This is a genomic window from Spongiimicrobium salis (assembly GCF_043678055.1).
Classification (GTDB): domain Bacteria; phylum Bacteroidota; class Bacteroidia; order Flavobacteriales; family Flavobacteriaceae; genus Spongiimicrobium; species Spongiimicrobium salis.
Window position 1 is genome coordinate 336222 of record NZ_JBHEQA010000003.1, and the last position, 115343, is coordinate 451564.

Annotated in this window: 80 protein-coding genes and 12 tRNA genes (2 of these 92 cut by a window edge); 30 read left to right on the top strand and 62 right to left on the bottom strand. The window is 39.9% G+C overall.

Annotation, left to right across the window (positions count from 1 at the left end):
* The 6 genes from ACEXOE_RS16290 to ACEXOE_RS16315 form a co-directional block, all read right to left on the bottom strand.
* On the bottom strand, positions 1–1723 hold the 5' portion of the coding sequence (locus ACEXOE_RS16290) for an efflux RND transporter periplasmic adaptor subunit (RefSeq protein WP_394749902.1). Its footprint begins 41 nt before the window's first position; only the first 1723 of its 1764 coding nucleotides appear in the window; it begins with the start codon at positions 1721–1723; its stop codon lies off the left edge, out of view.
* A 17-nt stretch (positions 1724–1740) separates the two neighbouring features.
* Positions 1741–2472, bottom strand: coding sequence for a heavy-metal-associated domain-containing protein (locus ACEXOE_RS16295; RefSeq protein WP_394749903.1), 732 nt, complete (start codon positions 2470–2472; stop codon positions 1741–1743).
* Complete coding sequence (locus tag ACEXOE_RS16300) at positions 2469–3755, bottom strand: TolC family protein (protein ID WP_394749904.1); 1287 nt, start codon at positions 3753–3755, stop codon at positions 2469–2471. Before ACEXOE_RS16300 ends, ACEXOE_RS16295 begins: the two co-directional genes overlap by 4 nt.
* Positions 3756–3786: 31 nt before the next feature.
* Entirely contained in the window at positions 3787–7506 is a 3720-nt protein-coding gene (locus ACEXOE_RS16305) for an efflux RND transporter permease subunit (RefSeq protein ID WP_394749905.1), read from the bottom strand.
* Between the two features lie 108 nt (positions 7507–7614).
* The gene (locus ACEXOE_RS16310) at positions 7615–8025 is read right to left on the bottom strand and encodes an HYC_CC_PP family protein (protein WP_394749906.1); all 411 of its coding nucleotides are present in this window, start codon (positions 8023–8025) and stop codon (positions 7615–7617) included.
* 211 nt (positions 8026–8236) lie between these two features.
* On the bottom strand, positions 8237–9508 hold the full coding sequence (locus tag ACEXOE_RS16315; RefSeq protein WP_394749907.1) for a helix-turn-helix transcriptional regulator: 1272 nt from the start codon (positions 9506–9508) through the stop codon (positions 8237–8239).
* A gap of 329 nt (positions 9509–9837) precedes the next feature.
* Between ACEXOE_RS16315 and ACEXOE_RS16320 the strand changes: the two genes are divergently transcribed.
* The 10 genes from ACEXOE_RS16320 to ACEXOE_RS16365 all read left to right on the top strand — a co-directional run bounded on the left by ACEXOE_RS16320 (position 9838) and on the right by ACEXOE_RS16365 (position 24087).
* On the top strand, positions 9838–11022 hold the full coding sequence (locus ACEXOE_RS16320; RefSeq protein ID WP_394749908.1) for a metallophosphoesterase: 1185 nt from the start codon (positions 9838–9840) through the stop codon (positions 11020–11022).
* A gap of 154 nt (positions 11023–11176) precedes the next feature.
* The gene (locus ACEXOE_RS16325) at positions 11177–14245 is read left to right on the top strand and encodes a SusC/RagA family TonB-linked outer membrane protein (protein WP_394749909.1); all 3069 of its coding nucleotides are present in this window, start codon (positions 11177–11179) and stop codon (positions 14243–14245) included.
* A gap of 18 nt (positions 14246–14263) precedes the next feature.
* Positions 14264–15862: a SusD/RagB family nutrient-binding outer membrane lipoprotein gene (locus ACEXOE_RS16330; RefSeq protein ID WP_394749910.1), complete on the top strand. Its 1599-nt coding sequence runs from the start codon at positions 14264–14266 to the stop codon at positions 15860–15862.
* Between the two features lie 20 nt (positions 15863–15882).
* On the top strand, positions 15883–17046 hold the full coding sequence (locus ACEXOE_RS16335; protein WP_394749911.1) for a hypothetical protein: 1164 nt from the start codon (positions 15883–15885) through the stop codon (positions 17044–17046).
* Between the two features lie 44 nt (positions 17047–17090).
* Complete coding sequence (locus ACEXOE_RS16340; RefSeq protein ID WP_394749912.1) at positions 17091–18557, top strand: IPT/TIG domain-containing protein; 1467 nt, start codon at positions 17091–17093, stop codon at positions 18555–18557.
* A 92-nt stretch (positions 18558–18649) separates the two neighbouring features.
* Positions 18650–20101 carry a hypothetical protein gene (locus ACEXOE_RS16345; RefSeq protein WP_394749913.1) on the top strand — a complete coding sequence of 484 codons (1452 nt, stop codon included), beginning with the start codon at positions 18650–18652 and terminating at the stop codon, positions 20099–20101.
* Between the two features lie 300 nt (positions 20102–20401).
* Positions 20402–21823, top strand: a complete 1422-nt coding sequence (locus ACEXOE_RS16350) for an L-serine ammonia-lyase (RefSeq protein ID WP_394749914.1) — start codon at positions 20402–20404, stop codon at positions 21821–21823.
* A 251-nt stretch (positions 21824–22074) separates the two neighbouring features.
* Entirely contained in the window at positions 22075–23004 is a 930-nt protein-coding gene (locus ACEXOE_RS16355; protein WP_394749915.1) for a helix-turn-helix domain-containing protein, read from the top strand.
* A 180-nt stretch (positions 23005–23184) separates the two neighbouring features.
* Positions 23185–23538 (top strand): nuclear transport factor 2 family protein, encoded by a 354-nt coding sequence (locus ACEXOE_RS16360; protein WP_394749916.1) that lies wholly within the window; start codon positions 23185–23187, stop codon positions 23536–23538.
* 75 nt (positions 23539–23613) lie between these two features.
* Positions 23614–24087 carry a YHS domain-containing (seleno)protein gene (locus ACEXOE_RS16365; protein ID WP_394749917.1) on the top strand — a complete coding sequence of 158 codons (474 nt, stop codon included), beginning with the start codon at positions 23614–23616 and terminating at the stop codon, positions 24085–24087.
* 61 nt (positions 24088–24148) lie between these two features.
* Here ACEXOE_RS16365 and ACEXOE_RS16370 read toward each other — a convergent pair whose 3' ends face one another.
* Positions 24149–24454, bottom strand: a complete 306-nt coding sequence (locus ACEXOE_RS16370) for a hypothetical protein (RefSeq protein ID WP_394749918.1) — start codon at positions 24452–24454, stop codon at positions 24149–24151.
* 76 nt (positions 24455–24530) lie between these two features.
* Between ACEXOE_RS16370 and ACEXOE_RS16375 the strand changes: the two genes are divergently transcribed.
* The 4 genes from ACEXOE_RS16375 (at position 24531) to ACEXOE_RS16390 (ending at position 27208) form a co-directional block, all read left to right on the top strand.
* Positions 24531–25160: a TetR/AcrR family transcriptional regulator gene (locus tag ACEXOE_RS16375; protein WP_394749919.1), complete on the top strand. Its 630-nt coding sequence runs from the start codon at positions 24531–24533 to the stop codon at positions 25158–25160.
* A complete protein-coding gene (locus tag ACEXOE_RS16380; RefSeq protein ID WP_394749920.1) occupies positions 25160–25753 on the top strand; it encodes a Crp/Fnr family transcriptional regulator in 594 nt (197 codons plus the stop codon). Before ACEXOE_RS16375 ends, ACEXOE_RS16380 begins: the two co-directional genes overlap by 1 nt.
* 98 nt (positions 25754–25851) lie before the next feature.
* A complete protein-coding gene (locus ACEXOE_RS16385; protein WP_394749921.1) occupies positions 25852–26526 on the top strand; it encodes a peroxiredoxin-like family protein in 675 nt (224 codons plus the stop codon).
* A 190-nt stretch (positions 26527–26716) separates the two neighbouring features.
* Positions 26717–27208, top strand: coding sequence for a YdeI/OmpD-associated family protein (locus ACEXOE_RS16390; protein ID WP_394749922.1), 492 nt, complete (start codon positions 26717–26719; stop codon positions 27206–27208).
* Here the strand turns inward: ACEXOE_RS16390 and ACEXOE_RS16395 are convergent.
* The 36 genes from ACEXOE_RS16395 to ACEXOE_RS16570 all read right to left on the bottom strand — a co-directional run bounded on the left by ACEXOE_RS16395 (position 27187) and on the right by ACEXOE_RS16570 (position 85054).
* Positions 27187–28962 carry a hypothetical protein gene (locus ACEXOE_RS16395; RefSeq protein WP_394749923.1) on the bottom strand — a complete coding sequence of 592 codons (1776 nt, stop codon included), beginning with the start codon at positions 28960–28962 and terminating at the stop codon, positions 27187–27189. The two genes, ACEXOE_RS16390 and ACEXOE_RS16395, sit on opposite strands and share 22 nt — an antisense overlap.
* On the bottom strand, positions 28955–31192 hold the full coding sequence (locus ACEXOE_RS16400) for a tryptophan-rich sensory protein (protein ID WP_394749924.1): 2238 nt from the start codon (positions 31190–31192) through the stop codon (positions 28955–28957). The genes ACEXOE_RS16395 and ACEXOE_RS16400 overlap by 8 nt, the downstream gene beginning before the upstream one ends.
* Positions 31177–32472: a BatA domain-containing protein gene (locus ACEXOE_RS16405; RefSeq protein WP_394749925.1), complete on the bottom strand. Its 1296-nt coding sequence runs from the start codon at positions 32470–32472 to the stop codon at positions 31177–31179. The genes ACEXOE_RS16400 and ACEXOE_RS16405 overlap by 16 nt, the downstream gene beginning before the upstream one ends.
* Before the next feature lies 1 nt (position 32473).
* A complete protein-coding gene (locus tag ACEXOE_RS16410) occupies positions 32474–33370 on the bottom strand; it encodes a DUF58 domain-containing protein (protein WP_394749926.1) in 897 nt (298 codons plus the stop codon).
* Between the two features lie 9 nt (positions 33371–33379).
* Positions 33380–34369, bottom strand: a complete 990-nt coding sequence (locus ACEXOE_RS16415) for an AAA family ATPase (RefSeq protein ID WP_394749927.1) — start codon at positions 34367–34369, stop codon at positions 33380–33382.
* A 17-nt stretch (positions 34370–34386) separates the two neighbouring features.
* Positions 34387–35007, bottom strand: coding sequence for a DUF4159 domain-containing protein (locus ACEXOE_RS16420; protein ID WP_394749928.1), 621 nt, complete (start codon positions 35005–35007; stop codon positions 34387–34389).
* Between the two features lie 121 nt (positions 35008–35128).
* Positions 35129–36445 (bottom strand): TldD/PmbA family protein, encoded by a 1317-nt coding sequence (locus ACEXOE_RS16425; protein WP_394749929.1) that lies wholly within the window; start codon positions 36443–36445, stop codon positions 35129–35131.
* A 33-nt stretch (positions 36446–36478) separates the two neighbouring features.
* Entirely contained in the window at positions 36479–38119 is a 1641-nt protein-coding gene (locus ACEXOE_RS16430; RefSeq protein ID WP_394749930.1) for a TldD/PmbA family protein, read from the bottom strand.
* A gap of 353 nt (positions 38120–38472) precedes the next feature.
* Positions 38473–39381 carry a glycoside hydrolase family 17 protein gene (locus ACEXOE_RS16435; protein WP_394749931.1) on the bottom strand — a complete coding sequence of 303 codons (909 nt, stop codon included), beginning with the start codon at positions 39379–39381 and terminating at the stop codon, positions 38473–38475.
* A gap of 26 nt (positions 39382–39407) precedes the next feature.
* Positions 39408–40973: an MFS transporter gene (locus ACEXOE_RS16440; RefSeq protein ID WP_394749932.1), complete on the bottom strand. Its 1566-nt coding sequence runs from the start codon at positions 40971–40973 to the stop codon at positions 39408–39410.
* A gap of 50 nt (positions 40974–41023) precedes the next feature.
* Complete coding sequence (locus ACEXOE_RS16445; RefSeq protein ID WP_394749933.1) at positions 41024–42502, bottom strand: glycoside hydrolase family 30 protein; 1479 nt, start codon at positions 42500–42502, stop codon at positions 41024–41026.
* 44 nt (positions 42503–42546) lie between these two features.
* The gene (locus ACEXOE_RS16450) at positions 42547–43821 is read right to left on the bottom strand and encodes a glycoside hydrolase family 17 protein (RefSeq protein ID WP_394749934.1); all 1275 of its coding nucleotides are present in this window, start codon (positions 43819–43821) and stop codon (positions 42547–42549) included.
* A 26-nt stretch (positions 43822–43847) separates the two neighbouring features.
* On the bottom strand, positions 43848–47306 hold the full coding sequence (locus tag ACEXOE_RS16455; RefSeq protein ID WP_394750093.1) for a hypothetical protein: 3459 nt from the start codon (positions 47304–47306) through the stop codon (positions 43848–43850).
* A gap of 100 nt (positions 47307–47406) precedes the next feature.
* Complete coding sequence (locus ACEXOE_RS16460) at positions 47407–50610, bottom strand: PKD domain-containing protein (RefSeq protein WP_394749935.1); 3204 nt, start codon at positions 50608–50610, stop codon at positions 47407–47409.
* Positions 50611–50626: 16 nt separating this feature from the next.
* Positions 50627–51469 carry a glycoside hydrolase family 16 protein gene (locus ACEXOE_RS16465; RefSeq protein ID WP_394749936.1) on the bottom strand — a complete coding sequence of 281 codons (843 nt, stop codon included), beginning with the start codon at positions 51467–51469 and terminating at the stop codon, positions 50627–50629.
* A 29-nt stretch (positions 51470–51498) separates the two neighbouring features.
* The gene (locus ACEXOE_RS16470; protein ID WP_394749937.1) at positions 51499–52905 is read right to left on the bottom strand and encodes a glycosyl hydrolase family 16; all 1407 of its coding nucleotides are present in this window, start codon (positions 52903–52905) and stop codon (positions 51499–51501) included.
* Positions 52906–52917: 12 nt separating this feature from the next.
* A complete protein-coding gene (locus ACEXOE_RS16475) occupies positions 52918–56112 on the bottom strand; it encodes a glycoside hydrolase family 2 TIM barrel-domain containing protein (protein ID WP_394749938.1) in 3195 nt (1064 codons plus the stop codon).
* A gap of 271 nt (positions 56113–56383) precedes the next feature.
* On the bottom strand, positions 56384–59179 hold the full coding sequence (locus ACEXOE_RS16480; protein WP_394749939.1) for a helix-turn-helix and ligand-binding sensor domain-containing protein: 2796 nt from the start codon (positions 59177–59179) through the stop codon (positions 56384–56386).
* Positions 59180–59349: 170 nt separating this feature from the next.
* Positions 59350–59853, bottom strand: coding sequence for a hypothetical protein (locus ACEXOE_RS16485; protein WP_394749940.1), 504 nt, complete (start codon positions 59851–59853; stop codon positions 59350–59352).
* Positions 59854–60009: 156 nt separating this feature from the next.
* Positions 60010–60459: a Dabb family protein gene (locus ACEXOE_RS16490; protein ID WP_394749941.1), complete on the bottom strand. Its 450-nt coding sequence runs from the start codon at positions 60457–60459 to the stop codon at positions 60010–60012.
* A gap of 320 nt (positions 60460–60779) precedes the next feature.
* Positions 60780–61739, bottom strand: coding sequence for a sulfurtransferase (locus tag ACEXOE_RS16495; RefSeq protein WP_394749942.1), 960 nt, complete (start codon positions 61737–61739; stop codon positions 60780–60782).
* A gap of 397 nt (positions 61740–62136) precedes the next feature.
* Positions 62137–62805 (bottom strand): bifunctional 4-hydroxy-2-oxoglutarate aldolase/2-dehydro-3-deoxy-phosphogluconate aldolase, encoded by a 669-nt coding sequence (locus ACEXOE_RS16500; protein WP_394749943.1) that lies wholly within the window; start codon positions 62803–62805, stop codon positions 62137–62139.
* A gap of 8 nt (positions 62806–62813) precedes the next feature.
* Positions 62814–63854 (bottom strand): PfkB family carbohydrate kinase, encoded by a 1041-nt coding sequence (locus ACEXOE_RS16505; RefSeq protein WP_394749944.1) that lies wholly within the window; start codon positions 63852–63854, stop codon positions 62814–62816.
* Between the two features lie 186 nt (positions 63855–64040).
* Positions 64041–64805 (bottom strand): SDR family NAD(P)-dependent oxidoreductase, encoded by a 765-nt coding sequence (locus ACEXOE_RS16510; protein ID WP_394749945.1) that lies wholly within the window; start codon positions 64803–64805, stop codon positions 64041–64043.
* Positions 64806–64847: 42 nt separating this feature from the next.
* On the bottom strand, positions 64848–66113 hold the full coding sequence (locus ACEXOE_RS16515) for an MFS transporter (protein WP_394749946.1): 1266 nt from the start codon (positions 66111–66113) through the stop codon (positions 64848–64850).
* A 213-nt stretch (positions 66114–66326) separates the two neighbouring features.
* Positions 66327–67028 (bottom strand): FadR/GntR family transcriptional regulator, encoded by a 702-nt coding sequence (locus ACEXOE_RS16520; RefSeq protein ID WP_394749947.1) that lies wholly within the window; start codon positions 67026–67028, stop codon positions 66327–66329.
* A 182-nt stretch (positions 67029–67210) separates the two neighbouring features.
* Positions 67211–68176, bottom strand: coding sequence for a polysaccharide lyase family 7 protein (locus ACEXOE_RS16525; protein ID WP_394749948.1), 966 nt, complete (start codon positions 68174–68176; stop codon positions 67211–67213).
* Positions 68177–68187: 11 nt separating this feature from the next.
* Entirely contained in the window at positions 68188–69120 is a 933-nt protein-coding gene (locus ACEXOE_RS16530; RefSeq protein WP_394749949.1) for a polysaccharide lyase family 7 protein, read from the bottom strand.
* An 8-nt stretch (positions 69121–69128) separates the two neighbouring features.
* The gene (locus tag ACEXOE_RS16535; protein ID WP_394749950.1) at positions 69129–70136 is read right to left on the bottom strand and encodes a PKD domain-containing protein; all 1008 of its coding nucleotides are present in this window, start codon (positions 70134–70136) and stop codon (positions 69129–69131) included.
* A gap of 14 nt (positions 70137–70150) precedes the next feature.
* A complete protein-coding gene (locus ACEXOE_RS16540; RefSeq protein ID WP_394749951.1) occupies positions 70151–71584 on the bottom strand; it encodes a RagB/SusD family nutrient uptake outer membrane protein in 1434 nt (477 codons plus the stop codon).
* A 19-nt stretch (positions 71585–71603) separates the two neighbouring features.
* Positions 71604–74729: a SusC/RagA family TonB-linked outer membrane protein gene (locus ACEXOE_RS16545; protein WP_394749952.1), complete on the bottom strand. Its 3126-nt coding sequence runs from the start codon at positions 74727–74729 to the stop codon at positions 71604–71606.
* Between the two features lie 568 nt (positions 74730–75297).
* Positions 75298–75648, bottom strand: a complete 351-nt coding sequence (locus ACEXOE_RS16550) for a cupin domain-containing protein (protein ID WP_394749953.1) — start codon at positions 75646–75648, stop codon at positions 75298–75300.
* 7 nt (positions 75649–75655) lie between these two features.
* Positions 75656–77905, bottom strand: coding sequence for an alginate lyase family protein (locus tag ACEXOE_RS16555; RefSeq protein WP_394749954.1), 2250 nt, complete (start codon positions 77903–77905; stop codon positions 75656–75658).
* Positions 77906–78033: 128 nt separating this feature from the next.
* Positions 78034–80268 (bottom strand): heparinase II/III family protein, encoded by a 2235-nt coding sequence (locus tag ACEXOE_RS16560; RefSeq protein WP_394749955.1) that lies wholly within the window; start codon positions 80266–80268, stop codon positions 78034–78036.
* 12 nt (positions 80269–80280) lie between these two features.
* Positions 80281–82602, bottom strand: a complete 2322-nt coding sequence (locus tag ACEXOE_RS16565; protein WP_394749956.1) for a chondroitinase-B domain-containing protein — start codon at positions 82600–82602, stop codon at positions 80281–80283.
* Between the two features lie 235 nt (positions 82603–82837).
* On the bottom strand, positions 82838–85054 hold the full coding sequence (locus ACEXOE_RS16570; RefSeq protein ID WP_394749957.1) for a PKD domain-containing protein: 2217 nt from the start codon (positions 85052–85054) through the stop codon (positions 82838–82840).
* Between the two features lie 896 nt (positions 85055–85950).
* On the opposite strand from ACEXOE_RS16570, the gene ACEXOE_RS16575 reads away from it, so the two are divergent.
* The 3 genes from ACEXOE_RS16575 (at position 85951) to ACEXOE_RS16585 (ending at position 91787) form a co-directional block, all read left to right on the top strand.
* A complete protein-coding gene (locus tag ACEXOE_RS16575) occupies positions 85951–88998 on the top strand; it encodes a SusC/RagA family TonB-linked outer membrane protein (RefSeq protein WP_394749958.1) in 3048 nt (1015 codons plus the stop codon).
* Positions 88999–89044: 46 nt separating this feature from the next.
* Positions 89045–90574, top strand: coding sequence for a RagB/SusD family nutrient uptake outer membrane protein (locus ACEXOE_RS16580; RefSeq protein WP_394749959.1), 1530 nt, complete (start codon positions 89045–89047; stop codon positions 90572–90574).
* Between the two features lie 511 nt (positions 90575–91085).
* Complete coding sequence (locus tag ACEXOE_RS16585; RefSeq protein WP_394749960.1) at positions 91086–91787, top strand: FadR/GntR family transcriptional regulator; 702 nt, start codon at positions 91086–91088, stop codon at positions 91785–91787.
* A gap of 492 nt (positions 91788–92279) precedes the next feature.
* On the opposite strand, the gene ACEXOE_RS16590 is transcribed toward ACEXOE_RS16585, so the two are convergent.
* From ACEXOE_RS16590 to ACEXOE_RS16605, 4 genes are all read right to left on the bottom strand, one after another.
* A complete protein-coding gene (locus tag ACEXOE_RS16590) occupies positions 92280–93404 on the bottom strand; it encodes a hypothetical protein (RefSeq protein WP_394749961.1) in 1125 nt (374 codons plus the stop codon).
* A gap of 89 nt (positions 93405–93493) precedes the next feature.
* Positions 93494–94459: a YceI family protein gene (locus ACEXOE_RS16595; RefSeq protein ID WP_394749962.1), complete on the bottom strand. Its 966-nt coding sequence runs from the start codon at positions 94457–94459 to the stop codon at positions 93494–93496.
* A gap of 81 nt (positions 94460–94540) precedes the next feature.
* On the bottom strand, positions 94541–95704 hold the full coding sequence (locus tag ACEXOE_RS16600; protein ID WP_394749963.1) for a helix-turn-helix domain-containing protein: 1164 nt from the start codon (positions 95702–95704) through the stop codon (positions 94541–94543).
* Positions 95705–96006: 302 nt separating this feature from the next.
* A complete protein-coding gene (locus ACEXOE_RS16605) occupies positions 96007–96759 on the bottom strand; it encodes a LytR/AlgR family response regulator transcription factor (RefSeq protein ID WP_394749964.1) in 753 nt (250 codons plus the stop codon).
* 20 nt (positions 96760–96779) lie between these two features.
* On the opposite strand from ACEXOE_RS16605, the gene ACEXOE_RS16610 reads away from it, so the two are divergent.
* The 13 genes from ACEXOE_RS16610 (at position 96780) to ACEXOE_RS16670 (ending at position 101715) form a co-directional block, all read left to right on the top strand.
* A complete protein-coding gene (locus tag ACEXOE_RS16610; protein ID WP_394749965.1) occupies positions 96780–98684 on the top strand; it encodes a tetratricopeptide repeat-containing sensor histidine kinase in 1905 nt (634 codons plus the stop codon).
* Positions 98685–99332: 648 nt separating this feature from the next.
* Positions 99333–99530 carry a hypothetical protein gene (locus ACEXOE_RS16615; RefSeq protein ID WP_394749966.1) on the top strand — a complete coding sequence of 66 codons (198 nt, stop codon included), beginning with the start codon at positions 99333–99335 and terminating at the stop codon, positions 99528–99530.
* Between the two features lie 1095 nt (positions 99531–100625).
* Positions 100626–100698 (top strand) — tRNA-Cys (locus ACEXOE_RS16620).
* Between the two features lie 11 nt (positions 100699–100709).
* A tRNA-OTHER gene (locus ACEXOE_RS16625) sits at positions 100710–100846 on the top strand.
* A 4-nt stretch (positions 100847–100850) separates the two neighbouring features.
* Positions 100851–100921 (top strand) — tRNA-Trp (locus ACEXOE_RS16630).
* Positions 100922–100924: 3 nt separating this feature from the next.
* Positions 100925–100997 (top strand) — tRNA-Asp (locus ACEXOE_RS16635).
* An 83-nt stretch (positions 100998–101080) separates the two neighbouring features.
* A tRNA-Glu gene (locus ACEXOE_RS16640) sits at positions 101081–101152 on the top strand.
* Positions 101153–101157: 5 nt separating this feature from the next.
* Positions 101158–101230: transfer RNA gene (locus tag ACEXOE_RS16645), tRNA-Lys, on the top strand.
* A 6-nt stretch (positions 101231–101236) separates the two neighbouring features.
* Positions 101237–101309 (top strand) — tRNA-Leu (locus ACEXOE_RS16650).
* Positions 101310–101314: 5 nt separating this feature from the next.
* Positions 101315–101388: transfer RNA gene (locus tag ACEXOE_RS16655), tRNA-Leu, on the top strand.
* A 6-nt stretch (positions 101389–101394) separates the two neighbouring features.
* Positions 101395–101466 (top strand) — tRNA-Gln (locus ACEXOE_RS16660).
* 100 nt (positions 101467–101566) lie between these two features.
* Positions 101567–101639 (top strand) — tRNA-Phe (locus tag ACEXOE_RS16665).
* A gap of 3 nt (positions 101640–101642) precedes the next feature.
* A tRNA-Arg gene (locus tag ACEXOE_RS16670) sits at positions 101643–101715 on the top strand.
* Between the two features lie 1251 nt (positions 101716–102966).
* Here ACEXOE_RS16670 and ACEXOE_RS16675 read toward each other — a convergent pair.
* The 15 genes from ACEXOE_RS16675 to ACEXOE_RS16745 all read right to left on the bottom strand — a co-directional run.
* Positions 102967–103695, bottom strand: coding sequence for a metallophosphoesterase family protein (locus ACEXOE_RS16675; protein ID WP_394749967.1), 729 nt, complete (start codon positions 103693–103695; stop codon positions 102967–102969).
* Complete coding sequence (locus ACEXOE_RS16680) at positions 103692–104240, bottom strand: 2OG-Fe(II) oxygenase (RefSeq protein ID WP_394749968.1); 549 nt, start codon at positions 104238–104240, stop codon at positions 103692–103694. The genes ACEXOE_RS16675 and ACEXOE_RS16680 overlap by 4 nt, the downstream gene beginning before the upstream one ends.
* Positions 104241–104244: 4 nt before the next feature.
* Positions 104245–104793 carry an RNA 2'-phosphotransferase gene (locus tag ACEXOE_RS16685; protein ID WP_394749969.1) on the bottom strand — a complete coding sequence of 183 codons (549 nt, stop codon included), beginning with the start codon at positions 104791–104793 and terminating at the stop codon, positions 104245–104247.
* Between the two features lies 1 nt (position 104794).
* Entirely contained in the window at positions 104795–105430 is a 636-nt protein-coding gene (locus ACEXOE_RS16690; protein ID WP_394749970.1) for a DUF4291 domain-containing protein, read from the bottom strand.
* A 1-nt stretch (position 105431) separates the two neighbouring features.
* Positions 105432–105842 carry an ADP-ribosylation/crystallin J1 gene (locus ACEXOE_RS16695; protein WP_394749971.1) on the bottom strand — a complete coding sequence of 137 codons (411 nt, stop codon included), beginning with the start codon at positions 105840–105842 and terminating at the stop codon, positions 105432–105434.
* 1 nt (position 105843) lies between these two features.
* Positions 105844–106767, bottom strand: coding sequence for an NAD(+)/NADH kinase (locus tag ACEXOE_RS16700; protein ID WP_394749972.1), 924 nt, complete (start codon positions 106765–106767; stop codon positions 105844–105846).
* Position 106768: 1 nt separating this feature from the next.
* The gene (locus tag ACEXOE_RS16705) at positions 106769–107785 is read right to left on the bottom strand and encodes an SPFH domain-containing protein (RefSeq protein WP_394749973.1); all 1017 of its coding nucleotides are present in this window, start codon (positions 107783–107785) and stop codon (positions 106769–106771) included.
* 118 nt (positions 107786–107903) lie between these two features.
* On the bottom strand, positions 107904–108578 hold the full coding sequence (locus ACEXOE_RS16710; protein WP_394749974.1) for an NUDIX hydrolase: 675 nt from the start codon (positions 108576–108578) through the stop codon (positions 107904–107906).
* A complete protein-coding gene (locus tag ACEXOE_RS16715) occupies positions 108575–109534 on the bottom strand; it encodes an ADP-ribosylglycohydrolase family protein (protein WP_394749975.1) in 960 nt (319 codons plus the stop codon). Before ACEXOE_RS16715 ends, ACEXOE_RS16710 begins: the two co-directional genes overlap by 4 nt.
* Positions 109535–109548: 14 nt before the next feature.
* The gene (locus ACEXOE_RS16720; RefSeq protein WP_394749976.1) at positions 109549–110103 is read right to left on the bottom strand and encodes an NADAR family protein; all 555 of its coding nucleotides are present in this window, start codon (positions 110101–110103) and stop codon (positions 109549–109551) included.
* Positions 110093–110620, bottom strand: coding sequence for an O-acetyl-ADP-ribose deacetylase (locus ACEXOE_RS16725; RefSeq protein ID WP_394749977.1), 528 nt, complete (start codon positions 110618–110620; stop codon positions 110093–110095). The genes ACEXOE_RS16720 and ACEXOE_RS16725 overlap by 11 nt, the downstream gene beginning before the upstream one ends.
* A gap of 165 nt (positions 110621–110785) precedes the next feature.
* Positions 110786–110860 (bottom strand) — tRNA-Pro (locus ACEXOE_RS16730).
* Complete coding sequence (locus tag ACEXOE_RS16735) at positions 110851–111090, bottom strand: GIY-YIG nuclease family protein (protein ID WP_394749978.1); 240 nt, start codon at positions 111088–111090, stop codon at positions 110851–110853. The genes ACEXOE_RS16730 and ACEXOE_RS16735 overlap by 10 nt, the downstream gene beginning before the upstream one ends.
* A gap of 79 nt (positions 111091–111169) precedes the next feature.
* Positions 111170–111409, bottom strand: a complete 240-nt coding sequence (locus ACEXOE_RS16740) for a GIY-YIG nuclease family protein (RefSeq protein WP_394749979.1) — start codon at positions 111407–111409, stop codon at positions 111170–111172.
* A gap of 331 nt (positions 111410–111740) precedes the next feature.
* Positions 111741–115343, bottom strand: the final stretch of a protein-coding gene (locus ACEXOE_RS16745) for a T9SS type B sorting domain-containing protein (RefSeq protein ID WP_394749980.1). 4935 nt of this gene lie beyond the right edge of the window; 3603 of the gene's 8538 nt are visible here — the last part of the coding sequence; its start codon lies off the right edge, out of view; the stop codon is at positions 111741–111743.

Sequence of the window (115343 nt, forward strand, 5' to 3'; positions counted from 1 at the left end):
CTCCAAAATAAGGATTTCTAATTTCATTTTCTGCGCTCAGCCAAAATGCACCGCGATTGTTATCGGCCATAGGACAATATTGCACATAGATTTTGGAATCAACAGGTGGGGAGCTTTTCGCTAGGGCAATCATATGTTCACTTAAGGTCATAAAATGATGTCGTTGATCTTGCATGGCTATATTTTCTGCAATTGCCCGAAACCCTTTCAAAATCTGATCGAAATGCTTTTGGTGCTTTTGATCTATATGCTTCCCCAATACTATTTCTGCTTGTTCTAATGCGATTTTGGCAGAAGCAGAAGCTTTCGCTGTATTCGCTTTCACCAAGGCATCTTTTATTCCGAGGTATGGCTTCACTAATTTTTGAAAACCTATTGGGGAAACTTCGCCCATAGGCTTCTGCTGCATCCTAGAATGTCCTTCATGTTCCATTTCGCCTTCCATTGCCTTATGCCCCTCGTGTTCCATGCTCTTTTGGGGCTTACTGGTATTCATCATGGATTTCTTCCCTTGCAGCTGTGCTGCAGCATCTACGGTAAATGCACCTTTGGTAACAATTTCCTCTCCCTCTTCAAGACCTGATAGAATACGATACTCCTCTCCTATTTTTGCGCCAAGTAGTACCTCTCTCATTTCAAAGGCCGGGCTTTGCGTCTTTTTTTTCACATATACCAACGAACGCTTTCCTGTCCAAAGCACAGCCGAAGCTGGAATGTGCATTTTGGTATGGGATTCTTTCTTTATTTCTTTCAGTTCTCCCGATACAAACATACCGGGTTTAAGGCGTCCATCTGAATTATTAATAGTAGCCCGGACCATCACCGTTCTAGTTTGCGTATTGAGAACGGGATCAATAAATGAAATTTTAGCGTGACTAGGGGTATTGGGATATGCATTGGAAACAATCTCGATTTCAGTTCCAAGCGTTAATTGGGACAATTGGTTTTCATAGGCATCAAATGTTGCCCAGACCACATTGAGTTCATTCAATTCCAAAAGAGCTTGTCCTCGATTCACATGATCCCCTTCCGTGATCATTACAGTGCCTACGGTACCACTGACCGTAGCATAGATGGGCATATTTTCTTGAATTTCCCCAGAAGCCTCTATGGCATTGATCTGTTTTTCGGAAAGCTTCCATAATTTCAATTTATTACGTACCGCCTTGTACAAACTGGGTTGGGAAGTTTTGAGGGCTGCCGCCGTAATCAATTCTTGTTGAGCGGCCACGAGTTCAGGAGCATATAATTGTGCCAATAGCTGCCCTTTGCGGATATCTTGCCCTTCATAATTTACGTACAAACGTTCTATCCGTCCGTTAAAATAACTCACCTGTACCGCACTTTTCTCCTTATTCACCGCTATTTTTCCAGACAGCACCAAGGATTTCCCGTCTTTCATGGTGGTACCGACCATGGTCGTCTGAATATCGGCCAGGGCCATGGCATTCTCTGTTAATTGAACCGCATTTGGAGCCTGATCAACCTTATGCTTTGCCACAGGGATTAAATCCATAGCACAAATAGGACAACTCCCAGGTTCTGGTTGCAACACCTGTGGATGCATGGAACAGGTCCATTGTCCGTTTTCGTCTTCGTCGTGAAGATGTTCTTCTGCCAACATGGCATCTGGAGAAGTGCCTTGGCTTTCTCCAAAAATAAAATATCCCACAACCACGCCCATGATTAAGGCTATTCCGATATATATACTATTTCTTTTCATCTGTATTTTTTTGTATTCTATAATAACTTCAATAACAATACCCCCGCCATAACGATCATGATGGCATTTTCAATAAAGGTCGCCTCCGTCATGGGTAATTTCAAGGCAGTCCCTAAACAAGCGCATCGAATCTTTTTTTTGTCCAAAAGGCTTTTTGTTACCCCAACGGTTGTAATCCCAAGAATGATTATCGTAATCATCAGGGCGAACTCTACTTCAAATCGCAGCAAGAAAAACAAGCCCAATACCACTTCAATAAAGGGATAGATTTTTCCGTAAAGCGGGAAGCGCATCGCCAAAGGGTCATACATACTAAAAGATGAGGGAAACCCTCTTAAATCAAGAAGCTTGAAAAAGCTAAATACAATGTAAAACAAGCCCATAAAATCGAGCATTATACCTTCCATTGCTAAATTCTTCCTGTGGATCAGTATACTGGCCGTGGCAATGTAAAACAAGATCAATAGCAAAGGTTTTAACTGTTGTAGCTTTGAAGTAGTCTCATCTTCCCGCTTCTCGCTAAGTACCTTTTTCCTTGTTTCTTTTCCTTTTTCCAGAAGTTGATATTTTTTGGGCAGCACCCTTTTTAAATCCTCCATAACCACTGCCTTATCCATGGAAAGCGTGACTTCCTCCGTTTCCAAGTCCACTTTTACATCAGCAACTCCCGCAACACCTTCCAAGTGTCGTGTTACCGTCTCTGTACAACCTTTACAGGTCATTCCTTCTATAGTATAGGTTTGTTTCATTGTTGTGTTAAATAATCAATAATTGTCGTCTGTATATAATAGTCCGCTATCCTCTGAATTTTAAGCAATTGAAATTTTAGTTGTAACTCCTGTATCTCTATAATAGCATTAAAATCAATAGTTTCCGTTTCGTATTTTTTAAGCAAAATAGTTTCGGCATCCTTTGCTTGCTTTATATTTTTAACCGCGGTTTCATGACCAATTCTAGCGATCATACGATGGTGTATCGCCTGTTCCAATAAAGTTTCCAGAACATTTTTCCGTTCTTCTTTTTCTGCTTGAAGCGCTTTTCGTTTTAACGCATTCTGCCTCACTTTTGAGCTGTGTTTTGTATTAAAAATAGGAAAAGAAAGAGACACCGAAGGAATAAGAATATCTTTTCCATTATCATTGAAGGTTGTAATAGGTCCTTCTTGGACCAAGGCATAATCAAGACCAAAAGCAATATCGGGCTTTTGTTCTTTTTGATGTAACAATTCCGATTGTTCAATAGATTGGAACAACTTATCATACCGCAACAGTTCTGGATGCAACACAAGATTTTCTAGCATAACCTCCTGTTCTTTTTCTAGTATATCCAAGGCGTCTGTAATTTCAATCGTATGGGAGCTATCGTAATTCAGGAGGGCGTTGCATTTGCTTTCCTCTATTTTATATTGATGCTCAACGATTTTGTCCAATTGTTGCAATTCGTTTTGACGAATTTGCAGTTTGAGCACATCCACTGCAGATGCTTTTCCTATCGCTATAGCATTTAATGCCAAGGTTTCATAGGTTTGTAGCAATACCATTTGCTTCTTCAAAATTTCCTGTTTGGTCTTTAACTTTTGGAGTTCATAATACGATTTGGATACGGAAGCTATTAGTTTCCGCTTGGCAACAGCCACTTCCTCATATTGGGCTTCTGCTAAAGTAGCGGCATAATTTCTGCGTGCTGTAACTACGCCAAACCAAGGAATACGCTGTTTAGCAGCTATCTGCACCCGTTGAGGCCCCGTTCTTGTCTCAGGACTACTTATAGGTACCCCAAATTTAAAATCAGTATTGGGCAAAGCACGGGCTTCATTAATTTTTTCTAAGGCAACTCCATATTGCAATTCATATTTTTGAACTTCCGGATTTCGTTCTAAGGCTGTTTCAATAAGGGCTTCCAATTCCTGTGCATTCACAAAATTTACAGAGCAAAACAATAAAATAAGACTATGAATCTTTAAACAGGGAAAGCTAGTTTTTCCAAACAGATTGATCTGCCAAACGGTCCTGAACAAGGAGTGTTTTTTCATGATATCTTTATTTTCTTCGTTCATGGTTTTCTTACACCTTTACTTTTTTGATTTTCATTTCCTCAACCCAGGAATAGAGTACCGGTACTACAAACAAGGTCATAAGGGCAATTAACATCCCTCCGAAACTTGGAATGGCCATCGGTATCATAATATCACTTCCTCTCCCGGTGGAGGTCAGAATAGGCAATAGCGCTAAAATAGTAGTCGCTGTAGTCATCAAGCAGGGCCGAATACGCTTTTCTCCGGCCTGGATCACTGCTTTATGAATTCCCGCTATGGTTTTGGGTTGGTCTTTTCCAAAACGTTGTCGAAGGTATGTGGCCATTACCACACCATCATCCGTAGCGATACCAAAAAGCGCTATAAAACCAACCCATACGGCAACACTAAGGTTAATGGTTTTCATTTGAAAGAGATCCCGGAGATTTGTCCCCAAAAATCCAAAATTTAAGAACCAATCCTGTCCATATAGCCAAAGCAGTATAAAGCCCCCAGCAAAGGCTACCGCTATCCCGGCAAACACCATCAAAGTAGTGGCAATAGATCGAAACTGTATGTAGAGAATAAGAAAAATAATCCCCAAAACTAGGGGTACTATTACAGAAAGGGTTTTCTCGGCGCGCAATTGATTTTCATAAGTGCCTGTAAATTGATAATTCATCCCCTTGGGAACAATCAATTCTTCGTCGGCTATTTTTTGGGCGATCAACTCTTGCGCCCGTTCAACGACATCGACTTCGGCAAAACCTTCTATTTTATCAAACAATACAAAACCTGTTAAGAATGTATCCTCACTTCTAATCCTCTGTGGTCCCTGCTCATAACGCAGGGTTGCCAATTCACTTAGAGGAATGGGTTTTTGATTTTCAACAGGAATGTATATCTGGCTCAAATCCTCGGGATTGGCGCGCAACTCCCTGGGGTAGCGCACTCGAATTCCATAACGCTCCCTTCCTTCTACAGTATGGGTAAGCACGCTCCCGCCCACGGCCACTTTGAGGACATTTTGAACATCGTCTATTGCAATGCCATAACGTGCTATTTTTTCACGATCAATAGCAATAAGCAAATAAGGTTTCCCTACAATACGTTCTGCAAAAACGGTTTGTGCCTTAACTCCTTTTACCTCTTTTAATAGCTGTTCCAAGGCCAGACCAAAAGCTTCTATTTCCTTTAAATCCTGTCCTTTGATCTTAATTCCCATTGGTGCGCGCATTCCGGTTTGCAGCATAATCAACCTGGCTTCAATAGGTTGCAACTTAGGTGCCGAAGTTACTCCCGGCAATTGCGTTGCTGCGACAATCTCGTTCCAAATATCATTGGGCGATTTAATTTCCGGACGCCAACTCCTATAGTAAGCCCCCCTATCATCAGGAATAAGCTTTTCATGGGTCACCATTGGATTCCCATGGTTTACCGAAGTGCCATCTTTCATCTGGAAGGCATTTTCAGCATTTACCCTATACTTTTGCCTTTCGCCTTTGGTATTCAATAGATACTCAGGTTTGTATTGAATCAAGTTCTCATACATGGATAATGGTGCTGGGTCTAAAGAAGATTCTGTTCTTCCTGCCTTCCCGACCACTGTTTTGACCTCTGGTACGGAAGCCACGGCCATGTCCAACTGCTGGAGTACCCGCTTATTTTCAGCCACACCGGCATGTGGCAATGAAGTTGGCATTAATAGGAAGGAACCTTCGTTAAGTGCGGGCATAAATTCTTTTCCCGTATTCCGCATAATGTTTATCCCAAGCAACAACAGGAGTGCCGGAAGGGATAAGAACGCTAGTTTATGCCTTAGTGCCCATGCTAATATTCGCGTATAATTCTTTCTAAAAATCCAAAATATTGTCAGCAGTCCAAAACATAGAACGGCTACAAACACCAGATTTACAACTAAGCTCCCATCAAAACCTAAAGGCCTCCAATAGCCCGCCAATAGGAAAATTACGGTAATTACAGAAATTATGATAAGGGTATAATTGTAATCTAATACCATCGTAACTCCCCTAAAAGAAAAAACATGTTCTTCTTGATGGCGATAAACAAACCAAATTCCTGTAGCCCCAAACGCAATCAGGACAAGCCCCATCCACGTTCCATAACTAATGGCGGCAATCCCAAGAACCAGCAGGCTTCCGTTTAAAAGGTATTTGACGCTTTCTTTCAACGCTTGCTTGCGAAACAGGAAAGCGGCAAAAGGCGGAATTAAAAACAACGCAATAATTAAGGATGCCGCAAGGGCCATAGTTTTGGTAAATGCCAATGGACGGAATAACTTTCCTTCCGCACCTATCATGGTAAAAACGGGTATAAAACTAACGATCGTAGTCAATACCGCCGTAAGAATAGCGCCAGAGACTTCGGTAGTGGCTTCATATACTACCGTATTTATGGGCAATCCCTTTTTATTTTCATCGATATGCCGGATGATATTCTCCGAAAGGATAACCCCTACATCTACCATGGTTCCAATGGCAATGGCTATTCCAGATAAGGCCACAATATTGGCATCTACGTGAAAGAATTTCATGGCTATAAAGACCAAAAGTACCGCTACGGGCAGCAAGCCCGAAATTAAGATGGACGCCCTCAGGTTAAAAACCATAATGATGATAACCAAAATAGTAATCAATATTTCTAGGGTCAAGGCATCTTCAAGGGTACCTAAGGTTTCCTGAATGAGTTCTGTTCGATCATAAAAGGGAACCACAGTCAGTTGAGATACCCGGCCATCCTGTAATTCTTTGGTAGGTAGGCCAGCACTGAGTGCTGCAATTTTTTCTTTTACATTGTTAATCACTTCCAATGGATTGGCACCATATCGGGCAACAATTACCCCTCCCACGACCTCAGCTCCTTCTTTGTCCAAGATTCCCCGTCTTTCTTTAGGACCTAAAGAAACCTTGGCTATATCTTTAATCCGAATTGAGGTAAAATTTTCTGAGGTAACCACGGTATTCTCGATATCCTCAATGGATTTCACATACCCTAGACCTCGAACCACATATTCTGCTTGATTGATTTCCAAAGTTTGGGCTCCAATATCTTGATTGCTTTTTTTCACTGCTTTAACAACAGCATCCAGGCTAATCTCGTACTGACGCATCACTTCGGGGTCAACGTCTACTTGATATTCTTGTACATAGCCCCCTATAGAAGCAACTTCGGCAACTCCTGCTGCTGAGGCCAGACCATATTTTACATAGTAATCCTGAATACTCCTCAGCTCTTGCAGATCCCAACCTCCGGTCACCTTTCCTGCTTCATCCCGTCCTTCCAGCGTATACCAAAAAATTTGTCCCAAAGCGGTTGCATCGGGTCCCAAGCTTGGAGTCACGCCCTCCGGCAATGTATTGGCAGGTAGCGCATTGAGTTTTTCTAAAATACGAGTGCGACTCCAGTAGAATTCTACATCTTCCTCAAAAATGACGAAGATGCTGGAAAATCCAAACATGGAAGAACTGCGAATCGTTTTTACGCCTGGAATTCCCAAGAGGGCACTGGTTAATGGATAACTGATCTGATCCTCAATATCTTGTGGGGAACGCCCTTCCCAGGAGGTAAAGACAATTTGTTGGTTTTCACCAATATCGGGGATAGCATCCACCGCAACAGGATTTGCGGGCAGTACTCCCCGATCCCAATCAAAGGGCGCATGTACAACACCCCATCCTATAAAAATTGATGCTAGTAAAACAGCCACAAATTTATGGGCTATTAAAAACTTTATGCTTTTGTTCAGCATGATTTATTTGACAATTAAACAATTAGACTTGGCTATTGGAAATAGCGTATACAGGTATATGCCCTCATGAAAAGTGTTTCACAGGACCATACAATCTATAGTCTAAAATCAAATAAGGTAGGTTTCGTCTAATTGATAAATGCGCTTGACGATAAGCGGAGGAGGGTATTCCCTTAAAATAGTTTTCTTAGGCGTCTTCTCTTCAAAAAAGAAATAGGAGGTATAGGTAAAGGAGAAAACCCATAGTTGTTGCTCTAAAGAAAGCGTATCCACAACAGATAGTTGCAGTTCATCCTGTCCCTCTACATGTTCTTGCTCATTGGAACAGCAATCCATCATACTTTTGGATGACGAATCCTTTTCATGCATTTGCATTCCGCAGGTCTTGGCTTCCTTAAATAAGGTAGAATCTACCAAAGTATCTCCACAAAAATGGCTATTAATGGTAAATGATAGCGTTGAAAACAACACTAAAATCGCCATAACAGCAGCCGTTATTTGATGTAATACTTTCTTCATGAATACTACAAAATTACAAAAATCAGGGATATTCCTCTCAAAAACTTGTTAAATCCCTGTACTTTAGATAAACTGCAAATGAAGTTCAATATTGCCATAAATCTTCTTAATTCTAGCTAAATGACTTCAAATTAACCGATATAGCCTTTCAAACCCTGGAGTTTACAGCCATAAAAAGCATGCTATAGGTTGTACATCTTTTGGGTATATTTTAAACTTTTAGCAAATAATCCCTTAGATCGACATTTTCTGGAAGTTCCATTTTTTTCTTGATGCGATAGCGGGAAACCTGTACTGACCTAGGATCAATATTCAGAATTTTTGCAATTTCTTTGGTCTGCATGTGAAGTTTAATAAAGATACAATGGCGCAATTCAACTTCGGTCAAGTTAGGGTGCAAACTAATAAGCTGGTCAAAATACCCCGTATGAATCGCATTAAAGTGCTTTTTTAGATTTCCCCAATCATCTTCATGACTAATATTGTACTCTATTTGTTTAATAATCTGCCGCATATCTCTTTTAATAGCAGCGGAATCACTTTGGGTATAGGATTCAAATTCTTTTTTCAATCCTTTTAAAAACTGCTGATTATTGAGGGAACTTAAGGAAAGGCTCATCATTTCCCGATCCTTTGTGGTATTGGTTTCTTCTAATTTGGTTACTTTAACCCTGGATTTTTGCAATTTATCATAGAGGGTTTTGGCAAAAAACAAGACTCCTAAAATTCCAAGAAATAAGAGCACGCAGATAACAATAAATAGGTTTTCGATCCTACTCTTGGATTCCTGCAAGGTATCGTACTGGATCTTATTGTGTTCAAGCTCCTGACTGTGGTTAATTTCTTTTAACCGAAGATCCATCTTTAAATTTTTAATGGTATTTTCCTTTAACAAGCGCGGAATCATCTGCGCGTCATTATTGCCGATCAATTCAAGATTAAAAATACAATCGGATGAAGTGGGCCTTGCTTGATGTACGGATACACTTATGGTATTAAAACCGGGGATTAAATCCTCGGCATAAATTAATTTGGTCAATATCTCATCTTCTCCTGAAGCTAGGATAAGGCTTGATGCCTTGGTATCGTTATCAATTTTACCTTGAGGCATATTATTTCGCAAAAATTCCCTGCCATTGATATACACTACGATACCATCATCTCTCTGAATTTTTAATTCATAGATCAGATATTCGTAATTATCCTCGATTCTAAAGGTTTTTTTAAAATACTTGGTAATGTGTTTGTTCTTTTTATCGTCACCAAAACTGATTACGGACTCAATTTTGCTATCGCCATAACCCAATGGAGAACTTCCTTTTTTCCATCCCGGATTATTGGCACCAATAATCCAGTTCGCTGGAGGGGCTTCTGCCAAATCATAATATTCCCACTGATCTCCTGTTGCGATAATTTTTGTTTGGGCAAAAATGAGATTTGCGCCAAGTAGTAAGAATAGGATGCCTAGATATTCTTTTCTCAAAATCTGAACAATATTTAATTCTCCTTTAAAAATATGTTTTTGTGATGACCTACCACTATGGATTCAAAGAAATTTGGGCAAAATGCGGCATAGTTGCCTTTTTGTTTGAGGTAAATTACAATCTGTAGCATGCTTGTAGTATGTTCAAAAACGTAAAATAGGGCAATTCCATTTATTTTTGATGGAAGAGAATTAAGTCATCCTTACTTAAACTTCCAGAACCATGGAAGAGCAAGCTCACTTCGTTTTTAAGCATCTAAAATCTTAGATACTTATGCAAACCATCAGGACGATTTACTTTCTACTCGCTGAACCTATTATTAGAACCTATGAAAATTAAACCACAGGCTATTGTATTCTTTTTTCTTATTCTACTTTCCATATTATTTATATACAAAAACTCAAACGACACCAAAGAACATTCCACCACTACCTTGCATAGTTTGGATGGCCCTTATATTTACTCCAAAGAAAATCAGATTTCGATACTCAGGGTAGCACAGAAAAAAGATTCTTCTTTTTTTATAAAAAAACAAACCTTCCCTAGAGGTGAAAAAACAGCTTTTTCTACTTATGTCAACAATACCGATAAGGACAGTTTCACTTTCACTTTAGCACAACAGTATAATATTCCCCTAGCAGTTCATGAGCCCAAGGGAAAAATACTGGTTACTTCGGACATTGAAGGGAATTTCAATGCTTTCCACAGCATTCTTATAGGCAATAATGTTATCGATGACGATTATAACTGGACATTTGGGAGTGGCCATTTGGTTATTTGTGGAGATATGATGGATAGGGGAACGGAAGTTTTACCTTGTTTATGGCTGCTGTACAAACTAGATCAAGAAGCCAAAAAGCATAATGGGCAAGTGCATTTTATTTTAGGCAATCACGACGTTATGAATTTGCAACTGGATACGCGCTACATCAAATCAAAATACCTTGAACTGGCTAAAATAGTTTCGGGAATAACCGATGACAAAAAGAAAGCCTATGAATTTTTGATGTCCGATACCAACGAATTGGTAAAGTGGATAAAAAGTAAAAATACCATTGAAAAGATCGGAAATAATCTGTTCGTTCACGGAGGTATCAGTGATTTGTTAATTGATACTGGTTTAACACTAGAGGAAACCAACAGCTACATCCGAAAAAACATCCGGAAAAACCTCATACGAAACCCAGGTAAAGATGAGTATGCCAATCTGATATTTGGAAACAAAGGCCCACTTTGGTACAGAGGTTTGGTGAAAAATCATTCGGATTACGAAAAAATAAACGAAGCCACCTTAAACAGCATATTACAATTTTATGGGGTACAGCATATTATTGTGGGGCATACCATTGTAGACAATGAGGTAACAAGTGATTTCAATGGTAAAGTCATTCGTGTTGACATTAAGCAACCTAAGGAAAAATTTACAGGAAAAGGACAAGCCCTTCTTATAGAAAATGACGGTTACTATAGGGTAAACGATTTAGGGGAAAAATTTAAAATGGACATCAACTAAAAAACAAACAAGCCCTATTTATGGCCCTCGTAAAGTATTTGTTGTAGGTCTCAAACATGATGTAGGAGCTTTGTAATACCAAAAAAATAGCATCAAACCATCGCTTCCCATAGCTTTGGTTTAACCAAAAGATAATAATCAAAACTAACTCAATATGAATATGAAAATCAAGTATTATTGTTTTCTGTTGACATTGCTGATAAGTGCAACTTCCTTTGCACAAAAATTGGAAGTCAAGGGAAATGTGTCTGGAGCAGATGGCGTTCCTTTAATAGGAGCTTCGGTTGTTGAAAAAGGCACTTCAAATGGAACACAAACAGATTTTGACGGGAATTTTACCTTGTCGGTGAATCCAAATGCTGTTCTGATCGTATCCTATGTTGGATATACCGCTCAAGAAATCAGTGCAAATCCAAATATCGAGCTAAAAATAGTTCTGGAAGAAAATACCAATCAGCTTGATGAAGTTGTGGTTGTGGCCCAGGGTATTACAAAATCCAGAAAAGCCTTAGGATATGCCATTTCCAAAGTGGATACGGAAGAGACAGAAGGAAGGCCCGAAGCAGATATTTCCAGGGTACTGCAAGGAAAAATATCCGGGGTACAGATTACTGCTCCCAATGGAAGTAGTGGTTCTGCCACGAGTATTGTAGTCCGTGGTAATCTGTCCTTGAATCAGAGCAATCAGGCCTTGATTGTTGTGGACAATATTATCTTTGAAGGGAACCTGTTGGACATAGACCCCAACAATATTCAGGATATCACAGTTTTAAAAGGATTGAATGCTGCCGTGTTGTATGGGGACGAAGGGCGAAATGGTGTGATCTTGATCCAGACAAAAAGTGGCAATGCAAAACTCGGACAAAAAAGTTTTACGGCCACGGTTTCCCAAGTCTCCTATACCAATCAAGCGGCCAATTTACCTGAGTTCCAAAACACCTTTGGCGTTGGAAATAACCTGGTAACCGATGCGGCTAGTTTTGGAAATGTGGGAAGTAATGGTGCCCGCTTTTCCGATTTGGATGTTATTCCCCATCCTTTGTCCAATGATTCCAGATTTCCGGAATTTGCCAACGCCGTTGTTCCTTTTGTGCCTGCCCGCGACAATGTAAACGATTTTTTTAAGACGGGTTTTGGGACAACCACTTCGCTAAGCATTAGTGCAACGGGAGAAAAAACATCTTTGAATTTTGCTTTGGCCTATACCGGAGAAGACGGCATTATAGGGAGCAATGAATTTACACGTTTCAATATTAGTCTTGGAGGAACAAGTCAATTGACCGATAATTTAAAATTATCCTCTTCCATTAGGTTTAATACCAGAGACCGAACTTCTCAGGACGGTGGAGATCTTTTTGAAAATCTTTACATTATCCCCAGAAGTTTGGATTTACAGAATCTACCTTTTCAAGATCCCTTGACCGGAGAAAACGTATACTACAGGCAAGAACGGGAAAATCCCCTATGGACATTGGCCAATACGGGTAGGGAACGCAGAGTAGATCGTTTTAATGCCACCCTAGACCTTAACTACAAGATCAATGACCATCACAACATTATTTATCGAGGAGGTTTACAGACCGAACAAGCCAATGTGTTCGATTTTAGAAATAGAGGAGGTATATTAACTGATATTTTTGGTGCATTGACCATTGAGGCAGATACAGATTTTCGCGTGGACAACACCTTGATCTTTGGATCCAATTACGCTATTTCCGAAAAAATTGGATTCAATTCCCAACTCGGAATTACCTCCAGATTTGAACGAGGCACTGCCCAGGAATCGGATTATACCGATCAAATTGTCTTTGGCTTTTTTAGGCCTAGTAACTTTAGAACTACAGCTGTGGGTGATTTTGATACCTTTCGCGAAAACAGAGTCGGTTTCTTTGGGCAGGCAGATTTTAACTACGACACCTATTTATTTCTAGGATTATCCAGTAGATTGGACATTAGTTCCAATTTAGAAAGCGCCAATCAAACACAATTTTATCCCGGAGTTTCCTTATCCTTTATCCCGACATCTGCTTTCGAGAATTTTGGCGGAAATATTGTGAATTACTTAAAAATCAGAGGAGCATTTGCCACATCGGCAGGCTTTCCCGGGAGATTTCAAACCCGAAATGCTTTGGCTTCCGATCCTAGGGAATTTATAGATGAGGAAGGAAATCCGGTAGTGACCAATTCCCTATTTGGCCGTTTGGCCAATCCAAACTTGGGACCAGAGTTGCACCGGGAGTTTGAAGTAGGTATCGAAGGTAATTTCTTTGATAATGCCCTTACATTGGAGACTTCCTTATTTACACGTATCTCCAGAGATCAAATCTTTGAGACAGAATTGGCCAGAAGTACTGGTTTTGACAATACCTTGATCAATGCCGGGCGTGTAGACACGGAAGGTATAGAAATCGATTTAGGAGTAAAACTATTCAGAAAAGGTCCTTTTAATTGGGATATCAGAAATACGTTCACTTCATTTAATTCCGAGGTGGTGGAATTGGCCAATGGTATCCAACAAGTGGATAATGCCGGGGACAATAACGATTTAATTGTAGGGGAAGAATTAGGCTCTTTCTTCGGAGATTATATCCTTAGGGACACCGAAGGCAATATTTTGGTAGATCCCAATTCCGGAGAATTGATTGAAAGCGACAATGTTGGATTGCCCAATAGGGTTATTGGAAATAGAACCCCGGACTGGCGAGCGACCTCCATTCACAGTTTTAGTTATAAAAACTTTAGATTGTCCGCTCAATTGGAATATACCCATGGTGGAGATCTTAATTCCTTGATATCCGAGCAACTTATAGAAAGAGGGGTCACCCGGGACACTGAAAATAGAGAAGGGCTTTTTGTTATCCCAGGGGTACTTGGGGATTTGGCAACAGGAGAGCCTATTCTAGATGCCAATGGGAACACCATTCCAAATACGATCCAAATTACAGGGAACAATGCGTATTTCAGCAATTTCTTTGATACGGACGACATCAATACCTTCGATGCCTCCGTCTTTAGAATTCGGGAAGTTGCATTATCCTATACCTTGGATAGGTCAGTATTTGAAAAACTTCCCTTTAATTCTATCGTATTCACACTTACGGGAAGAAATATTTTCTTTTACACGCCTAATCTACCAAAGTATATCAATGAAGACCCAGAGAACACAGGCTTTAATGTGCCCACCACAAAACGATATGCTTTTGGAGTTTCCTTTAATTTTTAATCCTCTAAACAAAGAAAAATGAACTATATAAAACTAATTTTAGGCTTGTGTCTCTTCTTCTCAATTTCTTCTTGCGAAATCACGGAGTTTGGAGAAGATCTGCAAACCAACCCCAACTTGTTATCCCCGGAGAATGCGGATCCCAATTTTTTATTGAACAATGTACAGCTTGAAACGGCGGATATTTTAATGGATCTAAACCAGACAACAGACGAGGTTATGCGCTATACCAATTTAAACGAGAGTTATTTGGATGTGGCGGAACCAGACGCTTTAGACGGGGAATGGCAGAACTATGCGTCAGTTCTCGAAGATGCCAATATTATAGAACAACAGACCGCTACCGATGAGAATCTCCGATTTCATAGAGGGATATCCCGAATTTTAACGGCATATCTTACTACAACTATGGTAGATTATTTAGGGGATATCCCATTTTCCGAAGCCAACAGGGCGGGAGAAGGTATTATTAACCCCGCAGCCGATGATGACGCCACGATTTATGAAAACCTATTGGTTCAAATTAATGAAGCTATTGAAGATTTAAATGCCGGAACACCTGCTCCCACAACCGATTTATATTATGGCGGAAATAGAGCGCAATGGATCCGATTGGCCAATTCCCTTCAGCTGAAAATGTTGGTCAATATTGGCGATGCTTCCAGAATTAATGCCGTATTGGCCAATGGCAACTTTATTGAAGCTGAGGACGATTTTGAGTTTACCTATGGGACTTCGCTCACAGAACCGGATACCCGACATCCCGATTTTGTTGTAGGTTATGTCCCAGGGGGCTTTAGTTCATTTTTGGGCAATTCTTTTATGGACCTCTTATTGAATGACAAAACCATTCCCGATCCGCGCATCAGATACTATATTTATCGCCAAAGTACCCTTGATCCCCCAAACGATATTTTGGCTTGTGTAGACGTGCCCAATTTTAATTTTTGCTTTTTAGGAAATGCCTACTACGGACGGGATCACGGAGATTCCAGGCCTACGGGGGTAGATCGAAATTTTAGAGCTACTTATGGACTCTATCCAGTGGGCGGCGCATTTGATGCGGACAATCCAGCAACTCAATCCAATAATGTGCTTCTAGGAGAAGATGCCCCAAATCAAGGGGGCGCAGGAATACTGCCTATACTATTGTCCTCTTTTGTGGACTTTTTACGTGCAGAAGCAGCCATATCCAGGGGAACTTCCGATGACGCAGCAGCCTTATTGGAATCGGGTATACGCAAATCCATGAACAAAGTATTGAATTTTAGAAGTGCGGCTTCTGATTCCCCATTTGCTGCTACTGCAGCTGATGTCGATGCCTATGTGGCCGAAGTCATGGCAGATTTTGCCGCAGCCGATATGAATGGGCGATTGGATATTGTGTTGACCGAGTACTATCTAGCCTCTTTTGGAAACTCAACCGAAGCCTATAATGGATATAGGCGTACTGGTTTCCCTTCGGCTTTTACTGCGCCGATCAATAACGCCAATGTCCCTTTCCCAAGGGTCTTCTCCTTACCAAATGATGAAGTGACCAATAACTCATCGGTTAACCAAAGGCCGATTACCACCCAAGTATTTTGGGATACCAATCCACAAGGTTTTATCAACTAATACCATCAATAGACGTAATTATGAAAAAAATATATTTCTTATTCGTAGTACTCCTTGGGTTCTCCTGCAATGAACCAGGGGATGTCTTGGACGACAATTTTCAAAGAGGGGCATTGATCGTATTCGATACAAGGCCTGAAACCACCAGAATCAATGCGCTGGATATTGAAAATTATACTTTTTCTGCCGTAGTTTCCGATCCAGGCAACAATGTGACCGCTTATGAATTGCGATTGATTTATGAAGATATTGTCGTGAACAACTTTATCAGTTTAAGCTCCTTTCCGGCGACATTGGAATTTACCGGGCAGGATATTCTATCTGCTTTGAACCTTACTGCAGAGGAAATAGATCCCTCAAGGGCAGTTCAATTAATAGCAACCTTGACCATTCCCAGTGGCACATTTGATGGGGCCGTAACCGACTTTAATACAGATGAGAACATACAGGAAGGCGGCGATTCTTCAGGAGTATTGTTTATTGATGATAACCTTGCCTTCAATCAAGCCATCAACTTTAGGTTATCTTTCTTTATTCCACCACCACGAAGGCTCCGAGGCACTTCTTTTGAAGAACCCTTTGGAACAGGTTTTGGATCCGATTATACCCGCCCCGATACGGAAGAAGATGTTACCGCTGAGTTGATGAACAACCCGGGAGAACGTAGCGTAATGTATAGTGCAGTGGGTTCTGGACCAGACGATGAAATCGGATTCCGAACATTTTTTGAAAGCACCGGTGACGGTGGTTTTACCAGTGAGGAAATTGGGGTCACTACGGCTACAGGCGAAGTAGGAGCCTTCATCGATGGGGAACAGGGCTATCAATTGGAAGATATTGATGGTCTATTGCGGTTGACTTTTGACGAAGTTCTTGTTGATCCGGCAACCAATCCTTCTTCTGGAATACGGATACAGTTTTTCCCAAGGGCCACCAGCTGGGAAGCCGATGACACTTTAACCATTTTTGCCAATATAACCCGTGCCGATGGAAGCACGGATACTCTTGAACTAACTAACATCAGCGGAGCTCAAATAGATGAGCTCGAAGGAAGATGGAATGTGGCAGATACCGGTTTTATGCCGGATGTGGTGTCCTATGTTCTGATTATTGAGGCGGTTGTTGATAGCGGTAATGAGGATATTTATTTTGATGAGATGTTGGTTTTTATACCAGATGCATAAGGCTTGGTTTTTCAACTCTTTCTACTAAACTTAAAAAGAACATAATGAAAAAAACATACAACATACTACGTACTAGGATAGGGGCACTTTCTCTCCTATTCGCTATTATAGTGGCCCTATTTTTAGGGTGCAATAATGACGATGATTTTACGGTAGACAATAGAATAGCGCCTTTTGCGGAACCTGTTATCAATGGTATCACTCCCAATTTATCCGATGTAGGGAATGACGTGGTCATCGATGGAAGAAACTTCAGTAGGCTTCCCTCCAATAATCGAGTTCGGTTCAATGATGTCTTGGCCAGTGTCAGTGCAGCCACAGATAGCACCTTGACCGTTGAAGTCCCGGAAGGGGCCACGACAGGGCCCATATCCATTTCCTTAGCGCAATTTACAGTCACCGGCCCAGTATTCATGGTAGTTCCAGAACCCGATATCACAGGCGTGAGCACCTTTATTGGCGATGTGGGTGACGAAGTTATTATCGAAGGTGAAAATTTTAGCGATGTCCCTGCGGAAAACATGGTTTTATTCGGTACCCTACCGGCTACGGTAACGGCAGCCACTACCGATGCCTTAACGGTCATCGTTCCCGATGAAGCCCTAACAGGGCGAATCTCGGTCACTGTTTTCGGACAATCGGACACTTTTAATAGTGGTGATTTTATTGTAGCGCCAAGAATCAGTAGTATTGACCCCTTAAGCGCGGAGCAAGAAGCAGAAATTACCATTAGTGGTGCCAATTTTAGCACGGTTACCTCAGAAAATATCGTAACCATTAGCGGTGTGGATGCACCTCTGGTTTCTTCAACCTTGAGTACCATAACCGCCCTAGTTCCATTGGATGCCCTGGATCCCGGACTTATCACCGTGACCGTAGAAGGGCAAACAGCGACCAGTACACAAATTTTTACCCCTATCGTTGTTGGAACTAGTATAGAAGTACCTATCAACGCGGTGGAAGACGATGTGGAAGAAGCTGCTGATGGCAGGATGAGTTTGGATAGTAGTGATCTGGAATTGGGAGAGTTCGATACTTCAGGTACTCCTGACTTGGGATTGCAAAACATTGGTTTACGATTCAATGGTGTGGCTATTCCTTCCGGAGTTACAATACTCTCCGCAAGTGTCCAATTTGTGGCCGATCAAACCGAGGGTGCAGACCCTACCGAAATGACCATTTATGGTGAGAATGTAGGTAATGCCGCCATGTACACCGAAACTATAGGAGATTTATCTGCCAGACCGTTGACCAGTGCCAGTGCTATTTGGAATATACCCGAATGGACGGGTACAGAAATTGGGGCTAACCAAAGGACAGTGGATATTTCAAGTATTATCCAAGAAATCATTGATCGAGGAGACTGGGCTTCAGGAAACAGTATCAATATTATGTTGTTTCCTTCTGGCGTATCCGCTGGTGCAACCGAAAACAACGTTGGACGGGAAGCAGAAACCTATGATGTAGATAATCCAGAAGAAGGAGCCCGATTGATCATTAGGTTCCAATAAGCAATACCAACCCTCCTCCTTTGTACGCATTTTCACGAAGGAGGTGTTTGGAAACCCTTAAGAATACAATAATAGAACGTAAATCATAATTCATGAAATTATCTAAATTAATTATAGTTGCCCTGGTCATTCTGCTCTACGGATGTAGCAATGACGATGATGCCGTAACACTAACCCCATTGAGCGGAAATGTATTTTTTGAGGAAAGCGAGGTTGTGGTTGATAGAAATTCAAGTACCCCTTTTGAAGTCACTATAAATTTCAGTGGCCCCAAACGCGATCAGGATATAAGCGTAGGATACCGTATTACTTTACCGGCATTCAATCCTGCCGTTGCTGGTGAAGATTTTCAACCACAACAGAATTCAGAATTCGTTATTTCTAGAAGTAATGCCTCGGTTACCGTACCCTTGGTAGAAAGCATATTGGACAATCCAGATGTTACGGAAGAACGTTTTTTCACCATTGAATTGGATGAAATTAGCGGCCTTACTTTAGGCAATCCCAATACGGGTGAAAACAGCTCGCTTACGGTCATTATTCGTCCAGATGTACCCCCTACAGATCCCAATGATCCAGACGATTTTGTCGGGGATAAGAAATTCTCCGTTTCCCAAGATGACGACACCTTTGTGATTCCTTATTTTTCAAATGTTGACGATATCACCCTTACTGAAAATCCAAATATCACCAGAGTCGTTATCGCGGTACACGGTACCAGTGGAACCGCAAGTAGACAGTTGCGAAACATGATGGAAGCTGCCACTATTGAAGGTTTTCCACTAGAAAATCTCCTTATTGTGGCCCCGCAATTTTTAGAAGAAGATGATGTGGGCCCTTTTCGTTTAAGCGCTGAGCATTTACTTTGGGATGGCAATGAATGGCATGATGGGGCTTTATCCGTGGGATCCGAGGAGATAGCTTCCTTCTCGGTCATGGATTCCTTGATTACCCGCTTACTGGATTATCCCAATTTACAAGATATCGTCTTGACCGGGCATTCCGGCGGAGGACAATTTACGAATCGATATTCCATGTCCTCTCCAATTGCAGATGATGTAGAAGCCCGAGGCGTCAATATTCGATTTATTCCAAATAACCCTGCTTCCTATACGTATCTGGATAACAGACGTCTTGTGCCAGGAACCGAAAATACCTTTGAAGTGCCTGCAAATCTACGAGGGTGCGGGGAATTCAATGATTATAGATATGGTCTGGAAGGTTTGTTTGGGTATTTGGATGACATTGGAGCAGAGACCATCAGGGAACGTCTACACCTTCGTAGAGTCATCTATCTTGTTGGGGGCAACGATAACAATCCCAGCTTCCCCAATTTTGATCGAAGGTGCCAGGCATTGTTGTTAGGGCGCCACCGTCTGGAAAGAGGTATCAATTATTTTAATTATCTACAGTTTTATTACAACGACGTTTTTAATATCGATATCACTGAAACCCAGAATATGGAAATCGTGCCCCGAGTAGGGCACAGCAGTTCTGGCATGTACACTTCGGAAGTAGGACGCCGTTATATTTTCAGGGATTAATCCTTTAAAACGTAACATGAGCTATATATAATACCGCTTAGTGTTCCGAATTTAAATTTGAGTTAGTTTCAATTAGTTTAGTTGGTAGCGTTAACATCCATTTCTGTTAACGCTACTTATTACATCTAGAAGATCCATTCGTGCTTTTAATGGCTCTTAAGTATGCTTTAGGACTTCTGGTTTTTATACCCATGGAATAATTTTCCTTCTATGGTCAAAAAAATAAGGAACTTCTATTAAAATATCCTATACTTGTACGACGAAACGATACCTATATTACCCCAATAATTGTAGTGGACTATGGAAAGTATTAGTGTCTTCGATATGCTGAAGATTGGAGTGGGGCCTTCTAGCTCCCATACCTTAGGACCTTGGCGTGCAGCAGAACGCTGGATTGCCGAATTAAAAGAGGAAGACGTTTTTACTGCTATAGATCGGGTAAAAATAGATCTCTACGGCTCCTTATCGTTAACGGGAAAAGGGCATGCTACAGATTTTGCTGTGATTTTAGGGCTTTCAGGAGCCGATCCGGAAACCATTCCAGTACCTTCCATTCACGCTACTATCGCTGCGGTAAAGACCAAAAAAACACTGCAATTGAATAATGAAAAGGAACTCACATTTGATTTTGATCGTGACATTACTTTTAATAAAAAATTTCTTCCTTTTCATTCCAATGCCTTGACGTTTACCGCTATAACTCCCAGCAAAACCATTAGCTCCACCTTTTACTCTATTGGAGGCGGTTTTGTGGTTAAAGAAGAGCGTAAAAATGCCAAAAAGAATATTGCCACTTTCAACACCCTGCCCTATCCCATAGAAAAGGCTGCCGATCTTGTGGACTATTGCAAAAGCACCCAAAAATCCATTGCCGCATTGGTCTTGGAAAATGAAAAGGCTTTCCGAACGGAAGAGGACATAAATTACGAATTACAGCGTGTATGGAGTACGATGTTGGAATGTATGTACACCGGATGTCATACTCAAGGAACACTTCCCGGGGGACTCAATGTACGCCGTAGAGCCTATGACATGTACCAAACTTTAAAAGGGGATTTTCCTTATGACGGACCTGAATCCTGGCTACAGACGATTCGAAAAACAGAAGTAAAATTTAGGGGGATTCTCAAATGGGTAAGTTGTTTTGCCTTGAGTATCAATGAAGTCAATGCCTCCTTGGGCAGAGTAGTCACAGCACCCACCAATGGAAGTGCAGGGGTTATTCCTGCGGTATTGATGTATTATTTGGTTATTGAAGATCATGAGGCGGGATTTGAAGAAATCAAACATTTTTTGTTGGTTGCTGGAGAAATCGGGAGCATTTTCAAAAAGGGAGCTACCATTTCCGCAGCCATGGGAGGATGCCAAGCCGAAATAGGAGTTTCCTCGGCCATGGCAGCAGCGGCTTTATGCAGTTTAATGGGAGGAAATACCGAGCAAATCATGATTGCTGCCGAAATTGCCATGGAACATCATTTGGGACTAACTTGTGACCCCATAGGGGGATTGGTCCAAATTCCGTGTATAGAGCGAAATTCTATGGGCGCCATTAAAGCGATCAATGCTGCTGAATTGGCCTTGGGCACCGATCCGGAAAATGTAAAAGTTCCCTTGGATAAGGTCATAGATACCATGTGGAAGACAGCAAAGGATATGCATGCCAATTACAAAGAAACTTCTGAAGGAGGTTTGGCGGTAACCGTAGGTTCTTCCGATTGTTGATCCATTCTTGTTTGTAAACCCTCCTTCGTATTGCTCCTTGTAACAGATGAGCCGATCAATCGTCTTTTGTGCAAAACGCTGACATAGACCATCTTTTTCTAAATATTATTGTTCTCTTTGGAGCTATACAAGGGTTTACCCTCTGTCTGTACTTATATACCAGACGGTTGGAGAATAAAAGGGCTTTTAGATATTACCTCATATTTTTATTTTCGCTTTCCTTTTATAATCTCACCTATGCCCTACTTTACATGGATATCAGAACAATTGGCTTTATACCCCTGAGTTCGTTTCCTTTCCCCTATAAATACCTCATTGGAGTGGGCTTTTACTTCTACGTTAAAAGCCATATTGGAAAGTTGCGTTTTTCACCCAAAGAATATGTGTTGTTCCTTCCCGCAATTGTATATGGCTTGTTGCGATCCTATTGGTACATTAACTTGCATAGTGGTACCGACCCTGACATTTTTTGGAGGGTCTATTCCAGTGGTTTTTTTCTGTACAATGAGTTTGTTTACCTCTTATTCAATCTTGCATTGGTTCTCAAGGCCATCTTCTTTATTGCTGGAAAGAGCAAGCAGATTGAAGGCCCAAGAACACATCGAAATTATTGGAAATGGCTCACTACCTTTTCTTGGGTCTTTGTTGGGGTCATTGGCCTGAATATCCTTCACCAAATTCTGGCACATATACTACACTTGGAACACAGTGGATTATTCTATTATGTGATTTTGATCCTAAATTCCATCTTCATATATTGGATCGGATTTATAGGTTTTCATAAATCCAATCTTCTCTTTAAGACATTCCATCTCAAAAAAGAAAATCCAGAAAACACAACATCAAATGCATTGAAAGATCAATTGGAATATCTTTTTGAGGTAGATGAAATCTTTACGCGTCAAAATTTAAAGGTATCCGATGTGGCTGCCCATTTAAATATTAGTGCAAAAAAGCTTTCCTTTTATCTATTGGAAAATTATGACATGACTTTTTCGGACTTCATCAATACCTATAGAATTGAAAAGGTGAAAATGCTTCTACAGACCACGGAACAGGAAAAATATACGCTTCTGGCCATTGCCGAAAAGTCCGGTTTTAGTTCAAAGTCATCTTTCAATGCGGTGTTTAAAAAGATCACCGGGCTTACTCCCACGCAGTATAAAGCGTCCAGGCTGTAAAAATACCTCGGTTAATGTAATCAATGTCTACCCAAGACCCCACAACAGCTTCCAAACTTCCTTTTAAATGGTTGTGGGCACCAACTTCTAAAAGTACAATTCTTAGCGCGTTTTTGGTAGGTCTTTAACTCCAGTTCCATCACATCTTTGCAGTGTATTAATTCACTAAAAAAGAAAAAGATGAATATTAAAAATCAAGTAACCCAATTAGATGCTATCGTAAGCCAAGGGGCTATAGTAGATGCCGTAAAGGAGTTCTTTGCAGAAGATGCCAATACGTCTGACTACGGCGGTGGCGGAACTGCGGGAAAAGCAGAAATGATCACTAAAATGGAAGGTTTTGCAGGAGCCATTGCCAAGGTCAATGGTATTACACATCACCATTCTATTGTAGAAGGGAATGTTTCCGCTTCCGAATTCACGTTCGATTTCGATATGACGGATGGCAGCAAAATTTATTGGCATGAAATTATCCGTAGAGTATGGAATGAGGAAGGAAAAATAATCCAGGAAACCTATTTTAATGCGGAGTAAATCAACCGCGCTACACTTAAACACCTATACAGCAAACATAGCATCTATTAAAACAACATCTTAAAATAAAATATCATGAAAAATTTAATTAAAACAACATTTTTAACCTTCGCTTTGGTCGTAAGTACAGCAACATTTGCACAAGATAAAAAAGCCAACAATATAGATAATAGCAATATTGCCCTTCAAGGCTATAGTCCGGTATCTTATTTGGATCTTCAGCTTGCCCAAAGAGGAAATAAGAATTTTAAATCCGAATACAAAAAAGTAACCTATTACTTTACCTCCAAAGAACAAAAGGCCAGTTTTGACAAAAATCCTTCCAAATATTTGCCACAGTACGGTGGGTATTGTGCCTTTGGAACTTATGCCGGGGCAAAATTCAGAGTTGACCCCAATAAATTTATCGTAAAAGATGGTAAATACTACCTGTTTTTGAATAATGTGGAATTGGATGCACAGCAACTATGGATGGCCGAAAACAATCACAACAAACTAAAAAGTACTGCCGATAAAAATTGGGCCAAGCTCAGCAAGACCCATAATTAATATTTCCTGATGATGGCAGTATATTGGAATCCGATCACTTTTGTGGTCGGATTTTCCCGTTTTATGGGTTCTTGGAAAAATGTTTCAGGTGGAAATAGCGATAACATAGCTTCCCAACGGCCAAATATGAAAAAATAACGAACAGTGCGCCCAGGTAAATCCCCTGATCAAACAACCCTTCCCAACCATAGGTATACAGGAATAAGCCGAGGGAAATACTTAAATTCAATAGGCCATACAGAATATTTTGTCTATTTCCAAAGCCCAGCCCACTGAACATTCTACCCTTCCAAATACCAAGGACAAAATGAGGAATGGTATTGATCAACGTAAGCCCTATTATAAAATCAATAAAAGAAAAATGCATATTATTATCGTTTGTCGTACAAATGTACGAATCTCTTTGAATTGTACAAGTGTACGAATCCTTGTATTTTTGAATCATGAAACAGAAAATTTTAGATCGCGCCCGTCAATTGTACAATACACATGGGCTTAGCACTGTAACGGCGAGAGTTATTTGCGCGGACTTAAACATTAGCCTCGGAAGCTTTTCGTATCATTTCCCGGATAAAAAAATCATCCTACAAAGTTTATATGAAGCAATGCTCGTGGAAATTCAAACGATCTACACTTCCATACAGGATGAAAGCCCCAGCATTATCACCTATTTGGATAGCCATAAAAACTTATTTCTTATTCAAGAAAAATATAAATTCTTCTATCTCAATCTGTTCGAAATACTCTCACAGTATCCGGAAATCAAAAAAGTTCACCTAAAAAAAAGATCGGAGGAAATGTATATGGCCCGTCAAGTTTTCAAGCATTATATGGATATGGGAATCTTAAAAAAAGATATCAGTGCAGAACAGATGGAACGGTTGATCAATGTGGGACAGCTATTGCACACCTTTTGGCCTATTGATTCGGAAATTGCCTCTGAAGTCCCTCAAAACCATCGTTTTATGCACTATATGAAAATTTGCTGCGGACTCTTGGAACCTTTTCTTGAATTGCCATCCAAGGAAGCCTATCATAATTATTTTAATCGCCTAATACAAAAACAACACTAATGGAAGCTTTGGAAGAATTCCGTAGTCTACTGAACAATATCGCAAAGTATGTTAGGCTAAAGCCTGAAGAAACAGAAAAACTGGTAAGCATTCTGCATACGAAGAAAATCAAAAGACGCCAATTCATTGATCAACCAGGTTATATCTGTCAATACAGAAATTATATCGTCCAAGGTACTTTTCGCTCCTATTTTATCGATAATGATGGGAAAGAACATACAGTTCAAATCGCCATTGAAGATTGGTTTGTGAGTGATTTTTACAGTTATATCACACAAACTCCTGCCACCTTATTTGTAGAAGCCCTGGAAGATTCTAAAATAGTTCAAATGCGTTATGAGGATATCGAAGGGCTTTGCAAAGAAGTACATCCTTTAAGTGAGTATTTTAGAATTTCTACAGAAAAAGCATTTGCCTTTTCACGCAAACGAACCTTGTCCAATTTGAGTATGACGGCCAAGGAACGTTATCTGGATTTATTAGATCGTTATCCCGATATTGTGAAGCGTGTTCCACAAAAGGTAATTGCTTCTTATTTGGGAATGACCCCCGAATTTATGTCTAAAATCAGAAATACCCATTCAAAAACTTAATGTAGTTTAAGCCTATTTCCTAATCTAGTTCATTTTTAATGAAGGTGTCTTGTCGCAATTTTACACCATCAATATAAATTCTATTTAAAAATAAAAAAATGAACAAAGCATTGAATTCTTATCAAAATGGTTTAAAGGGGTTACGTAAAAATTTGCAAGACATGTTGCCCCAAGATGCCTTGGAGGTTTTCGATAATGACGCAGAAAACCTTCAAGTAGAACACTCGGCTATTTTAAAACTGGCCATTGGCGACATAGCACCAGATTTTTCACTGCCCAATGCAGTCAATGAAGCTGTTAAACTCTCTGATCTCCTCACAAAAGGAAAGGTTGTTCTGAGTTTTTACAGAGGTACCTGGTGTCCTTATTGCAATTTACAACTTGCCCATTATCAAGGTGAACTGTCAAAAATTCATTCCTTGGGCGCAAATTTGGTAGCAATTTCCCCTCAAATCCCTGATGAATCTTTAAGTATCAAAGAAAAAAATGAACTTGATTTTGAAGTTTTAAGTGATCCCGGGAACCTTGTTGCCCGTGCATATGTAGCCGTATTTAAAAACGCTAATGATCCCGTGAACACTATGGAAAATCTAGGTTTTGACTTCGATAGTCACTATTCTGATACTTCAAGGGAATTGCCTGTACCCGCAGTTTTCATTATTGAAACAGATGGTACCGTTTCCTTTGCCAAATCTCTAGGGGGAGATTATCGAAACCGTGTTGACGCTGCTGAAATTATTCATGCTTTGGAGGGTGCTACGCTCAAAAAATGAGGTTTTAGCAAATTTATTATCCGGCATCGGAAATCCCATTGTTATTCAATTTTGATTGCCTATCTTTTCTTTTTCAAAGGCTATTCTTAAGGTTCGCCCGCTTAAATTAATGCCATGCTACCTGAGTCGTTGAAGGCAAAAAAAAATCGAACTATAAACGGATTTCCAATCACTTAACCCTACTATACTTTTGAAAACACCATTAGTGGATGCCGAATATCTTTTAAAAAAATTTCCTGGAAAAGGGGGTTGGACTTATGCTGAAATTCCCGAAATTCTTCAAAATAAGGACAACCCTTTTGGCTGGGTAAAAGTACAGGGGTCAATAGATACCTTTTCCTTTAAACAGTATAAATTAATGCCTATGGGAGAAGGAAAACTCTTTCTTCCCGTAAAGGCCGAAATCCGAAAAAAAATAAAAAAAGTGGCAGGGGATTATGTGCATATTCTACTGTACGCAGATGATTCGGAGCTTGTTATTCCTGAAGAAATCATAGCTTGCTTTAAACAAGAAAGTAAAGAATTGTATCAGACTTTTTTGAGCTTTACCGAAGGAGAGCAGAAAGCTTATTTGGATTGGATATATGCTGCTAAGACCGAAGATACCAAGGTAAAACGTATCCTGAAAATGATGGATCGCCTCCAAAGAAAATTAAAATTCTACGACAAGGAAGAGGAATGATCTTTTAAAAGTTTGGGCAACAACCATAACCCCCCAATGCTTACAAGAAAAATAACATAAAGAAATATAGGGGATATTGCGGATGGTTGGCCTTCGTTTTTAGATTCTGCCGCATAATATCCTTCCAATCGTTTGTTGGCCATACGCTTCTCATAAGCCAGGTTGGCCTTCCATGTACTACTATCCTGTACAAAATAGGAAAATACAACACTAGTGTCCTGCGCCATATGCAAATTATGCCAACCTGATTTTACAGGATAGGTTAGCCCTTTCCATACTTCGGGGAATTCAATAGCGTTCTTCAGGGCAATGGAATACCCTTCTTGTGTCACCAGTTCTGGCTGAGTCAACTCTGTTCTCAAGACCAAGTGATAGGGTTCATTTTTGGTAGCGATGGTACTACTCGCATCCAATAAGGAAGTTAGCTGCCTTCTTTTCCCCAAGCCTTCAACAATGGTTGACCATAATTGCCGGTATTGCTGTTGCCGCCCCTTTAGAACCAGTTCGTAGGTGTTTGCCAAAAGACTTGTCCCTACTCTGCCCGAACCCATTCGTTTATATCCTGATACGATTTGGCCGGCATCATCATATTGAAGTGCCTCCGCAGCAATTTTTGTATCGAATTGATAGGGGTATTTTTCGATTTTAAGTTTAGATTCTTGCGGAAAACCAACTGTTGTTTTTCGATCTGCAAGGAAGGTAAATTGTTCCAAATTCCCAGAAGATCTAAAGAAGGATGCATCTGACTGTATAAAAAGGCCCAAACCATCTTCCCGAATACCTTCTTCAAGTGCACTTCTTGCGGAACCATTTAAGTTTTTAAGGGATTTCGCATCAATAATAATAAGATCATATCCCTTAAGGTTCTCCTTGCTAAAATTGCCTAAGGACCTTTGTGTCGTATTAAAATATTCATATTTATAACGTCCCTTTGTGAGCCTGCTTCGTACCAGCACCTCATGTCCCATTTCCGCTAAGTAATTTTTAAGGTATTTACTTTCAAAGGTGGGAAAACCATTGACCAAGGCAATCTTTAATGGCCTTTCTTCTTTGACTATTATTGGAATCAAGTGTTTGGATATTTGATTTCCCATTTTATTTTTCTCCACCAACTCCAGCACATAGTTCCCAACGGCTTTCATAGGAGTTTTTAATTCAAAAGCTTGATATTCACTATGGTCCAAGGATACAGAATCTAAACCAATATCACCTGGAGCCTGCAGTACGAGACGATGTTCTTTTTGTGCCTCTTTGTACATCCCTTTAAATAATAATGTTTTGCCGACTGTCAATTCCTTGGGATAGGTATAACGAACAATACCCGGCGGTAGGGTATCTCCAAGATAGGATACTTTTTTGTCCTTTAGCTGCCATAGATCAAAAGATGCCACCCCCTCGCCCAAAACAAATACGGTATCCTTTGCAAAAATATCTTGAAAAATAGGGGTATTTGGCGTATAGGGTACCAAGGTCATTCTTGGGTGCACCTCCTTTAGGCTATCCAAACGATCTACATTGTAATTTTTAGTGCACACCACAATAGTATTGGATTTGGTTTCAATAGGAAGTGCAGGTTTAAGAGCAATCATCGCCAGTGAAAATAGGGCCATAATGATGAGGAATACGCTCGGCCAGAACCGTTTCGTCCTGTAATACATCCATTCTTTCCAAATGAAAATAACAGCCAAGACCAGTACGCCACCAAGTACGGGCGCCCCCCAATGCTCATTTAAAAAACTAAGATTTTCAATCATGGGCTTCCAACTCTTTTAGCACTAAGGCATTGATTTGAGTCTCATTTGATGTTCTCTTGGCAGGATTGGCCTGTACTTCCGGAAGTGCCTTAAGCAATCCAGATTGTACTTCTTTAAAAAAACTGACTTGCCCCCCTTTATTTTCTGTCAAAAGCTTCAATTGTTGTAGTGTTTTAAGATGTTTCCCAGGGTTTTCTATGGCTAAGATAGCCAGTTCGTTTCCTGCTTTTTCAAAAACTGTTCTATCATCTTCTGTCATCGGTATATTGCCTTGCCCGAGTACCGTAGCACGTTGTAATGCTTCCCGCATAGCAGGATATTGTTGTGCTATAGCGATATCTTCATCTTTGCGGAATCCAGAAACCTCATCAATTTTACCACTGAGCCGCTTATCTTCTTTGATCGGTGGGGGATCAAAACCAATACGGTGTACATATATCCGAGCACTATTCTTTATTTCTTGGATCAACTTTAAGGCCCGATATTGATACGGTAAGGATGTTTCCGGGTGATATAAACGGAGGTGTAGTTCCGAATCCCACATCTCGTTCAGCGCCTGACGCAGTTTACTTTTTAACGACTGTGTAAATAGGGTTGAAGATTCCGGATCTTCATGATTGTGTACATAGGCCGCCAAAGGGTCTTTGTTGTCTTTTTCTTTTTTCTGTTCTTCATCGGGAACAAGATTATGTTCATTTTCACTATCATGATCATGTGTATAGGCGGCCAAAGGATCCTCGTTTTCATGGTCTTCCTCCTCCCCTGTTTCGATTTCCTCATGTGTATGTTCCACTCCCGATTCCGTTTCCTCACCCATGAATTCGGCATATTTTAAACGAAGTGCTTTCTGATCAAAGCCCAATTCATTGCTTTTAAATTTAAATTCCTCTTTGGTCAATTGGGGGCGTTCTTTGAGCAACTTTTCGGTATCTATGATCAACTGGCGCTGACTCCTGAAATAATCGGGCAATTGATCGACTCCAAAAGTACCTTCTACTTCAAAATAATCGCTCACCGTATCCTGAATCACCGCGAAAAAGGTTTCGCTCCGCGACCTATTGGGTTTGGGAGTCCTTAGGTCAGTGGCTTCTATATAAAAATACAATTCGTCTCCCGGTTCCATCTTTAAGGCATCCAAATCCAGTGTTCGGTTTAAGACCACTTTCTTGGTTCCTGCAGAAAAAGACTCCATAAAATTGAGTTCTTCTTCTCGAAACTTTACCGCTTCTCCAGATCCTTTGCTTACCGTTGCAACAATCTTAGCGCTATTCACCCCATAATCGTCGCTAATAACTGTCTTTACGGCCAATCGTTTTTTGTCCTCAATGCTATAGGTGGTAAATTGTTCCAAGTCTGGAACGGCAATATGTGGCCTTGTATCACTAAGGGCTTCCAATGCATATAATTCTGAAGAATAGGAGCTGCCGTCTACACTTATAAATCGAAAATTATAAAAGGTAGGGCGCTCCAAGGGCAGGCTAATGGCATATCCTTTTTTGGTCCATTTTAAGGGATATTCCTTTCCCTCATATTTCATCAAAACACTTTCTACCGGATTATCAAAACCGATATGCCATGTCAATTGAGATCCTTCAACGGCACTGACATCCATTTTTTCACTTTGAAAGCTTGCCTTCTTTGTATAGGCCGGATAGGTAATCCTTAATTGCTGTTCTATAATTTTGGGAACTTGGGTTTCTTGGATTGCAGTACTGTCATTAGGACTAAAAACAATTGGGTTTTGGAGTGCATTGGGCAGCTTCTTAGGTCCTATTTGATCGAGGATATTGAAATGTAACAACAAAAACCCCAAAAGTAAGCTTCCACCTAGAACAAGACCAGCTCTTTTAAGGTGATGGGGCGGATTTACGGATTTTAATTGCCGCTGTAATTGCGCTGTAATTCTATATTGTTGTAATTGTGCCAAGGGGGCTAAATCCTTTTTAGGATGCAGCAAAAGACCGGAACTATATTGAGCGGACATTACTTTGCGATCTACAAATCCAATGACCCGCTTTACGGTAGTTTCCCATGGCCTTTTAAAAATCAATAGCCCGACCACGACGACCAAAAAAATTAGAACCGCGAACAATACCTGCTTAAAAACAATGTAATAGCACAAGGCCGGCCCCAAGCCGCAAAGCAGTACCTCTAGCCATTGCAATAATTGCCATCGTTTTCTAAACTCGTTTAATACTTTATATCCTGTGGTCATTATTGTCTTCTCCATTTTGCCGTGAAGCGTTCTACAATAAGTAATACAACCAATAATGGCCACAACCATTTGGAAAGATCAAACACTGCCATAGCTCCCTTTTGATCTTTAACAATCATAGTCTGTGGTAGGAATTCCTCTAGGGCCAATTGTCTTTGGTCTAGCTGTATTTGATTACCTACATCAGGAAGATCCAACAATGCCACTAATTGTTCTGCAAAGTGGGATTCAATAATATGTTCTGTATTTAATGGGGCTGTGAGATAAAAAATAGGTGCTGACGTACTTGGGGCAATCAAGTAATCGGCATACACATCTCGCTTGTAGCGTAGCATTTTACCAAAAAATCGCTGGGGTACGCTCTCGCTTAACCAGATGGTCAAATCAAAACCCGTGGTTTCCAGGTCTTCTTCCTCCTGCTTTTGAACAACTTCAATAGCATGTCCCAAATATTTGGATAAAGCACTAAAAGCCGCTACCATCTTATTTTTTTCATTGATCAAACTATCCACATAATACAGTTGTATCCTAAAAGTTTGCGGGGAAGTCATTGCAAAAACTTCTTCAGGTATATTGCGGTGAAAAATAAGACTATCCTTGTTTTCATTCCATCTTAAGTCTTGATTATTTCTGCTTAAGCGTCTTTTTTCAAAAATGGTAGATCGCCCTGAACTTTGCACCAGCTGTAATTCCAGAATCGTATCTTTATCCAAGACGCCTATGACATTGCTTTTGGGCGATGCCTCTAACGGCAATACTATCCAGTTAATGTTTTTAGGGACTTGTGGACGTTGTCCCTTTATACCCAATAATAGGGCCTTGGTAAATACCACGATACTATCTGTTCGTAGCGATCCCATTTGCTGCGCCAATTGCCAATAGGCAGGGGGCTCCTCTGACCGTCCTAGAGTATTGTACCCTTCAATTTCAGGGAAGCCCTCCTGAAGTAACCGCACTTCCAAATCTTGATTTATAGTATCCAAGATGTTTTTCATCTCGGGATTCCCCAACAAGCTCGGTTCAACAAGATAGGTCAAGGAAGTTTTTTCTAGATTTCTCCTTATCTGTGGAGCGGCCAGAATACAGACCAGTACCGTTAAAATCAACAATCGAAGCAATAGTAACAGTAATTCATTCCACTGAATGCGCTTACTCTGTTTTGCCTCTGATTCCTCAAGAAATTGAATGCTCCCTACCTGAATGGTATTTCCTTCTTTTTTGCTCCACAAATGTATCGCTATGGGAATCAAAAGTCCCAGTAAAGCCCATAGGTATGTAGGATTTGCAAAAAACATCTTAGCGCAATCTGTTTCGTCGTTTTAAAAACAATTGTATAGCTTCTTCTATTGGAGTTCCCAATACAAATTGATGATAATCAATGGCATGCGTTAACAAATCTTCTTTAATCTTTTTGGTAAACTGCTGCATGGCGTTCAAATATTCTTTTTGGGCGCTCTGTGCATCTACTTTAAGCTTTGTTCCCGTTTCCAAATCTTCAAAGGTTACCATGCCTTTATAATTAAACTCCAATTCATTTTTCCCTAAGAGGTGCATTACCACTACTTCATTTTTTGGAGTTTTCAATCGCTTTACAAATGAACTAAGTTCCTGACCGTGTTCGTAAAGGTCCGTAACAAAAAACAAAAGTTCTTTTCCGCCCCGATGCTGTAACTGTTGGATGCCTCTAGCATTCTCTGGCCATTTCCCTTGATTTTTGACCAATAGCAATTCCTGTAATAATCGATTAAAATGCTGTTTCTGCACTTTTGGATATACGCTATATAGTTGCTGTTGATTTAGGGCAAATAATCCAACCGCATCTCCCTGGTTGTGGGCTATGTACGTCAAAGTAGCTATAAGTACCCTTCCATAATCCATTTTAGACAGGCCTTTTTCCGTATGCAACATGGATCTACTGGCATCCAAAACAAATTTCACGGTAATATTGGTTTCTATTTCGGCTTGTTTGATATAATATCGGTTCGATCTGGCCAACATTTTCCAATCCAACAACCGCAGATCATCCCCTGGTTCATAAGTTCTAAATTGACTGAATTCCATACCCGACCCCACACGCTTGCTATGACTATAACCCGACAAATACCCATCTGCAATTATTCTGGCGATAAGAGCAAGTCCAGAGACCGTTTTAATGATCTCGGGTTTTAACAATTGGTGGTAATCGTTTTTCATTTTAATTTCCTAAATCGCTTTTAGCAAAGCCGTGGTAACCGCATCTGCACTAATCCCTTCGGACTCTGCCCTGTAGTTCACCACAATTCTATGCCGTAAAACAGGCTTTGCAATGTGTTGGATATCTTCTAGGGTAACCGATAACCTCCCTTCCAATAAAGCTCTCGCCTTTGCGGTTAAAATCATAGCCTGCCCTGCCCTGGGCCCTGCACCCCAACTCACCCACTCTTTAACGTAGGTATTGGTCGTGGTTTCTGGTCGTGTCGCCCTAACCAAAGCGCTGACATAAGTAATGAGTTCATCGCTAATTGGAACTTCTCTCACCAGATGCTGTAGGCGTATGATATCTTCCCCACTGATGACTTTTCGCAACTGGTCTTTTTTTATCCCTGTAGTATTTTTTAGGATGGTAGTTTCATCAGCTTCACTTGGATAGCCAATTTTGATGTACAATAAGAAACGGTCTTGTTGGGCTTCAGGCAGCATAAAGGTACCCGATTGTTCTATTGGATTCTGGGTAGCCAGAATAAAAAATGGGCGTTCCAAACGATAGGTCTTCCCCGAATAGGTGACCTCAAACTCCTGCATGGCCTCTAACAAGGCTGCCTGTGTTTTGGGGGGAGTCCTATTGATTTCATCGGCAAGGATAATATGGGCAAAAAGAGGACCTTTATTAAATTTAAAGAACTTCTTACCTGTACTATAATCTTCCTCTAAAATTTCGGTTCCAATAATATCCGAAGGCATTAAATCCGGGGTAAATTGTATCCGTTTAAATTCCAGATCTATCGCTTCGGAAAGGGTCCTGATCATTAAGGTTTTTGCCAAGCCGGGAACGCCTTCCAATAAAGCATGTCCTCCCGCAAGGAAGGTAATGAGCAGTTGTGCTATGGTTTCTTCCTGTCCTATAATGACTTTTGCGATTTCTTGTCTTAAATCGTTAAGTTTTCCAGTAAGTATGTGTATTTCTTGTTCTATACTTGCTAAATCTTTATCCATTTTTATTCTTCGTCCTTTTAGGAGGTTAATGCGTACATTACAATGTTTACGCCAAAGCGGGTATTGTCTATTTTATACCAGCGTTTATTTCTAAAATCGTAATCCCATTCACAGCCATAATCTTTATTGCTGAACAATACCCCTATTCTGCCGTTAACCTCAATGGCCTTGAGATAGTCATGCACAATATCGTCTCCCCAACCATTTAATTCTTGGGAGGTTGTGGGGGGACCGTCTTCAAACTCAAAAAATATGTTGTACAATTCGTGGTCATTAGGTATTTTTTTTAATTGACCAATGCCAAATATATCTTCCATTTGTCGTTCAAAGGATTTGGAAAACAAGCCGTCAATATCATGATTGCAATCATCCGCAAATACAAAACCTCCATTGTTGACATAGTTTTTGAAATTTTCGCGTTCCTCTTTCGTAAACTGCACTAATTTATGTCCGGAAATATAACAAAAGGGACTTTTGAATATTTCGTCACTGCTCAGGCTAATAATCTTTTCCTGAGTATCTACTTCCAAGGTAGTATACTCCACCAGTGAATTCAATAAATTGGAAGGCATGCGTTGATCCACATCCCAATCGCCAGATTCGTATTGTAAGCGGGTAAAGAAGAATTTATTGTTCAATCCATTATATTTTTAAAGCTGTACCATTTTCTATATGAGAAGATAGTTTTTGAGGATATACAAATAAAAAACTGGTTAAGATGACAGATCAAAGTAACCAGTTTATGTTCCTATACTTCTGTTATACCGCGTCGGATAAACTTGTGAATGTAAAATCCCGTATTTTCATATAAGGAATAAGATTCCCATTGATACGTACTTGTTGGCCCAAAGCTTCCAAATTATTCAACATGATAATAGGGCTTTCATTAAATCTAAAATTCTTGACCGGATGTTTTATTTTTCCATTTTCAATATAGAAAGTCCCATCTCTGGTCAGTCCTGTATAGAGCAATGTTTGTGGGTCCACGGTACGGATATACCAAAGACGTGTTACTAGAATTCCCTTTTTAGTGCCTTTGATCAAGTCTTCCAATGAGGCATCTCCCCCTTGCATGATAAAATTAGATGGAAAAGGAACAGGGTCCACACCTTTTTCTTTGGCCCAAAAACGACCGTAAGCTAAGTTTTTAACTACCCCCTTTTCAATCCAATTCATTTTTTTCAGGGCTTGGCCAGCGCCATTCCACGTGCTTGTGGGTACTTCAGGATGAAGTGGGTCAGACCATATATTTACCCTTTCGTCCACTATCTTTTCCCCTAACTTGGTTCCTCCGCCTTCTTTGGACATAAAACTTCTGCCTTCGTCTGCTGTACGCGCGTTAAAAGCCCCAGACATATTGCCCAAAAGTCCAACCGAGGCAGCGGGTTCTAAAATTACCGTATATTTTCCGGGTTCAATGGCTTTGGCCTCTCTTGATAGTACTGCTTTGTCTATAGCTATTTTTGATGCTTTAGCAGCATTGAACTTTGTAATATCGTTATAATCTCGAGTTACCCAACCGGATCCGGTCCCATCATTTGTCCGCATGGTGACCGTAAAATTGGAACCACTTGTTTTATCGTATGCAAACAGGCCATTGGAATTTAACATTGCACTAAAGCTTGTAGAATCATTAAAAAAGCCTGCCGCAGTAGTGTCTTTGGCCAAAGCAGGCTCAATACTACTATTGGCTACTTCTGCTCTAAATTCTGGAGTAATATTGGCAGTTGCCTCATTATAGGTAATGGATTTGTCATACGTCTGGGGACCAAGCGGCGGCATAAATTCTGGATTTTCCGGAGAGAGTTTGGCCAGTTCTTCTGCCCTAGCCACTACTTTTTGTAGGGAAGCATCATCGAATTCATCTATGGTCGCCGTTCCGGACTTCTTTCCAAAATTGGATTGCACCACTAAAGTTTGGTTAGACCGATGCCCCGCCGTGGACACCGTATTCCGGGCATAACGGATATTGCCACTTTCACTTCCGCTAATATTGATTTCGCAAGCATCAGCCTTGGAAAAACTCAGCGCTTTTTCCAATATCTTTCTCGCTTCTTCTTTTGTATAAATTGCCATGATATTTTTAATTTTTTGTAGTAAAACAAGATTTTAAATGGTTCTGCCCGTGTTAATGACGTTAATGTTATTAAAGCGAGTAGTTGCACTACCATGAGAAACGGCGCTCACCTGGGAAGGTTGCCCTTTACCGTCGAAAAACGATCCAAACATGCGATAGTCACTTTCATCACAAATTTTAGTACAGGAATTCCAGAATTCCTGTGTATTGGATTGGTAAGCCACATCATCTAACATGCCTACTATTTTTCCATTTTTGATCTCCAAAAAGACCGTTCCGCCAAATTGAAAATTATAACGTTGCTGATCAATGGAATAGGATCCCCTACCAGCAATATAGATTCCTTTTTCCACATCTTTGATCATATCGTCTATGGAATATTTCTCTTTTCCGGCCTCTAAGGAAACATTGGGCATACGTTGAAACTGCACATCGTTCCAACTTTGAGCATAACAGCATCCATGGGATTCATTCTGATCGATCATATGTACTTGATCTCGAATGGCCTGATAATTGGTCAATATTCCATTGCGCACCAAATCCCACTGCTTGGTTTTTACCCCTTCATCATCATAGCCTACAGCACCAAGGGACCCCCGTTGTACTTTGTCTGCTACCAGATTAACAATATCACTTCCGTACTTAAAGTTTTTGGATTTCCATTTATCCAGCGTTGCGAAACTCGTTCCCGCATAGTTGGCTTCATATCCCAATACCCGATCGAGCTCCAATGGATGTCCTACCGACTCATGAATGGTGAGTCCCAAATGATTTGGTTCCAGTACCAAATCATATTTTCCAGCTTCAACTGATTTTGCCGTCAACATCTCTTTGGCCTGCTTGGCGGCTAAGGTAGCATCTTCTACGATATCATAACTTCCTCGATATAAATTAAGACCTGCCGGACCTTTTAGTTTTTCGGAAGCAAGGCCATCCATATATTCGTATCCCATACCCATGGGAGCACTTAATGACTGTCTTGATTTAAATTTCCCTGTAGATCGGTCAATAGCAGTGACACCAAAAGTAGGCCAAATACGATGGATATCCTGATCGATATAAGAGCCTTCCGTAGAAGCAAAATACTTTTGCTCATTTACCATAAAGAGGCCCGAATTCACATAATTGGCTCCATTCTTCAAAGCTGCAGCATTGGCACTCAACAATAAATCTACTTTTTCCGAAACGGGAACATCTTTAAAATTTTTCTTTATGGGTGTTTTCCATGAAACTTCCCCATAGGAGGCCACAGGGGCCAAGGTTACCGGAACTTTTTGAATTTTTGAATTCGCTTTGGCAATGGCCACAGCTTGATTGGTCGCTTTCTGAATTCCAGCTTCCGAAACATCATTTGTGGAAGCAAAACCCCATGTACCATTGGCTATTACACGAATTCCAATACCAAAAGATTCCGTATTCACAACGTTCTGCACTTTATCTTCCCGTGTAAATACAAATTGGTTCAGGTATCTTCCAATTCTGGCATCGGCATAGGTAGCGCCTAAGGATTTTGCCGTATTAAGGGCAACATCCGCCATTCTTTTTTTAATGGCTACATCCATTCCTGGATCTAGCAATGCTTCTACGGGAATCTCGTTCCCCATCAGTAAGGAGGGCATCATCATTGCCCCTGCTCCCAACCCAGCATATTGTACAAAATCTCTTCGTTTCATAGATACTTCGAATTTTGATTGGTTGAATATTTATAATGTTCTATTGGTATTCCCAAAAAGTCATGCTCAGGATTTCTTGAAATGATCCTGGATTTTGCGAAACACCTTTGCTTTAAAAGTAGAAAAAAACTATTACATAACAAGGAAGTTGGCAGACCTTTAACTACTTGAAAAGGATGTCATTATTCGCAAATCCCACGCTTTTATTCAATGCATATTCCAGTATGGTATACCATTCCTAAACCATACTAGGTCCGTTGGCCTTTGCAAAATCAAATGAAACAAGGCCAAAGGGCATTAAAAAACCCGGTGTTACCACCGGGTTCTCTAAGGACTTTAACTAGATATGAGTATTAAAATTTCAGATTTTCATCTTTATCCCAAAGCCCCCAATATGCTCCAACATCGCCTTCATCGCCTGTTTTCCATGATTCGTCGAAAGAAGAAAAATAGAAAATTTCAATATTTTCCTTAGCGGCCCATACTTGGGTATTGATAAAATATTTCATGGCATTCTCGGCAGTTGAAACAGCACCTTTTAGACTACTGCCCTGGCTTGGCCAGCCCGTTTCGGTAATAATCACTTTTTTACCATTTGCCGCATCCGTAGCCTGTCCGAACATCTGCTGCATATGGTTCAAGGCATATTCAATGGGGCAACCTTCCCAATACGGATAGCAATTGGATAGGATAATGTCACAAGCTTCTGTAATTCTTGGACGATGTGAAAATTCGTAATAGGCATCCACATAGCCTACCTCAATATCGGGCAAGGCTTCTTTAACACGATAGATATAGGCCAACAATTGCTCTTCTGTTAGGTCGTCTCTATACATGACTTCATTCCCAACAGCGGCAATATCCACGCAACCTTCTTTGGCCAATGTGATCAACCCTTCTATTTCTTTTTCATTCAATTCCAAATCATTGCCCAACCAGGCACCCACCAAAGTTTTCATTCCATGCTTATGGGCTATTCTTGGAATATGTTCATTTCCTTCAATACAGGAAAAAGAACGCACCCATTGTGTATAAGGTTTTATAATCTTAATTCGGCGTTCTACTTGTGCTTCGGTAATGATATCACCAGGTTCCTGCCCGTCTTCATACATACTAAAGCAGAGACCGTGCATTCCATTTTGTAACGTTTCTAACCACAATGCTTTTAATTCCTCTTCGGAAATAGCACTAAAATCTACCCCGGCATGCCCGGTATACTTTTGTTTTGCCAGGGAAAAATGATGGCCTTCTCTATATGACATTATTGTTTCTTTATTTTAAATTATGATTATAATTCCCCTCTCCGCTTCACTAGTTCCGCTTTAATTTCGCGCGCTCTTGTTTCGTTTAAGCTATACTTCCACATCACCCAAATGGCCAATGCCGCTGTAGCTGAAGGCACTATGATATCTGCTATCCTTAATCCATTCATTGTCTCAATTGTTTGCTCGGTCACATTTGGATCAAATCCTACTATACTTAAGATAACACCTCCCAAAACGAGTGCTATGGACTGGCCAATCTTAACCATTAACCAATAAATAGCGCCAAAAGTTCCTTCTTTTCTCGGCATTCCATTCTCCAACTCATCCAAATCGCAAACATCGGCCGTCATGGACATCATCAAGGTAAAAAGACCTCCCATACCAAAGGCAAATAATGGAATTGGCACAAAAATCAACCAAGGAACTTCGCTTCCCGGGTCAATAGAGAACCATGACATGCCTATGTTATCCAATACAGGATTCAAGGTTTCGAAAAGAGAACTAATGCCAGAATTTAGACTTTTCCCGAAACCTGTCTGATTAAATTGACTGTTTAATTCCTTATCAAATCCCCACCATTTCAACACATATCCTACAATAGATAAGGTGGTAGAAATAATAAATGCTTTTCGCTTTCCCCATTTGTTCGCCATTTTGGAAATGATAGGAATTACCAAAAATGCGGTAATCATGGCATTGATGGTATTAAACCAAGCAGGCCAGGTCCCTGCCATTTCATAACTACCATTATACATGTAGAAGACAATGATAAACACCCCAAATGCAGCAACAAGTTGAAAGCCATTGAAAACCAAGAATGTCGCTCCACATAATTTCATAAAGGGTTTGTTTTTGGAAACTTGAACAATGCCCGCAAATAAATCTTTCATATTTGAAGCAAGGGTTTTAAGATTGATCTCTTTCCTATTTTCCATATTGGCAGAGTCAATACCTCTACAGAATAAGGCCGGTAGAATTCCAAAGACAATGCACATCGCCCCTACGATAAGAGCCATAGTCCTTACCCCTTCTGTTTGGGTATTAAAGGTCTCCGAATCGGGAATGATTACATACAACCAAGGAACAATAATCCAAGCGATCTGTCCCATCGTATTGGAGAAGGCCATTAAACGAGTTCGTTCGTTATAATCCGATGTCATTTCGTATCCCAATCCCACTAGAGGGGTGGCAAACATGGTATTTCCAATAAGGAACAACAACTGCAACACCATTACATGCCAAATAATGTAGGATTGCGAAGCATTATCATCTATTTGCCACATTAGGAAAAAGAGAATACCACTAATAATTGCTCCAATGAAAATATAAGGTCTTCTACGCCCCCATCTGGATTTGGTATTGTCTGAAATAAAGCCCATGATAGGATCTGTTATAGAGTCAAATATCCTCGGAAGCCCTCCTAATAAACCTGCCCATAACGGATCTACTCCCCAGGCCGTTAGGAGGAAAAATTGAATAAAAACGCCTAGAGTACCCGGCAAAATATTGAGTATAAAATGTCCTGCTCCAAAGGCAGCTTTTTGCCCTACAGGGACTTTGTCTTTCGAAACTGTTTTTACTTGACTCATAATTGTTTGTTTAGTTGGTAGCGTTTCACCTTAATGGTGCCTCGTTAACCTTATTTAATTATTATGGTTTGTATCGCCTGTGCATTCAGCGGTACATAAACACTTTTTTCTTCTAAGAAAAGTTGTAGGTGCTTGCTGTTTTTGCCTTCATTAAAAACGACAACAGCAATAGAGTCATCGGGGTTTTTTGCGGCGGTTACCAATATTTTTTCATCGGAGGAATTAATGCCGATACGCGTGGCACCGGGCCGTATAAATTTGCTGAAATGTGCCATGGCATAATAAATGGGGGTAAAATACACCTCATCCTTTTCTGGGTCCACGATTACCGGGGCCACGCACCAGTTTTTAAACCAATTTGGTCCCCCTTGTTTGTCCAATAGCATATTCCAATCTACCCAACCGTCGACCCAATTGTTAAGGCAACCTATAATGTCTCTTGCATAGCGGTGCACTGGAGCATATTTGGGATGCAAATGTTTATCTTTTTCAGGAGCCCAATCCCAACCCCAATCCGTGGCCTCTTTCTTCCAATACCAAGCGTCGTCCTGCCATTTCGGAATTTCGGCATCAACACAGGCTTCTGTTTGGATCAAATGTTTTACAGGAGCTTTTTGATGGGCATATTGCAAGGCCTCCGGAAAAACCTCAAAAGTGCTGGCATACCAATGTATTGCTGTACCATCATAATATTTGGATGTTTCCCCATTTTTATACATGACATCTACCCAATCCTTTAGATGTTCCCGATTTTGATCATAGCCCAACAATTTCACCTCATGACCATCAGCTTCTAGTTTGGGACCTAGATGATGCTGCACAAAACGGGTCATTTCTTCTGCCGTAAAATGCATACTTTCCCAATTATTGTCATTTCCTAAAGGTTCGTTCTCTATAGTAAATCCCCAAATGTCTATCCCTTCGGCCTTATAGGCATCTATATATTTTGAAAAGAACAGCGCCCAAGTATCCTTATATTCGGGTAATAATTGCCCTCCTCTCCAATCGTTATTATCCTTCATCCATGGAGGAGCGGTCCAAGGGGAGGATATGATCTTGAACCCATCTTTTGATAGCTCCATGGCCTCCTGAATCATAGGTATGATATCGTCCTTATCTTCCTCAATAGAAAAATGTTTTAAATCCATATCCCCTGCTACAGGGGCATAGGAATAATTGCTCAATGAAAAATCACAGGAATTCATATGCGTTCGGGTCAAGGAATAATTGGCCCCTTGTTCACTGAAATAAGCATTTAAAATTTTGGATCTATTGTCCTCTCCCATTTGATTGAGCAAGTGTGCAGAAGCTTCTGTAAAAGATCCGCCAAAACCGGTAATCGTCTGGTATTGTTCCTTAGGCAACACCCTTATTTCTATTGCTCCGGAAGCCGAAGAAGCAGGTTGAAGCTCCTTAAGCCTATTTCCATTGGCCGAAGTTTCATAGATGGTCACTTCCAGTTCTTTTTCTATCTTCATACAACCATTAAGTGTGAATACGATGAACAACACAAGTAGACTTCTTCCCATAGTTTTGGAACAAGCAATTCCTTTATGTGTTTTTTTAGCTTCCATTATTGGTAGGGCGGGGCACTTACTTCCTTCATTAATGCACTCTTATCCCCATTATAGGTTTTCGTAATGGGTTTCCCATCTCTTGTAAGTCCTTCAAATACTCCCTTATCCACTAAATCCCAAATGGCGAATTTGGCCTGACTTTTTAGATTGATCAGCCCAAAATGATTTTCTGAGCCCAAAGGATTTCCGGCATCCTTCCATTGTTCATCAAAACCCTCAAAATAGAAGCATGAGATGCCCTCTGCATTGGTCCAATCCCGCATATGTTTATAATACAATCCTTCTTTGTATTCATCTGTAGCCTTAGAACCTTCTGGCCCGTAATGCCCATTGGATAGGGTTGCCCAACCGGTTTCTCCAATGTGTATGGGCTTATTGATTCCCAAACTTTCCATATACTCTTTCACGCCCTGATATTGCGACATGGCGTAAGACTTGGCCCGCAACATGGCTGCTTCTATTTTTTCTAAATCGGATGATTCCTTTTCTTCTTCCCGAACTCCCCAAAAATCAGGATTGTAATGGGTATCGTGCATGGGATAGGTATGTACGGATAGAAAATCAACCGCAGCGATCAATTTGTTTAAATCTTCCACGTGATATTCCGTATCGCCGCCACCCCAAGAAGCAAAATTATCTGAACTTGTAATCCACAAATCTTCTGGAAGTTCCCCAGTTTTTTTCAATTCTTGAAGATGATTCACCCATTTTAGAATAACTCCAGGTTGTACAAAATAACTTGCGGCCCACTTTACCATGGCTTCATTGCCCACGGCAATGACTTTCACAATATCCGGATATTGTTTTGCCAATTTTACCGTCGTAGCGATTTCAACCGCATTCCTTTCGCTCTCCTCATTATGATCGGGTTCTTGATCGGTCCAGGCATTTTTACAATCTATCCAAGCCCCCAACATGACGTACATTTCAAAACTGGGATCTTCTTTTTTCAGGGCATCAATGGCCTTAAGGAGATTACTTGCCTGTGGCAAGTGCACTTTATACGTCCGCAAAAGCTTGATCTTCATTGCTGCCAGAATCTTTAAGTCTTCCTTTAGCTCTTCCAAAGTAGGTTCAATATCGTGATCCACGTGTCTGTAACCTCCATACGACATTGCCAAATACTCCGGATTCCCCAGAATATCCTTTGCACTCATACTTAATTCTTTTTTCACTATGGCTGTATTATTTTCTGATTTGGTGGTGTTTTTACATGAAAAAACTAGTAATAAGAGTACGGTGTAGTTCATTATTTTAACATAGTTCTTCATACTTCCTTGTTTTAACTGTTCTCTTTTTATTTTTTGACCGAAACTATAATCTTTTCGATATCACCGGTTCTATTAAATACCGTATCGCTCCATTCCATGGGGAGCTCCAAACCTTCAAATTCAAAAACCCCATGATCTCTGGCTATCAGGCGTATTCCTTCCTCTTCCGAGAGCCTATACACAATGGGAGTTTGACAATAGGTAAAAAACAAGCTGTCTTTCTCCAATTGAATTTCTTTTACTTTCTGATTGCTATTGATATATTTTGAGGAAATGGCTCTTTTTAAAAACTCTTCTTTTCGCAATAGATACGGACGAAAATGTAAGCTGCCATGACGCACGAAAACGCCAAGTTCTCCAAACCTACTTAAAATATCTTCTTTTACTTGCCCAGTCATACCCGGTTGTTGGGCGCCTTTTCCTGCAGGGGTGTGGGAATACGGATCTGTAGGGAAAGCACCATATAGTTCAGGGGACTTATGCACACCAATGCCTTCATTGATCTCATAATAATGTTCCAATAATCGGCCAATAGTTTCTGCACTTTCTCCATTTTCTATGGCCCTTAACGCAGTTTCTTGGACGCTTAACAAAAACTTGGATACCATATGCCAATAGATGGACCCCAATCCTTCATATCCAAAGAAGGTTCCGGAACGCCCCGTAAAGGCTTTATGATTGAATATTTCCTCAAAAGATGCCAACAAAAGCCCGCGTTCCTTTTCAACAAGCGTTCCATAGACCTCTTCATCAAGTTGAGACAGGGCTTCTTTTAAGCTTTCGGCATTATTAAAATTGCCATTAAAACTATACCTTCCCTCAACGTCTTTTGCCACAATTTGGACATTCCCATCCTTTAAAAGTTGTTGTATCAATTCCGATTTTTCAATGATGCCCGAAGGAATATTGTTCTTCTCAGAAAATCGCGGAAGCTCCTTATTGGGATATAGTATGTAACTGTATTGATCCTCCCGGAACAGATCGCTCTTTTTTAGGGCATCCAATAGTTGTACTGAAGTTTCACTGGAGATATAACCAGAACTCAATACGGCAACTTGCCCTTCCAACATTTCGGACAGATAGGAAATAGAGACCTCAGTACTATTCTCAACGGTCATGATGTTATAAGAATGGAACAGCTTGTCGGTTCTCTTATTCGCATCGATACTATGATCGAGATGTTTTAAAGTTACCTGAACAAACTGCAATACATCGTCCTTACTCAATTTCCCTGTGGTGTTGCTGAAGCCATTTGCATAGATTTCATTTCTAAAATCGCTCCCTGCATTTCCTAAACCATCCATTACGGTTTTGCGGTCTGCATCGGATACTTTCCCTGAAAGTATCCCTAGGTTTTTTACCAAGTTCACACGCACCTCATTAAAAAAGGTTACAAGTTCCTTGGAGATGCGATACTCCATATCCGGAGCTTTTTCGACAATACATTCAAAAAAGTGCAAAAATCTGCGGAGGTAACAAAGCGTTACCATGGAAACCCCATTACCCACTAAAGCATTATTGGCATCATTCCATTCCGGGCGCTGCGTATTCATCCAAATGCCCCCCTCAGGGATAAAATTGGATACTTTAGCTAATAATGTAGTAAGCAATTTCTCCAATAAATTCACTTGGTAAATAGCCTGATCTTTGTCTTTCAACAGTGCGGCATCGGCTCCTAATTTTTTCCGCTCTTTATTGATTTTTGCATCCAATTCCTCATCAAATACAATGGTATCTTTTGGATTATCAAGAATAGCCTGATATCCTTTTATTTTATAAGGTACATTGGCGTAAACAAAAATATTCTGATCAAAATAAGATGCCAATCGCTGTGGATAATGCTGTTCTATACATTCCAAAAACTTAAGCAAATATATGATTTGGTGATCTCCCCAATATCCAATATAAGACCATGGATCATCTGGTTCTATAATCTCCCAATCAAAGCCATCTTTGGTTACGCGATAAGGATTATATCCATCAAAAGTAGTGGCATTTAGAAATTTATGAATCATGCTTTCAATAAAAGCAGGATAGGAGTAGACCAATGCTTCCCAATTCTGAAAGATATCTCTCCAATTCCCTTCATAATCCAATACTTTTTTCCCATCATCGGTTTCCGTATTGATAGAAAATCTATTCCATGGGCGACTAGGGTCCCCGTGTCTTCTACTAAACTTTAAGGGCATGTATTCAAAAGCAAGCCTTTTAAAATGCGTATTGTCTTCTTTAGCCCCCAAAGCCCTAAGGTCACTAAGGGTAAAATGCGCCGGCAGTGCCCTTAAATCTTCCTTTTTTTCTTTGTACAATGTTCTATTTGCCTTTTGGATATAGGCTAGGAAGTCCTCTCTTTCCATGGCATAGGCATTGTCAAAAATACCCCCACGCATAATATTAAAGAGGGTATTGGAAAAATGACGCGTATTTCTAAGTTTATCTGCCGTTAATTGTAGGCCATCAGAAGCGGCATTTAAGGCTAGTAATCGTTGAGAACCTCTTGCGATGTCTTCTTCAACTTTACCATAAAGATCCTTTTCCGTCCTGATCCACTGGGCAATTTGACTTATGTCTACTTTGGATTGATTTACTTCTGCAATCAACATCCACTTTTTCTCCGTCTTTGGCTCTAGTTGGATGTCCCCATGAACAAAGTAGGCTCCTTTTTCAGCCTTAACGTCTATCTCTTGTACAATAGCCTGTCCTTCTCTAAAGGCATTCAGTTGTAGCGCAGATATCAAATAGTTTGCATTTTTGATTCCCGTAGACCATACTGTAGCTGCTTTCAAGGCCTCACTTGGCTCTGCCTTATCCACAATAATGGCACTAAGTGCATAAATTCCCAAACCAATCTCCTTTTCCAGCTCACTTTTCTTATAGGCATCCACCAGATTACTACTCGCATTTTGTAAATTGGGATCAACCCCATAAGGCATAATGTTCTGAATACCATCCAATACGGTTAAGGCTATAGCATCATACGTTTGATTGATAATAGTAGATTTTTTTACAAAACCATAGGTATTGCTGGAATTCCAATGATATCTAAAAATAAGTCCTAGATCATCATTGACCTCCTCGAACACCACCTTATTGCCATAGCTGTTCTTGTATAAATTTCTATGAACACTATAGATTCCTATATAACGATCGGAAAAAGGTTCCCATAGATAGGTTTTACCTTCTTTATGCACATGAAATATCGTTTTACTTCCTGTGATATCCGCCGATTCCGTAATCTTATCATCCGTGTAATACGGAAATAATGCAGAAGCCGAATTCTTTCTTCCAGCGGAGAGGCCGCCGTTACTCGAAATAAACATCCAATGATTGGAATCGCTAACAATGCTCATGAAAAAGGGGCGCATGGTATCGTAGTTCGAAATCTTATAATAATTTTCGTTTTCAAACAAAACCAGCTTGCCCGTGATTTCTTTTTGAGCCGTACCTATTTTTGAATTACCGATATAAATATCCTTACCAGACATTAAATTGTGTTGGTTAATTTTGTTATTGAAAATTTTGAAAATTAGGTCAGCAGAAATTGCTTTCATGCCAACCTAATTTAATTGAAGGACTTTTTAGTTTTTATTCCTGGGTAATATCGTCTATAAAGTAGATAGAACCATCTCCAGGAGGCATATTGACTTCATCTAAATCTGGTTGGATAACGAATTCCTCGTAAGCATAGGAATTGGCACCAACCTGAGCAGAGAAATCAAAAGTCAAGGTTACCCACTCATTGGCCGTATCCAATACCAGGTCTACATTAAATGCCGGATCAACCGGGGTAGCACCATTGCCATCATTATCCCCTTGTAATCGCATACGCACAGTAATTCCAGCCTTGGGAGACCAGATTCGTACCCTAAAGACGGTACCATTATCGGTACTGATCAAGGGTTGATCGGCTGGACGTAAGGTTCTATCAAAGAAAATACCAGAGAACCAAGCAGAATTCACTGCTTTATTAAATTCCAGTACTCTTCCAGAGCTGTTTCCTGTCATTTGCGCAGCAGGGGTTGCGATATTTTGAGCAGTAGCCCCATTTTCAAAGGCTCCAAAATAGGCTTCTCCATTTTCAAAATCGAACGGGAAGCTTGGTCCGGCTCCTCCGGTACCTCCTCCACCACCACTAGTATCCAATACTAGAGATACATTATCTATGACTACCGTACCAACGGCTGCTCCCATATCGAAGAGCACTCGACTATCTGCTCCCCCAAATCCGGTGGCATTCAGATTGAGTGTAAAGGTTTGGGTGGTCGTGGTAAGATTTACAGTTTCATTGACATTGGTGAAAGGTCCAACATTTAATCCGATACCTGCAATCATGGTTCTATCCCGATCCGAAGAGGCATCAAAAGTCAATATATAATCTGCTCCTTGTGTAATATCTAGTACCTGGCTCAGGTTCACATCAAAAGGATTTCCTGCAGTCTGTACATCGACAAAATTAAAACTATTGCCACCATCGGTCTGTACATTCAGACCACTTCCGATCCAGGGGTCTGCACCGTTCTCGAAATCTCCATTGGTCAACAGCCCATCATCGAAAGTACCTCCGGTACCTCCACCGCCGCCGTTGTCGATCAGTTCTAAAGAAACATTGTCGATCACTACTACGCCAATTTCAGCACCCATATCGAAAAGTACTCGACTATTGGCGCCACCAAAATCCGCTGCGGATAGATCCAACGTAAAGGTTTGTGTGGTCGTTGTAAGACTCACAGATTGATTCGTATTGGTAAAAGGTGCTTCATTCAATCCTATTCCAGCAAGTATCGTTCGATCTCGATCTGAAGAAGCATCAAAGGTCAATCTATAATTGGATCCTTGTGTAATTTCAACTACTTGACTCAAATTCACATCAAAAGGATTTCCTGCAGTCATGACATCCGCCAGATTAAAGCTATTTCCTCCTTCAGTCACGACATTAACGGCGTTTCCGATCCAAGAGGCGGCACCGCCTTCAAAATCACCATTCTCCAATAATCCGTCATCAAAAGTACCTCCGGTACCTCCACCGCCATTATCGATCAACTCTAAGGAAACATTGTCAATGACCACTACACCAACTTCGGCTCCCATATCGAATAAAATACGACTGTTGGCACCTCCAAAATCAGCTGCGGATAAATCTACAGTAAACGTCTGTGTTGTTGTTGTAAGACTTACAGATTGATTTGCATTGGTAAAAGGTGCTTCATTCAACCCGATCCCTGCAAGTATGGTTCGATCCCGATCCGAAGAAGCATCGAAAGTCAAACGATACATTTCTCCCTGAGTAATTTCCACGACTTGACTCAAGTTAACATCAAATGGATTTCCTGCAGTTTGCACATCGGCTAGGTTAAAGCTGTTCCCTCCTTCTGTAACTACGTTCAAGGCGTTCCCGATCCAAGCTTCTGTTCCATTTTCAAAGTCTCCATTTGTCAACAGGCCATCATCGAAAGTACCTCCGGTACCTCCACCGCCGCCATTGGCTTCTCTAAGGTCAATGTCATCAATATAGTAGGTTCCACCCTCTGTAATTGGGCTGTCTGCCATATCATTATCTGGTTTTATCACCAGTTGATTGTACGCCATTGGTCCTCCTGGAAGTCCGGTAAAGGTAAATTCAATTTCTGTCCATTCATTGGCATTAGGAATCGTTACAAATACAGGCGCAGGATTTCCGGTAACAGGATCCGATTGCGGATTCAATGCCAATTCAAAACGGAAAACCACATTGGCTTTAGTGGAGTACACTCTGGCCGTAAAGGTATCGGTAGTGGTTAAATCAAAATTGCTCGCAAAGGTATTTTGGATTCCTGCAAAGAAATCTGCTCCTGCGACTTTATCAACTTGTAAAACAAAATCAGAGGTATTGATTCCCATTTGGAAAGGATTGGCAACCACAGCAGAAGTAAGGCCTGCTCCAAAGTTTTGAGAGGCAAGGAAGGTCTCACAACCTTCAAAATCGACCGGAAGTGCTGTTGCCGCCACAGGAGTATCTGTACATCCGGTACCTGCAGGGGTTTCAATTTGAACAATGTCATCAATAAAGAACATCCCCGCAGTGGTACCTGGACCATCAATAAATAAGGTCAATCTCGTAAAGGCATCAGCCGTATTAAAGGTAAACAGTAATTGCTCCCAGCCCGTACCTCCATGACTTACCACGGTTTCTACGTCTGCCCCTGTACCTTGTTCTAATTTTAGGAGTATATCCACGGCTACTTCAGACCAGAAGTTCATGGAAATAGTTTTATTATCTGTGAAGTCTGCCTGAGCACCCAAATCAAAGAAAATCCCTTCAAACTCAGCACCACTATTGGTAATGGCCCCCACATTGGATGCCTGATCATTTGTTCCAGATAGATCAGGGTTTTCTACAACAGCAAAACTGGCGCCTCCAAAAGCAGTAACCTGATTGTTTACCGTAGGATCATCAAAGCTAATGGGTAGCATAATATCTTCCAAAACCACCACGGTCAACTCATCCTCAAACGTATCTGAAGCTCCTGCTACATTAGAAGCAGTCAAAGTCACCGTAAAAGTACCCGAAGAAAAGGTTTTGATAGGGTTGACCTGTGTGGAGGTAGTTCCATCTCCAAAATTCCATTCAAAGCTTTGTGCTTCTTCCGAAATGTTTAGAAAAGTTACCGTTCCAGTAGCTTCGTTTAACGTAAAAGTAAAATTCGCTTCTACCTGTGGTAGGTTGCCATCATCATCTTCCTCGCAACCCACTATGGATAGTGCTAAAAAAAGTATGAAAATATACGTTGTTCTTTTTAGTAATTCTTTCATAATCTTGTTTTGTTAGTTAGTTTACATCAGTGTTTTCGTATATCCTTACATAGTCTATCAGCATGGTCTGTGGAAAAACAGTTTCTTCGTCCGGCGAGCCAACGAATGTTCCTCCCACGGCCAGGTTGATTAGAATAAAGAATGGCTTGTTAAAAGCCCAGAACCCGGTAACGTCTTCTGGTGTAATTCGGTTGTATAGGACGTCATCTACATAATAATTTACATAATCCGGACCCCATTCAATTCCGAAGACATGGAAACCGGTATCAAAGCGGTCGTTCTCTAAATTGAATTCTTTGGAAATGGCTGCCCCGCCTGAATATCCCGGGCCATGCACACTTCCTATAATCCTGGTGGGTTCTTGCCCTCGGAATTCCATAATATCGATCTCTCCTGCACCTGGCCATGGGTTTTCGTCAATATCTGCACCCAACATCCAAAAGGCCGGCCAAATGCCTTGACCATAGGGAAGACGAATCCGGGCTTCAAAACGTCCAAATTTCTGTTCCAAGCGATCTTGGGTCAATAATCTGGCTGACGTATATTGGGAATTTTCAAAAGATTCTTCCCGTGCCGTGATGATCATGACCCCGTTTTGAACGGTAACATTTTCAGGGCGATCCGTGTAGTATTGCAACTCATTGTTTCCCCATCCATTTTCTCCTGTTCCTATATCGAAACCCCACATTTCACTGTTGGGTGCTCCGTCCACATCGAACTCATCTTGAGCTACCAATCGGGTAAAATTGGTCACCGTTTGTGTATCATCGGATTCGCATCCGGCTGTAAGGCCAATGGCAAAGAGCGCTAGGCACTTTAAACCTATGGATCGTACTGTTTTCATCTTTATATATTTCATATTCATTTTTTTAATCGTTGAAGACCGTCTTATTCGGTATAGAAATAAATGTTGTCCAATAAGAAATTAGGTCCGCCTACTAGAATTAGGGCGCCCAAATTGTTTCTTTGTGTGGCCAAGTCCCCAGTAAGAGGAATATCGAAAGAGGTCCATTGCCCTACCGTCAATCCGGTTAAATCGAATCTTAAATCCACATCGTCACCCATAGGAAATCCAGTGTTCACGTCAGTTTCAATCATTTGATTGGCCCCAACATCCCTAATCTGAAGTCCTACCTGAGTTCCTGCTTCCTGCACATAGACGTCTACATGTAAAAAAGTAAGTCCGGATGCATCCACGGTATTGTCAAAAATGATTCCTGTAAAATTGTTATTGGTATAGGCCAAGACGCCATCACCGTTGTTTGAAGTAATGGTGGTCTGCGTTGTAGATCCACCAAAACCTGGTGAAAAATTACTCTCTGTATCATTGACGTAGGCATCGCTAAAAATTGACCTTACATTGGCTTGTGGCTGCATAGGAACTGGCGCAAGTGCCAAACTTCCTGTTGAAGTGACTTCTAGAGAACCATTGGCTAAGACACCGGCAATCGAAGCGGTTATTTCAGCAGTTCCCGATCCTACTACGGAGACTTGTCCCAATTCATTCACTTGGGCCACCTCAACATCTGAAGAGGTAAAATTAAAATATGCCGGTGCTGCAGTAACCGTTTGATTTACACCAGAGGCCAAATTAAAGGTTTGTGAAAGTCCGGTTATCCCAATATTAGAACCAGTAAATGCCTGCTCCATACGATTTTCTCCAGAAAATATGGCTGGACTTGGTTGTGCAACCGTTCCTAAATTTTCAAATCTAATTTCATCGAGCCACAATACATATCCGCCTTCATCGCCTTCAAAAGAGGCACCCTCTGCCAACCAAAACAATCCGGTTTCCTGAATCAATCGGGAAGCATCTGGAATGGGTATTACATATTTTTCCCATCGGGTACTCACCTCCAAACCATTAAGGGTCACTTGAAATCTATTATTGGTCTCTCCGGAAATACCAAATCCTATGGCATCAATGCTTGCATTTTGAGATGCCCGCGCATAGAACGTCAATGCATCAAAACCAGAAAGGTCTCTTCTTGCCGTGGTATTGAAGGCAGCACCAACAAAACCATTCCCAAAAGAAGGTACGTCAAAGCGCATTGCCGAAGTTCCCGAAAACACCTCGTCGGTAACCACACTAAAGGCTTCCGCATCTGCACCTGCATCTACAAAAGGAAAATAATCCAAGCCTGCGGAAAAAGCATCAATAAAAACATCGCCGTTGGGCGGGAATGTCGCAAACTCCACATCATCGGAAAAACCTCTTTCACAGCTATTGAAAAAAGCAACGACCAAACTCAGGAGTAGTATAAAATGTACGTTTATATATTTCTTGTTTTTCATTTTTGAATCTTTTTATTGCCCGATATTAATGTGTACATAAGTCATAATTTCCCATTCACTCCCATTGCCAAAACCTGTGGTACTTATAAGAGGTTCGTTGGAAAAGGGTGCCGCTTCATTAGGTGCATACCTTGGGGAGAATTCGTTCAAAGAACGCCAAGTCCCACGTATGCCCACCTGTGTGCTCGGTAAAATAAACCAGTCTGGCTTCCCTAAAGTGGTAGAAACATCCAGCATCAATTGCAATGGAAATGTGAGGTTGAAATCCCTATGGTAATCAAAAGGACCCCAATCATTTACTTTTACATGAGTTCGAAATCTCATATTTTTATAAATAGCTCTAATATCACCTCCAAAGCGTTTGATCAATCGGTCACTATCCCCATTAGCCTGTCCGTTACCATAATAGAAGTTTCCAATAATCCCTAAATCCGGGCTAAGTTTGGAGACCATTCTAGAATGTACTTCCCATAAATCTTCTGCAGGTGCAGCGTTAGGAAAGGCAAAAAAGGTTCTATTGGCCAAGAATCCAATATGTGCATCTTGAGTTGTTGGAAGATGTCGGTATACGAAGCCCAAATTCATGGCGAACTTGGCATCTTCCGCCCTATCATTGTCCCATTCATACATCCATGTTCCTGGCGTGGGATCAAACGTCAATAGTATCTCTCCTCCGGTAGTCTCACGATTTCCGCGTACTGCGAATGGATCATCAATAATGTTTCTTAATCTTCCCGGACCATCTATACCATTTGGAATGGCGTCTACAAGGGGTTTTTGCCATAGGAAGTTCGGTGCTATTTGAAAGTTACCAGTGGCGTAGGTAAATCCAGATAAAATGTTTACTTGATTCCCGCTTCCCGTATCTCTCAATTTCCACCCAGTGAAGGTCAATGTTTGATCGGCACCACCGTTGGCCACCAATCCCATAGCTGCACCTTGACCGTACCAATTGAACTTTCCTCCTTCATAAGTTACTTTAACCTTACCGCCCCAATTGTCACTATTTTGCACACGATCTTCAAAAACCGTATAATTGCCAGGAGTACCACGTACATCTTGGAATGTACTGCCATTCAAGGGGTTTCCGGCCCAAATCCCGCCTACTTCAACACCAAATTTACCGAACTCACGCTCTATGGCTATGGCTGCTCTTTCTGTAGGATACGCAGGAATCACCCCTGATCGCACTTGATTTGCATCTAATACCCTTCTCCCATTTTCATCAAAAACAAGTTCCGTTTCAAAATCCCGGTGATAGATTCCCGTGACATCAAATTTTCCAATATGCGTCTTATACTTGAACAACATGGTAGGGTTTGCGCCCCACCATAGTTGTGGACCAATTGCAGCTTTCAATCCTTTTAGTGGACCTTTTCCGTCAACCTCTACCCCAAGTATTTCACCATTATAAATATCCAGGTTGGGGCCATAATTGGCTTCTGGATAAAAACCGAAGAAGTCGCCCTCATATCCCCAGTGATAATGTCCGGTTCTATAAAATCCTCGTAAATCGAATTCTTTGGCATTCCATTCGAACTCCGCTTGATATACCCGTACCCTATTCACATCCGATACCACAACATCGCCTACATTTGTGCTCACATCAATAGGGCGTGAGTTGTTTTCATAGAAGATTTCATTGATAGGGTTCTGTGCTACATTTCCAACAACATTGAGGTTGACCTCTGCCCTCATATTAGGGGCAGGATTCCCTTCTACCCCAATGAAATAGGATTGTAAGTGATCAAATCCAAGTTGATTGGGAAAGGTATTGGGTTCATCCGGATTTGGGGTATCCGGTGTAGTAATCAAACTACCTCCCGTACTAAAGGTGGCAAATTTTGCTTGGAGGTTACTGATCCGTAATAAACTACTTTGTTGGCCCTGTAAAGCAGCTTTGTCCCCACGTGCCTTCAGTACAGCATCCATCAACTGGATATTGTTGAAATGGTTATTTATGAAACCTAGGTTTACCCCTTCTTCATAAGGGTTTAGTTGATGCGCCTCTTTTAACGCATAATAGGCCGCTCGTGGATAGAGCTCATATAGACCTCTAGGATTCGTAGCGCCTTTGGCACAGATTCCGAACCATTCCTCGTTCATATTATTTGCACCTTCCGAGGCCAAATCCCTTGCGTATCCACCATTGGACCAAGAAGCGTTGTTATCGTGCACATCGGCATTTTTTCGGTCATCAAAGCCAAATTTCCACCAACCATCGCTAAACTGAAAGGTAAATCCTCCAATAGAATTATTTGCCTTTCCCATTCCAGCGGCATTCTCATAGATTTCTTTCCAGTTCCCTACCATGTAATAGGCTTGGGAGTATTGGTCTTCCTTATTTTCTACCGCATTAAAGGCATCTGCGCCAAATTCGGTAAACATTACAGGTTTGTTAAGCTTCTGCTTTACCACATCGAACATATCTCCAAAAGAAACTCCACGATACGTATTGGTTCCATAAATATCAATATCAGGGCATTCTTCTGCCACAATATCAATAAATAGGACGTCTCCGTTACATATGGCAACAGGATGTGATGCATCCAAGGCTTTCATCTTTTTTGCCGCTTCGTTCATTAAACGATACATGGGCCTTCCCCTTTTTTCCCCAATGAACTTTTTTTCTTCGTCACTATCCGGAAAATCTTCAGTTTCGGCACCTGCCCAGAATAACCCATAATTATTTTCATTCCCTAGGAGATACATTAGGAGTCCTGGTGTATCCTTATACCCTTTGACCAATTCTTCCATTTCGGACAATAGATATGCCTCTGTTTTTGGATTATCATAGATAGTCACTGGGGTCCATACACCGTCTAAGGTAAGGCCGTAACGTCCAAAAGAGTGGTTTAACATGGTGTAAATACCATAGTTTTCATAGATATATTGTATCCATCTGGCCGGAACACCCGTATATTGCCTAATTACATTAACGCCCATATTCTTTAATAAGGACATCTCCGTATCCAAGCCTGCTTTAATGACATCGTCTGGCTTTTTCCAAAATGCTGCGTTCACCGTATTTGTGCCAATAGGGATATAATCCCAGTTCATTCCATTGATCATAAACTTTTCACCGTCTACAACCAATTGCGTCCCTTTTTCATCATCTACAATTTCCACTTTACTAGACTGTGTAAAGGCCACTGTTGTAGCTAGGAAAAATGTTAAGCTGAGTAGTTTTTTCTGAATTGTATTCATATAGTTTTTATTGGATAGGATAAACATATTGTAAAAAATTGCGGATTCCCTAAATAAGACCTCAACAAAAAACATACATATCAATAAAATACTTTAAAAACTACGGATTTCTCATTTTAGATTTAGCTAAAGTGAGTAATAGCAGGCAATTCCATTAAATGTTAAAAAAATAAACTTTAGGAAATATTTAAGTAAAAATTACCATTTGTATAGGTAATGTTAAGGCCTAAATAATCAATGTTAAGGTGCTAAAAGAACTTGTTAAGTTATCTTAAAGCTCTAAAATGTAGTTTACTAGATTATCTTCATGTTGTAAATCCAACTTTTTTCGAAGTCGATAGCGTTTGATTTCAACACTGCGGTGGGAAATATTAAGAAGTTTGGCTATTTCTTTGGATGACAAATTTAATCGTAAATAGGCACATAATTTTAAATCGTTCGGTGAAAGCGAAGGGTGTGTTGATTTTACCTTTTTTAGAAACTCACTATCAGCATTATTAAAAGCTTCCTGGAAAAGCTCCCAATCATCATTCTGTTTTAGGCTTTTATCTATAATCTTTATGACCGGTTTTACCGCATTTTTATCTTCAATGGTATTCAATTCATCTTTTATTGTTGTGAGCAATTCATTCTTCTTTATAATACTCATGGTAGAAGCGGCAAGTTCTTTACTCTTGCTCTTATTCTCAATTTCCAATTGTTCATTCTTAATACGAATGATTTCTTTTTCATTTTGAATTCTTGCAAATTTAAGCTCTTGCTTATTCTTTTCTATTAATTTTTGCCCTTGCCTTTTATAGTATTGCCTATAAATGTTATGCATCAAGAAAATCAGCAATATAAAACCAACAATATATAGAATGATCATTACCGTAGAGATATACCAAGGTTTCGCAATTTCAAAAGTATAAGAAGCCGTATTTGTTGAAACAGTATTCCCAATTTTCGCCCTCACTTGAAAGGTGTATACGCCAAAGGGAAGGTTTTCATAGAATACTTCTGCATCTTCAGACCATTCACTCCATTCATCGTACATTCCTTCAATGCGATATTGATATACCGTACTTAAGTATCTGTTGTATTCGGGGGCATAAAATGAAAACTCAAAATCGTTTTCATTATTCGGGAAAGTTCCTTCCACAGCCGTATTTATTAGACTCTCATTCGTTTTATTCTCTCCGTTGGCCACGCGTGCGATATGGACTTGGAAATCATGATCCGGTTGTTGATTGATATCTACGGTAATATATCCCGAAGTCTTACCTAGTAAATAAGTATTTCCGTTATCTAGGCTTATCATATTTTCATAGCCAAGAATACCGTCTCTCATTTCCTTTGTCAGCGGGATACTCTTAATGATAGGTTTGCTCGTAAGTCCCGTAGATGTTACAAAACTTATTTTTGACTTGGTAAAAATCCAGAGCTTATTGTCTTTTTCATCTACAATCAGCTTTCCAGATTCATAGTCATTTTCATCATATACACTGCTCAGAAGACTATCCATTACAAATGCTTGCCGGTCAGCATTGAATTTGAAAATTCCTTTTTTATAAGAATACAGCAAGTCCCCATTATATCGAACCAAGCCTGAGTTGGACCCTTTGATCAAAGTATCTTTATGTACCGTCTGTACCTCAAAGAAGGCATCGTCCACATTTAATTCAAAAACGCCGTTGTATTCGTGATTCACAAAAATTGTATTCCCAAGGGTTTCGAAGTATCGTGAAGAGTTGTTAAACTTGTTGATTTTGTTTCTCAACCGCCAACTTGTATTGAATTTCTCCAATACATATAGGCCATCGTAATTTCCTTGCAACAACAGATTGGGTCTCCCCTCTATTTTTCCAATATCCCATGTACCCTGAATATTGGCTATTTTTTGTACCCTGTCCCCCAAAACGATAAACGTCCCTGAATGATGGCCACAAAACAAGGTGTTGTCAATCTCTCTAAGGGACCATGCCTGCCCCTGGGTTCCGGGTATAAAGATAAAATCGCCTTTACTCTTATACGGTTTATAGAACAACCCTTGATTTGTTCCCAGATATAAATTTTCATTGTACAAAGCTGCAGTATAAACACTGCCCAATACTCCTTTGTAGTCATTAAATACCTCGTAGGGAGCACCCAAGTTTACGTAGCTTATTCCATAGTCAAGACCCGACCATATATTGTTGTCCATATCCTCAAACAAGGCCAAAACCGTATTATTGGATAGTCCGTTGTTTTGATTGATCTGAAAAATAAGTTCTCCTTCTGCACTTAAATGGATGAGCCCACTTGATATGGTCCCCAGTACAAAACTTCCATCGTTTAACTGAATTCCGTTGTACAGACTAAAGTTTGATAAAAATTCATTGGGAAAAGCTTCTGCTTGGACCAATTGGTCATTGATTACTTTATAAAAACCATTATCTCTTGTAAGAATCAACATTTTGTCTTCCCTTCCAAAGACATGAATAACTTCATCGGTTTTCACAATGGCATCATCAAAAATCAAAAAATCCTTTCCAGATTCAATTTTAAACACCCCTTCTCCAATCCGTTGAAAATAAATATTCTGCCCTACCTTGAACATTTTGGTAATGGTATGATCAGAATCTATGATATTTATAGTTTCATTAGCTACATTATAGATGTAAATACGCTTTAAAGATTGAAAGACCAGATAATCATCGATGCTGATAATATTCCAAAACTCTTCATCTTCAAGAAGGGCTATACTTAGTTTTTTGGAGAGGGAAGTGTAGTCCAAAACCCCCAAAGCATTTTTTTTCCAGTATCCAAACTCCATGAAACTTCCCGTATATATGCGGTCCTCAACCACTTTAACCGATCGCATTATAGTTTCACTAGGAGAAGGAAAAAGTCTCCAAGTAGCTCCATTAAACTCCAACAACCCATTACTATTGGCCACATAGATAAGTTTTTCCGAGGATTGGGAAATGGCCCAGTTCTGATTTTCACCATGGTAATCCTGAGGATAGAAATTTTGAATGGGTGGAAGCTCTTGGGACAGCAGCCCGAAGCTTAAACCGAAGAAAAAGAAGCAAAGAATATATTTCAAATTCCGAGAGATTGATAATTCAAGTCAATAATATAGGTACTTTTTCTCTAGAAAGCCAAATTTTTAAATTTCATATCCCGTAAATCCTATCTTTTAGCCAACCCATTTTCGGACAACAAAAAACCCAAACAGCGCTGTTTGGGTTTTCAATTTGCTTTTTTTCGTGGCTGCTACAAATGTTGTGCAAGGTCATCCATATCTTCAAATTGCTTCTTTACGTGGGTAAACATAAAATTCCCCAAAACAATAAAAAGATAAAACACCACTAATAATGCCACAACCAAAGTTGTCGTAAGCTCTTTACCCTGTAAATAGGCCGGCACAAGTGTTAAAATCCAAAGTACCATTACAAATTGTTCATATTTTTGCCGTTTTAATGTTTGCTTCCTGTATTCTTGGATATGCAGCAGCAATTCACCCACGGCATTAATTTGAGGATTGATTTTCTTCAACCAGAGAAATTTAAAGGCATACGCCCCCATAAGCACTCCTCCCAGAATCAAAGCCACACAATAAGCGGTATTGTTACTATGACGATAGGCTAAAATAAAAGATATGATCACATAGGCAACAGCCAAATACTTTGCCGTTTTAGAGCCTGTGATCATACTCTTAAATAGGTTTTTGAGCATCTTATAATTTTGATTCTTGATTTCCTGAGACATCTTTTCCATGAGTTTATTGGTTTTTGTTCGTATTGGTACGAATTGATTCGTCCTTATGGTGTAAAACTAAGAATAGGCCCAAGGAATTGAAATGGAAATATGACCAACGGTAAATAGTAGCTATTGAGCGGAAAAAAACCTATAAGTTCCTTTCTGTAAAACAGCTTAGGGATTGGTCCAGTAATCTACCACAAATACTTTTTCCAGATGTGGTTGTAAGCTTTGTACAAATGCCTGATGCTGTGGATGCGGAGTATATACACTGTCCCGATCGGCTTCGGAGGCAAATGTGAGGAGATAACAATGGGTAAACCCTTGATGGAAATTCTCTGGACTATCATTAAGGCCCCATTCAAAATCTTGTATCACAGGAATGGAATCTGCCAATGCATTGAATGCCTGGTTCAATCGGTTGACATCCTCTTCTGTTGATTCTTCATTAAATTTAAAAATCACAACATGACGAAGTAACTTCTCCTGTTTTTCTGTTTTATCCATAGTGCTTTCCGAAATATCTTCTTTTTGATTAGATGCTGCTTTTTCTTGACAGGCTATACTTGTAAAGAGGAAAAAAAGTAGCAGAATGCCTGGTAATTTTATTTTAGTGTTGTTCATATCGCTTATTTTAAATTTAGTTTTAGCTCAAAATACGGTTAAAAAAAGCACAATACCACACGAAAAATACTTTAGTGCCAATCTCACATTAACGCTAAACTTTGTACTCCAGGAGTTCTAAACTTGCTCTTCCTCTACACCTTATCTCCGAATGTTGCAAAGATGCAGGAACAAGAATAAAAATAGTATCACATTTTTAGCATAAACTTGTACAATATTAATTTTTTAAAGGCTCAAAATTTCCCATTTTATCAATTTCATATGAATTAGAAATACGATAGAGCTGTGTAATGACCTAACCCAAATGAAATAGGGGAATACTATCTATAAATACGCGTTATACTGTCTTGCTCAAAAGGATAGTCTTCAAAATGGCTCCATTCTACCCATGATCCATCGTAGTTTCGTACATTTTTATATCCCAACAATTCCCGTAGTACAAAAGTAGTATGGGCAGAGCGCACACCACTGTGGCAATATACAATAACGGTATCGCTTTTTGATTTTATCAAGCGGGCGTATATTCGTACCAATTCTTGCTTAGGTTTAAATCGCATATCTCCCATAAGGTTCACGGCATTAGACCAATCCATACTCCTACTCCTTATGATACGACCTGCTTTTTTAGCTCCATTTTTCTTTCTTTTCCCTGTGAATTCATCTTGCGTTCTAGTGTCTAGGATTACCCAATTGCTTTCCTTGACCAAGGCATTTCTCAAGGTTTTTTTCTGAATATTTAGAGGTATAGCCTGTTGTACATGGGGTAATTGAAATTTCGCGGGTTTTCTGGAAATCATCGCTGTGGACATGTTACCGCCTGCCATTTTCCAGGATTGTATTCCTCCATTTAGAAGTTGTACTTTAGTAAAACCATAAGAAGAAAGTACCCACCAAAGACGTGCCGCATCGCAGGATCCCCGATCATCATATACAATGAGTCTATGACCATTATGAATTCCAAGTTTGGAAAATAAGTTTTCTATGGTTTTCCCAGAAGCCATCATTCCCCCATATGGAAAATCTGCACTTTCTATATCGGTTCTCCAAAGTTGTACTGCTTTGGGAAGGTGTTCTTTTTCATAAATCACTTTCTCTCTAAAATCAATAAGTACTATGTTGGGGTCGCTTATTTCTTGAAGTAAGGTTTCTGCTTCAATCAGAGGGGTTAATTGGTATGATTGAAGTTCTAATTTTTCTTGACCTGCCTTTGGATGGGATTGTCTGCACCCCATGATAAAAAAAAGAAAAGGAAAGCCTATTAAAAGTATATTCCTGCTCATAGTATCTTATAGCAACTGATGAATATTGATTCGGTGTTGAAAAGAACGGGGCGCAGCACTTAAAAACACGCTACATTCTCTTTAAAGATACTATATTTTCATTCGGCAATATTCTGACAAACAGTGCATTTCTCTGCAGGAAGTCATCCGTAACCCTAAAAGGGCTTTGCAATAAGTAGTCTTCTCAAAGCAAATTATTATAGCACGGCTGGCTTTATATAATCCGCAATGAGAAGACGGACACTACTACGATAAGAAAACCTATGTTCCCTTTACAGGTTTTATCTTATACAGCAATAAAAAGTATGATTGCAAAGGAAATTAGTCCGGGATACTGACTTTCTTCCCAAGCTATTCTTGTGTAACTCCTTTGGTTTGAGCTACAATGGGTTACCTCTTAGGCCTTACATTGTTGGATCGTTTTTAGAGTACGTGCTACCAATTCCTGTAAGCCTGCATAATTTTCCTCTTTTAAAATCTCTATAGAAATTAATTTAGAGCCCATTCCAACACAGGTAACACCCGCATCGAACCATGCTTTTAAGTTACTTTCTTCCGTACTTACACCTCCAGTGGGCATTATACTGGTCCAAGGTTGTGGCCCTTTGATTGCCTTCACAAAACCAGGACCATAAATGGCGCCTGGGAAGAGTTTAATAATTTCACAGCCCAGTTCTTCCGCCCTGTTGATTTCGGTTAAGGAGCCACAACCCGGAGACCAAAGCACCTTTTTTCGATTACAAACTAGAGCGATATCTTCGCGTAAAGAAGGTGTCACAATAAAGTTGGCTCCCATTTGCATAAATAAAGAGGCGGCAGCTGCATCTGTAATTGATCCCACGCCCATGATCATTCCTGGAAGTTCTTTAAGTGCATATTTGTTCAATTCTGAAAATACTTCAAAACCAAAATCGCCACGGGCCGTAAATTCCATTAAACGGGCACCACCATCATAACAGGCTTTTAATACTTTTTTTCCCAATTGGATATCTGGGTGATAGAACAAAGGTACCATCCCCGTTTCTTGCATCACTTGGGCCACTTCTATTCTAGAATATTTTGCCATAACTTTATTTAACGTGCGACCCTCCCTGAGGCGTCTCCACTCATTAGTTTTTCTACTTCAGCAACTGTTGCCAGATTTGCATCACCTTTGATCGTGTGCTTTAGGCAAGATGCCGCTACGGCAAAGTTAAGGGCATTTTGATCATCTTCAGGATATTTTAACAATCCATAGATTAGGCCTCCCATGAAAGAATCTCCACCACCAACGCGATCCACAATATCCGTAATTTGATATTCCGGAGATTTAAACATGGTTTCGCCATCATACAAAACCCCTGCCCAGGTATTATGAGAAGCGGAAATAGAACCTCTAAGTGTGGTGATTACTTTCTTAGCTCTTGGAAATTTTTGCATCATTTGCGTACATACGGACAAAAAGGCTTCTGCTTTCACATGTTCTCCTTGTGTGGTAATATCAAGACCATCTGGTTTTATGCCAAAGTGTTTTTCAGCATCCTCCTCATTTCCTAAAATGATATCACAGTAAGAGGTCAATTCGGACATAATAGCTTCTCGATCCCCTCCATATTTCCAAAGTTTGGCTCGATAATTTAAATCTGTTGATATGGTAATTCCCATAGCACTGGCGGCTTTTACGGCTTCTAGACAGGCATCGGCCGCTCCCTGCGAAATTGCCGGGGTAATTCCCGTCCAATGGAACCAGGCGACTCCAGAAAAAACCGCTTCCCAATCTACCATACCTTTTTCAATTTCCGCCATGGCGGAATGAGCGCGATCATACACTACTTTACTTCCTCTGGAAACAGCTCCCGTTTCCAGAAAGTAAATGCCCAAACGGTCACCTCCATACACTATTTTATCCACGCCAACCCCACGTTTACGCATTTCCATGAGGGCGCATTCCCCAATGTCATTTTTAGGCAATCTCGTTACAAAATCCACCGGCACGCCATAATTGGCCAAGGAGACGGCCACATTAGACTCTCCGCCACCGTAGACTACATCAAAACTATTGGTTTGCGAAAACCTTAAAAATCCCGGAGGCGCTAATCGTAGCATGATCTCTCCGAAAGTCACTACTTTTTTCATTTAATTACTATTTTCTTGATTGCTCTTTTAATTGCCAAGTTTTAGCTACAGATTTATCTATTGTTGAACAGCCTCGTTTCCAAATATAAAAAACAATGCTTCAACAATGAAAACCTTCCCTATTTTGCGATTTCATATCGCAAATTCATGGGTATATTTCTTGGTGTTTCCCTAGGTATTAAAAAATTAAATCCCCAAAGCTTGACCTCCTCCAACTTGAATGGTTTCCGCGGTTAAAAAACAAGCGTCATCACTCACTAAGAATGAAACTACTCCCGCTACATCTTCCGGTTGTCCTAACCTTCCCAACATGATATTATTTTTCCACGAAGCGAACACTTCCGGTTTCGTAGATTTAATCTGCTTGTGAAAATCAGTATCAATAGTACCTGGAGATACCGCGTTTACGCGTATGCCATATTCGGCGAGGTCTTTTGCCAAAGCTCTGGTCAAGGTATGGACCGCAGCTTTTGAAGTGCCGTAAATACCAGCTCCCGGTCCTCCGGCATTCCAGCCTGCATTTGAAGTGTAATTAATTATCGAAGCATTCTTTCCCTTCTTCAAAAAGGGAATGGCCGCTCTGGAAACAAAGAAGGTAGAATCGAGGTTTAATGCCATTACGCCTCTGTAAAACTCGGTCGTCATTTCTTCAAATCTAGATCTACCACCAAGACCTCCTGCATTATTTATAATGGCATCGATCTTACCATATTTTTCTCCAATTTTAATGATACTTGAGGTTACAGCGGTTTCGTCCGTAACATCAAAACCATAGTATTCGGACGTGATGCCTTCTGCAGCAAGTTCCGCAACACGTTTTGCTCCGGCTTCATCATCAATACCATTTAAGATTACTGTGTATCCGTCTTTCCCAAGCCTTTTTGCAACTTGGAATCCAATACCACCTGTAGCACCGGTAACAACGGCTATTTTTTGTTCGATTTTAGTCATCTATCTTATTTTTAGTTCTAAGGTTTATTGTTGTTTTATTTGTTATGAGATATCAATTGGTTTTATTTCTTTGATCAAGACATGTAACGCAATGACACATAAAGGTGCCAATACCGCTAAAATTATAAATGCTGGGGTATAGGATTCTTTTGTAATGACAGGAATCAACCAATTCATGATCATTACAGATACTGCGCCTACGGCACCGGCCAGCCCCGCCAAAGACCCAACGGACTTATCGCTTAAAAGGTCACTTGGTATGGTTTGCAGGTTACTAATAACGAATTGAAAACCAAAGAGCACTATAAATATGAATCCTAAAAATACTTCAGCACTTCGCGCAAATAAAATTGCCGCCACAATTCCTAAAAAAATGATAGATGCCCCTATGGTCACTACCAATTTTCTTGATTTATCTACTGATTTTTTTGCCATAAATACCTTAGCGGCCCATCCGCCCGCAATGCTTCCCAAAGCAGCTCCTACATAGGGAAACCAGGCACTATAGCCAATTTCTTTTACGCTAAAACCATATTCTGTATTGAGATAAATGGGCATCCAGAAAACAAAAAGCCACCAAATGGGTTCAACAAAAAATCGTGTTGCCAAAACACCCCAAGATTCTTTGTGACGTAATATTTTTAGTAGTCCCGCTCCTTTTTGTGCGTCATTATCTTCAACAGAGGTTATTGTATCCTGATGAATATGGGCCTTTTCTTCCTCCGTTATCCAAGGATGCTTATTTGGTTTTTTCTTATTGACAAAAAGCCATGGAATTATCCAAACAAACCCAAGTACACCAGCAATTACAAAGGTGACCCTCCATCCGTACCCTTCAAATAATGCGGATATGGTGGGGGCGGCAACAATGGAACCAATGGCTGCACCAGCGTTAAATAAACCTTGTGCTATTGCTCTTTCTTTAATGGGAAACCACTCGGCATTATTTTTTACTGCTCCTGGCCAGTTCCCTGCCTCTGCGACACCTAAAACACCCCTAAAAATCCCTAAGGAAACTGCTCCCCTAGCAAAGAAATGCAGTACCGATGCCAGCGACCAAAAGAATATGGACACTACAAAACCAAGTTTAGTTCCTATTTTATCGTATAAAGGGCCAGATACAAACTTTCCTATGGCATAGAAAACGGTAAATATGTTGATGATCCAAGCATAATCTTCTTGTGTCATCCCCAAGTCTCCCTGTATTGCCGGCCACATAATACTCAATGCCGAACGATCGATATAATTGATAATCGTTGCCAGACAAACTAGGCTTATGATATACCACCGTAATCCTTTTACTTTCATACTTCTATTTTAATTGTAATCGGATGATGGTATCAAACTTTATATAGCAGACAATGCTAGTTTGAAATACCAAAATCCATTTATAAAGTAAATCCTTGGGATTGAAAAAACGATCTGCTAAAGAATCCGTTTTTTAATTGTCAAGTTCTACCTCCCTCTTCTTATTATTCTATGGCGAAAACAAAAGCGTGCAATTCTATCCCCGCCTATACTTTATACATTGTAACAGTATTGATACAACACTTTAAAATGCGTTTTCATTTTTTCCTTGGCCCGTTTAGGGTCTTGATTTTTAATAGCTTCAAAAATATCTTGATGCTCTTGAATCCCTTTCATGGAAAGGTTGGAATCACAGACATGATATTTTTCAAAATTGGTGATGATTTCCGGCGTTATGATGAGCATGAACGTATTCATGGTCACATTCTTACTCGCTTTCGCAATGGCCAAATGAAACAATAAATCTTCTTCAACAGCATCTTCTTTATTGAGAACCTTCTCTTTATAAGCATCCAATGCTTGTCTCATTTTTTCCAAATCCTCATCCGTTCTCCTCAAAGAAGCCAATCTTACCGTTTTAAGCTCCAATAAGATTCGTGTTTCTACAAGAGATTTAAAATCCGGATCCTCTAACCGCAATATATCGTCCAACATTCCAATCATGGCCACCTTACCAATGTTTGCAATAAAGGTTCCACTTTGTGGTCTGGATTTAAGGATACCAAAAAATTCAAGTTTTTGAATGGCCTCTCTAATATTGCTACGACTAACCTTAAACTTTTCGGATAGCATTCGTTCAGACGGCAACTTATCTCCAGGCTCCAAGTTTTTATAGGCAATAAAATCCTTAAGTTTGGAGACTATACTTTTTTGAACATCACCATTTTCGGATTTTGTCAATAACTCTAGCTTCATGTTTATCTCTTCAAATTAAAAATTGGTTAACCAGATTGGTTTGTTAAATTTATAAAAATACTGGAACAATTGAGGTCATATTCCCTACCTTTTTTTAGTCATCAAGAAGGCCATTGCCATCTTTTTCGTCAATGGCGCTTCTCGTTCAACTAAACTAACTCAACTAAATTCATCCTTTTCCATTAATGTTCAACTTCTAACTCATAGTATTTTACTCGGGCATATGCCCCTTCGTCCGTTGTTTGCAAATAATTTCCTGCTTTAAAATAATTCTCAAAAACGCCCCATTTATTCATACTCTCATTGGCAAACACAACGGATTGCCCATTATTTAAAATCACTTCCATTCTGCCTTCTTCCACCTTTACTTCCAATGAAAATTTATCAAAACCTACTTCTTGATCAAAGTTAAAACCATCATCATCGGTCCAGGCATCGGTATACAACAGATCTGTGCCTGTAGTATTTACATTTTTTAGTTCTTTGCTCTTCACTCTCACTTTTCCATTTTGCCAATAGATTTTTAATACAGGGGGAGCGTTATTGTCATCCTCTCCGATCAAATCGCGTTGCGCATTGGTCAATCGGCCATGTATCTGCATAATAATGGTTCTATGATATTTTCCTTGCCCATCTTTTGAAATATCCTCCATTTGCAATGTCCCGTACATTCTTCCTCCCTGAGCAAAGGTCCAGTTTGTACTATTGCTACCAGGATTCATTTGTTCCCGCAATTCTGTTCTAGATCTTGAGGAATTTGCAGTAGTAACTCCAGGATAGGTGTAGAATACCAATGCTCCCTCAATGGAATCGTTGTACATGAATGGACGCAAGGTCTCATTAGTAGCATAGTCCAGTATTGCTGGGGGTTCTACTTCCGTAGGTCTCCCATTATTGCCTACAGGCAGGGTTACCTTCCAATGACTTAAATCAATATTGGGCAGGACAAAGGAGGGATCATTTTCCGTTGTTGTACCTCCTTGGGGATTTTCAGGTACTCCTTCATTTTCAGGCCCAGCTGTTTCTTCCCCCGTAGTCCAAATGCGAGTATCCGTCTCGCTTTCCTGATTTCCATTACACGAAAAGAAAAACAAAATTCCACAGAAAATAAGAAGGCCTGTATGTAATTTATGCATGTATTTTTTCATTAAATCATTTCTTAATGGGATACCTCAAGATCGTATAAGTTTACTTTTGCAAAAGCACCTTCGTCCCGAGATTGAAAATAGTTGCCCACTTTAAAGTAATTTTCAAATACTCCCCAACGCCTTATGCTAGGCGTATCATATACAAAAAACTCATTCTTGTTCAAGGAAACCACCATTTTCCCTTTGGTCACTTTAACCTCAATGGTAAATTTTCGAAAACCGACTTCTTCCTCAAAATTCCTTCCTTTATCATCGGTCCACGCATCTTCATGTAAAATACCATTAGGATCTACCCCTTTAAATTTCAATACTTTGGTCTTCACCCTTATCTTTCCATTTTGCCAATAGATTTTTAAAATCGGAGGAGCATTGTTGTCTTTTTGACCTATCAGATCCCGTTGTTCATTGGTTAATCTGCCATGAATCTGGGCAATAATTACTTTGTGATATTTTCCATCATCTCCCCTAGATACCTTACCCATGGCCATTTTGGCTTTCATATATCCTCCTTGCTCAAATGTCCAGTTTACGTTATTGTTTCCCGGTTCCATTTGTTCGCGCAACTCTGATCTTGAATATTTGGTATTTGCCGTTGTTGCCTTTGTAGGATACGCGTGAAAGACCAAAGCTCCCGAAACCGAATCGTTATACATAAAGGGCTTTAAGACTTCATTGGTCGCATAAGCGGAAATCTCTGGCGGACCAACACTTATAGCTCCCCCTTTACCCGTACCTTCTGGAATCGTAACCTTCCAATGGGAAAGGTCAATATTGGGCAACCTTACTTTTTTCCGTTTCTTTTTCTTTTTCTTCTTTTTCTCCTGTACTTCAACCTTGACATTGGTATCCACAACACCATTTTTCTTGTTTTGACCTGTAACGTCAATAGAAAGAAATGCCATCATCCCCAAGATCAGTACGAGTTTTTTTCGCAATTTTTTCATTTTATACCTTAATTAATGGCCGTAATCGTAACGGAGTCTGCCCTAATTTCCTCATCCCCACTGGCATAGCCATACATCGCAAAATCAGCAGGGTCTTCAGGACCAGAATTCCCAATACCTCGGATAAAGAGGGCCACACTATCATTGGAACCAGCATTAAAGAAAAAGGCAAAAACACGATACTCACTGGTATTTGGGTTGTCTACCGCCTCTACCAACAAAACATTCTCTGGGATTTCAGTTTGAGGTACGGAAGCGTACCCAAAACCATCTTGTGGAATTTCAGCAGTATCCGTGAAATATACGGGCGTATAACCATCTACATATCCTTCCCCAGCTAGTACTCTGATTTCTAATTGACTTGGCAAATCTCCAGGCTGATCGGATTGGAAAAGTATGGGGATTTCAATTCTGTAATCCGCATTCGGAACAACCTCAAACTCCTGATACACATGATCTGGTTCTGCATTATCGAACTTAAGGACATCAGATCCATTGCCACTACTAGACTCCCCTTGTTCCCCTAAACTTCTATTGATCCATCCAGAGCAAGTACAATCGGAGCCGGATGATTTAGGAGATCTTACAAATTCTGGATTCAATAATATAGGATCGGGAACTGCAGGAGCCTCTGGCTCTATTAATTCAATAGTTTCCGAGTAAGTAGCTGTTTGCCCCAAAGCGTCGGACACCGTTAAACTTACGGTAAATGAACCTTCGCCAGGATAAATGACCACCGGATCTATTTCCGTTGACGTAGTACCATTGCCCAAATCCCATAAAAAGTCTATGGCATTATCGGATTGATTGGCAAACTGCACTTGGGTAAATGTTTCAATTTCAACCCCATTGGTAAAGGTAAAAAATGCGGTAGGGGGTGTTTCATCTGCCAAAGAATTCGCTTCTGGTAAGTCGTCCAAAAAATCACAAGAAACCATTGCCAGGGCAAAAACCAAACCTAACAACAAGCTGGTTTTTGATATCAATCTAATCGTTAAAACTCTTTTTCTCATCATCTTATATTTTAGCATTAATATCCTGGATTTTGTGTTAGTAGCCCTTGGCTTATTGAAATTTCCGGTCCAGGAATTGGTAATAGTAAGTCTGTAGCCTGAAAATCATGGCTATTTGCCGCAGAAAATGCAGACAGGACCTCTTGGGCAACCCCAAAACGTTTTAGATCTAAAAAGCGATGATTTTCAAAAGCCAATTCCACGCGTCTTTCATCCATTAACATTTGTCTGGTGATATTTGTGACGGGTTCCGTAATTCCCGCTCTTGCCCTAACCGCTTCAAAAGAGGCAATGGCCGCCGGAACATTAGTTTCCGCACCTCCTGCCATAATCGATTCTACATGCAATAAAAGCACGTCTGCGTAACGTGTGACAATCCAGTCGTTCCCCGCAATTCGCGGATTTGCAGGAGCTGATGTCACCCCTACATTTTCGTCAATGATCGGCAAGAATTTAACGGTTTGCCATCTGCCCGGATTTCCAGGATCTTCCCTAAAAGAAAATTGTCCTCTATTACCCCCAAAAGCTGCAAATGCCGCAACCAGTTCGTCCGTGGCATAATTTGATCCCGTACCACGACCTACCGCATCCAAAAATTCAGCTGAAAAACCTTGGCTGTCGTCTACATTACCGTCATCAAAACCAATAGCAAATATGGTTTCATTATTACTTTCATTGTAAAAGATATCCAAGAAGTTATCTTCAAGGCTGTAATCCCCGCTATCAATAACATCCTCTAACAACCGTTGGGCATCCAAATAATTGGTCCCCAAAGTCATATATACCTTGGCAAGAAACGTTTGGGCGGCTGCTTTTGAAGCTCTTGTTCTAAAGCTGTTATCCAAATCACTGTTTACCGCAAATTCCAGATCTTCTACGATTAGATCATAAATCTGACCTTCATCGACCCTTGTGAAAGCAATTTCAGTTTCCTCTGGGGCGATTGTTCTCGTAATCAAGGGAACATCTCCATAATAACGTACTAAATTGAAATAAGCGTAAGCTCTTAAAAAACGGGCTTCGGCCTCAAATCTATTTGCATTACCCGCAGAAGCATTCTCCAAGTTCTCCAATACCACATTGGCCGTAAAAATAATTCTGTACATACTGCGGTAGTAGGTCACTACTGCAAGCGTTTGAGGAAGCACTGTAAAAGTTTCAAAATCAAAACCTTGGGGCGACCCACTTTTTGTTCTTGCATTGTCACTTAGGACTTCGCCCATTTGATACTCTACTTGAATACCTAAAAATGGATTATTGAAACCACCATCTCCTTCTAATGGGTTACTGCCTTGCAATGCATTATAGATATTAATAATTCCAGAGGTGATTTCATCATCATCGTTGAAAAAACTATCTACCGTTGCTGCCGATGTCGGCACAGGATCTAAGTCACAAGACCCAATAAAAAAGGTCAGACAGAGAATTACATATATTTTTATTCGTTTCATGGATTTTGTTTTTGGTCTGTTAAAATTCAACATTTACCCCTAGTGTTATGGTTCTATTTATGGCCGTACCTCCCCTATTGTACCCAAAGGTCAATGGACCTTGCGGTAGATCTCTAATATGTTCAGGGTTCCAACCTGTAAAATCTGAAGCCGTAATGAACAAAAGATTCTGACCTGTGGCATATAACCTGAGCGTTGATAAGTTCAATTGTTCGGTAACCTTTCTTGGAAAATTATACCCCAGACTTACCGTTCGTAAAGCTACATAACCTGCATTTTGCACCAATTGACTTGTGAATATACGTGGCACCAAAAACTGTTGGTCCGGCGTAATGGAACGATCAAAATCTACCGTATTACTATTAAAAAAGTCAAAAACATACTGATCCCCCAGATTATAGGTCTTAGCACCATGGCTTCCCTGGAATAAAAAGCTGAAGTCCATATTACCATATCTAAAATCATTGGAAAAACTCCAGATCAAATCTGGGTAGGGATCACCTAAAATCGTTTTGTCATCATCATCAATAAGCCCATCTCCATTCAAGTCCTTAGCATAGGCAAACTGCGTTCTATTTCCTACTTGTCTAAAGGGATCACTTAAAAACTCAAAGTCAATATCCCTATCGAACACATATCCGTAAAAGGATGATATGGGCTGACCAACTTGATTGATCCATTCCACCAGTCTACTTCCATCTCCGGTATTTACGATTTGACCATCGGAATCTCCAAATTCCGTCAAGGTATTTTCATTGAAAGAACCTATTAAGGTTGCACCCCATCTGAACTTTTCCGTGTTCACAAAACGGGTACGCAACTCAAACTCCACACCTTCGTTTTCAACTTCTCCCAAGTTTACCAAGGCACTTGTAAAACCAGTGGTTCCAGCCACAGGTTGGTTCAACAATAATTGATCACTCGTTCTTTTATAGTAGTCCAAGGAACCGGAAATTGCATTGTTAAAAAGGCCAAAATCTACCCCTGGGTTAATTTCTATAGATCGCTCCCACTTTAAGTTGGGGTTCGCTATATTCAAAGGATTAAAAGCACTGGTGATAGTACCATCTACAACGGCACTAGAAGGGCCCAACAAAGCTTGAGAGGCGTAATTATCGATAAAGAAATCTCCTGAATCAATACTATTGGTACCGGTAATACCATAGCTAAAACGGAGCTTTAGCTGGTTGACCGCTTCACTATTTCTTAAAAAATCTTCATTGGAGACTACCCATCCTGCAGATACCGCAGGGAAGGTTCCGTATTTCACATCTTCTCCAAAAGTAGAAAAACCATCGGTCCTGAAACTGGCATTAAACAAATACTTTTCATCATAGGAATAAATTACCCTGCTCAAAAAGGAATTCAATCGGTTATCCCCGTCAAAGGCGGTTGCTAAATTAATAATGGAACCTCCACCAACATTGGGAATTAAATCTGAAGTAAAGCCACTGGTTTCGATATCCGATACTTCAAAAAATCGCTTTTCAAAGGAGGCACCGGCAATGGCATTGATATCGTGTTTCCCAAAGGTTTTGTTGTAGCTAAAAATATTGTCCGAAATCAATGCCCATCTGCTCCTTGTATCATAGGAAGCATTGGCTCCGGCGGCACCATTTCTCGATTCATTGATTCCCTGATAATCCGTTCGGATTCTATTTTCATAAGTTGCCGTGAAAGAAGATCTAAAGCTAAAATTCTTGGTAAACTTATAATCAGCATATAACCTTCCATAGAAATTATATCGGTCTTCAAAACGTTCGCGTTCCAATAATTTAGCCAATGGATTGATATTACTGGTGTTACTGATATCTACGCCACTGCCCACTGGAACCCCTTGAAAGTTACCATTGGCATCAAAAATACTCGTTGCGCCTGCAGGGTATTGAAAATCATCGAACATTCTTTGCAATACATAATCTCCTACTTGAGCATCGGCATACCTGCCTCCATCCCTTATGCGATTGACAAAGTTAATATTGGTCTCATCCAAACGCGCGGGTACCCACGAAGGTTGACGGATTACATCGTACAAACCTGTGGCACTAAATCTTCTTCGGTTGGAGTAAGAAGGCGAAAAACTCGCTCCTATCTTTACTTTATCGGTAAGCTGTGTATCCAATTTAAGTTGTGCCTGATATCGCTCAAAACTATCCGTTAGCAGCACCCCTTCATCAGAAACATAGCCCAAGTTAATGTTGTACTTTGTTTTTTTGGTGCCTCCACGAACACTAAAGTTGTGACTACTAATGACCCCGCCATTGATGACAATATCCTGCCAATCATTTTCAGCATTGATCAATTGTCGGAATTGACTTCCCAAAGACAGTCCTCCGGTAATGGCGATCTCACGCTCCAATTCTCCTTCAAAATCAATATCATAGGCGTCACTTCTCCTACCCTCCTTAAAACCTGTAAAGGTATTGTAGGTAAATCTGGGTTTCCCTTCTTTCCCTTGTTTTGTGGTAATCTGGATAACACCATTTGCGCCTCTTGAACCAAAAATAGCTGCAGAAGCCGCATCCTTCAACACTTCAAAGGATTCTACATTGTTCATATCCAAATTGGTTAAAAAATCAGAATCGACCACTGCCCCATCAATCACAACCAAGGGTCCACTGCTAGAAGTTATAGAACCCACACCTCGTATACGAATAGTGGGGGCACCACCGGCCTCCCCTTCCGAATTTCTGATGTTCACCCCCGAAACCTGTCCGATCAATGCCTCATCGACCCTGGAGACCGAAATTTGATCCAAATCTTCATTCACCACCTTGGATATCGCCCCGGTCAGTAAAGATTTCTTTTGAGTACCGTAACCGATTACGACCACTTCATCCAGTTCACTGGCACCAACATTCATCGTTACATTGATAGGCGTGATGCCGCTGACTATACGGGTTTCGGTTTGGTAACCGATATAGGAAAATTGCAATACTTCCCCCTCGGAAACCTTAAGGCTATACTTTCCGTCAAAATCGGTTTGCGTGCCCCTTGTGGTGTTCAATACAACAACGTTTACTCCCGGAATCGGAACGTTATCTGCATCTTTTACGACTCCAGATACACTAAAGGTGTCCTGGGCGAATAATTGAATATTAATCAACAATACTACAATTACTACTAGTTTAGTTTTTAAGTTCATTTGTTATTCAGTTAATTTCAAAAGTGTAATGACCTTCCTTTCAACCAAGGAATGCTATTCATTGCGTTTGGTAAATCACATCTTTAGCAAGATTTTACGAGGAATTTCATTATTTTTGAATTCTTCAAATTTGCATTTTATGTGTATTTGTCGAATTTTACTTCCCTCTAAAAGAAGTATTTTTTCTAAAAGGATAGGCGTGCACCTATCCTTTTTTTATGGTTGAAGTTTTCTCATATGGTGTACTTTAGTTCAGTTTATTTTGGTAAGCCAAATTGGTTTACCAGTTTGGTTTACCAAATATAAAAGATACTATCGTCAAAAAAAAACGATTTACGCATTTAATTGTTAAAATTTTAAGGATTTCTCTACTTCGTCAATAAAAACTAGCTGATCTCAAACAAATTCTTTCGTTTACACCCCCTACTTTGCATTGAAATGCTATCCTAAAAGCATCAAGTTTTCATCGGTTATTCAGAATAAGGGTGAAATCCTAGGATTTTAATAGGTCCCAATACCGCTACTTTTCTCACGGCGACCTATACTCCAAGATGATATCGTGTCACATTCAGGATTGCATAAAGTCTTCCCGAATAGGGCTAAACACATCGATCAAGACACCGGCTTCTGTGCATATCGCACCATGCATGGCATGAGGTGGTATATAAAATGAATCCCCTCCCTTTAGGGTTTGGGTGGTACCATCTATGGTCACATCAAAACTCCCACTTTCCACATAAGTGACCTGAGAATGGTAATGTTCGTGCATTTGCCCAACAGCGCCAACTTCAAAATGCACTTTGACCAACATAATCTTATCGTCATAGCCCATTATTTTACGCTTTAAACCTTCTCCGACAACTTCCCAATCAAGGTCGCCTCCTTTTATAAATTCTTTGCTTGCTCCAAATGTTTTCATCGTATCGTTATAGTTTATGTTCAACGAAATGGTACGGTCCAGTCCATTGATAGTTTTTAGTATTGATGGTGAGTGTATGCTTATCTTTTTTTGAGGAATTTTTATTGGAAAGGATAAAAAGTCCTGATGCTCCTTTCCCATTTTCTATGGTCACGGCGGTGTACATTTCAGAGTCAAAGACCACTTGTAACTTTTCAATGCTACTGCTGGCATTGACCGATAATTCTGTAACCGGATTATAGCTCCCGTGCGCTTCAATAGTGGAAACAAAAAGGGTGCTTTGCGTATTCTTTCTCCGCAACATAAAACTGGCATCCCTCCTCAGGTTGAATTGAGGATCCTTTGCCCCCAATCTGTTAAAAAACAGCTCATCCCCATCTGCCGTTATCGTTGTTAGGGTATAAAATCTGTTATGGCGCAACCATGATAGTTTGGTGTTGTCCGCAGTTGGCTTTCCCTTTCCTTCCACATACAAGTGCTGATACCCATTTTTGCTTCCAAGTGCTTCTAATTTTGCCGGCATTTCATATTTAAAATTGGCATGAATCAGTTGTCCCATAAAATGAAAGGGAAGGTCATATTGATGCTCTTTTTCAGCGTTCACTTTAAATATATCCAGTACAAAGGGTTTTTCAAAGGTTTCTTCTTGGATGAATGCTATTGTCCGTAGCATTTCTGTGTTGGTATAGGCATTAGTTTCTTTAGCACTCACTACTTGAAGGCCTTCATTGGCGGCATCAAAAAAGTGCAGTTCCGAATGGTGCTGACTCCCCTTTTCGTATTTCCCGTTAAAATGAGAGTTTTGATCAAGCACCAAAGTATTGTGGGCAATGGTCTGCTTCGCCCAACTCTTGTTCTCTTTTAAGTAATTGCCCCCTCCTTTTTGTTCAATATTCACAAATCGGGCCATGCCATAATCTTGCAGTACATCTTCCCCATGGTCATAGAGCATAAAGGATAGTTTATCATAATGACCGTGACTCAATCCCTGTGCGGTGTATTTAAACACAAGTTCTAAAGTATCTTCTCTTAAAATGGCAATGCCTCCTTGCGCTCCTTGAGGTCCATCAGCGTAATTAACCGATTCTTTTTTATATTTCTTCTTTTTTCCTGCCCTGATGTCAATGGCCACCGCCATACCCGAGTCATCCAAGGCTACTCGGTTTTGTGCATGGGCTATGCTCAATAATTCAGGGTTTTTAGTACCATACTGATAGGCGATATCCACAGCAGTAACCAATTCCCGAGAATGGTAAGACATCCCTTTTTGAGCATCGTTCACTGGGAAAAACTCCCCATCTTTATCAGTTAAATCGACCAATGTCCTTACTGATTTCAGCAATACACTGTCTTTATAGGCAAAGATGTTGAGTTCTGGTTTTACATTATGCAATCCCACCGCAAAAATCAAGAAAGGATACATGGCATATCTCTGGTAATAAGGACCTTCTGTATAATAACCATCTGGAGAGAAAGGCTCTTCTAAATTAGCCAGAAAGCCCGCTTTCCCTTCGGTTTTGATAAAGCCTCCATCATTGTCCTTAGCATCTGCCTTAAGTCCATCGTTGGGAATACCATAAAGGGCCCGTTCCACCAACTCCTCATCTCCCATGACCAAACCAATCATTCCAACAGCCGCATTTCCCCAGGTACTATGATTGTGCACGCGATTGTAGAATTGGGGGTTTTTTATAGAAATCCAATTCGCGAAGGGCTTAAATAAGTTTTTTTCCAACGCTCTGCGCTCTTTCTTTGAAAGCCAGTCATAGATGCAGTCATACGCCTGACTCATATAAACCAGCCAATTGGAATCGTTGAGGCATTGCCAGAACAACTTCCCCCTGGCATATGACCTTGGTTTGGGATGAATGGGCAAATCCTTGTAAATGGCTTCATATTGCAATAGCATCTCCTTTACATAAATGGCATATTTTTCCTCTTGTAGAATTTGAAAGAGAACACCTGCCTTTTGTGCTATAAAAAAATTGCGCTTATGCCGCTCATGGGTATATCCGCCCGAATAGTCCTTGGGAATTGGGATATCGATTCCCCATTCAATTTCGGCATCCACCTCCTCTTGTATGCTTTTTAAGGAGGCATCAAATAGCGGCATTTTACCTAACTCTGATCTAATTTTTTCGACACCCGATTTGGTTAAAATCAATTTAGGATGTGATTGTCCATTACAAAAACTACCCGCTACTAAAAATAATAGCACAACAACTGGATTCACACTTCTAGTCATGGGGTATTTCATATTTGTAAATTGGTTTACCAGATTGGTTTACCAAAAATAAGAATATTTATAAGACAAACAAATATTTCACCTAAAAAGGGACAACAAAATGTATGACACCACTAAGAAATTCAATATTTCCGGCTTACTCATTCCATTCTAAGCTCCATACTTTTTCCTGGCATCAATTCCTTTTTTGTTTTCTTTCCCCTCATATTGGTTATTGTCAATACAATGGGTGCCGTTCCAAGGGCATGAATTTGAAGCTGCATCTCATTTTGCGAGATAAAAACATCTGTTTCTTCAGAAAATTGAAGGTTCATTTTTTTGTGTTTTAATTCTTGAACCCTAAAAAAATAAAAACGATTCTCTTTCCTAAGACCAATAGGGGCATTACCGGATATTTCCCAATCCGCCTTGTTTATCCTCCAGCCGTTTGCGCTAAATTCATCCTCTGTTTCATCTATTCTATTTTGATATCCTTGATAGGGATAAATCACCGTGAGGAAACTAAATTCCTTTCGATTTCTTTTTGAGACCACGCTCCAATGCTTACCTCTTGCACCAGAATTGACCACGGTATCCAAAGGAATCAGTTGTAGAATATCATGTCCACTGGCATCTGCCGCTGTAGCCCTGATCAAGTTGGGGCCATTTTCCAAAGTATAGTGCCCTTGCCAGATTTGTTTGTATTCATGGGGTTCGCTTGCCGAAAAATTATCTTTTACGATCCAAAAATCATCTTTAACAAATATAACCTGTCTTGTATAGGCTACCCCAAGATTCTTGAAACCATCATGAGCTCCTACAAATAAGTCAAAATCATTGGTATTTTTCCATGCAATGACTTCTGGGTTGGGCAAATTCTTAAACTTTCCAAATCCACTTCCGCCCTTATTGGAGGTCCATGCTTTCCCTTGTACTTCATTATCGACCAGGGCAACATTTTTTACCTTGGAGTTTTTAAACAGTTCAAAATCTTTCAAGGAGTAACGTACTTGATAATTGGGCAGAATTGCATGTCCATTGGCCATTGCTTGAATACCCAACATATCCCCATGTTGATGGTCTGGTTTCTTCTCATCCAGGCCTGCACTGATAATCAACATTTTATCCTTGGGATCCCAGCCTTCCCGCATAATGTAATAGTGCGTGTCCATGAAGGCCAGAGAACCATAAGAAGGTTTTTCACCTTTAATATTTTGGAGTGTTTTTACTTGCGACTGATTTAGAAACCAATACATTCTAGCATCAACTTTATCGGCGGCAAAATAACCAAACCCAGGATCTTCAAAAAGCAAATACCCCAAGGTCATGGCCGCTGAGATATCATTTTTCTCCGCCCATGGAATATCGGTATCATCTTGTAATACCGGAGCACTTTTATCGGGATAGGCCACTTTAACAAGTGTGGCAAAGAGTTTTCTTAGTTGTACGGTCCAAGAATCGGCTACTTCAATATGATTTCTTTTGGCCAATTGGTACACATAGAAATAATTGTTGATATCACTCATGTGATAATGAATAGAGCGCTCAAACTGAAATCCATCTTCATTGATTTCCTTGTCGAGATGTTCCCCGAGTCGTGCCATTGCCCGATCGTACCACAAATCCGTACCTTGAAAGTCACGTAAAAGAATGGCAAGCATTGCCAATGCAGACATTCCTCTAGTTTGATGATTCCCTGATCTAAATGTATCATTGCGTTCATAGAGGTGCTGTCCATGTTGCAAAAGCGTAGCAATGGTGATGAGTTGGTCCTGACCCGAGTATTCCGGTTCATTCAGGATCATATTATGGATCCATAACCAATTGAGAATGCGATAGCCCGACCGAAACACTTCGTATACGCCATTACCATCTTCTATTTTTTCATATTGACCTGCTTCCAATGCCGCATTCAGGGAACGCATTTGATGCTCAAAGTAACGAATGTACTTTGGATCTCTTCCTTCGTTGAAGCCATGTAAAATAATATCGGCCATCTTGTGCTGCCTTGCCAAATGGCGCAAGGCATAGGCATTCACTTTTTCACCATTTAGATAGTTAAATGGCAGGACCCATGATGTAGAATCTGCATATTTCCCTAAATGATCTAAGGCCCGGTTTTTATGTCCCTCTTTATTCTGGTAAAGCCTGTTATATTCTAAAAAGCGTTGATCAAAGGTCCTATAATCATAAAAGAAGCGTTCCGCAAATTTATTCCTAAAATACTGGGCAAGTTGCACTTGGGTTATGGCTCCTTCCTCTGCTATAGCATTTTTTACCTCCTTATTCAAAAAATGCTGTAGCTCCCCAATTTTTAAGACTTTATCCGAAGGTATTTCCTGAGCTCCGGTGTAAAGAGAAAAGAAAAAAAATAATGATCCTAAGAATGTTTTCATTTTGCCTTAGCCTTAGTACAACAGTTTAAGTGGTAAGTTTTCTTGGACGATGAGCGCTCCTGAATTTTTTATTTCATTATTGGCATACGTATTATTTTTTGCCCCCCATAGACGAGCGACCAATTTTACAGGGTTGTCTTGAAATACATTTTCCGAAAGATGTACATTGATAATACCGTAGGTATTGAGTAAAATTCCATTTTCTTCCTGAGCGCCACATTGTGCAAAGGTGCTGTGGGTCACTATTAAATTACCCCCTACTGTAGATTCATCATATCCACCCCGATAATAATCAATCACATTTTTGTTGATATTTTCAAACTTACAATGTTCAACCCATAGGTTTTCTGCATTATACTCCCCGCGGTCATCGGTCTCTTCAGATAATTCCAGACCGTTGGTACAGTTCTTGATCAGCGTTGATTTGAATTTTATGTATTCAGAGAAGGAATACTTATACGCTTTTAATACATAATCAAAATCTGTTATTTCACTATCCAAAACCGTCAAATTATACCGGCTGGACATATTGGCTTTCAGCGGTGCAAAGGCATATTCACGCTTTGTTCCTTTTAGATGGATACCTTGGAGGGTCAACTCCCCTTTAGGGTGCATTTCGAATGCTGGAACTTTGGAGGCTCCCGTGAATTGAATAAGAACCTTCTCTGCACCATCGGCCGATCTTATCGTTAATTTCTTATCAATTTTCAAGGAAGATTCCAGCGCATAGCGCTCCGCAGTTAAAACAATCTCATCACCGTTTTCCGCTTCCTGAATTGCTTTTTCCAAGGAAGCAACCGTCTTTACGGAATGTATTTTGGACTCCTCTTTTTCGGTAGATTTCACAGGATACCAGTCCGGTCCATATTTCGATACATCAGCAAGATTAGGTTTCACGGCAGGTGTACCGGAAATTGCGCCGATACTATTGGTTGCCTTCCGGGAACTTCCAAAGATATCTGCTGTGATTTGTTCAAACTCAAAACCCTGATACACTTCAAAACTTGATACCTCATTTGATGGTATCAGAATATTATCCTCTAGTATTGAAAGTGTAAAGTCTTTTTGGCTAAATACTTCATCATGCTCAAAATCTCCTTTTTGGTTGTTGATGAAATTATTTTTAAAACTAATCCCGTCCAACGAATCATGGGCTATAATGGGGTATTGATCCTGTTCCTCATTGTAGATAAGATTATTGGCCACAATAGTGCGAATAGGCCTTTCTGAGCGAATTTCCGAAGCGGGAAGAACGTCCTTTTGATCTACATTGGATCCCACACCAAATTGCCAGGGCGAAGTGCAGTTGATCCAAGAATTGTGGGCCACTACCACATCCGTAACCTGTATATATCTATTTAATGGAGATTTGGGAATACCGTTCATCACAGCCAGAGGGCTTCTAAAAACTTTCCCTTTTAGGTTATAAAAATAGTTGTTGGTCACCCAATGTCCGGTACCGATCAACCGAATTCCCCCAATCTGTTCAGAGTGGGAATCCCCAATGAAATAATTGCCATCTACTATACAATAATTACCATGTCTGGTCACTAAAGAACCTTCACTCTTATAAAAGACATTATTTCTAAACTCATTGAAATTTGATTTGCTTGAAATCACTTCGACTTCCCCGTTACAGCGATCAAAAAAATTATCTGCTACAAGCGTATAGCTTGGCGCCATGGAGGTAAAACTATTGCCCAATTGAATGGTTTCCGCACTGGGCCCGCCTTTAGGGGGCCTTGGGCCAAAATAGTTGTTTGTGATTTTATGATAATTCTTAATGCTTTTATTTCCTTCCAGATCCACCCGGATGGTAGGGCCCCTATTCGATTTTCCGGCAATATAACAATGGTCCACTTCATTATGGCGCCCTTTTAATTGCACCCATAAATCGGTTTGGTTTCTTTGTGCTTTATTGTAATCCAAAATCACACAGTTGGTGACTCTAGCATGATTGGCAAGGCTATCTTTGTTGATGGCAAATTCGATAACTGCCCCTGAAGGAGATGCACCTTCCGTAAAATACAAACCACTAACCACCAAATATTCACCCCCGAGTTTTAAGTCGGACTTTCCCGTAATTCGCACTTTACCAGGAGTTTCAGCCCTTAAGCTAATAGGGTGTTTTTCATTTCCAAAACCTTTAAATCGGATTTCAACATCCTTCCAATCGCCATTGGCCATAACGATATCGTCCCCAGGACCTGCTTGTGCTATCGCCGCATTCAATGCAGCAATATCTTTGACGTAAATCTCAGAATCCACTGCATTTTCGCCACAAGAAAGGAGGAATAGCACTATACTTACTAGAAAGAAATTTTTTTTTATCATTTTTATTTTTTATCAAAATGCAAAAGAATACCCATTAATGAAATTTTCGATCACCTTAGGTTATCGGGAATTCAAAATACACATTTAAATACGGCTCAAAAAATAGCGCGAATGCCAAATGTTAGAATTTTCTGTCTCATCATCGATGAATAATTGCGCGATGCCCCTCTAATTTTAGGTTTTAAAAACCCGATGAGTCAAGTTCATCGGGTCTTCGTATTATTGATATCCTGACTTATTCCTCCGTAACCACGGCTTGAAAAGAATTATTGGCATAAGGAGAATTCATCACTATAGGAGCAACTCCATCCGGATCAAGGGATTCTCCAGTGGCATATCCCTCAAAGTTATCTTCAAATACCAGTACGCCCATTCCCGAAGAAGTATCGTAAACGCGTAATTCATCGATAAAGAATCCGGCACCGGAGGCATCTAAGTCCCCATTACCCCCCAATCTAAACTGAACCGTTTGGACTCCATCGGCAATAGCAGTAGCATCTTGCCCTGCAGATTCAAAGGGAGCGGCAGTAACTGCTTGTCCGTCAATGGTGACGCTTACCAGTGGGGCTCCGGCACCCGAAGCATCCCAAGTGATATCGACCATTACAAATTCATCATTCATAAAAGCAGGGAAATTTGGCATGGTCACATTATCCCCAGACTCCGTAAATTCATAACCATTGGCATCATCGATTCTAAAATCAATCATGGCATTTCTACGTGTCGTTGAGGAGCCCGATAGATTCACAAAAGCATCCAAACTTGTGGCTTCTTTACGTATTACCGCCGTCATTCTTCCAACAGCAATAGTATTATCCAAATTTAACCGTAGCTCTCCAGTATCGCCTCCGTCCGTATCTGTAATCAGAGCCAATTGATTCCCAGGAGTACCTGGTCCTCCAACCGCCCCGGCTTCTTCATTGACCACAACTTGGAAGGAATTATCCCTGTAAGGAGTAGCATTGGGATCGGCAGCTTCATCCGGATCCAAGGAATCTCCAACAGTATAGCTTTCATAATCGTCTTCAAAAACAAGTGTTGGAGTACCAGAGGTCATATCATATACATTGAGGTTATCGATCCAAAACCCTGCACCAGTAGCATCCAAATCACCATTACCCCCTAATCTAAATTGAACCGTTTGGACTCCATCGGCAATAGCAGTAGCATCTTGTCCTGCAGATTCAAAGGGAGCAGCAGTTGCTGCTTGGCCATCAATGGTAACGGTTACCAAAGGGGCCCCGGCACCCGAAGCATCCCAGGTGATATCTACCATTACAAATTCATCATTCATAAAAGTAGGGAAGTTAGGTGTGGCCACATTATCTCCAGATTCTGTAAATTCGAAACCATTGGCATCATCGATTCGAATATCGATCATGGCATTCCTTCGTGTTGTCGAAGAGCCTGAAAGGTTCACAAAGGCATCCAAGTCCGATGCTTCCTTGCGTATCACAGCCGTCATTCTTCCAACGGCAATGGTATTATCTAAATTTAATCGCAATTCACCGGTATCACCACCATCCGTATCTGTGATAAATGCAAATTGGTTGCCCGCTGTTCCTGGGCCGTTCATCCCCCCTGTAGGTGCTGTAACCGAAACTGTTTGTGTTATGCTTGAAGTAGTTTCCCCATTTACCTCATCAAAAGTAATGGTCAAAGTAACCTCAAAATTACCAGCGGCAGCATAAATATAAGTTGGATTCTGATCGGTTGAAGTTCCCATTTGGTCTCCAAAATCCCAGGCATAAGCCGTAATATTTCCACTATTAGCCGAAGATGCATCCGTAAACGTTGCCATTAAGTCCATGGTTTCAACGCTAAAATCGGCAGATGGCGCTACAGCTGCTGCTTCTACGGTGATCTCAGCAGTAACCGTATCCGTATCATCCGTAGCACTGGATACGGTTAAAGAAACCGTATAAGTACCTGCTTCACTGTACGTATGGGTCGGATTCTCATCGGTAGACGTATTATTATCCCCAAAATCCCAGGCATGGGATACCGCGTTCACCGAAGTATTGATAAAGGTCACATCCAAGAAATCCGTTTCACTGGTAAAGGATGCAGATGGATTGATCCGTTCCCTGTCCACCGTAATTTCCGAGGAAAAGGTTTCTTCTTGCCCTCCATCTCCTCTTGAGGTCAAGGTAATGGTATAGGTACCGCCTACCTCATAGGTGTAACTTGGAGCAACTTCTATTGAGGTATCGTCATCGGTACCCTCCACACCAAAATCCCATGCATAGGTCCTCGCATTGGTGGATGTATTGGTGGTAGAAACTTCCAGAAACATGGAAGAGGTATCAAAACTTACTGAAAGTGGTGCAATATCATCTCTGCTCTGATCTGCCCTGAGTCCTTCTTCTTCATTATCGCAAGAAGAAAAAAAAGTGCCCAATAGCATCATCACAAAGAACCATCGGCCTGTCCGTATTACTGTATTTTTCATAATCTCGTACGCTTTAAAAAGTATTGTATTTTGGTTTACTAGATTGGTTTACTAAATTGGTTAACCAATTTTACAATTGTAAATATATACTTTTATTGCAAAAAAAACAGTGTTTTTTACAAAAAACGATGGATTTCTTTTTGAATGTGCAAATAATGTCTATTTAATCATCTTGACTAGGAGGTCTTCAATGAAAACTCAAAGTGTAAAATCATAGTGATAAACAAAATAATGCTAGTTTGGGTGCATTTTGAAGCGGGTGCCGTGGCTTAGTCCCAAGAACACTATCAGTCCTTGGCTACCTATATAAAAAGTACAAGTTTTGATGTAACAATTGATTAGGAGACCAAACATTTAATGGGAATGATTCCTAATATAGACCTATTATATACCTGGGCGCACCCTGCCTAGAGTAGTTTATACCCAAACCAGAGTCCTAATTAATATTTTTAGCTCAATCACTAAAGACTTTATGCTGAATAGTCAATTAAAATCTACAATAAATACCTGTATGATATAAAAAATAGACTCTTAATAAATTATCGTTAATTTTTTAACAGATTTTTTTTCAAATCACTTTTGTTTAACAAAAAGATAACATATATTTGGTAATCCAAACTGGTTAACCAGTTTGGATTACCAATAAAAACTAAACGAAAAATTATGAAAACTTAAAGAAAAAAAGGATAGGTGCTGACCTATCCTTATTAAAACAATACTTCATTTAGGAGGGAAGTAATTGTTAGAAAACATGTATTTGTTACACATTCTTATTTCAAAAATATAAAATTCATTTGAAGTTTTCCGAGTAATGTTCAAATACATATACTGATACCGATTATTTTACAATTTATCAGTACACAAAGACTAACTACTTTAAATTAACTAGAAAACAAATGAACTTAAAAAAAACTTTAACACTGGTTACGATACTTTTTAGCAGTATTCAGCTTTTTGCACAAGACCTAACCGTGACAGGAACTGTTACCGATCAGAACAATGCGCCCATAGCAGGTGCAAATGTCCTAGTGGTTAACACCACTAGAGGAACTCAAACTGATTTTGATGGGAATTATTCCATCAATGTCTCAAGTGGTGAAGAATTGCGCTTCTCTTATGTTGGATTTGCCGCACAAACAGTAACAATCACCACACAAACAACTGTCAATATTACGCTATTGGAAGATACTTCGCAACTTGAAGAAGTGGTGGTTATAGGTTACGGTTCTCAAAAGAAATCCGACCTTACAGGATCCGTAGCTTCAGTTAAGAGTGAAGAATTAAATGCATTTCCAGTTTTGAACGCTCAACAAGCGCTGCAGGGCAGGGCAGCTGGTGTTGAAGTGCAAACCAACAATGGTGGGGAGCCCGGAGCGCCCATTGCCATTCGAATACGGGGAAATGGCTCTATTTTAGCTAGCAGCACACCATTGATTGTCGTGGATGGTTTTGTAGGAGCGCCTTTTCCTCAAGCAAACGACATCGCCTCCATTGAAGTCTTAAAAGATGCATCATCGACTGCAATTTATGGTTCACAGGGCTCTAATGGAGTAGTACTGATAACCACAAAAAAAGGGGCGAAAGGAAAGTTAAATGTGGAAATCAACTCTACCTATGCAGTACAAAACACAGCTAACAGTTTAGATTTACTTAATGCTAGTGAGTTCGCCGACTACCAAAATCAAGTCAGGCAAAATGTGGCTATTACCAATGGATCTACTGCAGTGCCCTACGTTCAGGGTGATGCGGATACGGATTGGCAAGATTTGCTTTATAGGTCGGGGTTCACCACCAATCATCAACTTTCCTTTTCTGGGGGATCGGAAAATATTAATTTCTATGCCTCTGCCAATTATTTTGATCAAGGGGGAATTGTAGTAAACTCAGATTTTGAACGGCTTACGTTTGTGTCAAATGTCGACGCAAATATTTCAGAGAAGTTCAAGATCGGAGTTAATCTATTTGGAAGCATAAGTACCCAAAACTCAGTAGCATCACAGTCCGATGGATCTGTAACCGTGGGTAGTGATGACGCCATATCGTTAGCCGCTAGGTTCGCTCCCGATAGAGGCATATTTAATCCCGATGGTTCATTTACGATAAATGATGCCATAGGTGATCCTGTAGATAACCCTTTTGCCGTTGCCACCGAAAGAGTAGATGAAACCGAAGAGGATAATTTTAGGGCAAACTTGTTTGCTGAATATGAAATTGTCAAAGGATTAACATTTAAAACCACATTTGGTCTTAGTTCCCAAAATGTAACCAATGGACAGTTTCAGCCTTCTACACTGATTATTACTGCTGCTGCAGATAACGGAAGGGCTTCTATATCGAATGTAAGAAGGGAGAGCGTGTTAACTGAAAGTTATTTGACCTATAATACCGAAATAGGCAAGGGAAATTTGACCTTGCTCGGGGGATATTCCTATCAAAAAAGGACCAACGAAGGTTTTTCTGCCGCAGGTACTGATTTTATTTCTGATGATTTCTCATTTCGCGCCTTAGGATCTGCTCTCGGTCTGTTACAGCCAACTTCTTTCTTATCTGAAGTTGAGATTGAGTCCCAGTTTGGAAGAGTTAATTTTGATTGGGATGACAAGTACTTAATTACAGGAACAGTGAGAAGGGATGGATCCTCTAATTTTGCGGCTAACAATAAATTTGCTGTTTTTCCTTCCGTTGCTTTGGGTTGGAGAATATCCAATGAAGATTTTTTAAAGGAAAGCAAGTCCATCTCAAACCTTAAACTCAGAGCTAGTTACGGAGTGGTTGGTAATCCCTCAATTTCACCATTTCAATCCTTGGCTACATTTAGAACTTTGTTTGCCTCAAGTGGCGGAGAAACTGTTTCCGCAATTACACCGGATCGTCCTGCAAATCCAGATTTGAGGTGGGAATCTTCTTTTCAAACCAACGTGGGATTGGATTTGGGTCTATTCAGCAATAAGGTTTCGTTAACCTTGGACTATTATAATACAAATACAAGAGATCTTATTTTCATAAATAATGCCTTGCTGGATGCCCTTGGTTTTGCAAACCCTACTCCATTCACTAACGCTGGCGAAATAAACAATAGTGGTTTTGAAGTGGGGATTAATACCGTAAATATTTCCAAAGGGGATTTTACCTGGAGTACGGATTTTAATATTTCATTTAATAGAAGCGAAGCGGTAAGTTTGCTAGAGGGTCTCGATATATTTCTTAACGCAGCACCTAGTTATTTTAGTACTTCTGACAATGTAATTGTCCGAGAAGGCGAACAAGTAGGGTTGTTTTGGGGTCTTGATTATCGCGGGGTCTACCAAGGAGGAGACTTTCCTGCAGGTACTGCAGCTTTTCCCAATGCCGTGGCAGGGGATCCATTATTTGCCGATGTGGATGGTGATGGCGCAATTGCAAATGCTGATAGGACTATTATAGGCAATCCAAACCCAGATTTTACCTTTGGTCTAAACAATACTTTAAGCTATAAGAACTTTGACTTAAATATCTTTTTTCAAGGGTCACAGGGTAATGATATCTTTAATTTAACAGATGTCCAATTAAATAACGGAGATTCCAATACCACTAGGAGCTATTTTAATAACGCTTGGACGCCATCAAACACCAATACTAATCAACCAAGGGTTGGTAATAATAGTGCCAGGGAAATTTCTTCTCGTTTTGTGGAGAATGGCAGTTATATCAGGCTTAAAAACTTAGCCATAGGTTATACGTTACCTTCAACTGTTACCAAAAAATTAGGTGTGCAAAGTCTTAGGTTGGCAATAAGTGGTCAGAATTTATTGACTTTTACCAATTATTCTGGGTTGGATCCAGAAGCCAATTTCTTTGGATCGAACGGTACCAATAATCAATCTTCTAATGTGATTAGAGGATTCGATTTTGGTAATTACCCAACACTTCAGGCAGTGAATTTTAGTGTTAACTTAAAATTTTAACACAAAAAATATAGATATAGATTTAAATTAGTAAAAAAATGTAAATATGAAAACTTCAAAATTATTTTTAATCTTTTTTGGATTAGCTCTTTTTAGCTGCTCCGATTTGGAAGAAGAACCTGTAGGTATTTTGGCCCCTGAAGGTTTTTTTAATTCTGTGGCCTCAATCCAAACTGCCGTTAACGGTTCCATGACCCATGCCATTAACGAAGAATGGTGGGGCAGAAAACTTTCCATTGCCCTAATGTTGCGTTCTGACATGGTAAATTTGCAATCATCGCAAACCCGGAGGGTAGAAATGGATCAATTAACCACTACTGATGATAACGAAATGGTTTTTGATCCCTGGGAGCGTGGATTCTCTGGAATAGCGGCGGCAAACTTGGCCATTGATGGTGCCACTTTGGTAGATGCCCCTGACGAAGAAAAGAATCCTGTAGTGGCCCAGGCATACTTCATGAGAGCATATTACTATTTTCACTTTGTAAGGTTACATGGTGACATACCTTATTTTGACGAAACAAATTTTCAAGATGTCGATGGAGCCCTTGAAATGTCGAGTACCCCAGCCGCCCAAGTGTATGAGAATATTTTGGCAGATTTAGAATTTGCTAAGACATGGTTACCCGATACCCAAACATCGCGCGCGGTGCCTTCTAAAGCTGCTGCAAGTGCCTATATTGCTTTGGTGAATTTGACCTTGGGCAATTGGCAGGACGCTTTTAACGAGGCTACTGAAATCATTAATAATGCTGGAAATTATGGTTTGGCGTTGGATTCCGATTTCCAAAACTTGTTTAATGCAGAGGTAATTGATAATTCACCGGAGCCCATTTTTAGTCTGGATTATAATAATTTCGAAGCACCTGACAATGCCTATGACCAAATAGCACCTATGACAGGAATTCGTGGTGATGATAGAAATCAAGGTGGTGGTTGGTCTGTTGCCGTACCCACCCTAGCTGTTTACGAAAGTTTTGAACCCGGCGATTATAGAAGGACAGTGAGTTTTGATGAAGAAGCTAGTATTGGTGGAGCCTTAGTTCCTTTCACAAATTTCACGATTAGTGGCCATGAGCATGCAGGTAATATGCCATATATTGCTAAATATACGCGCTTCCCAGGCCCTTTTGATCGAGGTAACGCTAGAGCTACAAGTCATAATGTATCTATGATTCGCTACGCAGAAGTGCTTTTGATTGCGGCTGAGGCGGCGGTTGAGTTGGGTGATAATGCATCTGCACTTAACTATATCAATCAAATAAGAGCTCGCGCACGCGCAGGTGGTAGTACAAAAACAGGTGCTGATGTATCTGTTACTATCCCACCGAGTGCCGTTCCTGCTGATTTAACAGGTACAGTCACCATTGCTGATGTAATGGAAGAACGTCGCATTGAATTGGCTTTTGAAGGTAAAAGATGGTATGATATTGCTAGGAGAAGAATGGGTAATGAAGTATATTCTGCCACTGGCTTAGAAGGTGAAAAGGCGAACTTTAGTGATGTAGATTATTTAATTCCCATCCCTTTTGATGAAATACAGCGAAATCCAAATTTATCACAAAACCCGTTCTAACCGAAATTAAATCCGAAGAATTCAATCTTCGACAAAGAAGATAATAATGAATGGAATTTCCCTTGCTACACGTAATAGCAAGGGTTTTTTTATTATTTATTGGGAAATGGCAGGATGTTCAATCGACAAAACCATTATATATACCTTTTATTTTAAAATTGCACGAATACAATATGACCACCTTTTAATCCATTTTTTCTATAGTTAGTACTCCAACTTAACGAATCAGGCATTCGAAAATCTTAAAAAGAATAGAACTCTAGAAAAAGCTTTTATGGATTCGTTGAACGTATTCGTGTTGAAACATAGATTTAGAACTCAATTCAACTTAAATAGTTTTTATTTACCTGAGTTGCTTTAGTGGAGAAAAAAAATTGTTCAAGAATCTAGGTCAATAGTCTTTTCAATTCGATTTAAAAAATAAAGATGATAACTCTGCTATATATGTTAAAGTATTTTTATAAATTTAACAAACCAGATTGGTTAACCAATTTGGTTTGAATCGACAGATATGAGAATAGAAGTACTTACTAAAAGTGAGAATAATGGTGTTCAAAAAGGAATCATTTCCAAATTGAGAGATTTTATTTTGTATAAAAATCTTGAACCCGGTGATAAGTTGCCATCAGAAAGGATGTTATCGGAAAAATTTGAAGTTAGCAGGAGTAATATTCGTGAAGCCATTCAAAAACTTGAATTTTTTGGAATTTTAAAATCACGGCCTCAAAGTGGAACTTTCATTGCCAATATAGGAAGAGTAGCCATGAGCGGAATGCTCGATGATATTTTGAGATTGGAAGATCCTGATTTTAAATCCTTGGTAGAAACCAGGATTTTATTGGAACTAAAGACGGTGAGATTAGCTTCCTTAAGAAGAACAGAGGAAGATTTAAACAAAATACAGGAAGCTCTCGATGCTTATCGTACAAAAGTACTAAACGGTGAAGATGCTGTTGAGGAAGATTTGTTGTTTCATTTGGCGATAGCAAAGGCAAGTAAGAACGGTACAATGAATACCTTCATGTTGATCATTACTCCTGAGATTATTACAAACTTTGAAAAGTATCATGTTTGTGATGCAAATCTCTCCTTTCAAGGTATTAAAGAACATGAAGCAATCTATGAAGCAATCAAGAATCAAGACCCGCAACAGGCCAAAGCAAAAATGAAGGTTCATTTTAAGGTTTTGTATCAATACTGTTACAATGCGTAGTCTATAAACTGGCAGGTCCAAAGCAGGTATCTATGGTGTACGGTAAACTAGGTTCAAGCGCTTATTGGAGTTCCATGAGGTGGCATTAGAGTTAATACCACATCATCCAGTACAATTGCTGCTCCTTTTCATAAATAAATAAAGTCAACAAAAACAACGGTTTTTCAATTAAGGAAAAATACCATTTTATTAGGCAGATTGGGTAGCCAGAAGATTATGATGCCGATTTTAGGACGACCAAAACTATTCCGATAGGAGGCCAAGGTTTAGCAATTTAAAATAAGCAATAGCAAATTGGAAGGAAAAATTGATGAACTGCTGTAAATACGATTTGGACGAAAATGGGAAATTAAAAGGAATCCCCAATTGTACGGCTTGCAATTCATAGGATAACTACTAGATGGTAATCGCATTTTTATTGGTGATCGATTATTTCTATAAACCGGATTTGAAATCCTAAATTGAGGCACTTTCATTATAGGTGTCGAGAGATTACAATTGATTTTTCCGATATAAAGTCAAGTATTCTTGAAAGAGGGTCAATAAACTGCCTTCTTCAAGAGAATTCGCTTGGGTCATTCTTTCTATAATAGCCTCATCATTTCCATTATTCATTAATACCATTGCATGAAAGAGCATACATCCGGTTAAATAAAACTTGTCTTTTTGCTGAGCTCGATACCGTCTTAATATATCGGCTCTACTCACCAAACCTACATCATACATTTTCACCCAACTGGCATAATCTGCAATACCTTCTTCGATTTCCATAATTGCTTCCGCTGCAGCACAATTATAGGCTTCGTCCAACTGTAAATTCAAGTCCACTATTATGCGATATCGGGTTTTCCGCGTTTTCATAAATTCATCCGCCAATCCAAAGGCTTCTTCCTTTTTATGGTCCAGAAGAGCTTCAATTAGGAGAGACAAGAGATTTTGTTCTGTTTCAATCAACTTTTTTATGGTGCCATTTTGTGCATAACAAATTTGCATTTTTGCCCTATCCGGTTGCATGTCCCATTCTGGCCAATACCCTTTTTTGGTATACCAATACCGGAGCATTACTTCAATATGGAAAGATTCATGTATGGCCAATTGCGTTTTTGTTTTTGCGCCTATCCTAAAAGGGAATTTTGGAAAATCTGTTGGCATATACACCGCCAATTCAACGGCATTGCTTTTCATCCATGCCAAAAATTTAGGGGCATTCTTTGAGGTTTCAAAGAAGGTGGAATCTCTTCTTATAGGGTCTTTGTAATTTAGGTAATAACTATATATAGGGGTCAACATCCTCGGAATATCGGGGGAACATGTAAAGGAAATAGCTTTTCCACTTTTCCAAAGTCCTAAGCAATGGCTTGTGTCGTTTACCCTACCTGCATTGAGAACAAAAGTCCCATCTCCAAGGCTATAGTCTTTCCAAACGGGATGGTCGGATGTTGTTGTTTTTTCTAAAAATGTTACAAATTCTTTTGTCACGGGTCTAGACCATATGGAATCACAGCCGCAATCTGTGATCGCAGTTCTTTTTTCTATTCTATTTTGGTTATGGTTATTCTTGCAAGCCCCTAGGGTCAAACTTATTGCAATACTAAAAACGCAGGCTATTCTTGTCATTTTTCTCCGTTTTGGGATTTAGGTGGTTCTTATTTTTTTGCATAATACCATATAAAAGCAGGGATGCTAGACCATGTATCGTTATGCAATTACTCCTCACGCTTTTTTAGAACTTTTAGAGTCCTCTTAAGCATTTCTTTTGCGAAGGTGTTCTGATGATCATAGTAAAGGGCTTGTTTAAAGGAATCTTTGGCTTCACTAAAGGCATTCTTTTCAAAATACGCATTACCCAAAAGGCTATGGGCATTGGAATCTTCAGGAAACAAATCTAGGTATAGTTCTGCCAACCCATAACTGGCATTATCATAGTTGTTCTGTTTTAAATAGAGGTATAAAAATTCAAAGCTGGTCGCTTTCTTCGCATCGCTATCATCCAATCTCAATAGTTCCTCGAATTGTGTACGCGCTTTTTCCTTATTCCCATCCTGTATGGCAGCAATCATTTTTTTTCCAAATGGACAATCAAATAAAGCGACCGTCGCCGTATTAAATATTCGAGCCGAAATGGTAAAGGTAACCGCTACCTCATCTCCAATACCTATCTGATCCTCCCCCACTTGGAAATCCAAACGGTTAAGTGTAAAACCTCCTTTAAGTGTAATTCTATAGTTTTTCCAAGCATCCAACTTTTCTCCGTGCAATAGTTTCATTGGAATTTCAACAGTTTTACTAGTCCTTCGTACTTTAAGATTCCCTACCATAACCCATTGCCCTTTTTTTTGGATCATTTTTTCACTTGAAAAACGAATTGTGGGGTAGTTCGCAGCATCAAAAAAATCCTTGCCCCTGAGATGCTTATCCCGAATTTCAACACCTGTATTGATGCTATTTGCTTGGATATTAATCGTTGCGGAGGTATTAGCCATATTAGCTTCATCGAGTAAAATGGTTCCATCGATTTTATCAAATTGTCCTTTAATAGGAAGTAAACCACTAAAATTGACGCTAAACCCTATTTTAGAATGCCAACCATCTATGGGGTACGCCTTTGTTTGTGTAAAGGCTAAGGTTGAAAAAAGGATAACAACCATCGTAATCTTGATATTTCTTGTCATGCCGCTTTAATTTTAAACATTAAAAGAAGCATTGTATTCCTTGTGAATCGACTATTCTTATAAGAATACCCTATTTAGTATTCACTTTTGCCCATATTTCTTTTGGTATTCTTTAGGCGTCATCGACGTAAGTCTTTTGAAATAATTGTTGAAAGAGGCTTTGTTGTTAAAACCAACAGCGTAGGCAATATTTAAAAAGTTAGCGGTATTGTCCTTGGCCGTCATTATCTCTTGGGCCTCCCTAATGCGATATTTATTAATGAATTCATTAAAATTGCAATGAAATTGCTCATTGATCACTCTAGACAATTGATGTTTTGGTATGGAAAGGGCATTGGCGACATCGACCAATCGAATATTTGGATTCAGGTACGCTTTTTCAGATTTAATATAATTTGTTAGTCGTTCCTTGTACTCTAGTGATAATTGCCCGTCCAAGGGTGTTTTGGCATATTTTTTTCGGCTTAAAACATATTTTAAATCATCTCGAAATAAATACGGTTTTCTATAAGCACTTATGGCTAGAATATAGATTACTCCTGTAGATGGAAGTATATACAGATAGTCCATCCATCTCTTGTAACTATCCGAATAGAACAATAAATAAAAATATAACACGGAGGATAGCATCACGAAACCAAAAATTAAGCAACAATATTTTACCCATTTCATCCGGGCATGATCAAGTTGCGGTATGGTTCTTTTTTTTAGTTTGCCTTGCTTTATTAAGTCACCCACCCCTAAAAATGCATAGATACTTGCATGTATAAATTGAAGAAAAAACAACACTCCATATACATTTTGAATGGGCGTAATTCCCATATTGGTATTTCTAATTACGGTAAGCATTCCATAGTATTTACCCCTTTCAGGTATCGCCTCGGAAAACAACAAGGGGATGGTAATCGTAAAAATCAAAAAAGGGGCAAAGTGCAGAAGTAGGGATAGAGAAGGTTTAAATGTATCGGATAATATCGACTTAGTGTATACGAACAGTAAAGGGCCAATGGCCAACCAAGATCCATAGCGCGTTCCATAAAAAATTTCAAAACGCAATGGTTCCATAATACTGCGCACAAAAAAGAACTCCATTTGTACCCAAATCAGAAACCACAATATAGCAAACATCAGCTTATTGGAATACCCTAGCCGCTTACTGCTTAAAAAAAAGAACGCTAAAATGAGTCCTTGTAAGCTTCCCGCCAAAATAATAAAAGACCAAAAGTCTATGGAAATTTCAGCCATTATCACTTTTTTTTGAATCGTAAAAAAATTGAGAGGTCATTGGTACCATTAATTTAAGCTTATTTTTTCTTTTGAATATAAAATAGTTCACAGGTCGTAATTTTTAGCGATACCGCATCTTCTCTTAATACATGAATAGTGGTCTCTTTTTGATTCCGTTTTTTCCATTTACGCAAGTTCAAAAAAATAGCATTACCCTGGAATAATCGTCTGGACTTATAAGTATTTCCCTTTAAATTATGAACTAGGGTTATACCGGTTTCTACCCAGTGCACTGGAGCAATACTTGTTTTTACTATTTTTTATCCATTCAAAGCAATAATCAATTCCTTCAATTTTAACTTATTCCTGCTCGAAATGCTGATTTTTGCCCCTCCTTTCATGACCAGGGTTTCTTTTTTTAGAATGGCATCAATATTCCTGATGTTGATCAGATGAAAGCGGTTGGCTCGGAAAAAACCTCTTTTCCCTAGGAGATCTTCATAAAATTTTAGGTTGTTGGAACCCAGTTTGGGTCGGCCTTCCTTAAAGCAAAACTTGGTAAAATTCCCCTCCGAATTGCAGTAGAGCACATCATTAAGGTCAATGGCCAGGAAATCGAGCCCGGTATTCAAGAAGAATTGGGAATCTTGATTTTTGACAAAACTGGACAAATACGCTGACTTCCACTGTTCATTGAAGGTATTCGCTTTTTGCAAAAAGGCATTGATGACCTCATTAAACTTTTCTTTATCAAATGGCTTGGTCAGAAAATAAAAGGCATAGTACTCAATAGCCCGCATTAGATATTCAGAATGTCCGGTTACGAATATTAGATGAAAAGATTTTGTGGAGATTTCGTCGAGAAGGTCAAAGGCATTCTCTTGCCCAAGTTTAATATCCAATAGTACCAGATCTGGCTGTACCGACTTGAATTTCTGAAGTGCGGTATTCTTGTCCATAGCTACATCAGCTAGTAATAAGTGGTCATGCTGGTGTACCAGTTTTTTAAGATATCCAAGCGTTTCCCTATCATCTTCTACGATTAAAGTGCGTATCTTATTGAGGTTAATCACAAACTTTCTATTACATCCCAATGAACAAGTTAAGAATATTTATTTTGCTAATGGTAGTATCCCAAACACTCCATAGTCAGTTTAACGATATTACCCAATTGGACATTGACCTTTTTGCCAAGGATAGTATTTCACACAGAAATCCCAATCACCGGAAAAACTTGAGCTATATGAAGACGATGCTGGACAGTAATCGTAAACTATATGGTAGAGCGGAATACATGACCAAATTGGCCACATCATATTTTGTAAACAATCAATTGGACTCGGCAGTGTTCTATTACAACAGGGCCATAGATCATCACGCCAATTTGAGTTTAAAATACCATTTGGATGATAAAAGTATGAAGGAGGCGCACTATATGTTGAGCAGAATCACCCATAAACGTAAAAATTATGAAAAGGCCCTAAAGCATGGGAACACGGCCCTGTTCTATGAAAAGAAGTACCCAGATATAAAATGGAAACCCTATTTGCTGACCCTAGTAGCAAGATGCAATCATTCCCTAGGAAGTTATAGGAAGGCTTCGGAATTATTCTTGAAAGTAGCGGAGGACAGTGCGTATATGTCCTCTGCCCGAAATAGATCTGCCGTCACCTTACGCTTGGGGATTATTTATTCCAAAAATTATCTCAATGTTACCGATTCTTCCTTGTATTATTTAAAAAAGGAGATAAAATCTGCATTGCGCCCTAAGGGCTTTAGAAATAACCTCCCTTTTGCCTATGCCTACTTGGGCTCCTTTTTTAAAGAACGCAACCGGGATTCCGCAATGGCATATTACAAAAAATCCCTTCAAGAATTTGAACTGAACAGGCACACTTTTGGCGGTCCTTATGAGCCAACAACCAACGAAATATCTATTTTGGTCATCCAAGCCTACGTGAGTCTGCAGGAAGGAAATTATACCGAAACAATACATAGCGCAGAGACCGCAATAGGATTCTTGAATTCCGAGGCACAAAATAGCGATGAGCGAGATATGATTCTAGATGCCTATTCATACCTGCTGGAAGCCTATGAAAAACTAGGGGATTACGAACAGGCCAATAAGCATCTAAGAATAAGAGAAACCATCTTAAAAGATTTCCATAAGAAGGAATTGCAATCCAAAATCGAAAATCTTACGGTAGAATATGAGACCAGGGAAAAGGTAGAAACCATTCAACGGTTGGAAACGGAAAAGTCCAATATGGACCTTGCCTATGCCAAGAAAAGGGCGCAACTTTATTTAAGCATCATAGTAGCGATTGTAGTAGTGCTATTTCTATTTGGTGCTTTCAAATGGAGAAATCTAAAAGGACGGCTACAAAAAGTATCCTTGGAACAGCGATTGCTCCTTTCTCAATTGAATCCCCACTTTATATTTAATGTCCTGCAAAATGTAATATCCATGATTGATAATAGGCCGCAGCAGGCACAAAAATTAACTTCGGCCTTGGGGAAGTTGCTTAGGATGAATCTGGAAAATTCAAGAGAGGACTTTGTGGATATTAGAGATGAAATTAAAGCCCTGAACTATTATATGGAAATTTACCAGCAAACTGTAGTCCCTTTTAGCTTTAAAATAATTTTACCAGAAGATTTGGATTCCGAATCCAACAGAATCCCTCCAATGATGGTACAACCCCTTGTAGAGAATGCCATTAAGCACGGCGTCTCTTCGCTAAAAGAACAAGGGAATATCATTGTGGAATTCAGTAAGGGGGGTAATGGTCATTTGGCTTGCGCTGTTAAAGACAATGGGCCTGGTTTTGCAGGGAACAACAGCAATCATCGATCATTAGGTCTGCAAATCCTATTGGAAAGGGCACAGAAGTATTTTAAGCGCAAATCTCCAGATTTTTTAAGATTTATTGATAAAAAAAATAATAAAGAAGGGTATAATGTAGTCCTACTGCAGTTGCCCATGCTGAACGATTGAGGCTCCTGAAAACCCATCCATTTATCGCTATGGGCAATCGCCGCTTGGCCGATGCCATTTGAAACTCTACTTTTCGCCTTTGATTGAGCCTTAGGTTTACCCGAAAATTGTTGAACGAAAATTTCAGAAACTTTGCGTTAGCCTGTAGCAAAAGCTGAAAATTAGCGTAGCGGAAATTGCTTGTCATCTGATCTCATTAGTAAAAAGAATAAAAAATCGCTCTTATTTGCTTGCCCAAAAAAAGAGCCTAAAGAAAAAATCATTTTTAGGTTGTGAATATAACAGCTCAATACAGGGATGAAGCTATAGCGTGTATCATCCATATTAATTCAAAGTGATAATTTTTAAATATTGACTCATCGCTCTTAAGCATGTTTAACTTTAGTACCAGAATTTACATGCTTCATAAGTTTTTTCTGTATCTCTATGTAAAGTTAGTAACGCAATATTGCAGTATTTGATAACTTAAAGTTCAAATATTAAAATCGAATAAAAGGAAACAAGTTGATTCAACATTGCGCAAACGCGCTGCTTTGAATCTACAACTATCTCCATATTTAAGGAAGTAATATCCCTTCGCAAAAAATGGACACAAACCTTGAGTGTCTTTAAATGATCAAGGGAAATGAATTTAAAAATAGAAATATCATGAAAAAATTAATGAATTTAAATGGTGTAAAAACCTTAGGAAGTACGGCTCAAAAATCTATTAACGGAGGTATTGGTGGACAAGCAAGACGTAGACGCGGCATATGCGGGAGCACACCTTCTATTCTATGTAATGAGGATTTACCCTCTTGTGCGGGAGGTGAAGTAGTGAATGGCAATTGTTATATCTGTGTTTAGTGTAATAAGCCAAAAAAACCATTCATTGTGATGGTAAAGTTCATCTAGAGCCGGGGTTTTAGAACTCTGGCTCAACGAATACTACCCTTTTCATTGGTTCGATATCATAGGGCTGCTACAACTCCACAATTCATATGTTCAAATTCCTATACTACAAACAAGCTTATTAAAAAGATTGTAATCCTAGTTGTCTTAGAAGTACTTCCTTTTAAATTAAGATTATCAAGGTAGATAAGTTCCTATGTGCGGATAGGAGACTATCGGAACAGCCCACGCATATGGAAAGTAGCCAAATTTCTGTCATCACTATATCATAGAAGTCTTGGTAACTCTTTGATTTCAATGTTTTTTTGAATGTAACTGAGATAAAACATTCGAAAACAAAAAAAAATACCATCTTTGCAACACAAATGACACAGATAACGTTACATATCATCCAAAAAGAATGGCTTTGCCTCTTTGATTTTCGCTCAGAATATAGTGAGCGAAACGGACGCTATGTGACTTTATTTAACCATTGAATCTATGTAAATCATACCATAAAACGATAAAGTAAAAGCGTCCTACTACAATAGGGCGCTTTTTTTATGGATTTTTTTTAAAACAGATGAATGAGAAGTAAGAAAATATAAAATTAGATTATTGAAACGGCAAACAATTGGTAGACAGACGATTGTACAAAATGTTCAAAATCCGCAATATGACGGACAGGAATTCCATTATCTATATTTAAACATAACTAATTGATTATCAGTAAATTAAATTTATTTTTTCTTGTGTAGTTTAAAAATCCTTTTCATCTTTGCACCATCACAATTTATAAACCCATGCCAGTGGAATCTTTAAAAAGACATATACAATTATTGGAACTACATCGCTGTTCGCCGAAATGGTTTGAACGGTTTTATAGTGATCAACTGTCCGTTTGTAAACAAAGGAGAAATACGTGTATCATGTGTTGACGTAAAGACAATACACTTATATACGAAGCATCTCCGATAAAGAGATGCTTTTTTTATGCGCATTAAGTTTTGAAAATAGGAAGAGCAAGCCAATGGGCGGTGAAGGTTTAATTCCTTTGCCCTCCGACAAATTGACAAGGTGGCTGAAAGGTTAATGCAATGGTCTGCAAAACCATTTTTTATGAGTTCGAATCTCATCCTTGTCTCTAAACATTATGGAAGTATTGAACAATTGGCTGGCTCGCCTGACTGAAATGAGTACACGAATTCAGCGAAACCGATAAAGGCAATAAAAATGAATGAGTTAAAATCAGGTTCAGAAATGACATGTAGGTTCGAGTCCTACTGCTTCCACAACGCGTCTGTGGTGTAATGGTAGCATCTGGGTCTCCAAAACCTAGGATTGAGGTTCAAATCCTCACGGACGCGCAAAGTACCGTAGCTCAAAGGCTAGAGCGCCCGACTGTCTATCGGGAAGGTACGGGTTCGAGTCCCGTCGGTACTGCAAAACTGGGAAGATAACGTGGGTTATTTACCCGCTTTGGAAGCGGAAAGTCGTCCCGCATAGGCGGGATTTCCCAGACGAATGCTCCATTAGCATAGTGGCCAGTGCATCCGACTTTCTATCGGAAGACAAGGGTTCGATTCCCTTATGGAGTACAGCATGAGGTATAACTCAGTTGGTAGTGTACCGTGCTTTTAACACGGGAGTCTTAGGTTCGAGTCCTAATGCCTCAACAATTTGCAGGGATGGCGAAATGGCAAACGCAGCTGGTTTAGAACCAGTAATCTGAGAGTTCGAATCTCTCTCCCTGTACGAATGCCCCACTAGCCCAACTGGCAGAGGCAAAGGACTTAAAATCCTTAAAGTCCAAGTTCGAATCTTGGGTGGGGTACAAAATAGACCCGTGATGTAACGGTTAGCATACAAGACTTTGATTCTTGTTGTAAAGGTTCAAATCATTTCGGGTTTTCAAATGGTGTCTCTAGCCTGCCGGCAGGCAGGCTTATCTGGCAAAGCGTCCCACTGTGAATGGGAAGAACAGGGTTCGAGTCCCGGAGCACACCCAAAAGGGAACAGTAGCAAAGATGGTCAATGCGGCGGATTGAAGATCCGAAGATACAGGTTCGAGTCCTGTCTGTTCCACATAGGAGTATAGTTCAATTGGATAGAACGCTGGGCTACGAACCCAAAGATGCGAGTTCGAGTCTTGCTACTTCTACTAAAGCAAAAGAAATTTATTACGCCCTGTCATAATTGCGTAGTTCTATTTCAATTTTGTAGAAAATTAAAATATGCCTCTTTAGCTCAAAGGGAAGAGCTGTGGTAAAAGACCTTGATCGTAACCACGGAGTGATTGGAAGATGTTGTTGGCGGCCTGCCCGCCAATGAATAGAATTTGCAGAAGCACCGAAATTGACAGGATTAAAAGTAGGGAAGCGCATTTATAGCCAATCTGTTCGCTAAAGCGAAAGTGTCAGTTCGAATCTGGCAAGAGGTACGAAGTTCTTTGAAATTTGAAACTCTTCAAGGGAGTTTCAACTATAAAATCGTCATCCGTACTAGATGACGGGGCGGCTTATCGTCCTTAGATAAACTTGGTAACGAGGATAAATCCGCTAGCGGGCACAGCAAACGGAGACTGTTTTTATAATACAGTGCAGGTAAGCAAGCAACCAACATAGGTCATAATTTGCAAGGGGCAACCGCTTAAGCATTTTAGGGCGTATAGCCAATACTTTTGGGTAGGCTTGAGATGGTGACATCAATAGGTAAGGTTGTAGCAAGGGGTTACGTATAGGCTATCCAACCTAACGGGGCTCATTGCAGCAGTAGAGGTACCCCATGGGAAACTGTTCGGTAGCTTAAAATGCTGTATGTCGGGAGACATACAAGAAGAAGGTTGGTATTCTGTAGGCAAAATCTATGGAGCCATTCTCGAAGCCCTTCTTCTAGGCCATGGAATATTTAGGTTCGAATCCTAAAAGAGAAACAACTCCTCTTTTGGCTCAATTGGTAGAGCACTGTATTTCCAATACAGCAAAAGACTTCGAGCATTGTAGCAGTTAGTAGTTGCCTAAACCCATTGTGATATATGGGATGGTAAAGGTCGCAAGCCTATATCATGCGGTGAACATTCTAATAGGTCGCCTTAAAAGGGACACCTATGAACGGTGGGGGAGCCAACCCCTGTAATTGCAAAGCGTGATGTAATAGTCACTATGCAGGCCGAGTCTAAGTTGCCGAACAGCTACAGTGATTTATGGCATCGGGCAGGTACGTGATTTCCAAAGCAACGGAAAGCGCGTGGAAAAGTAGGGAAAGTTTTAACTATAATCCTTCGAAAGTTTGCCCATAAGCGTAGGTATTCCCAATACGCTTTTTTATTGTATTACGCTTCAACCACATATAGCTTCATAAAAATAGGGCAGATCGAGAGGAAGCCTAACCTGATGGTATTTCCCATTGCAGCTTAGTTTCTTCCTTTTTCGTTCGGATACAACTCCGTTAAGCAATCGCTTTGCCAATATTGTTTTGAGTCTATATCCATAACAGTCAATTTGCCCGTAAAAGCCGCACCGGTATCCAAATTCCACAGATTTATGCATTCCATGGGTATTGCTTCTCCATAATGTATAGTTGGCGTATGTCCAATATAAATTTCATTATAAAGTTGTAATCTGGTTTCTATTCCCGCCCTTTTTTCTTCTTTAACCTGTTTCAATATTCTGGCGGCTTCCCAAAGCGTTCTATCCCAATAGAAATCGTTTTTATTATATTCTTTTTCTACGCCGTGCATTGAAGTAAAACCTGCATGTACAAAAAGGCGATTTTCAGTATCAATATGGTAATGTTTCAAGGTATTAAAAAAAGTCAAATGACTCTTCTTCGTTACATAAGTCGTTTTAATATAACTTTCTATGGTCCCTTTCCCTCCATGAGCCGACCATATAGGATTGGTCACTCCTTTTTCTAACCAAAGTTTACACCATAAATCATGATTTCCCAAAATAAAAACACAGTTGTGCTTTTCCGATAATTCAATTAAATATTGAATCGTCTGTGCTGATTCACTCCAACCATCAACATAGTCCCCCAAGAAAATGAGGGTGTCACTTGAGCTTATATTCGCCCTGGTCAAAACTTGAATCAACGCTTTTAAGCCTCCATGGATATCGCCTATAACCAATGTGCGTCTCATGCTATTTCATACATTACATCCGTTCTTAAAACGTATTTTACTCCAGAAATTAAGGTTTTACCTTCATGTCTAAGAGGATGATGAAACAATAAGGCATTGCCTAGTTTAGGAATTATTGTGATTCCTTCTTCAAAATACGTTTCCCCTCCTTCATAGCCCTCGTTTAAATACATTAAAAATGAAAAGAAACTACATTCTTTTTCATTCCGTTCGTAACTGCCATCCCTATGCATTTTAAACCGTTGCCCAGGCGCATATCTATAGATTCTGAAGAGTTCATTGACACCTATTGCCCTATACTTTCCAAATTTTTCTGGAACAAAAGGAGCAATTTTAGACCAAATAGATTTGGACAGTAGGTTGTCTTTAAACAGAATACGATCATTATTCCGCACCCCCTTTAAAATGGTCTGTCTCCCATGAATATTTACCTTGGCCTCTTCAAAAGAAACCTGTTCTCCTTTTTCAATAAAGGAGTTGCACTCTTGCCGCGACAAGAAATTTTCTACCAGAAATATCTCCGGGTGCAATACAATCTTTTTCATACATTCATTTTTTAAATTCTATGAATTGAGGAGGTACTGCCTCCGTTAACCAGACACCATTTTCTGATATAAAAAACTGATGACCTGCATAGTACATATCCAAAGCGCGAATACTTAAAATTACGGGCTTTCCTCTTCTAGCGCCCACTTTTGTTGCCGTCTCTCTATCTACACTTAGATGCACATGATGCCTCTTCATTTTCTTCAAACCTTTCTCTTTAATGGGGTTAACAAACTTTATAGGAGTCCCATGGTATAAAAACTGTGGAGGCTCCAAAGGTTTGTAGTCTAAATTTATTGAAATAGAGTGTCCTTGGCTGGCTCTAATCAGCGTTTTGTCTTCATTAAAGGCAAATCGTTTCTTATCATTGTTGGCTACCACAAATTGGAGTTGCTCAAACGTAATTGTCTTACTTTCCCTTTCCATACGTTCTAGCAATACCGCAACATTGGCCCAGCCATTTTCGTCCAATACTAAATCTAGTATCTGTGGTTTATGTCGTAGTACAAGACTGAGAAATTTGCTTGTTTGTTTTATTTTTTTATCTGTCATTTTATACTAATTTTAATTTTTCCGCCACCTGCCTATCATAAGGCATATACGGGCTTTCCAATGGGGTTTGCAATCTTTCCAGACTCTGGTTGGTTACAAACATTCGCTGTTCTCCAACAAAATCGGAAATGTCCTCAATCATCAAGATATCGTCTTTAGCGTAGCTTTCTATTTCCTGGTTCCGTATCCCCAATTGAATAGCTCTTCGCTCTAGTTTTGCTCCATATGGATCATGATCGGGGTCCCATTGTAATCGGATATTTGAATTCTTTACTTGTTCTACCCAAGCTTCTCTTGTTCCATAAATTTCTTCCTGATAGCTAGAATAAACAGCTTTTTTCAAATAACGCTCAAAAGCCTTCCGCTTTAAATGAATAGCCAAAATAACTTCTTGGCCTTCTTTTGTTCCCCAACCATTTCTATACATCATCCATAAAAAGTTAGGTTTGATCCAAGTCATTCTTGTTAAACTAAAATCTCCTCCAAAAAATTGGTTCTCAACGGCAAAGCGTCCAATGCTTGACCTGTAAGACTGATAAACAATTATCTTTTCCTCATCGAACTGTGCCATAATATGGTGCCCATTTTGAGGCCATATTTTTTGCTGCTTTTTATAGTGTTCTAGTTGTAGGTTCATTTTAGCTCGTTTTCCTAATAATTTGATTGATTTTATTATCCTTTGTATATGAAAATTGCTCCCCTAAAAAGGTTTTCGTTACGTAAATACGACCCCGAATATTGGCATTGAACTTTTCCAGTTCATCCGCAGGCACCCATAACTCATTATGAGTTTTGCTTCCCACATTTTGAACTTTGTATTTTTGAATAAATTCAAAGTCTATTTCAAATGCGGTAACAAATCCACAATAACCCGAGAATGCATCAATGGTATTCCATTTCATGGCAATCTCTATAGCGTATTCCTCGTTCATCACTGGATAGAAAATGGGTTGCCACTCCAAACGTGGCGGAAAAGCATTAAAATTGCTTTCGACAATTAGTTGTAATTCTTTCAGACCAACGGGTCGATATAATGTAATCTCCTTCATTTTATACAATTAAATTTGCTTTTTCTTTTGCTATTCCTATTTCAACAATACTACCAGAATTAAAATTTAAAAAGTCAGCTTCGATACCATCACTAAAAATTACCCCTTTCGCAGGCATTTTAGATTCAATTTTTAACTTTCTTCCCCTTTGGATAATTCCATATCCCAAATCTATCTGTGACATTTTACTTAAAAAAGGTTCACGCACTACAAACAACAATTTGTCATCTTCCCAGTTAAGCCCGGTACTAAATTCTTTTTTTTGACTATAAAAATACTGGTTAACATTATTGGTCATATTAAAGACCGAACTGATCCATCCTGTGGAACCGGCCCCTGTAGACACTATAATCCCACTGGAAGATTGATTTTCCCTTTCCCCCTTGAATTCCAAATGGTATCTAGAGGAAACATGGGAAGCCGCACCAATGTAAAAATCGTTAAATGCCAAAAGTTCCTGACCATCGTTTAATTGGGCCTTTGCCATGGTGATTTTTTTTGATTCATAGCTTCCATTCACCCAAGATTTGATTGCCGATAGAAAAGTTCTTGGGTTGTACGGCAACAGAATACCGTCATAACGTTCCTCATCTGGGTTAAGGGCCACAATGGGAAGTCCATTTACGTACTTTGCCGTATTGGCAACAAGTCCATCTTGACCAAGAACCACAATCAAATCTCCCTCCGCGAACATATAGGTAGCCAAAAAGGAACGAAACAATATCTTATACTTGAATAGCCCAGAAATTGCTTTTTCCACTTGGCCAAGGGAATGATAAAATGTATTGTGTTCTTTTTCATAAAACTCAAAATCTTCCCCCGATCTTTCGAGGTAAAACTTAGCTTGAGCTTTTGAATTAAACCGTTCTATAAGCCGCTCAAGCCTTGTTTTATCCCTGATGATTATGACTTTGTCCAATTCCATCCTACTTCGTTTTGGCGCTCATAATAGATTCCAACAATTCTGGTGAAATATTAAGGTTTCCTATTTTATCCGCATTTTCGGCCAATTCCCTAAAGGCAAGTGCAATATGACTTCTGGGATCAATGTCCTTTGAATTAATGGCCATGAGCGTTTTCCAATCCAGTTCCTTGTATGGGCGAAGATTGGCATGCAAAACATATTCTTTGACATCTGCTTCTTTTTTCTCGTTTTCCACCTTTAAGGCAATGAGTTTCTGTTTGCTATCCTCCAAAGAAATGTTGGAAGCCATATCCATTTCCTTCAGCTTTTGCTCATTTTCCTGCTTCACTACTTCAGTTTCCATTTGTTTTTCGGCAATCTGCTTTTGTTTTTCTTCAACGGCAATTTCGGTATTCAATTCAGACTCTTTAATAATGCGCTCTTGTTCAACCGCAAAATTTCTTCGTTCATAGATGGCTTGATCCGCTTCTTTTTGAAGGGACTCCCGCATCTGTGCTTCCAAAGCCCTAGCCATTTCAGGGTTTGGAGTTACTCCCAAAACATTTACACTCAGAATTTCAAGTCCTAACATATGCACGGTTTTAGAATTCTGAACACTGTTCATAATCTGTGTTTCAATCTGTTTTAATTGACGCAATGCTTCTTTTAGGCTCAACTTTTGTAGGACTCCGGCACTGGCTGTTTGCGCCTCATTAATGATACGCTGTTGAATTTTTTCATTGTCATCCTTAATATACTGTCTCTTGCTATTCACGGTAAAGTCAAGAACTTCAGCCAATTGTTTTGGATCTTTCACCTTATAGGTTATCTGTCCTTGGATAGAAACTTCTTGGTAATCTTTTGTAGTTTCCTTAAAGATAAACTGGAAGTCTTTACTCTCCATGGGAATAGAAACTATAGAGGAGTTTGGGGCAAAGTAGAAAAACGATAATCCCCTACCCTCGTTCTTCGTTTTCCCATTTTTAAAATGAATCACGTAATTCATGGAATCGAATTTGATATAGTTTATTCCGAACATAGTATTAAGTTTTAGAAATATTTTGTGTAATTATTACACAATAATAAAACAGAATATTCCTATATCCAAATTATTATGTGTTTTTTTTACACAAAATCTTTTTTTCTTGAAAAATAGATTAGATTTCGAAGATGATTCCTTCTTTTTTCAACTGGAAATAACGCTTCTTATTAAAACGGAAGAGGCTAGCAGGTCTTCCTCTACCTATAGAAACCTTTTCATCCAATTCGTCCAGAACTTTCAAGCTAGTGATCTTCTTTTTAAAATTTCTTCTATCAATTTCCCTATTTAACAGTGTAGTATAAAGTTTCTCCAAATCGGAAAAAGGAAACTTCTTGTCGAGTAATTCAAATCCTATAGGCTCATAGGTGATTTTTCCTTGTAGTCTTTCAATAGCCATGTTCAGTATCTTTTTGTGATCAAAAGCAAGTTTTGGCAATTTCTTGATATTGAACCATTCAGCTTCTTTGGCGTCAGTAGATGCACTAAGTTTGAATGCATTTGGTTTCACCAATCCAAAATAGGCCACGGAGACTACTCTCCCTCTGGGGTCACGATCCAAATTTCCAAAAGTGTATAATTGTTCTAGGTAATTTATGGTTACTCCTGTTTCTTCTGATAACTCTCTTTGAACGGCTTCTTCCAAATTCTCTTTTTCCAATACAAAGCCTCCAGGCAATGCCCATGCATCTTTATACGGTTCATATTTGCGCTTTACCAATAACACGGATATGTTTCCCGATTCATACCCAAATACTACCGCATCTACGGCCAATTGCATCTTGTTCTTCATTTTGTGCTATACTTTAATTCTAAGCTGGTGCAAAGTTCTTCTATATCATCCAATCTTGATAGGCTGTGGTACCAATTTTTTGGAAATGCCTCAAAACCATAAAACACTCCGGCCAATCCACCCGCAATAGCGGCAGTAGTATCTGTGTCATCCCCAAGGTTCACTGCTTTCAGTATGGTTTCCTTGTAGGTATCGGCATGTAGAAAACACCAAATAGATGCCTCTAAACTATGAATGACATAGCCGCTAGATCGAATCTCATTTCTTGTCAAAAGTTGGACATCGTTTTTAATAATTCTGTTGAATACCTCAACTTCTCGATGTGAAATTGCCCTAAGAACAAAGAACCTTGTTATACGTTCCCTAGTTTTCTGATATGCTTTTTGTTTTTCCCTACCTTTAATCAATTCGTCGATCAGCACTAAATAGATAAGACAGGATATTGCCGATCGAATATGACCATGTGTCAACGCAGACACTGTCCAAATACGCTTAAACTCTTCTTCAATAATGCTATCTTTCAATATATAATAGAGTGGAAGAATTCGCATTAGAGAACCGTTGCCATTAGTATATTCATCTGCTTCATACCTCAGGAGTTCCAAACTAGCATCATCGTTGTTATCAAGGATTTCTTGAAGTATATCAATAGATTTACTTGTCTGAATTCCAATGTCAAAAACATTTCCATGGGGAGTCCAAATCATTTCTTCTTTCCATAAAATGAAATTATTGGCAATCCTTTTGAGACTGAACTCTTCCAACAAAGCCTCCGCCAAACAGAAGGTCAGGGAACTATCATCCGACCAAGTTCCAGGAGGTTGCCCATAGGTGCCAAATCCCCTAATATCAGTTACTGGAGCTACATCAAGTGCTTCTCTGGATTTGAATTCAACGGGAACTCCTATCGCATCACCTATCGCAAGTCCTAATATTCCGTCTTTTATGGTTTTCATTTTGTTAGAATAATCTATTGGTTTAAAAATCGATCGCGAACTTCCATCAAACAAAAACCTAAAAGATTCTGACCCCGCCAGTTCTTAGGTTCGGAAGCACTTTCATGGTTCTTACTCATTCCTATTCCCCATATTCTATCTCTTGGACTCGCCTCAACAATAATCCTTTCTTTAGTTTTAAATAAAAAGTCTTTGAGTTCAGCATGTTGCGAAAACTTTAAAAAGTTTCCATGGATCACAATTCGACAGCGATGGTTTTCCCATTCGATCGCGTCAAAGTTTCTTACCATTCTTCCATATTTTTTTGCTTCGGCCGGATGTTTTGATTCCATAATTTTTTGCAACATTTCATGGTCATTGAAAAGTTTTGCTTTTCCTGCCATCATATAGTGTTCAGTCGACTGATAAATAATACCATTTTCCTCGAAAGGATGACCCGCCCACCATTGACTCAGACAAGTAGAAGAAATAGTGCCATCCTTTGAAGGAGTGTGTCCCCAAAAGAACAAATACTTAAATTTTAAATTCTTTTCCAAGTTTTGAACTAACCAAGCTCTGCTATACTTCATTTTTTCTCAATTCGTTTTTGTAGATGCTATAATTCTCCTCATCAAAACATACAAAGACAATCTTTTCTAGAGTAGATTCACGAGAACGAATGGTCTCAATCGCTATTTTTGCCGCACTTTTCTTTGGATAATTATAGATACCTGTACTTATATTGGGAAAAGCAATAGATTTTATTTCGTACTCATCTGCTATTTTTAAACAATTGATATAACAATCCATTAATTTTTCTGCCTCATTGGATTGTCCATTGTTCCATCGTGGCCCTACCGTATGTATCACATATTTTGCGTTTAGATTGCCTGCCGAAGTAAGTACCGCTTCCCCCACCTTACATCCCCCTTGTCTATTCCTAATTTTAATGCAATCTTCCAAAATTTGTTTACCTCCTGCCTTATGGATTGCCCCGTCAACACCTCCTCCTCCCAACAAAGAGGTATTTGCCGCATTAACAATGGCCTCTATTTCCAATTGGGTGATGTCAGCTTGTATAAGCTCAATTTTAGCACATGGTTTCATGAATGGCTTTAATTTTATTTGTGTAAATATAACACAAATAAATAATATATTCAACAAAGCCTAAAGAATCAGGTATTCTATTCCTTAGGAATTAAATTCATTAAAAACAAAAAGCACCATAAACCCATAGTTTATAGTGCTTTAATCTTTACTTTGAAATAAGTGTCGGGGTGGCAGGATTCGAACCTGCGACCTCCGCGTCCCAAACGCGGCGCGATAACCGGGCTACGCTACACCCCGAAATGGTTATCTAAATAACGTTTTGCTCCTCGTTTCTTTATTTTTTTCTCCAAAAGCAAGGCTTCGGAGCGATTGGAAACTTCTAGTTGCAAAACCAACTTCCAAGGAGCTCCACTCTTTGTAGATGGAACATTTCCCTTGTTATGTCTTATCAATCTTTTTTCAATATCTGCGGTTTGCCCCACATAATATCTTGAACGTTTTTCACTATACAATATGTACACCCACATACTTACAGTCTTTTCGGGTGGTCACGCCTCTAGCGTGACGACCTCCGCGTCCCAAACGCGGCGCGATAACCGGGCTACGCTACACCCCGAAATGGTTATCTAAATATCGTTTTGCTCCCCGTTTCTTTATCTTTTTCTCCAAAAGCAATGCTTCAGAGCGATTGGAAACTTCCAGTTGCAAAACCAACTTCCAAGGGTTTCCACTCTTTGTAGATGGAACATTTCCCTTGTTATGTCTTATCAATCTTTTTTTGATATCTGCAGTTTGACCCACATAATATCTTGAACGTTTTTCACTATGCAATATGTACACCCACATATTTACAGTCTTTTCGCGTGGTCACGCCTCTAGCGTGACGACCTCCGCGTCCCTAACGCGGCGCGATAACCGGGCGAGACCTGCCACGCTATGCGTGGTGCACCCCCAAATGGTTATCTAAATATCGTTTTGCACCTCGTTTCTTTATCTTTTTCTTCAAAAGCAAGGCTTCGGAGCGATTGGAAACTTCTAGTTGCAAAACCAATTTTTCAGGCTGCAAAGATAGTATAATCTTTCTGAAAAAAAATAGCTTTAATACGGAATAAAAGCAAAAGGAACGTTAAATATGCTTAACGTTCCTTTTCTATACTTTTTATATTGAATTTAAACTTTATCGATACAAGGTAAAATGGCCAACATATTGCTGTTTATCCCGATCATTGGCATTGACCACATACCAGTAATCTCCCGTAGGCAACTCCTTACCTTCATAGGTGCCATCCCATTCTGAAACGTTATCCAATACGGCCACTACCCTTCCGTAGCGGTCATATATTTTCACTTCGAGGTTCGGGAAGAACTCACGGTTTCGTGGGAAGAAAACATCATTCTGATTATCGCCATCTGGGGTAAAGAAATCAGGGATATCCAACATACCATCAAAATCAAATGGGAAGACCACCATAGCCTCACAACCATTCTGATCTACTACGCGAATAGTCACCGTTGCATCTTCGGTAATATTAAACACATTATCGCTTCCTGTAGAGGCTCCTTGGAAGAAGAATTCATATCCTCCAAAACCACCGGTAACAGTAGCTGTAATTTCATCCGGACCTGTTTTTTCAGCGGTCAAGGTCAATGGATCATAAGCATCTATTGTAAATTCGACAAAAGTGGCGCATCCATTTTCATGATAAATATATACCGTATGATCTCCCGCAGGAAGGTCGCCCCAAGTACGTTGCGTTCCTGCCACTGCAATATCATCTACATCCAGGGAGAACAGTACTCTTGGCAATACGCCATTATCCTGCATCTCAACCGTGACTGTACTATTTGGAAAAATTCCTTCACAACCATATTGCGGAATTGCGGTTGCGGCCAGATCCACCCCTAATTCAATAGGAATGATCACATTGGCAGTACATCCATTGGCATCCCTAATGAAGACCACATGGGTATTTACCGGTAAATTGTCATAGAACAAGTTATCGTTACGTACAAAATCCGCATCATCAGAAGAATTCAAACTTGTTTCATAATACGATACCAGGGTTATTGGATCTACAAAAGGAGTACCTCCTGTAATCGTCAATTGTGCGGTTCCATCGGCAAATCCTATACATGTTTCATCGGTTTCCACAGAGGATGCTGTTAATTCGTTAGGTTCACTGATCGTCAAGGTCGTTAATTCAGAACATCCTTGGGAATCTTGTATTAGAATGTCATAATTGCCAGCCGCCAAATCGGTAAAGGTATACTGTCCCGGTGTGGTAGGGTCACTAAAGAATTCATTAAAATTCGGTGAAATAGCGAATTGCAATAATCCTTCTCCCCCGCTGGTTACTTCTATAGTAATACTACCATCGGTCTCTCCATTACAAGAAACTGGTGTGGCTATCTCTGTAAATACTATTGGAGCCGGACGCACAATTTCATAAGGCCCTTCCACATCGCCACAAGTAAGACCACTGGTCACTGTAACATAATATGCAGTTCCTTCTGGTAAGCCTTCAAAAGTTCCATCAGTTTGCGGTCCCCGTACTAGTGTAGCACTGGCATTGGGATTGAATGGATCAGCTCCAGGATCTCCCATATACAATCTAAAGCTATTGTTTCCAACACCTCCGGAAGCAAAAGATTCTATTCGTCCATCAGTTTCAGAGGCACAGGAGATATCATCCGGTAAATTTACAACAAGATCCAAATTCTGTGCATCGATCAATGTTAATCCATTGGAACGTACCACATCACAGGTGTTTCCAGTATTGATCTTCCGTACATCATACTGATAAAAACCAGGTCCACCACTAATTAATATGGAGGTTATCCCCGCTCCCATAGATATGAAAGGATCATTGATCGGGTCAGGTGTATTTACAGGCCGGTATTCATAATCAAAACCAACTTCAGGATTCTCTATACTCAATTGCATTTGTCCTTGACCTCCACATCCAGGCGCTTGAACTTGCACCAAATTTGGAATAATTGGCGGCGGTGGATCTACAAAATAAGGCACGGTAACACCTATACAGCCAAAACTGGACGATATCTCTATAGCGTACCATCCTGCACTCAGGTATCCTTCTCCAGAGGCACCAATAAAAGTTGGGGTACTTTGAAGACCACTTCTAGATACCTCATCCGTAATATCATTGCTTCCCAAATAAATCAATTGATAGATATATCCGGCACCGGGAACACCTCCTGTAGCACCAGGAGTTGCAGTGATTGCATCTCCCGTTGTTGGGTCATAAGCTTCCAAGACCGCATTATTTCCAGCAGGACACACTAGAGCCTGAGGTTCACGTATTCCAGCCTGAATCGGAGGGATAGCTGCCAGCGTAATATCAAAAGAAGTCTGACATCCTTCAATATCCCGATATTCTATTCTATAATTTCCACTGCTTAGGTTTTCAAAATCATTTTGATTGGAATAGGCTACAATTTCATTATAGGTTCCGGTACCATCATCCAACAATAAGCGATATTCATAAGGGGCAATATCCCATCCACCGGTCAATGAAGCTTGTATTCTACCTGTATTGTCATTACAGCTTACATTACCCACTTCTATAGCATCTGGTACCAAAGGTCCATTAGGCGTACGTATGGTGGCTAAATTACTGACTGCCGGACAGAAAGGATCTCCCGTAGAGGCAATACGAACCACGAAATTTCCTCCCGGCAAACCGCTTATTCTTGCAAGATCGCCATTGATATCAGGGAAGTTTGCAGTATCAAAAGTTCCTGTTACTCCTGTAGAGGTTTCTGCTCCACTGGTATCTCTTTCGAATACTTCATAGGTATACACTCCAACATAGTCCGTTACTTCTATAAACAGGGCACCATTGTTATCCCCTGCACAAATAATCGGACTTGCCTCTTGTATGTTCACCGTAGGCACAACAGGATCGTTGACCGTGTGCAATGGCAATGGATAGTCACATCCATTTGGGCTATTATCACGAATTACAAATAAGTAATCTCCCGCAACAGGTAGAGATACATCTACAAAGTTGTCTCCAGGCGTATTGGTCACGGGCAATACCGTAGCCACCGAATTCGTCATTACGGTAAAATCAGTAGTTCCTGCAACGGTAATACGAACAATCTCATTATCCCTGCAATTCAAGGAAGTGATATTGGTGATTGTAGGTACCACATCGGATGGCGGATTAATCGTGGGCAAGCTAAATTGCGCTTGACATCCATTCCCATCAATGGCGTATACCGTTATATTCTGTGGAGCACCATTGTCTATAATTTCAAAAGTATTTCCAAGTTGGTAATTTTCAAAACCAGTAATACTGTATTGGTATCCTCCCGCAGCTGTTCCCGGGTCTACAATGTTTACTGTAATTATCGTGGAACTAAATCTATTTGATCCAACCTCACATGTAAAATCAGGGGCACTTGCGGAAATGGAGAAGGGAACGGGCTCAGTGATTTCAATAAGACCGGAAAGCACATTACAATTTCTTGCGGTAACCACATCCACTTCATAACGCCCTGGCGCCAAGCCCGTAAAGGAACCTGTACCATTATTGGTAATTAAAGCTCTGGTATCAAAATTTAAAAGTCGATAATCTATTGGCGTATCCACATCGGTACCACTTCGTAATAAAATATCAATACTACCATCATCAAATCCATTACAGGATACATCTTGATCGATCACATTATCAATAATCGGCACTACCGCAGCATCTAAATTAATATTATCCACTAGGAAGGTACAGGCACCACCTGCATCGGAAACAAGGTTATC

Coding starts and splice junctions, on each gene's coding strand:
- ACEXOE_RS16295 (WP_394749903.1), bottom strand. CDS start 2,472: ATGAAACAAACCTATACTATAGAAGGAATGACCTGTAAAGGTTGTACA.
- ACEXOE_RS16300 (WP_394749904.1), bottom strand. CDS start 3,755: ATGAAAAAACACTCCTTGTTCAGGACCGTTTGGCAGATCAATCTGTTT.
- ACEXOE_RS16305 (WP_394749905.1), bottom strand. CDS start 7,506: ATGCTGAACAAAAGCATAAAGTTTTTAATAGCCCATAAATTTGTGGCT.
- ACEXOE_RS16310 (WP_394749906.1), bottom strand. CDS start 8,025: ATGAAGAAAGTATTACATCAAATAACGGCTGCTGTTATGGCGATTTTA.
- ACEXOE_RS16320 (WP_394749908.1), top strand. CDS start 9,838: ATGAAAATTAAACCACAGGCTATTGTATTCTTTTTTCTTATTCTACTT.
- ACEXOE_RS16325 (WP_394749909.1), top strand. CDS start 11,177: ATGAATATGAAAATCAAGTATTATTGTTTTCTGTTGACATTGCTGATA.
- ACEXOE_RS16330 (WP_394749910.1), top strand. CDS start 14,264: ATGAACTATATAAAACTAATTTTAGGCTTGTGTCTCTTCTTCTCAATT.
- ACEXOE_RS16335 (WP_394749911.1), top strand. CDS start 15,883: ATGAAAAAAATATATTTCTTATTCGTAGTACTCCTTGGGTTCTCCTGC.
- ACEXOE_RS16340 (WP_394749912.1), top strand. CDS start 17,091: ATGAAAAAAACATACAACATACTACGTACTAGGATAGGGGCACTTTCT.
- ACEXOE_RS16345 (WP_394749913.1), top strand. CDS start 18,650: ATGAAATTATCTAAATTAATTATAGTTGCCCTGGTCATTCTGCTCTAC.
- ACEXOE_RS16350 (WP_394749914.1), top strand. CDS start 20,402: ATGGAAAGTATTAGTGTCTTCGATATGCTGAAGATTGGAGTGGGGCCT.
- ACEXOE_RS16355 (WP_394749915.1), top strand. CDS start 22,075: ATGGATATCAGAACAATTGGCTTTATACCCCTGAGTTCGTTTCCTTTC.
- ACEXOE_RS16360 (WP_394749916.1), top strand. CDS start 23,185: ATGAATATTAAAAATCAAGTAACCCAATTAGATGCTATCGTAAGCCAA.
- ACEXOE_RS16365 (WP_394749917.1), top strand. CDS start 23,614: ATGAAAAATTTAATTAAAACAACATTTTTAACCTTCGCTTTGGTCGTA.
- ACEXOE_RS16370 (WP_394749918.1), bottom strand. CDS start 24,454: ATGCATTTTTCTTTTATTGATTTTATAATAGGGCTTACGTTGATCAAT.
- ACEXOE_RS16375 (WP_394749919.1), top strand. CDS start 24,531: ATGAAACAGAAAATTTTAGATCGCGCCCGTCAATTGTACAATACACAT.
- ACEXOE_RS16380 (WP_394749920.1), top strand. CDS start 25,160: ATGGAAGCTTTGGAAGAATTCCGTAGTCTACTGAACAATATCGCAAAG.
- ACEXOE_RS16385 (WP_394749921.1), top strand. CDS start 25,852: ATGAACAAAGCATTGAATTCTTATCAAAATGGTTTAAAGGGGTTACGT.
- ACEXOE_RS16395 (WP_394749923.1), bottom strand. CDS start 28,962: ATGATTGAAAATCTTAGTTTTTTAAATGAGCATTGGGGGGCGCCCGTA.
- ACEXOE_RS16400 (WP_394749924.1), bottom strand. CDS start 31,192: ATGGAGAAGACAATAATGACCACAGGATATAAAGTATTAAACGAGTTT.
- ACEXOE_RS16405 (WP_394749925.1), bottom strand. CDS start 32,472: ATGTTTTTTGCAAATCCTACATACCTATGGGCTTTACTGGGACTTTTG.
- ACEXOE_RS16410 (WP_394749926.1), bottom strand. CDS start 33,370: ATGAAAAACGATTACCACCAATTGTTAAAACCCGAGATCATTAAAACG.
- ACEXOE_RS16415 (WP_394749927.1), bottom strand. CDS start 34,369: ATGGATAAAGATTTAGCAAGTATAGAACAAGAAATACACATACTTACT.
- ACEXOE_RS16425 (WP_394749929.1), bottom strand. CDS start 36,445: ATGGCAATTTATACAAAAGAAGAAGCGAGAAAGATATTGGAAAAAGCG.
- ACEXOE_RS16430 (WP_394749930.1), bottom strand. CDS start 38,119: ATGAAACGAAGAGATTTTGTACAATATGCTGGGTTGGGAGCAGGGGCA.
- ACEXOE_RS16435 (WP_394749931.1), bottom strand. CDS start 39,381: ATGTCATATAGAGAAGGCCATCATTTTTCCCTGGCAAAACAAAAGTAT.
- ACEXOE_RS16440 (WP_394749932.1), bottom strand. CDS start 40,973: ATGAGTCAAGTAAAAACAGTTTCGAAAGACAAAGTCCCTGTAGGGCAA.
- ACEXOE_RS16445 (WP_394749933.1), bottom strand. CDS start 42,502: ATGGGAAGAAGTCTACTTGTGTTGTTCATCGTATTCACACTTAATGGT.
- ACEXOE_RS16450 (WP_394749934.1), bottom strand. CDS start 43,821: ATGAAGAACTATGTTAAAATAATGAACTACACCGTACTCTTATTACTA.
- ACEXOE_RS16455 (WP_394750093.1), bottom strand. CDS start 47,306: ATGTCTGGTAAGGATATTTATATCGGTAATTCAAAAATAGGTACGGCT.
- ACEXOE_RS16460 (WP_394749935.1), bottom strand. CDS start 50,610: ATGAAAGAATTACTAAAAAGAACAACGTATATTTTCATACTTTTTTTA.
- ACEXOE_RS16465 (WP_394749936.1), bottom strand. CDS start 51,469: ATGAAATATATAAAGATGAAAACAGTACGATCCATAGGTTTAAAGTGC.
- ACEXOE_RS16470 (WP_394749937.1), bottom strand. CDS start 52,905: ATGAAAAACAAGAAATATATAAACGTACATTTTATACTACTCCTGAGT.
- ACEXOE_RS16475 (WP_394749938.1), bottom strand. CDS start 56,112: ATGAATACAATTCAGAAAAAACTACTCAGCTTAACATTTTTCCTAGCT.
- ACEXOE_RS16485 (WP_394749940.1), bottom strand. CDS start 59,853: ATGGAAAAGATGTCTCAGGAAATCAAGAATCAAAATTATAAGATGCTC.
- ACEXOE_RS16490 (WP_394749941.1), bottom strand. CDS start 60,459: ATGAACAACACTAAAATAAAATTACCAGGCATTCTGCTACTTTTTTTC.
- ACEXOE_RS16495 (WP_394749942.1), bottom strand. CDS start 61,739: ATGAGCAGGAATATACTTTTAATAGGCTTTCCTTTTCTTTTTTTTATC.
- ACEXOE_RS16500 (WP_394749943.1), bottom strand. CDS start 62,805: ATGGCAAAATATTCTAGAATAGAAGTGGCCCAAGTGATGCAAGAAACG.
- ACEXOE_RS16505 (WP_394749944.1), bottom strand. CDS start 63,854: ATGAAAAAAGTAGTGACTTTCGGAGAGATCATGCTACGATTAGCGCCT.
- ACEXOE_RS16510 (WP_394749945.1), bottom strand. CDS start 64,805: ATGACTAAAATCGAACAAAAAATAGCCGTTGTTACCGGTGCTACAGGT.
- ACEXOE_RS16515 (WP_394749946.1), bottom strand. CDS start 66,113: ATGAAAGTAAAAGGATTACGGTGGTATATCATAAGCCTAGTTTGTCTG.
- ACEXOE_RS16520 (WP_394749947.1), bottom strand. CDS start 67,028: ATGAAGCTAGAGTTATTGACAAAATCCGAAAATGGTGATGTTCAAAAA.
- ACEXOE_RS16525 (WP_394749948.1), bottom strand. CDS start 68,176: ATGAAAAAATACATGCATAAATTACATACAGGCCTTCTTATTTTCTGT.
- ACEXOE_RS16530 (WP_394749949.1), bottom strand. CDS start 69,120: ATGAAAAAATTGCGAAAAAAACTCGTACTGATCTTGGGGATGATGGCA.
- ACEXOE_RS16535 (WP_394749950.1), bottom strand. CDS start 70,136: ATGATGAGAAAAAGAGTTTTAACGATTAGATTGATATCAAAAACCAGC.
- ACEXOE_RS16540 (WP_394749951.1), bottom strand. CDS start 71,584: ATGAAACGAATAAAAATATATGTAATTCTCTGTCTGACCTTTTTTATT.
- ACEXOE_RS16545 (WP_394749952.1), bottom strand. CDS start 74,729: ATGAACTTAAAAACTAAACTAGTAGTAATTGTAGTATTGTTGATTAAT.
- ACEXOE_RS16550 (WP_394749953.1), bottom strand. CDS start 75,648: ATGAAAACATTTGGAGCAAGCAAAGAATTTATAAAAGGAGGCGACCTT.
- ACEXOE_RS16555 (WP_394749954.1), bottom strand. CDS start 77,905: ATGAAATACCCCATGACTAGAAGTGTGAATCCAGTTGTTGTGCTATTA.
- ACEXOE_RS16560 (WP_394749955.1), bottom strand. CDS start 80,268: ATGAAAACATTCTTAGGATCATTATTTTTTTTCTTTTCTCTTTACACC.
- ACEXOE_RS16565 (WP_394749956.1), bottom strand. CDS start 82,602: ATGATAAAAAAAAATTTCTTTCTAGTAAGTATAGTGCTATTCCTCCTT.
- ACEXOE_RS16570 (WP_394749957.1), bottom strand. CDS start 85,054: ATGAAAAATACAGTAATACGGACAGGCCGATGGTTCTTTGTGATGATG.
- ACEXOE_RS16575 (WP_394749958.1), top strand. CDS start 85,951: ATGAACTTAAAAAAAACTTTAACACTGGTTACGATACTTTTTAGCAGT.
- ACEXOE_RS16580 (WP_394749959.1), top strand. CDS start 89,045: ATGAAAACTTCAAAATTATTTTTAATCTTTTTTGGATTAGCTCTTTTT.
- ACEXOE_RS16585 (WP_394749960.1), top strand. CDS start 91,086: ATGAGAATAGAAGTACTTACTAAAAGTGAGAATAATGGTGTTCAAAAA.
- ACEXOE_RS16590 (WP_394749961.1), bottom strand. CDS start 93,404: ATGACAAGAATAGCCTGCGTTTTTAGTATTGCAATAAGTTTGACCCTA.
- ACEXOE_RS16595 (WP_394749962.1), bottom strand. CDS start 94,459: ATGACAAGAAATATCAAGATTACGATGGTTGTTATCCTTTTTTCAACC.
- ACEXOE_RS16600 (WP_394749963.1), bottom strand. CDS start 95,704: ATGGCTGAAATTTCCATAGACTTTTGGTCTTTTATTATTTTGGCGGGA.
- ACEXOE_RS16610 (WP_394749965.1), top strand. CDS start 96,780: ATGAACAAGTTAAGAATATTTATTTTGCTAATGGTAGTATCCCAAACA.
- ACEXOE_RS16615 (WP_394749966.1), top strand. CDS start 99,333: ATGAAAAAATTAATGAATTTAAATGGTGTAAAAACCTTAGGAAGTACG.
- ACEXOE_RS16675 (WP_394749967.1), bottom strand. CDS start 103,695: ATGAGACGCACATTGGTTATAGGCGATATCCATGGAGGCTTAAAAGCG.
- ACEXOE_RS16680 (WP_394749968.1), bottom strand. CDS start 104,240: ATGAAAAAGATTGTATTGCACCCGGAGATATTTCTGGTAGAAAATTTC.
- ACEXOE_RS16685 (WP_394749969.1), bottom strand. CDS start 104,793: ATGACAGATAAAAAAATAAAACAAACAAGCAAATTTCTCAGTCTTGTA.
- ACEXOE_RS16690 (WP_394749970.1), bottom strand. CDS start 105,430: ATGAACCTACAACTAGAACACTATAAAAAGCAGCAAAAAATATGGCCT.
- ACEXOE_RS16695 (WP_394749971.1), bottom strand. CDS start 105,842: ATGAAGGAGATTACATTATATCGACCCGTTGGTCTGAAAGAATTACAA.
- ACEXOE_RS16700 (WP_394749972.1), bottom strand. CDS start 106,767: ATGGAATTGGACAAAGTCATAATCATCAGGGATAAAACAAGGCTTGAG.
- ACEXOE_RS16705 (WP_394749973.1), bottom strand. CDS start 107,785: ATGTTCGGAATAAACTATATCAAATTCGATTCCATGAATTACGTGATT.
- ACEXOE_RS16710 (WP_394749974.1), bottom strand. CDS start 108,578: ATGAAGAACAAGATGCAATTGGCCGTAGATGCGGTAGTATTTGGGTAT.
- ACEXOE_RS16715 (WP_394749975.1), bottom strand. CDS start 109,534: ATGAAAACCATAAAAGACGGAATATTAGGACTTGCGATAGGTGATGCG.
- ACEXOE_RS16720 (WP_394749976.1), bottom strand. CDS start 110,103: ATGAAGTATAGCAGAGCTTGGTTAGTTCAAAACTTGGAAAAGAATTTA.
- ACEXOE_RS16725 (WP_394749977.1), bottom strand. CDS start 110,620: ATGAAACCATGTGCTAAAATTGAGCTTATACAAGCTGACATCACCCAA.
- ACEXOE_RS16735 (WP_394749978.1), bottom strand. CDS start 111,090: ATGTGGGTGTACATATTGTATAGTGAAAAACGTTCAAGATATTATGTG.
- ACEXOE_RS16740 (WP_394749979.1), bottom strand. CDS start 111,409: ATGTGGGTGTACATATTGCATAGTGAAAAACGTTCAAGATATTATGTG.